Consider the following 115,343-nt stretch of genomic DNA (forward strand, 5'->3'; position numbering starts at 1 on the left):
CTCACGGCTACGCAAAGACAGGTGAGGGCGGCTACCAAACCAGCGGTAATAAGCCATCCGCTGCGAATATCGGTTTGCAGTAATGAAAAAAACTCGCCCTCGCTACTTAAAAGTGACTGCCAAGCCCCGGCGCTTTCGCTGGAACCGGGGAGGGTGGGGTCGCCAGATCCTTTCCAAAGATAGGGAAAAATAGTTAAGAACATGAAAGTTAGCAGGTAACTTAGCACTAAGGATAGTACCGGGGTAATTGATACCCAGTATCTTTGCGGGTGGAGACGGATATTTCGCACTGCTAAAAGCAGACTTAAGTGGCGAGTGCGACTTAGTGGCCAAACCGCTAAATAGAGGGCATTCGCTGGTAAAAATATTCCGAAAATCCAAGCGAAAAGTAAACAAAATAGGAATATCACTACCGCTAATAGCAGGGGAGTTAGCGGGAGAATAAACGATAGCCCCGGAATCGAGACCAGGCAGGCACCGATAAATATTAATCCTATTGTTGCCCCTGACAGCTCGCTGACTCTGCTGCGGGAGCGTAAGTAGCGGGGGATGCCAGTGTATTTACGGGTTAGGGTCAGCGCTTTCAACAGAGGAACTATCGCTAATACTAAGAAAATTATTATCACTGTGCTAATAGGTGGGATTAGGTTAAATCCGCCTAGAGGCATTCCTAATAGTTTCAGCTTTCCCAATAGCGGTACAGATGCAAAGTAGAGCGTTACTCCCCCAAGCCATCCCAGCCCCGCATAAACGAGCATCGATAATGCACATACCAGAAACCTGGTGTGAAAGGGGGCCCCTAATTTTCCTAAAGTATTTAATAACTCAGCTAATCTGCGTTCATCTAGGGTTAGACGATTCCACCACAAAATTGTTAAGGGAAAAACAATCAGAGTCACCGCAGCGGTGAACATTAATCCGTACAGTACGGTCACTACGTCTGCTAATTGGTTCCCTAAATCAGATTCGCGCAGCGAAAATAAGTCTTGTACCGAGCCAGCACATTGAAAATCTGCTCCCGAGAGACAAAAGATACCTAGACGGAAAGCCGCTTTTATTCCTCCTAGTAGCAAACAAATACTATAAGCAGGCAAACAAGCTGAGAAAAGAGACAAAAACTCCGCAGTTTTCGGATAATGGAACCGCCGCGACCAGCTATAAACAAGTTGTAGGGTTCGCATTTAGTTTTCCCCAGGATTCTCCGGCAAAGCCGTTTTGGTTCTATCGGAAACTATCAATCCGTCCCGTAAAGTAATCGTGCGTTCGCACCAGCTAGTGTCCTGTGAATTAAGGCTAGTTACCAGCAGGGTGGCTCTCGTTTGTTGAGCGGTAGTAGATAGCACCTGCATGATTTCTTGCGCCGTTACCTCATCTAACCGGTCCGTCGGCTGGTCGGCGATAATTATTTCTGGTTTTCCAACTAGGGCGCGCGCCAGAGCTACTTTTTGTCGTAACGCAGCCGATAGATTTCCACTTATTTGACTAGCAATGGTTTCTAAACCCAGTTTTTCCAGCTCTCTTTGGGTACGAGACATAGCCTCGGCGCGCCCTATCCGTTTTAACAGCAGTGGTAAAGCCACATTTTCTCGTACGCTCAGCTGGTCTACTAGCTGCTCTGATTGGAAAACAAATCCAAATTTTTGCCGGCGTAGAGCCTGTAAATCTCGCCGGGAGTAATCGTTAAGTCGGCTACTGCCTAAATAAATCTCGCCACTAGAGGGCGCAATAATCCCACTGAGTAGGTAAAGTAGCGTAGTTTTTCCCACCCCGGATGGCCCGGTAAATGCTACCTGGCTGGCAGTGGGAATATGTAAATCAATCCCCGCTAAAACGGTGCGTGAACCATAAACTTTAGTTAATGCGCCGGTAGATATATCCATATTCTCTATTGTTGCGGGCGGCAGTCATTCCGGTTAGCACCTTAAAGCTAGTTTTTAGGTAGTGCTAGCTCTACCTAAATAATAGTGAGCACGCTCTGTCGGAACGCTAGTGCTTGCCAATAGGATAGAAACATGCAGCGAATAGATCCCTTTTTCCAGGGAATAAACGACAAAAAACGGGTGGCTCCCCGCATGGCGCTGCTGCTAGGGCCAGCCTATTTTGTAGTAGAACTCTTAGCGCTGCTAGTGCATTTAGCGTTCATGCTGATTCATCCTAAAAAAGCTCGCATCACCCTCGCCAACTACACATGCGCAGTGCGTTATCGCGCTGGAGCAATGCTCGGTAAACCGGACGCGAACATTTGGCATCTTTGGGCTATCCCCGGGAATGATTCTTTATTGACCGGAGAGGGAAAACTTGCCCAACCAGCTAAAACCAACCGCGACATCCCTATATTGCTGTTTTGCCTGTTCGTTAATGCTATTAGTTTCTGGGTGCTAGTAGTTTTGGGCTACCTGGTAACCCAGTTCTTTCAATTCTATTTCCAGCGGCTGCTAGCGCCGCTATCGCTGGGGGGCGGTTCGCCAGATTTAATCGCGACCATAGCGTTATGGCTGGTATTTAGCCTAGCGGCGGCTATTTACCCGCGAATCATCTATTCGATTGCGCAAGGCAATCCGATGGACGAGCAAGAAATCAGGCAGCTACATCGTTCTCGCCGGGAAATCGTAGATGCTTTCGAGATTGAACGCCGCCGGATTGAACGCGACCTGCATGATGGGGCACAACAATACTTAGTGGCCGCTTCCATGAAAGTTGGAGAGGCGGAACTTTCTCTTAGTCTACTGGAACACGAATTGGCGAAGGCTGCGGCTTTAAAGGACGCTGAATCTAGTCAAGACCGACCGGGGAAAGCATCCGGGGGAGCGGTATTGGGCGAGGACGCGCCTCCTGCGGAACCTGCCGGGTCTTTAGACGGTTCTATAAATCAGGAATCAGTCTCCCTACCGCAGTTCAGCGCAAAAATACAGGAGGTACTTTCTTTACTGCGGCAGGCGCAAGACGCTAACGATAGATCCTTAGTGGCGCTCAGACGCACAGTTGCGGGGGTGCATCCGAAAGTATTGTCCGATAAGGGACTAGCGGAGGCAGTGCGAGACGTGTGCGCAGATTCTCCGGTGCAAGTTGAGATGCATCTGCCGGAAGAGTTACCGTCTCTACCGGCTGGAGCCGCTGCTGCCGCCTATTATTTGGTGTGCGAATCTCTAACTAATATCGCCAAACATGTTGCAAATCCTAAAGCATCTTTGCTGATAGTTGCGGGTTCTTCCCTGGTTATTTCCATAGTGGATAATGGGGGTGGGGGTGCGAAAATCATTCCGGGACACGGCTTGGCAGGTTTGCAGGCACGCCTAGAGGCTTTCGGGGGAAACTTGCGGATACTTTCACCTCTGGGCGGGCCAACTACGGTGCGCGCCGAGATTCCGATTCTAATTCCTAGCGTTGAGGAGGACGGGTTTGAAAATCATCTTGGCTGATGACGCCACTTTGATTCGGGAGGGCTTAGCGGGGCTATTGGAGCGATTAGGGAATCAAGTAATCGCTCAAGCCGAGGACGTGCCCTCTCTGTTAAAAGTGGTCGATCAGATATACCAGGGCGACCAGGTTCCCGATATTTTGATAACCGATGTGCGAATGCCTCCAGGTATGAGTGACGATGGCTTGCGCGCCGCCGTACAGATTCGGGAAAAATATCCTGACCTGGGAATCATGGTTCTCAGCCAGTATGTGGCTCCCGCCTATGCGGCTCAGCTTTTTAGTTCCGAACAGTTTTCACTGCCGGGAAATCATGCGGGTGGTACCGGTTACCTGTTAAAAGAGCGGGTCTCACGGGTGGCAGATTTTTTGAATGCGCTCAAAACTGTGGCTAGTGGCGGGGTAGTGGTAGATCCGGAAGTAGCAGTTAAGTTGGTGCGGGAACGCAGTTCTGCTCTTTCCAGCCTCACTCCTCGCGAAAACGAAGTTTTAGAGCTGATGGCGCAAGGTTTAGCGAATGAGGAAATCGCGGCGAAACTGTTTCTATCCGGCGCATCAGTGGCTAAACATATTGCGAATGTGTTCATGAAGTTGGGTTTAACCCCGGATGAACCCAACCGCCGGGTGCGAGCCGTCCTCGCCTACCTGACCGCCACCGGTTTACGTTAGCTAGGCGAACCGGTGGTTGCCGTTTTGAGCAGTGAAAATAGCCTTAAATCAGCTTAGCCAACCGCTCTTAACTCTCTGTTGTGGATGGCTCGATTTCTTCACCCTGCCTAAATAGCCGTTGTATCCGATAATCAGAATCTAAGAGCATAAAGCTAGGTTTGCAGCCAGGAGTAAAGCGGGTAGTTACCCCAGGAGCGTCCTCGGGAATTGAGGCTGCCTGTACCGGGGTGCCCACGCAGGCACGAATCAGTTTTGCTAGGGGGATTTGTCCGCGCCGAGCAAAGAGGGCGAACTGATTGAGCAGGCAGGAAGCCCCACCCGAGAGGGTATCGGTTCCATCCAAATAGCAGGCTCCGTTCTTTACTTCAACCTTTAATCCTCCCAGAGTGTATTTACCGGGAGGCATACAGGCGGCCGCCAGCGCATCGGTTACAAAGAATAGGGAAGCGTCAGGGAAAGTAGCGAACATATCTTCCACCAGTTCGGGTTTCAAATGATGCCCATCAGCGATAACCTCAACGCCTGCTGTTCTGTCTTTCGCCGATCGCAAGAACTCGATAATCGGACCGGGAGAACGGTGGTTAATCGGGGACATGGCGTTAAACAGGTGAGTAACAGTTTGCGCGTATCCCTGCCAGTTAAGTTCACCGGCGGTTTTAACCGTGTAATCCAAAGCTAGGCGGGCTTGATCCTCGTTACAGGAAGTGTGACCCCAGGAGGGAACCGCTCCATATTTGAGTAACAGTTTCGCGGCCGGAAGTGCATTATCGGTTTCCGGTGCGATAGTCATGGTCTTAAACCAGCCCTGACCAGCCTGAAGCCAAGATTCAAGCTCCGCTAAATCAGCTGGGCGGATAACTTCTGGGTTTTGCGCCCCACATTTTGCTTTCGAGATAAAAGGACCTTCTAAATGCAAACCCACAAGCTCGCCCTTTTCACAGAAAGGAACCAGAGCCTTGATATAGGGCAGGGGGTCAGCCAGAGAAACCAAGGAAGCAAATAGGGCGGTTGTGCCCCCACTGCGGTGAGCTTTAATCGCGGTAGCTATCTCATCTGGATCAGTGGTGTCGGGGAAAGAAAACCCGCCCCCACCGTGGCAGTGAACATCGACAAAACCGGGAACAATGAGCGGCCAATTTGCGTCAGGAGTTCCCGGAATGACCTCAGCTAACTGGTTGCCATCTAGAACTAGACCGCTTCCAATCTGGTTTCCGAAACCATCAAAAACTCGCCCTTTTATCGTGGTCATCTCGGTTGCTCCCAACGCCGCTGTTAAAGTTCAAACACTCTAACTTTACGCCGGCGGCTGCGCCTTAACAATGCGGTTGGTTAAACAGACCGCAGCATTCGCGAGAAATAGTTATTGTCAATCGGCTTTTATGCGCATAGATATCGTATTTACCTACCCCGTCTCGTGATTGTGGCAGGTTTAGCTTGCTATTATTGAGCAGTCTTAGTTATTCCGATATTTGACTTCAAAGGTGATTTTTATGGCGGTTACTAAAGCAGTTGTTTTGGCTCGGGGACTAGGTACCCGGATGCGCGCAAATGACGAAACTACTAATCTGTCTGGCGAACAAGCCGCTGCCGCTTCGGCAGGTACCAAGGGATTAATTAACGTTGGGCGCCCTTTCTTAGATTATGTAATCAGCGCATTTGCTGATGCCGGGATTAAAGAGGTCTGCCTGGTAATCGGTCCAGAACATGATGCATTCCGTAACTACTATGACAACGTAGAAAAGAATCGGGTAACCATCAGCTATGCGATTCAAGAAGAGCCGCTAGGAACGGCAAATGCGGTCGCGGCTGCCGCAGATTTTATCGGTGAAGATCGCTCCTTGGTTCTAAATTCCGATAACTACTACCCTGTGCCGGTATTAAAGCAATTGGTGCAAGCCCCAGGGCTTGCGGTAGCTGGGTTTTCGCGGGCAGAGCTAATCGCGAACTCTAATATCGAGGCAGAACGGGTGAAAGCTTATGCGATTATGGATGTTAGCGACGGGGTGTTGAAGAACATTATTGAAAAGCCCTCTGACGTGGAAATGGCAGCCCACCCTAATGCCCCAGTCAATATGAATTGTTGGCTATTCGACCAAAGTATTATTACCGCTTGCGAAAATATTGAGCCCTCGGTGCGGGGAGAATACGAACTGACGGATGCGGTACGTTACCTGATTCAAAACGGCTCGAACATTGAGGTTGTTCCAGTGGCTTGCGGGGTGCTGGATATGTCCTCCCGTAAAGATATTGGCGCGATTAAGGACGCGTTGCAGGACGTGAGCGTTAATCTTTAAGCAGCTCTAAGGTTCCGGAGATTACTCCGAGGTTTAGCAACTTAGTTTATAACATTTTGGATACGAAAATATTTCATTTTCATATCAAACTCGGAATAATTTCAGGGATAATCCAGTTTTGCTATAATCCTTAATGAGTTTTCAATGACTCGCGTTGTAGCGGGTCAGCTCGACGAGGAGGTTTGATTTGTCTCGTAAGCTAAAACGAAGCATTGCTCTAGCTGGCGTAGTCGCAATGGCATCATTGGGGCTAGCTGCCTGTGGCGGTGCTGATAACAAAGCTGGTTCTACTGACAGCAAAAGCAATGAAAAGGTAGAAATTGAATACCTGCACCGTCTTGACAATGCCGATAATGCGGTAAAAGTTCAGACGATTGTTGATAAATGGAATAAAGAGAACCCAAATATCAAGGTAACCCCGAAGAAATTTGATGGTAAAGCTCAAGAGCTAATCAAGAAAGTACAGACTGACACCGACGCAAAGAATGCGCCTTGTTTGTACCAGGCTGGTTACGCTGACTTGGCTGAACTATACGTAAAGGGTCTGGTACAGGACGTTAGCAAGTATGCTACCCAGTACAAAGACAAGTACCTGCCCGGTCCGTTTGAATCAATGGCAGTTGATGGCAAGTACCTGGGGCTTCCGCAGGATACCGGCCCGCTGGTTTACTTCTACAACAAAGCAGAATTTGAGAAGCTGGGTCTGAAAGTACCCACCACTTGGGAAGAGTTCACCACCACCGCAAAGGCTGCTGCTGCAAAAGGCAAGTACATTGTGGCTTACGAAGGTGACGAGGGCGCACAAATCTTCTCCGCTATGACTGCCGCAGCCGGTGGTCAGTGGTTCGGAGTAGAAGGCGATGCCTGGAAAGTTGATACCACTGACAAGGGCTCCGCTTCCGTTGCTGCTTTCTGGCAGAAACTACTTGACGAAAAATCTGCAAAGGTAGTTGGTCGCTGGGCTGACGAGTGGGCTCCTGCCGTTCAGAAGGGCGAACTGATTGGCACCATCGGTGCTGCTTGGGAAGCTCCGCTTATCGCTGGCGACGCTCCTGATCAGGCCGGTAAATGGGCTATCGCTCAGCTACCTGGTGGTGCTTCCGGCCCCGACGGTGGTTCTGGCGTAGTAGTTTCCAAGACCTGTAAGCACCCTGAACAGGCTATGAAGTTCAACGCTTGGTTCAACGAGCAGGTTGATGATCTAGCTAGCCAGGGTCTGGTTGTAGCTGCAAAAGCAACTCCTAAAGCTCCTGAATATGCCAAGTTCTACGGCGGTCAGGACGTAATCAAAGAGTTCACCACTGCTAACACCAACATGAAACCGTTCACCTTCCCGCCCTCCTGGTCGGTACCTCAGGGCTACCTCAGTGGTGAAGGCGGCGCTGCTGCCGGAGACGGCACCATGAAGGTTGCAGACGTGTTCAAGAACTCGGGCGATCAGCTCAAGGACGCTTTGAAGAAACTGAATCTTCAAGTAAAGTAACTGAGCTTGAGTCTTAGTTGATGTTTTCGATACAGGATGTATCCGAAAGCATCTGGGAGGCACCTACCATCCCGCAAAGTTGGTAGGTGCCTCCATTTCTATATCTGATATACCTTTGATTGCTATATTTTCGGTTTATTTTTACGAATTTCGAGCCGTAACCGTATATCCCAAGCTATTGAATGAAATAAAATAGACACATCCATTCTGTGGTGCATACCAATAATCTTTAATACAGATACGTGGGGATTTAACCATGAGTGCTACTAAAGTAGAAAAGCGTAAACCAGCAGGTGATGCTGATGCGCTCCCACCTGGGGCGGGGGTCGCAAAGGAGCGAAAGACGCCTCGAGCAAGAAAGGAAGCGCTTACGGGCTGGGCATTTATGGCACCGTTTACGATTCTTTTCCTGCTAATTTTCATTTTGCCGATTTGCATATCGGTTTATTCAAGTTTTTTCCAAGTTAAAACGCAAGGTGGCGGCGCATTCGGCGGGGGTGAATCTCATAACGTATTCGTCGGCTTCGAGAATTATCAATATGTTATTTTTTCCGGAGCTTTCTGGACGGGAATCGGTCGGGTAATCCTATACACCATCGTGCAAGTACCAGTGATGATTATTTCTGCTCTTGCCTTGGCATTGCTTATTGATTCCCTAATCGTTCGCCACGTAACTATTTTCCGTTTAGGTTGGTTCTTGCCCTACGCAGTACCAGGGGTAGTTGCCGCTATCATTTGGCTATGTATCTATACCCCCGAAGTTTCTCCGCTTAACTCCCTGGTAGAGGCTTTTGGTGGAGAACTAACCATTAACTTCTTTGGCAAGAAAATGATTTTGCTATCCATGGCAAACATGACGACCTGGACGTTCACCGGCTACAATATGCTGATTTTCTTGGCAGCTTTGCAAGCTATTCCTCATGATTTATATGAGGCAGCTCGCCTTGATGGTGCTAGCGGATTCCAGATTGTTACCAAGATTAAAATCCCGATGGTGCGGGGGGCAGCCCTGCTGGCAATCCTGCTATCCATTGTGGGAACGATTCAGCTGTACAACGAGCCAGCGGTGATGGAAACCAGTCAAAAGTGGATGGGATCAGCCTATACACCAATGATGATGGCGCTAAATACCGCAAAGGGCTATATGTCGCCTTCAGGGGACGGGCCCGCGTCTGCAATCGCAATCGTTATGGCGCTAATAGCCGGTATTTTGGCAGTTGCTTATTTCTTAGCCGATCGGAAACTAGGTGGTAGTAATGACTAAGAAAACCGCTGTTACTCCCGGTGGGGTCGAATATCGCCCCTCTATCAAGGGCTTACAATCACGTTCCTTGAAACCGGCAATGTGGGCAAAAATCCTGACCATTTTGGTGATGATAATTGTCTTGTTCTATTTCATTTTCCCGATTTACTGGGTAATCATCGCTTCGACCAAAACTAACGCCGAGATTTCCGGTTCGTTCGGTTTCTGGTTCGCTCCGCATGACGATTCTGGATCCGTTTGGGAAAGCACCAAGGCTAACTACTTCGGGTTGCTCGGCTGGACCAAGAATATGGTTTGGCGCTGGATTGGTAACTCCCTGTTCTACTCAGCTGTTGCTGCTACTATCGGCACTCTGGTAAGTGTCATGGCGGGCTACGCGCTGGCGAAGTTTAAGTTCCCCTTCAAGAACGGTACTGCCGGAATCATCATGGCAGGTCTGCTGATGCCGGTTTCGATTCTGACCGTTCCTATGTATGTGATGTTCTTGCATATGGGACTGAATAACACGATGGCATCAATTATTGTTCCCTGCTGTGTATCACCATTCGGGGTATTCCTAGGGCGCGTATATGCCCAAACCTCGGTACCAACCGAGCTGCTAGAAGCAGCCAGGATTGATGGGGCAGGAGAATTCCGTATCTTCTTCGGGATGGTATTGCGCCTACTCGCACCCGCTATGGTGACAATCTTCCTGTTTATCTTCGTAGCAACATGGAATAACTTCGTGCTTCCGCAGCTAATGATTTCTTCCGAAGAGCTAAAACCAATCACCTTGGGTCTATACGGTATGGCTTCCTACTTCTCGCCGCCCTATGGACAAATGATGATGGCATCGCTATTCGGTATTATTCCGCTGATTGCACTGTTCCTGATACTGCAAAAGTACTGGCAGTCCGGTCTGGCAGCGGGTGCGGTAAAGGGATAAACAGATTAGTCCCTTTTAGCATCTGCCAGATGCTCATCTAGACAGGGTGGGAGGCTCGATTTTCGAGCCTCCCACTTTCTTTTTACAGTGATAGCTAATAAAAACAAGCAAAATAGCGCCCCATCGGTAAACGCCATCATCGCAGAAGTTGCTAGATTGAAATGCCAAGCGACAAAGAAACCAATCGTAGCGGTAACCACCGATATTAAAACTGTCAATGCAATCACCCGTGACAGGGAGTTTGACAATAAAATGGCAGTTGCTGCCGGGGTTACCAGCAATGCGATTACCAAGATAGCCCCAGCGGTCGAAAAAGCAACTACGATAGTCAAAGCCACTAAAACCATAAAAAGTGTCTCTACCAGGCGAATTGGGAAACCAATAACCTTAGCAGATTCTCGATCAAAGGTTCCTAATTGCATTACTTTATAGGTAAACCCGAGAAATAAAGCGTTTAATAAAAGAACAATTAGTAACATCCACATGGCATGGGGTCCAAAATCAAGATTCCCGATAACCAGGCGCTCGGTATCGAGCGCCAACAGGTTCAAGTCACCGGTCAGTACCGTATCCTCACAGATATGCACTTCTGCTAGGGTGGTAGATAACATAATTACGCCCCCGGAAAACAGTAACGGGAAAACTACGCCCTGACTTGCGTCCTCGGCCAGCCGACCTGTGGATTGCAAAAAGTTTGCGCCCAGAACCACGATCAGCCCGAAAATGGCAGCCAACAACACCATGATAGGAGAGTAAGTAGACCCCGATAAAAATGCCCCCAGCACAATCCCGGGAAGAACTGCATGGCTCATAGCGTCCACTAACATAGCTTGGCGGCGCAGCACCAAAAAAGTACCCGGAAGTGCGCAGGTTAGCGAAGTGGTAATCGCCAACAGTAACGCTGCAAATACAAAGTTCATTGCGTAATCCTTCCGTCAGTAGGTTTAAGGAATCCGCGGGGGAACGGTAGAACCGAACGGCGCGGGGAAAACAGTAAAGAAATCAAGAGAACAATCGACAAAATCACGACAATCACTGGACCAGTTGGAACTTTGCCAATTGAAACTGCAAGATAAGAACCAAGCGCGCCTCCTAAAGCGCCGATAAAGCCAGAAACGGCAAAAAGAACCCGCAAATCATCTGTCCATTGCCGGGCACTAGCGGCTGGGATAATTGCGAAAGCTACCATCAGCACCACTCCTACTGATTTCACCCCGATTACGATTCCCACGGTGGTGCAAACGGTGATAATACTGTTCAACACTTTTCCGGAGAAACCGGCAATCACCGCCCCTGGCGCATCGAAACTAAAAAGCGCGATTTCTTTCCAAAACAGCATCACTATCGCTACGGCGAGTAAACCCAAGATAGCGACAGTAAATACATCCACCAGGCGCATAGTGGCGGCATTTCCAAACAAATATTGCGCAATGCCTGAACGACCAGAGAAAGATGAAAATGAAAGTAAACGAAGCGCTACCATGCCTCCGCCATAATAAATAGCTAAGGAGATAGCCATAGCCGCTTCCACTCCAACTTTTGAATTATCGCTAATCAGGTTGGTGGTAGTTACCGCTAATAGACCAGAAACTGTCGCCCCAATCGTCAAAATAAGAATTGAGTTTCCATCAGCTCCTAGCAGAGAAGCAATCACGAATGCGCCCACAATACCGGCGATAGAGCTATGACCAATAACGTCTGAAATTAGCGATCGTCGGCGCACATAGAGAAGAGACCCTAATGCTCCCGCAAAAAAACCCACCAATACAGCTCCGAATGTCATTACGCGAAAACTGTAGGTTCCCCAAAAATCACTGAACGAAATGAGAGAAAAAGACAGTTTGAAAGTTAGAACGTTAGCAGAAAGACTCATGAGGTTACTCCCTCAATCCCATAAGCATAAGCAATATTTTCAGAGGTAAAAGCCTGATCCAATGATCCGGTAGCTACGAGTTCTCCCTCTCGTAGCAGTAATACGCTGGAACAAAAACTGCGAACTGTTGCTAAATCGTGGTGTACCAAAATGATGGTTTTTCCAGATTCAGCCAGAGACTGTAATACCCTTAAAATCGTTTTTTCTGTCTTCATATCGACGCCGGCAAACGGTTCGTCCAGCACTAATAACTGTGCCTTTGCGGCGATAGCACGCGCTACGAAGGTGCGTTGTTTTTGTCCCCCGGACAGCTCTGAAATCTGACGATTAGCTAAGTCAGCGATATCTAGCTGTTGCATTGCGTGAAGCGCTGCCTGATGCTCGCTTGCTCTAGGACGACGCAACCATCCTAGCTTTGCGTAGGTTCCCATTAACACTACGTCTTTAACACGAGCCGGAAAATCCCAATCGATAGAGGCTGATTGGGGCATGTATGCGATTTTTTTACGACTTTTGCTGAGCTCTTTTCCAAAGTAATGCACCTGCCCACTTCTGCGGGGAATTAGCTCTAGCATTGCCTTAATAAGAGTGGATTTCCCAGCTCCGTTTGCCCCCAGAATGGCCATGATTTCACCAGGTGAAACGCTAAAACTTACCTGATTAACGGCAAGACGGTCACGATAGGCGGCACTGATGTTATTTACTACGCAAGGAAGCATTTGATTTGAGACTCCTGTGGAATCAGGTCAGGTTTTAGAACAAATTAGGTGCTAGATTCCGGGCGGTAAGCCGGTGAATCTGGCGGTATTGGCATATAGGAGCCGTAAGGCGGGCGCTAGGAGAGGAGACAGTAACTCCTAGCGCCCGCCGGTAATATCTGGGCTTTGGCTACGATAGTGCTTTTATAATCGCCGAAACGTTGTGCTCGAATGCTCCTAGATAAGTATCGGTTGGAGATTTCTCGCCCAGGGTGTCAGCGTAAAGTTCAGTATCGGAGAGCTTTACATCCCATCCTTTAGATTTCACAATTTCTTTCAAATGTTTTACCACTTCAGGGCTTTTTAGATTGTCGTAGAAGATTACTGGAACTTTCTTTTTAGCGATGTTACTCGCTAGCTCTTCGAGCTGTACGGCAGAGATTTCTGATTCAGAAGAAACCATATCGGTAGCCATTATTTCTAGTCCATAGGTTCGACCGAGGTAGTTAAATGCGTCGTGACCAGTTACTAGGGTGCGGCGATCAGCGCTTATCTTCTCGAATTGTACTTTTGCTTTCTCGTGCAAAGCCTGGATTTTTGCGTTGTACTCTTTGCCGTTCTTAAGGTATTTTTCCGCGTTTGCTTTATCTATTTTGGCAATTTTTTCAGCTGTGGCACTAACCGCGTACTGCCAGGCAATAGGGTCGTTCCATACGTGCGGGTCATGACCTTCAATTTTCCCGTCCTCTTCCCAGTCGAGCAGCATTTTTTTCGGTATGGATTCAGCTGCGGGTAAGGACTTATCTCCTAGTCCGTCAAACTGTTTCATCATCTTGTGTTCCATATCGTGACTGGTCCAAACAACCAGGTCAGCTTGTTGGATTTTTTCAGTATCTTTGGTGGTTAGTTCCTGAGTGTGGGGGTCTCCGCCGGGAGCTACCAGGGTGGTGATTTCACTTTCCGGGGCAATGTTTTTTATCGCATCAGCTAGATATCCGGTGGTTGCCACAATTTTGAGTTTCTGACCAGTTTTATTGGTATCGGCAGCGGTACTGGCTTTACTGCACGCTCCTAGGGAGGTTGCTAACGCTAGTACGCAAATACTTGCGAAAACTGATTTTAGTTTCATTTATCCTCGTTTCTATTAAGGTTTCGGTCTACCGAATAAATATCTTAGGGTTAGGCGTGCCTAAGTTCAAATCTGGATATTGCTACCCCATCTCTCGTATCCTTATCTGGTGAACATTGATAATCACGCAGTTTTTCCGCAAATCCTACGTCGCTCAAACCCCGAGGTGCTGGCACCAGCCGGTAATCTCGACACCCTAAAGACTGCTATCGATTTTGGGGCAGACGCGGTTTATTGCGGTGGGAAAGCTTTCGGGATGCGGGCGGCTCCCCGCAATTTCAGTCTCGAAGATTTCGATGACGCGACTACCTATGCTCACCAGCGGGGGGCGCGGGTTTATGTAACCTGCAATATCTTGCCGGACAGTGACGAAGTTGTAGCCATGAACGAATATATGGGACAGCTAGGTGAGATTGGGGTAGACGCCCTCATAGTTACCGATATCGGGGTTTTAATGGCAGCGCGCCGGGTTGCTCCCGATACGGATATTCATATCTCCACTCAGGCGGGAGTAACCAACTATCAGGCCGCTGAAGCTTTAGCCGCCCTGGGAGCTAGCCGGGTAGTCCTGGCACGAGAACTTGATTTACCGGCAATCCGGATGCTGCGCGCTCATGTTTCCCCTGAACTTGAGATTGAAGCATTTGTGCACGGCTCAATGTGTATGGCGTTTTCGGGGCGTTGTCTGATTTCTCAACACACCACCGGGCGGGACGCTAACCACGGGGACTGCGTGCAAGCGTGTCGCTATAAATATCACGTGGTGGAAGAGAAAAAATCCGGGAACGTTATTCCGGTTGAAGTAACCGATCAGGGTACTTTTCTGTTCAACTCCCAAGATATGAATATGGTTGAACACGTAGCAGACGTGATTGATGCCGGGGTTACCAGCCTAAAAATAGAAGGACGCGCTAAAAGTGCCTACTATGTGGCCGCTATGGCGAATGCCTATAAATGCGCGGTTAATGAATATATGCTTCAACGCGGTTTTGAAAATGCGCAAGGGCAAGAGCTTAAACCGTTTATCCCCGGTGAAGAACCAACCGATAAGGTAGTTCTGCCTGATTGGATTGGCCAAGAGCCCTATAAAGTTACCCATCGGGAATACTCAACCGGTTTTTATTATCCCGAAAACCCGGCCAGTGAATCCATTACCAAAGGGGGATATATAAACGCTTGGCGTTGGTTAGGTAGCGTTCGCGAACACCGCTCAGATGAAGGACGGGTCTATATATTAGCGAAGAATAAGATAACCCCCTTAATGCCTATCGAGTTTTTAATTCCTGGTGCGGGGCCAATTGAATACCAAATCCCTGACCATGATTTACGGGATGAATTTGGACATGAAGTACCAGAAATCAATCATCCCGCACACGAGTTTTCCTTCCCCTGCTCATTGCCCCTACCAGCTGGGGCAATGATTCGTACCAAAGTGCGTTAAAGATGTGAACCCCTATCGCTGATATCCCTAGAAACTCTCATCGTTTACTACCCATAGCTACTTTGAAAGCCTGGTAACAAAACATGGGCATTAGCCCGGCATTAGCCCCAGAACATTGAAAATGCGGGTTCGGAAAACCTTTTGTTTCCCGAACCCGCATTGGAGGTTTCACTATATAGCTATTGCAGGTATTACCCCGATATGCCACGCAAAACTATTTTCTTACGTGACCAAACGCCTTGACGACTAGGCGTTCTCTACGTCGGTATCTACCCACTCGAAGGTGCGGGTAACCGCTTTCTTCCATAGACGGTAGTTGCGGTCGTACTCTTCGCGATCTTTACCCGGCTCCCAGCGTTTGCCTTCTGCCCAGTTATCAATCACGTCCTGTTCACCGTCCCAGAATCCTACGGCGATACCGGCAGCATAAGCTGCGCCCAAGGCAGTAGTTTCTAGTACCTGAGGACGAACCAGCGGCACGCCCAATTGGTCGGCCTGGAACTGCATAACCATTTCGTCCTTGGTCATGCCACCATCTACCCGCAGCTCTTTAAGCTCCACGCCCGAGTCTGCCACCATCGCGTCAAATACTTCACGGGTCTGATAAGGAGTTGCTTCCTGTACCGCGCGCGCAATGTGTCCCTTGTTGTTGTAACGAGTTAGACCCACAATCGCACCCCGGGCATCATCCTTCCAATAGGGGGCGAACAAACCAGAGAATGCGGGCACAAAGTAGACGCCACCGTTATCATCAACTGTGCTGGCCAGCTTCTCAATCTCATCCGAGCTCTTGATCATTCCCAGGTTGTCGCGTAGCCACTGTACCAGCGAGCCAGCAACCGCAATCGAACCCTCTAGAGCGTAAACTGGCTTGTTATCACCAATCTTGTAAGCCACGGTAGTTAGCAAACCATTTTCAGAAAATACCGGTTCTTCACCAGTATTCATCAACACGAAGCAACCGGTACCGTAGGTGTTCTTTGCCATGCCTTTCTCAAAACAGGCCTGACCGAAAGTAGCAGCCTGCTGGTCACCCAAAATACCCGAAATCGGGGTGTCAATCAGCAAGCCGTTCTTACGTCCATAACCGTAGACCTCAGAAGAGGAGCAAATCTCCGGCAGCATCGACATGGGAATCCCAAAGTCTTTACAGATATCTTCGCGCCACTGGAGGGTGCGAATATCCATCAGCATGGTACGGGAAGCGTTGGTGACATCGGTCTTGTGCACCCCGCCGTTCACGCCGCCAGTCATATTCCACAGTACCCAGCAGTCGGTGTTACCGAACAGCAGGTCGCCGGCTTCTGCCTTCTCGCGTGCGCCCTCGACATTATCCAAAATCCACTTGATTTCCGGACCTGAATAATAGGTAGATAGGTCAAGCCCGCAAATATCCCGGTACTTTGACATTCCCTCCTCGCCGGCGAGTTCCCGAATAATCTGCGAGGTGCGGGTATCCTGCCAAACAATCGCGTTATATACCGGTTCCCCAGTGTTCTTGTCCCAAACCACTACGGTTTCCCGCTGGTTAGTAATCCCGACTGCGGCAATTTCATGCCGGTTTACCTGGGCTTTTTGTAGTGCATCAGCCACGCAGGAGCGAATATTATCCCAGATCTCAATGGGATTGTGCTCAACCCAACCCGCCTTCGGGAAAATCTGTTCGTGTTCTTTTTGTCCTACCGACACGATTTGTCCGCTGTGATCAAAAAGAATAGCACGTGAGGAGGTCGTCCCCTGGTCAATTGCCATTACATATTTTTTCTCGGTCATATTAAATCCTTAAAAATAGATAGTGCTTAATTAAACGATTAAACGAACTGCTGCTAAACGGCCATGCCTACGGCGACCACAATCAGTGGGGTAATAATCGCGCCAATGGTAGGACCGAGAATCGGTACCCAGGAATAACCCCAGTCGGCATCAGACTTTCCGCCCTTCATCGGGAGTAAGCTGAACATGATACGCGGTCCCAAGTCACGAACCTGGTTGATGGCGTACCCGGTAGGACCGCCCAAACCAATACCGATGACTACGATACAGAGAGCCACCGCCAAGGGGCCAACCTCGGTTGGGGTACCACCAGAAACCATTACGAATGCCAGTAGACCGAAAGTGCCGATAATCTCGGAGATGGTATTCCATAGTGGTGAACGAACCTCGGGAGCGGTAGCGAAACACCATAGCTTAAAGCGAGGATCTTCCATCTTTTGATCGAACTGTTTCTTGTAAGCCAGGTAGGCAATCAAAGCGCCTACCATTGCCCCGAGCATTTGGGCAACAATATAAATAAGGACGTTGGTTGCAGTGACCGGAATCCCGCCCTTGGCTACACTTGGTCCGTTCAGAGTTACGTTGCTGTCTAAACCATGCCAAACAGCTTTCATAATCGTCACTGCGGGGTTGAGGTGACCGCCGGTCTTAAAGGCAGCATACACACCCATGTACACTGCCAAACCCCACCCAAAGTTAATCATTAACCAGCCCCCGCCGTTACCTTTCGATTTCAAAAGGTTATTGGTGCAGCAGGTGCCAACACCGAACATGATTAGGATGGCGGTGCCAAAAAATTCTGATGCGAAAATCTCGCCGCTACCTGGGGTGGCTGTCGCCATCGGTACCAGAAGATCGTTCAATGTCGCTAACATACGCGCTCCTTTGCGCTAGTTCGATTGGGTATTCTATTCAGTTTTGTGGGCAAGAAATAATACCGCGCGAGAACGCAACCAGGTCATAACTTGTCCTTTACTTCCTATTTTTTCTTCCTTGGATTAATGTTCAATTGGGTAGGTCAAACGTGCGTCCTCGAGGCGCGGAGGTGAGATTTTTGTCAAAAGATAGTGATTTAGCTGAAAATCAACTCATAGATAGTGCCAGCAGTAAAGATGAACTGGCTCGCAGTGCTGCTCTCGCCTACTACGTGCAGGGGCAAACTATGGAGGCGATTCGCCGCCGCATGGGAGTGTCTCGCTCTACGGTGTCGCGTTTGCTGTCGTACGCCCGCAAACAAGGAATTGTTACTATCTCGGTACAACCTTCAAATATGCCCCACACGCGTCTAGAACGTCAGCTTCAAGACCGATTCGGGATAAAAGTGCACATCGTAGAGATGCCGGCTGACACTACTCACCACCGCGTCCTCGAAAATGTTTCAAAAATCGCTGCGCAAATCCTGGGACAGATGATTCATGATGGGGAAGTAATCGGAATCGCCTGGGGGAATACCACCACTGAAATGGCTGCTTATATCACCCCTAAAGATGTTGAAAACGTGACATTAGTTCAGCTAAATGGAGCCGCTTCCACCGAGACTTCCGGTATTGCGCACGCCGGAGGGCTGCTCGCGCAGATAGCCGGGAAATTTAAAGCTAATATCGTCCAATTCCCGGTGCCAACTTTCTTTGATAATCCAGAAACTAAGGAGGCGGTCTGGCGCGAGGGCGCGGTTCGGCGCGTCCTAAATTGGCAAGAAAAATGTACTTTAGCAGTTTTTAGTGTGGGAGCACTTTTAGCTGAAATCCCCTCTCATGTGTATGCGGCTGGCTATCTTAGCCGCAGCGAACTAAACAAACTGGCTCTAAATAAAGTTGTTGGGGATGTTTGTACCGTGCTGCTTAGACCGGACGGTTCCTGGAAAGATATTTCTTTGAATCGTCGTGCCACCGGTCCCACCCCCGACCAATTACGTAACATTCCCAGACGTTTGTGTGTTGTGGCTGGTAAAGCTAAAGCTCAATCCTTATTGGGTGCTCTAAATGCCAAGGTAATGACCGACTTGATTTGTGATAAAGCGTTGGCGGAAAGAGTGTGGCAACTGGCAAAGTCTCAGGATTCCAAGTAAGTCCTAGAATAGAGCCATGGTAAAAACCGATTTCACTGACGCTTGCGAGTGGATTCCTCCCCACGCCGACCATCAACCCACCCAGCCGGTTCCGGCTTGGTATCGATGGAATGAAGCAGTCTCTGCCAGTAGCGATAGCGCTAAAATCCCGGCTTTGAAGGATATGACCACGATCAAAGTTGGGGGAGCGCCCGCCGATTTTATCCCGGTGGATACCGAAGATGATTTCGTTGGGGCAATTCGCGCAGCCGATAAAGAGCGCCGTCCTCTGCTGGTGCTAGGGGGCGGTTCTAATCTGCTTTGTGCCGATGAGTTAAATGATTTGGTAGTTATCCAAGATCGGCGCAGCGGGATTAAGGTTACCGAAGATACTGCTTGTGGGGGCGCAATGGTTAGTGCTCCGGCTGGGCAGTCTTGGGATGAGTTCGTGTGTGGATGCATTGATAATGACCAGATGGGTTTAGAGGCGCTTTCGGGGATACCGGGAACGGTGGGGGCAGCTCCGGTGCAAAATATTGGTGCCTATGGTCATGAAGTGGCCGAAACCTTGTCTACGGTGCGGGTTTTTGATCGTATCCGGGATGCAATCCGGATTTTGCCAGTCGGGGATTTACGTCTCGGCTACCGTACCTCGATTATTAAGCGCTCCCTTCACGATGAACAGGCAGGGGGAGGACGGATTTGGGCTAATACTGGGCGTTACGTGGTGCTTTCGGCTGATTTTCAACTAGCTCATGCTTCTTTATCTGCCCCGATTGAATACCAACAGCTAGCTGACAAGTTGGGGGTAAAGCTGGGGGAGCGCGTAGATATGCGGCAGGTACGGGAGGCAGTTTTAGAGCTGCGCCGCTCTAAAGGGATGGTACTTGACCCTGCCGACCCCGATACTTGTTCTTGCGGTTCTTTCTTTACCAATCCGATTATCTCTAACGAGGACGCACTGAAGCTTCCCGCCGCGGCTCCCCGTTTTCCGGTTTATGATTTACAGCTGCGTAATTCCGTTACCGGAGTGGCTCCGAAACTTGAGGGAGTGGTGAAAACTTCTGCGGCCTGGCTGATTTCGCACGCTGGTTTTTCTAAAGGTTTTTCCCTAGATTCTACCAATGGGAATGACCAGCCGGTGAGGGCGTCACTATCGACTAAGCATGTCTTGGCGCTAACTAATCGCGGGTCAGCTTCTAGTGCCGATATTGCGCAGCTGGCAGCAACGATTAAACGCGGGGTGTGGGAAAAATTTGGGGTTGAACTGGTCGAAGAACCAGTCCAGGTAGGTTTCTAAAAGTTTGGGGGTTTCGGATTAGTATCCGAAACCCCCAAACACCATTTATTTAAGCTATAGATTCAATAAACGATTAGTGAATCTATTTATTCGGTTTCCAGCTTTGCCGCTTCTGGTACCTTGTTATCAGCTTTTTTATTGAAGAACGCCAGGGTGAAAGCACAGGCTGCCCCGAAAGCTGACACCAAAATGGTTATCAGGAATAGTTTTCCAAATAGGGGAGCTGCCGCTTCCATCGAACTGGCTTTATTGGCTTGTTCAACAATCTTGCCTGCCCAAGGATTTGCCCAGAAAACCGGGGCATAAGCCAGGAACGAGCCAACTGCCATTGCGGATCCGTTAATAGCTGCTGGTAAATGTAGCTCGGCGACTGGGGCTAAAATAACGGCTTTACCCATGAAAACCCCGATTGCCATCACCATAAGCAGAATCATTGAAATCCACATAGCAGATTCATTTACCGGCAAAACATAGACTAGACCAGCGCCGATAGCGGTAACTGTCAGGGAAACCCCCATCATGACGGTAGATGATTTGAAAATGTAATCAGCTACTACTCCCGAAACTAAACCGGCGAATACCCCGACTAGACCGGTATTGAAGATACCAAAGGCGCCCGAAACCCCATCTGAGGCTTTGAAAACGATAGTCATATAGGGGGCGGAAGCATAAATCAGGTGAACGTATGCCCAGTAAACACACATGGCGGCCAGTCCAGCTAGCCAGACCCGGGGACGTATTAGCACTTTACCGAGACCTATTAGGGCGGCGAGGTTATCCGAGTGGGATTCCTCGTGAGCAATAGCGTTGGAAGGAACCATCTTCAGTAGGGCAATAATCATGGGGATTAGCAATAGTGCGTACGCCATAGCAAAAATCCACATGATGGTTTCTTTATTATCTGGACGCCAGGCAATTAGCCCTACTACCAGTAGATTCATCAGCATTTCTGATCCGCGACGAATGGTTTCCAAAAGTCCCATTGCCAGACCGCGTCCTTTGCTATTTTCGTCAGAGGTTACGAAAGAAACCCCGTTCACTACGGCGGGCCAGCCGATGGCATCCCATACTGCCCAGGAAATAGCAATAGCGATCATTACTTTGAAAGACAGGTTGGGTACCAGGAACAAAATCATGTAGGTGGCTAATCGCCATCCGCACCAGGCAATCAAAATATGCTTGATTTGGAAACGGTTGTTTATCCAGCCGCCCGGAACGTATAAGAACATGGCAATCCCAATCCAACCCATCAGGGTTCCGAATTGACCTTCGGTAATGCCAAGCATTGCGCATAGGGGCAACAGTAAAGCGCCCTTAAAAGCCTCGAAGGAGGAATAGGGAATCTGACCTGACATAACTACTGTCAGGTAGGAACCTATTTTTCCGCGACTCAAAAAATGCGGCCAGCGCGAAGCTTTTGTCTCGGTAGTAGACATATTTTTCCTTTCATTTAAGGGAAAATCATATTGATTTGGTTGATATATTTATTGGTTGCTTGAAACTCGTGGTAGATAACCGAGTTTGGGGGTAAATAGTCGATTGATTGAATTAATTACGGGGAGGAATCAGGTGGGCAGTATCGGTGAATACCCCGGTTACGCCCCAATTGAATAGTTCATTAGCCCGGGCAGGAGAGTTCACTGTCCACACGTTTACCCCAAAACCAGCATCTCTAAATGCCCGCACTTTTTCGCGGGTTAAACCGGTGTCCTCGGGGTGGATATAGCTAGCCCCCACCAGTTCTAGAACTGAGCGCCAATCATCATAGAGGGCGCAAGTCTCATAGAGACACCCCAGGGGAATCTCTGGGGCGAGGGCGTGAAATTCGGATAGCAGTACATGGTTGAAGCAGGAAACAATAACTTCTGGTCCGTCCAGACGTTTTAGCTCACTGATTACGGCTTTTATGAGCTGGCGGGTCATGGTGGCTCCGGCTTCATTCGATTTTATTTCGATATTGGCGTTCAGTCCGGTTTCGTTCATAAAATCCACCAGTTGATGGAGCGTTGGTAAAGGCTCCCCCGCAAATTCGGGACTAAACCAACTACCGGCATCAATGCTGGGTAAATCTTTGGCAGTTAATTCATAATAACCACCAGTTTTGTTGGTGGTGCGATCTAAAGTAGTGTCATGGCAAATAATGGCAGTGCCGTCACCTAAAATATCAACATCGGTTTCAATCCAGTTAAGCCCATGTTCAACTACTTTTTTGAACGCTGACATGGTGTTTTCGGGAGCTAGAGTGTTTAACCCTCGATGCGCAAATACCCGGTTTTCTAGTTTCATTTATCAGTAGCCTTTTCGTTACCAGGTTGCCCTCATTGGCAGACCTACATTAACTATTAGAACTTTACGAAAATAATATAAGAAAACGCTGGATAAAAATTGCTGCACAATTTTTCTTCTCCCTGAAAATGAAATTAGAAAATGTGCGAGAAATAAAAATCGGATGGGTGGCATGAATAATGCCACCCACCCGAAATGCTTAGGCGAACCCGTTAAATCAGGCTACTTAGATGTTCCTCCAAGCAATGCCACTGCCAGGAAGATCGAAGCTTTCCTCGCGACCTCCAGGCAAATAAACTACCGTAGATTGCGGATTCTCGGTGTTGTTGATAACGCAGTACTTGCCGGCCTTAACGAACTCTGCCACCTCACAATGAGGATTAGAAGAACTCCAGGCAGCATATTTTTCTTCGTTATGAGAAGCGAAGAACAAAATCCGCTCCAACAAACGAGCATTAGCAGCCGAATAGGGAAGCCCGGAAATATAAACCCCGCGACCCTTACCGTACTCGTTGGCTGCCAACTGTACCTGCCCGTCCTCAGCGCAAATCAAAGTGGTGTCTTCACTGATGGGGAAAGTATTTTGAACCGGTTCGCCGAAATCAATCGCCGCACCCTTATCCAAATCAGCGGTCACGAAATGCTCAGAAACGACCTCGGGGAAATACTTATCGACCGAAAGAGTGTGGTAGCGTTCCTCGTCAATGCCGAGCACATCCGCTAACTGGAAGAAGCGGCCGGGACGGTCACTAGAAGCCGGCTGACCAACCCCCACAAAAGCGCCCCCCTGGCGTACCCAGGAGCGAATAATGGACACCAAGCGACCATCATTCCAAACATCCCCGCCAGTAAACGCAGTATTGTAAGGGCCGGCGTTAATCAGTACGTCAATATCGCTGGCAATCCCGTCGCTCAGCACGTCCTCGAAACTGATGAATCGGACATTAACCCGCATCCCGGACAGTGCTTCCAAAATGCCGTAATAGGAATGGTTGTATTTATTAGGTAGGGCGTGTGCCACCGTAAATGCTTGCCAAGAACGCATCTTGCCCCAGGCATTCACAATCGCCACGTTCAAAATCCCTTGAGCAGGTTCACTGTCGGTTTGCTCGTGAATATCGCGGAACTCGTTAGCAATATCGGTTACCGTGTCCACAAACTTCGGGAATTTGGCGGCTAAGCTCAAGTAACCGCCATAACCCATGCGGGCAATCGGGCTACGCAAAATCGCGCGCCGTGCCTTCCGCCAGTTATCCAAAGCTTCAATACTGGGGTCATTACCCTCGTAGAAAGTATCGGGGAAGAAATAGGGGAGGAAACGTCCCTCGGTGTATTTAACCCCGGGAATATCAGAAATCATGCGGGTAGTGGTGCCATCTCCAATCGAACCCACCACTGCGTCTAAACCAAGCTTTTCAAAACCATCACGATATGGCTCGGTGCCTAGCCACTGATCCCCCAAGAACATCATGGCCTCTTTATCGGCAGCATGAGTATCCTTGACCATAGTTTTCACGTTTTCATGCACGAAGTCAGAAACGAAATCAATCCAATCTAGCTGCGCTTTGCTGGGGATACAGAAAGTCGAATTATAGGTTCCACCATTTACGAAATCTTCAGGGCGAATCGGGTATCCCTTGGCTTTTTCAAACTCGGCCAAAGCCTCGGGGGATACGGTTGCCGCATAGCCAAACCAGTCCACAATTTTTTCCCGATGCTTTTCATCAAAAACCAGGGTGAACTGGTAAAAGAAAGTGGTAAAACGTACCACATCGGTTTGAGGATTATCCTTTAGCCACTTGCGGAAAGTGTCCATTACGAACTGGTGGGTTTCGGGGTTACGAATATCGAAAGGAATCTCGTGTTCTTTGTCCCCCCAATCATTAGTCAGGTGGTTATACATTTCCACCGGATCCCAAATGATGTAAGCCAGGAAAGTAACCGTGTACTCGTGCATCGGCTGGGCATCAGAAATCTTCACTACCTGCAAGGTGAAATCAACATCCCAGCTGCCAGGATCAACAACCTCACCGGTGGTACGGTCAATAACTTCCCAGTATTTCTTCGGATCTGCGTCCTGGTTAGCCTGCAACTGTTCGCTATAGAAACGTTGCATATAGGGAATAGAAACTGAATCATCTTCCGCTAGTACCCGCTGTGACAGTAGGTAAATCTGCGGGGTCTGCTCCATATGTTTACTAATGAACTCGTTATGTCCACGGGTAGGGAAATATGCCGAATAGACTTTTTTCCCGAGCTTCAGCACGTCCTCGTCAAGGTGAGTACCATCGGCGTTACGGATGGCGTCAGCGCCCCAAAGTTCGCCGATACGTGCGGTTTCTTCTGCAAAGTTTTCTTCACTGGGAAGAGTAAAACGACCGGTTGTCATCTTTTTCTTTCTGGTAGTAGCTGGAGAATAAATGATTGTTTTAGGTAGCTATCAAGCACTTAATTATAAGGCTTGATAGCTTAAATAGAATCAAAAATACAGGGAAAAATTACATCACGACCAGGCGGTATCCCATGCCGCGTACGGTCACGATACGTTCCGAACCAATCTTGCGGCGCAGGTAACGCACATATACATCCACTACGTTAGAACCGGGGTCAAAATCGTATCCCCAAACCATATCGAGCAGCTGGGAACGAGAAAGAACCTGGTCGGGGTGTTCCATGAAGGCTTGTAGCATAGTGAACTCGCGCGCTGATAGCTCCACTGGTTCCCCGTCAATGGTGGCGCAGCGGGTACGCAAATCCAGGTGGAGTCCCCCAACATTGATTTGCACCATATTAGAGGGGTCGTCCGAGATAGCGGTACGTAGCCGTAGACGAATCCGAGCCAAAAGTTCTTCAAAACGGAAAGGTTTAGCCATATAGTCATCGGCACCCTGTTCCAGACCGGAAACAGTGTCCTCTACCGAAGAACGGGCGGTCAATACAATAATCGGTAATGTGGCTCCCTGTCCGCGAATCTGCTCTAATACTTCAAAACCGTCCATATCGGGCAGCCCAATATCGAGGACGATTAGGGAATAATCACCACCCAATGCGCCCGAGATTGCCTCGGCGCCCTTGTCTACTACGGTCACGTTGTAACCGGCGGAAGTTAGCCCTTTCGCGACGAAGGAGGAGATTCCGGGCTCGTCCTCTACCACCAAAATACTGGTCATGATTTATTCTCCTTGTATTTCATCTTTGCAATCATCAATTGATATGGGCAGACTGAGGTTAAACACTGACCCCACAGCGGGTGCAGATTTGAGTTGCAAGATTCCGCCGTGCGCCTGGGCAATGGCATTAACGATTGACAGTCCCAGTCCAGAACCGGCGTAGGAATGATCAACTCTCATGAAACGAGCAAATATTTGCTGCTGATCTTTGGGGTGAATCCCGATTCCCTGATCGCGTACCCACAGGTTAAGCCGATGCGAACCATCGACTGGGGGAACTTGGGGAACCATTTGTAAATCGGGGGCGGTTACCGTTTCGACCTCTACAACCTTTCCTTCCTGGTCTAATAAAGGTTGCAGAGTATCGATTGCCGCCCCTAAAGCAATCAGGGTTCCCGGAGGGGCAAACTTGGAAGCATTTTGGGCGAGGGCGAGGAGTGCTTGTTGCAAACGTTGCTGATCGGCGGTGGTAGAGACCAAAGTCAGATTGTCGATACGCCAATTGAAGTCCCCTAATTGGGTGGAATTTTCAAAAGCATCCATTAGCAAGTCCCCAATATCTACCCGTGAGGGGCGAATGAAATCGGGGCGGTCACTCTTGGCTACCGTAATTAGGTCTTCAGTCAGCCTATGCATCCGCGAAAGCTCTTCTAGCGCCAGTTCGCGAGTGCGAGCCGTATCCTGAGGGTCTCCAGGGTTTAGTAGCTCTAGATGTCCGCGAACCACCGTAATTGGGGTGCGTAGCTCATGCCCCACATCGTTTAGCAGGTCGCGTTGCTCATCAAAACTGGTTTGGAGGCGAGAAATCATCAAGTTCATTTGCCGGGAAACATCCGCTAGGTCATCGTTTCCTTGTATTGGCAGTCGTTTAGATAAATCCTGTTCGCTGGTAATCGAGGCCATCATCTCTCGCAATCTGGAAATGGGGGCAAGTAGTGATTGGGAAGCGCGAACATTTACCAGCCCTACCAATGCCAACACTAGGAAAGAAATTCCGGCAAACAGCATTAGCTGGGTGTAGGTGGGGGTAATATCTGTCGAATAGTCTGAGATGATTGCCAACATAGCATCATCGGTTCCAGCAGCGCTTATAGGTACGATTCCACTCACATAGGTGCTGGTATCGGTGCGCACTATAAACATTTGCGCCTTGTTTTCATCCGAGTAGCTGGCTAACTTGGTTAAAAGTTGAGCATCCTGGTGGATGGTTGAACCTTGAGAGGCTTTATTTACGCTAAGTTTCCCATCAGAAAATCCCAGGAGAGCGCCCTTATTGGGAGCGTCTTCGAGGCGTACAAATTTTTCTAGAGCCTCTTTAGCGGAGCTAAGACCGCTGCCCTTTTTAGCAATTTCAGCTTTAACGAAATTACGAAAATCGGTGGTAATCGCTTCGGTTTGGACTCGTTCCGCATGGAAAACTTGGAGCACCCCGGTAAATAGCATGATGATTCCCACGACCGTCAGGGCGAATCCCGAGATTAGCACCGAGTGTACCAACATCCGGTTGCGCAGGCTTTGAATTCTAAACTTTCGTCCTCCGATATGAGGATCTAGAGTTTTTTCTACTACCCGCCGGGGGCGACTTTGGTAGGCTCCCCTTTCCTCTTGGGGATTAGGGACTTGGGAGGAGGGGCTTTGGGAAGAAACCTTGGTTGGGGTAGTTAGCGGTTTGGTTTCAACCCTAGGGATGGTCATTTCCTCTAGTAGGCTAACTGAGCTGGGAGGATTGTCGGTTAGAGGAGGAGTCGCTGGAAGTGGCGCACGCGCGGCGGGCGGGCTCGCGGGTTGAATCGGCATATTTCCCCAGGGTTGCCCAGCTGGGGTGGCAGGTGAAAGCGGGGAGACTTTGGGACTGCCAGGATAGCTGTGCCGAGGGGAAGTTGGTTGCTCGCTCATGGCTGACCTGCCTTTTCAGGTATGGGGGAGACAGGTTCGCTGGGAGCGGATTGCTGAACTTGAACCGGGGCTTGAGGTTCGAAGCTAATCGCCGGTCCTAACTCGTAGACCCCGTTTAGTTGCATCGCGCGTATCCCGATGAAAGCAGCTAGGGATACGGCAACGATGGTTATCGCAACCGATGCAAACTTGCGCACGCCTAGCCCCTCCTTCGGGTTTCCAACTGTTCTAAGAGATACTCGCGTCCTCTCCTTTAATTATTATAGATGATGGATTGGGTACAAAGGGCAACCTACTTAACTTGATTAAGAAAATCGACAATGCGCCCTACGCCTTCCTCTAAATCCTGGTCGCTGAGGGCATAGGAGAGCCGGAAGAATCCTGAAGGACCAAACGCCTCGCCGGGAACTACTGCCACTTCCACTTTTCGCAGAATTAAATCCGCTAATTGCGCGGAAGTTTGGGGAGTTTCTCCTGCTAAGCTGCGCCCCAAAATGTTCTTTACAGAGGGGTAGCAGTAGAAAGCTCCCTTAGGAGTCGGAACTACCAGGTCTGAAACCTCGTTGAGCATAGAAACCATTTTTTTACGTCGCCGGTCAAAGGCTTCCCGCATTTTCTTTACCTGATCCAAAGGTCCAGATACCGCCGCCAAGGCTGCACGTTGCGCCACATTCGACACGTTCCCGGTGGTGTGAGACTGGAACGCGGCGCAGGCTTTAATCACATCCTTTGGACCAATCATCCAGCCCACACGCCAACCGGTCATTGCGTAGGTCTTGGCAACCCCGTTAAGCACTAGAGTTTGCGCTGCCAGTTCGGGAACCAGCTTTACGATATGGGCACTGGGGGCATCGTCATAGAGGAGGTGTTCATAAATCTCATCGGTGATTACCCAAATCCCGTGCTCTAAGGCCCATTGACCGATTTCGGTTAGTTCGGCAGGGGTATAGACCGCGCCAGTCGGGTTGGAAGGGCTAACCACCAGCAGAGCCTTGGTAGCAGGGGTGCGCGCGGCCTCCAATTGCTCGACGCTCACCTTATATCCCTGTTCTGCGGTCGCGACCACATTTATCATGCGCCCGCCCGCCATTTTTATAACTTCCGGATAGGTAGTCCAATAGGGAGTGGGGACAATTACTTCATCTCCGAGGTCGATAATCGAAGAAAAAGCCTCGTAAACAGCTTGTTTGCCGCCATTGGTGACAATAATTTCGCTGTCGGGATCTACGCTGTATCCCGAATCGCGTAGTGTCTTTTCCGCAATCGCCGCCCGCAGTTGGGGTAGTCCTTTACCGGGGCTGTAGTGATGCATGGCGGGGTCACTGCAGGCTTCCTGTGCGGCTTTCACAATATAGTCAGGGGTGGGAAAATCGGGTTCTCCGGCGCCAAAGCCGATAACGGGACGCCCTTGAGCTTTAAGTTCTTTCGCAGCGGCATCTACTGCCAGGGTTGCGGAAGGTGAAATTTGCGCTAGACGGTTAGAAACTCTGCATTCTTGTGGTTTGTTCATACTCTCATTTTGCCACGCCTGTGGGTTTCCTTTCCCCTCCGGATCAAATTTTCATCTAGCTATTGCCAACTGTCTAAATAATGAGGACGTGGCGCGGGTTTTTATCTCCAGTTTTCTCTGGGGGCAAGCAAGCTAAAGATGCGTTTTTCCCCACTATACCGTCCTAGGTTGGACGTTACTAGGAAAACCTCATAAACTTATCTAGCACCTTAATCGGTCAGCCGTTAGGCTGGAAGGGCAGTGGCGCAATTGGTAGCGCAACGGTCTCCAAAACCGTAGGTTGTGGGTTCGAGTCCCGCCTGCCCTGCAAATTTGAAACCTGTGCCGGGCCCGGTACAGGACGAGATAGGGGCTTCGACGGGAGTCCCAAGACAGCAAGTGAGGAAACGATCTTGGCACCTAACCAGGGCTCAGCCTCTGTAGAGGCAGATGCCAAAAAGGCAAAGAGCGATATTTTCAGCCGCATCCTACAGTTTGTGCGACAGGTTATTGCGGAATTAAAGAAAGTTGTTTGGCCAACCCGCGATGAGCTAACCACGTTTTTTGTGGTCGTAATCGTGTTTGTGTTGGCAATGATGGCTTTTTCTGGGGTTATTGACGTAATCACCGCCTGGCTGGTGAACCTGGTATTTGGCGGTTAGTTTAGGAACAGGATTTGCAAGAAGGCAATATGGAGCAGGAAGAAAATAGCGTGAGTAACGATCTTGTATTCTCCTCGGAGGTAGAATCCTCCAATAGCGCTGATGCGCAGCCAGAAATCATTGCACAGGCAGCGCAGACCACTCCCGATGAGGTTGCAGTGGCAGCACCGGATGCAGATACGACCCCAGAACAGTTAGTACCCGCCGAGCTGGAAATTACTGATACCGCTCAAGATCAACCGCTCGTGCCCTCGGCTACCGCTGAGGAACTTAGTCGCCAAGAGCAGGACAAACTACGCGAAGAACTAGAGTTCCTGCCCGGATATTGGTATGTACTGCACACCTATTCCGGTTACGAACGGCGAGTAAAAGCCAACCTTGAGCAACGGATCGTCACTTTCAATATGGAGGATTACATTTATCAAATTGAAGTCCCCATGGAAAAAGTGGTTCAGGTTAAATCTACTGAACGTAAAGTGATAGACCGGGTTCGGATTCCTGGCTACGCTCTGGTGCGTATGGAAGCGGTAGAGGACGCCCCTGATGCTTGGCGGGTTGTTAAAGACACCCCGGCGGTCACCGGATTTGTAGGGGATTCCCAGCATCCCGTGCCATTAACCGAGGACGAGGTAGTTTCGATGTTGGCTCCGACCCCCGCCTCCATTAAAGCTGCGGAGCTTCAGGACGAGCGCGCCAGCAAGACCAAAGCCAAAGAACAACCGGTTATTGAGGTTGATTTCGAGGTCGGAGAGAACGTTACCGTTACCGATGGCCCGTTTGCTACTATGCCAGCTACCATTTCGGAAATTATGCCTGACCAGCAGAAGCTTAAGGTATTGGTGGTTATTTTCGATCGGGAAACTCCGGTAGAGCTCGGCTTCAACCAGGTCGCAAAGATTTAATTGCTCACAGTGACCAGTATTAATTGGTTCAATCTGTGCGCACGCCCTTAGAATGGACGATTGTGCTGGCTGTTCTGTTTTAGACAGGACATGACAGCAGTAAAGATTTCCGGCAACCGTCGGGAAAAGTAAAACAACAAATTATTATTTTGAGAAGGACCCTAAATGGCTGCAAAGAATAAAAAAGTAGTCGGCCTGATCAAGTTACAGATCGAGGCCGGTGCTGCTAACCCGGCGCCTCCAGTTGGCCCGGCGCTATCGCAGCACCAGGTAAATATCATGGAATTCTGCAAAGCCTACAATGCGGCTACGCAGGATCAGCGTGGAAATATTATTCCGGTAGAGATCAGCGTCTATGAGGATCGTTCCTTTGACTTTGTTCTCAAATCCCCGCCTGCTGCTCAGCTGATTAAGAAAGCTGCTGGGATTGCAAAGGGATCGGGCACTCCGCATACCAATAAGGTAGGCAAGCTGACCATGGATCAGGTCAAAGAGATTGCCGAACAAAAGAAAGCCGATTTGAACGCCAACGATATCGATGCAGCTGCAAAGATTATCGCGGGAACCGCTCGTTCGATGGGTGTAACTGTCGAAGGCTAACTTCAAGGCACTAATAAATAAGACTTATAGACCGTGGAGGGGAACGTGCGCCCTCACCACAACTGCAAGGAGTAAAGCAGATGAAAAAGCACTCAAAGGCCTTTAAGCAGGCCGCTGAAAAAGTACACAAGGATCGTCTCTACCAGCCACTAGAGGCTTTCCGCTTGGCGAAAGATATTGCTTCCACCAAGTTTGATTCCACTGTAGATGCGGTTTTCCGTCTCACAGTAGATCCGCGTAAAGCCGATCAGATGATTCGTGGCACTGTTTCTTTGCCTAATGGCACTGGTAAGACCGTTAGGGTCCTGGTTTTTGCCAATAGCCCCAAGGATAAGGAAGCATTGGACGCTGGCGCTGACGAAGCTGGTGGCGACGAGCTAATCGAAAAGGTTCAGGGGGGATACCTGGACTTTGATGTGGCAGTAGCTACCCCGGACATGATGGGTAAAGTGGGGCGTCTAGGTCGCGTCCTCGGTCCGCGTGGTCTGATGCCGAACCCGCGTACCGGGACTGTAACCATGGACGTAGCTAAGGCAGTTACCGAAATCAAGGGTGGTCGTATCGACTTCCGGGTGGATAAACATGCCAACCTGCACGTGGTGTTGGGCAAGAGCTCGTTCGATGCCGAGAAGTTGGCTGAGAACTACCAGGCAGTTCTGGATGAAGTTCTGCGTCTGCGTCCATCAGCTCTAAAAGGTCAGTACATCAAGAAGATTGCGATTTCTACTTCGATGGGACCGTCTATTCCTTTGGATAGCTCGTTGACTAAAGATTTAGCGACTGACGATCCTCGCTAAGGATTGCCGTGCCCGCCTTAGGGCAAAGGCGTAATAGCTGAAAATCAAGGGGTCCCGCCGGTGGAAAAATCCACCGGCGGGACCCCTTTTCTGCTTTTCGCGAATTGGTACTATAAATGGGGGCTGGCTCGGTAAAAGCACTCCGGGGACCCCGTGAGCCTCGCAAGGCTCGGCTCAAGCCCCTCTCGTATCTTTTACCGGCCGCGCCCCCAGGTAGGAAAATCAGCCGAAGTAACAGCTATCAAAGGCACTCGCCGGCGCTCTAGATCATAATGGCTTCGGCAATTTGATTGTCGATGCTGTAACGGCTGTCTTTGATCACCACGATGCACATTTTGCGCTTACGAGAGATAACAGTGATTTCTTGTCCGCTGTAGCAGCCGAGACGAAACAGGAAACTATCCATTTCCGGGTCATCAGTAGCTATATCCTTGACGATATAGGTTCGACCTTCGATAGCTTCCAGAAGATTCATTCGTTCCTTAGTCCGGCAGGCTTGCTTTGTCTGGCACGCTAATGACAGTGACATTTCGCTTCACCTGGCTGATTGGCAATCTCTGTTATCTGTAGATTATGACGGTTTTCCGACTGGGCTGCAACATTGGGGTTTAAGGTGCAGTCGGAAGAAATTGGACACCCAATACATTTAGTACCTTTGCGTTTTTCTTTCACAATGTAACCGATAGCTAGACCAACAATTACGACTAAAGCCAGGCTAGCAATTACTGTACTCAAAGCAGTATCTCTTTCTTTAGTTGGCGCTTAGTTTGGCTTGCTGGTGCAGCTGGTATTCGGCAGCAAAGCTAGCGCGTACTCGGCGGGCAATCACCGTAATGACCATAGCCATTAGGGCGACCGCAATTAGTCCCGGTAGGAAACTTGCGGCTAAATGTCCGTAGAGTACCAGGGTTCCCACCTGGTTCACCAGGTAAGCAACAGTGAAACCGGTACAAAATTGGAGACCGATAGCGCTCCAGAGCCAACGGCGATCTTGCATTTCCGAGTTCATAGCTCCGATAGCCGCAAAACAGGGAGGAGTGTACAGGTTAAAGAACAGGTAGGCGAGGGCGCTTACTGAGGTAAGCCCCATAGTGGTGGCAATAGTGTTTGCACCTCCAGTAATCGCTAGTTCTTCAGTGTCGATGAACCGGGTAAGACCGTAGACCACCGCCAAAGTACCTACTACGTTTTCTTTGGCGATAAACCCGGTAACAGCGGCGGCAGCTAGCTGCCAGGTGCCAAACCCGAGCGGGATAAGCAGAATCGAGAAGGGAGTGGCTATAGAAGCCAATATGGAGGTGTTTTCGGCGCCCTCTTCAACTACCTGGAAATTCCAGGTAAAGGTTTGCATTAGCTGTACTACCAGGTTGCAAAGCAAAATAATGGTGGCAGCTTTAATGATGTAGGCTTTGGCGCGTTCTAGCATTGATATGGTTGCGTGCCACGGGTTAGGGACTTTGTAGCGGGGCAGTTCCATAATGAAGAAGGATTTGCGGAACTTGTAACCAGTAACCATTTTTACCAGCAAGGCTCCCAAGAAGATTAGGGTAAGACCTACAAAGTAGCTAACCCAGCTCACCCAGGCGGATCCGGCAAAGAATGCACCACCAAATAGCGCAATTACCGGGATTTTTGCCCCGCAAGGAACAAAGGAAGTCAGCATGGCGGTTGCTCGCCGTTCGCGCTCGTCGCGGATAGTACGGCAACTCATGATGCCCGGAATGGCACATCCGGTGCTGATGATGATGGGAATTACTGATTTACCGGACAGGCCTACCCGTTTGAAAATTGGGTCGAGGACGGCGCTTACCCTGGCCATATAACCAGATTCTTCCAGCAGCGCCAGCAGGAAGTACATCACCATAACCAGTGGTAAGAATCCGATAACTGCACCTACGCCACCGATAAGACCGTCAGCAACAATCGTGGTCAGTAGCGCGGGGCTATCTGCCATTTGTTCGCTAACCCAGTCTTGGAAACTTTCAATCCAACCTACTAGCCAATCGGCTAAGAGCGGCCCCAGATAGGTTTGAGAAATGGCGAAAACTGCCCACATTATCCCAGCAAAAATAGCAATACCGGCAAATTTGTTGGTTAGTATTGCGTCCAGGGTGTCTTGGCGAGTATGGGAGGCAACTTTAACTGCCCGGGTTTCCACCTGGTCTACCACTTGGTCTACGAAATGGTAGCGCTCGCGGTCGGCATTTTCTACGGCTTGTTTATCGGTAAGGTCGATATCTGCTTGGAGATAGGGCGGGTTTTGGGTCTTGCCGAGTTGGGAAAATACTTCCTTTAGTACCTGCGCTAAACCGTTGTGATCTTTCGCGGTGGAAACGGTGGGCACGACCGGACAGCCCAGTTTATTTTGCAGTTTTACCGTATCTATCTGGGTGTTTTCTTTTTCGTTGATGTCGCTTTTATTGAGGGCGATTACTACCGGAACCCCTAGCTCAAGTAGCTGGGTGGTAAAGAATAAGGAGCGGCGCAGATTGGTGGCATCAACGATATTTACAATCGCATCCGGATTAGCGTCACGGACATATTTACTGGTGATGGTTTCCTCGGGGGTAAAAGGAGACATAGAGTAGGCTCCGGGCAGGTCTACCGCTGTGGCAACGTGTTGCCCACTTAGCTCTGGCTTTAGGCTGGCCTCAGTTTGCCCTACGGTAACTCCGCTCCAGTTTCCAACTTTCCCTTTTTCGCCGGTTAAAGCGTTAAACATAGTGGTTTTACCGCTATTGGGGTTACCGGCAAAGGCGATTCGCATAGCCTAATCCTCTCAGAAATCTGCGATATTAGTGATGCTGCTTATGCGCACCTAACTAAATATAACCTTACCTACTATAAGGGAAACCTTAATGGGACTTAGAGCTCTGGATTAGCCATGCGAAAGATTACTCTTTCGCATTCTGTAAAGAAGTCTTGTGTGGAGGAAGGGTTAAGGCCACGCAGGTTAGCTTTCGTGCACCCTCGTCCTTGGAACTGGTCTCAGTGGGGGAAAGAGGATAAAGATCCCAGCGGGAATCGCGGTAGCTAATCCCCACGAAATCTTGAAAATCCTGGGCACACTGTTTAAGAGCCAAATCGTAGAGCTGTTTTTGAGACGGAAAAGAGCTTCCGTGCAGGGATTTTATCCCAACCACTTGCGAGTTGTGAGAGCGGTTACAATCCACCCGTTCTACCTGTCCGGCCGGTTGTTTTCCGGTCAAGACTTCCTCGCTCATATTGAAGCAATCGCCAACTTTTAAATCAGAGGTAGCAACTGGCTGAGAGGAACACCCAGATAAAGCCCCCAGGCTCAAAGCGGCCAGGGTGCAAATCAGCCCCAGGTGCGTCCTTAGGCGAGGAAAAGTAAAAACAGTCATTACTTACACACTAGCGCCTAATATGGGAAGACGGCGTGAATCAAGAAATAACTGAGAGCCCCAATCAAACCTGCCCCGGGAAGTGTAAGTACCCACGCAATCGCGATGTTACCGGCAACCCCCCAGCGAACCGCAGACAGACGCTTAGTAGCCCCTACCCCCATAATCGCGGAGGAAACTGATTGAGTAGTAGAAATCGGAGCATGCCAAACGAATGCGGTGAAATACAGGATTGAAGAAGAAGTTAGCTCCGCAATAAAACCGTGAGCCGGGGTAACGTCGATAACCTTAGAACCGAGGGTATGCATAATCCGTCCTCCCCCGAAATAGGTTCCCAGAGAAATCGCACCGGCAGCAGCAACCTTAACCCAGAAAGGAATCGTCAAATGCCCGGATGAAGCCCCATGGTAACCAGCGGTGAGCAGCGCCATGGTAATAATGCCCATAGTCTTTTGGGCATCTTGCAAGCCGTGACCGAGTGCCATAGCAGCAGCCGAAAAACGCTGTAGGAAACGGAAATTGTTCATCGTGCGGTGATAGCTGACGTTTTTGAGCAACGCCAAGAGTGCTCGCATTATCAAATAGGCAGTAAAGAAGCCTACCAGGGGAGAAACTATCATCGGGACGATTACATGATCTAATATCCCCAGCCATTGAACGGTGATGGCAGAAGCTAAACCAACACCTGCCATCCCCCCAATCAAGGCGTGGCTAGAGGAAGATGGAAGCCCGAAATACCAGGTGATAATGTTCCAGGCGATTGCCCCCACCAAGGAAGCCAAAATAATCACTAGGCCATGATGCTGCTCGGCAACAGAGGTGGACTCGGTGAAATGGGAAATGTCGATAATTCCGTTCCCAATGGTTTCAGCCACCCCCGTTCCCAACATCGCCCCCACGATGTTCATTATGGCGGCCATTAACAGAGCAGATTTAGGGCGCATCGAACGGGTAGAAACACAGGTGGCTATGGCGTTAGCGGCATCATGGAAACCGTTAGTAAAGTCAAAAACTAAAGCGATAACCACAACGATACTGACCAGTACCAAAGTAGTGTCCACGATTTAGGACTCCTTGATATAGATGGCCTCAACCGCGTTGGCTAGGCGTTCAAAAGAATCGCAGGTGGTTTCTAACGACTCGACCACATCTTTCAGTTTAATAACATAGATGGGGTCGGTTTCGGAGCTAAAAATCTCTGCCAAAATCTTGCGATACTGTTTATCGCCCTTGTTTTCTAGGCTATTGATTTTTACCGTGTAGTCTTTGATGTTCTGCTTTTTCCGCAGTTTCGGGAGAGCCTGCATAGTTTCCTTAGCGCATTCTTGCAGGATTTGTGCCTGTTTTTCTAGCCGCCGGGGAATATCTTCGATTTCGTAAAGGACGATTAGGTCGCCTGCTTCGTCGATACCGTCCATGCAATCATCTAATGCTGCCGTTAGCAGAGAAATATCTTCTCGATCCATGGGGGTGACAAAGGTGGCGTTCAGCATATTCATAGTGCGGTGCGTAATCTCGTCCGAGTTATGTTCGAGATCGTGCAGCTGAGAACGTAACTGTTTTCGCTCCTCAAAGGAATCTACACCGGTAATTTTAAGTAGTAATTCCGACGCGGTTTCTAGGTTATGCGCCGCTTTATTGAACAGGTCGAAGAAATCTTCTTTATCTTCTTTTTTCTTGCCGAACAGCATCTTGCCTCCTTGACGAAGAACCATCCGCCTTAAGGGTATCCAACTTTTCTAGCTAACCGATAATTAGCTATCTCGGTATTTTTATAGGGGGAGCTGTCCAGGGGATAGGGAGAAAAACGCCGGACCGTCAAGCGCCAGTCGGCGCTGAGGCCGCTCGTAGCGGCAATTTTTGGAGCCCGGGGCTAAACGGTCCGACGCTCCTATAGTCTATCGAAAGCTACCTCCCCTTGCACCTAGGGATGCTCAGCAGCGGCTATGATGCTGTGACTTTAGTTAGAACGATTGCTTTTTCAGATCGACAAACCGTTATGACCCTCTTTGCCCGGGAAGATGCAATCTAGGGATAATAAAGAGGTGATTAATAATGCCCCTAAATATCGGTTGCGCCGTCTAGTTAGTTTGCTGATATTGACGATAATAATCACCCTGATAGTGAGCCTAATTTATCTATTTACCCGGCAGGATAATAGCGTTAATCTGCCGCCTGAGCCTAGAATGCCTCCGGTTAGCTCTCAGGGCTTTGATGAAACTAATTTGATTAGTGGAAGCGAGTTCACTCGCTGGGATTCCCTTTCTTCACAGCAGATTCAAGCATTCATTACTGATTGGGGCTATGGATGTCGCAGTGGGAAAACCGAAAAAATGCCGAAAGATACTGGAATCTATACCCCGGCTAGCGGTGAGGATAAACAGAGCCAATCGGTACCCTGTTTGAAAGACTATCGAGGCGTCCTTGCAGCTCACGACGCTGACCGATTTTGTTCTCGGGCAGTTCAAGGTGGCGAGAACTTAACCGCGGGGCAAATTATTGCTCAGGTGTCCCGCGCCTGTGGGATTAACCCGAAAGCTATTTTGGTTACCTTGCAAAAAGAACAGGGACTTATTACTGCTTCTTCAACCCGCCTTACGCCTCGGCGATACCAAATTGCCATGGGGTATGCCTGTCCGGATCATAAAGCCTGTGACTCGCAGTTTTATGGGTTTGGTACTCAGGTTTATTACGCGGCGCGACAATGGCGACGCTACCAGCTAAATCCGCAGAATTATGACGTAGTGGCTGGTAAGGCAGTTATTTTAAGGTATGGGCCAGATTCGCGTTGCGGCAGCAAGAAAATTATTCCCCAAAACTGGGCAACTGCCGCGCTGTACAATTACACCCCCTATTTGCCCTCATCAGATGCGCTTGCGGGACTAAATGATGAGTGTGCGCAACCGGGGAATCTAAATTTTTATCAGTTTTATAAAGCCTGGTTTGGCGACCCGGTTAAAGGTGGGGGACAAGTGCTCACCCGCAAAGCCCTCGCTGCGCAGCAATCCCGACCAGCAACCACGAAATAGGGCATTCCCAAAGGACGGGATGCCACCTAAATGCAATCTAGGTCATCTAAAGGTTATTAGAGTGGGTAATAATCATTCTTAGCTGGGAACTAAGGGGGATTATCTGGTGGATTCGGCATCTTTGAGCAAGGTCAAAGGAGTATCTAATATCAATGCTTGCAAATAGAGGATGAATCCCCAGCCAAAAAGGGGCATCAAGATTATTGCGCTCCAGGCTAAAGAAGGACGCAAGTAAATAGCCCCTAGCGGCAGGGCGCTAAACAATAGGGCGCTGAGGGTGCGCGGTAGCCGCCCTAGAGCCAGCAGGGCAGCACTGCGTAGAGTTTGGCTAAAGGAAGCGGAAAACTGGGAAGCATAGGCAAAAAACCAAGTAGTAATAGCAACGATTGCTGCCAAGCCGAGGATTACTCCGGAGCGCATTATCAAGGTCCAGGTGGGGGTGAGGTGAAGATATTTTATTAGTTGTAACTGATAGATACCTACCAGCAAGAGGACGACTAGGATGATGCCACCGGGTAAGGAAGAGCGAAAATCTGCACGAAAACGTCTCCAAAAGGTAAATCCCGGTCTTGCTCCCTCCTCGCGGACGATTTGTAAAAGAACATAGAATCCGGCGCTTAGAGCCGGACCGATAGTGATTACCGGAATCGAAGCGATAGTAATAAAGGCACTAATCATGGCGATATCAGCGAGGAGAGTCAGGAGAGCGGCTAAGGAGCCTTCATGGGAAAAGAATCGGTTCATGGTAAATGTGGATTGTTGGAGAAAACGATTAACAATTTGGTGCTGGGGCAGTAGAATCGCCGACCAGCAGTTTGCCGGGTAGTAGTATTTGTGATTGTTTTACTTTTTTCTTGTTTATCTGGGAAAACAATAGGCGACAGGTGTTTTCAGCTAACTGTTCAATGGGTTGTTCAATGGTGGTCAAAGCGGGGTTGGTGTAACGGGAGAACTCTATGCCATCGAATCCAGTTACCGAAACCTCTTGTGGGATTCTAATATTGGCATCTATCAGGGCTTTTTGAGCACCAATAGCAATCACATCACTGATAGCTACTACCGCAGTGAACGGGATTTTACGTGCCAAGAGGCGCTGAGCCATATGGTATCCGTAGCTTAGAGAATAGGGGTTATCTTTCTTATTTCCCTGTACCGTTAGCTGCTTATCGTACGATATTCCTTCCTGTTTTAGAGCGGAGATAAAAGCTTCTTGACGGATTAGTCCCACTGAATGTTCTGACTTGTCCGGCCCTAAAAAGGCGATGTGTTTATGTCCCAGTTTCACCAGGTGGGAGACAATTTTGGCAATGGCAGAGTTTTCGTCCACGCTGACAGTGGCAACCGTGTGATTCCATTGTGGACCGGGGGGAACAGTACACATAACGAAAGGTAAGGGGAAAGTGTCGAACACGGCTGTGGATTGATGGGCTTCTCCCCCTAAAAATAATACTCCGGCGGCTCCAGAGTTTTGCTGCGCGCCACGCCCGATTTCTACTTCTTCTACTCCGTGCGGAACTCGCAGCAGGGACATTTGGTAACCCTGGGAACGGATTTCTTTTTCTAACGGGTCGATTAGTGACAAGAAGAAGGGATTGGAAGGACCCTTCATCACCATAGCGATGTTATTTATATGAGATGACCTGAGGTTTTGTGCATGGCGATTGGGGAGATACTGTAAGTCGTCGGCAATTTCTAGGATGCGTGCCCTGGTGGCGGGAGATATTTCGTCTTGATTATTGAGGGCGCGGGAAACGGTAGTAATTCCCACTCCGGCAGCAGCGGCAATGTCTTTAATGGTTACTGCCGCTAACTGTGCCATGGAGATGTTCCTTAAGTAAAAGTAAATAAAAGTAGGTATTGAAATTATATCGGGTGGAAATAAAAACAGGGTTTGGGGCGAAAACTTGAGATGTTTCGCCCCAAACCCTGCTAAAGTTTTAGCCTTTTACAGCCCCGGCAGCGACGCCCTCGATAATGTATTTCTGCATCAAAATGTAGAAGATTACAATCGGGATAATCGCCAGTACCAGCATAGCCATTAAAGCACCCATATCGCGGTTTCCGTTCGATCCCAGCAGGAACTGCACCACAATGGGGATGGTTCGATAGCTACTGCCCGGTCCTAACACCAGATTGGGGAGCAGGAAGTCATTCCAGACCCACATGGTGTTGAGGATAGCTACCGTAATGGCAGTGGGTTTTAGCATTGGTAAGACTACTCGGAAATAGGTTTGAAGAGGGTTACAACCGTCAATGGTGGCAGCTTCTTCAATGTCAATCGGGATTGATTTTACGAATCCGGCGAACATGAATACGCTCAAACCGGCTCCAAACCCGAGGTAAAGCACCATTAATCCGAGCGGGTTATCCAGGCGGAGCAGACTGGATACCTGTACGGTGGGGAACATTACCATCTGGAATGGAATTACCATCGAGAAAACAAAAATATAGTAGAGGGCGCTCGTCCACCAGCTCTTAACCCTGGTGATGTAGTAGGCAGTCATAGCGCAAAGCATTACTATAATCGCCACCGATCCGATAGTAATTACGAAAGACCACAAAATCGAACTGAAGAAATTCGATAGGTGCAGACCGGTAACGTAGTTTTGTAAACCTACGAAGGAATCTCCGAGGGGAATGGAGAAGGGGCTGTTCGATAGCTCAAATTTCGATTTGAACGAGTTCATAACAACGAACAGAATCGGCCCTAAAAATATGCAGGTAAGAGCAATTAAGATCACGTAAAGCAGGGCTTTGGTGACCGGGCTGGTTCCTTTTTTATCTTCTTTCATTTTCATTCCTGTTGAGGGTAGGGGAGCTGGTGCTTTTACTTCGCTCATGCTTCAATCTCCCTTGCTCTGGTGGTCCGCAGCTGGAACATGGCGATAACTACCACGACTACTACGAAAATTACGGCTTTAGCTTGACCGACGCCCTCTGCCCCTACCTCGGCAAACATGGAATTTACGATGTTAAGGGCGACCATCTCGGTTTTACCGGAGGGCGCACCATTGGTTAGTGCCAGGTTTTGGTCGTACATTTTGAAAGTGTTTGACAAAGTTAAGAATAAACAGATGGTTATAGAGGGCATCACCATGGGAATAGTGACGTTACGCAGCACTTGCCAGCGACCTGCCCCATCTATCTCTGCTGCTTCGGTAAGCTCTGGGGGTACGTTTTGCAGTCCGGCAATATAAATAATCATCATATAGCCAATCAGCTGCCAATTAATCAGCACGATTAACCCTAGGTATCCATATTTCCAGTCACTTACGAGGGTAGCTCCGTATTCTGACAAGATGGAATTGATAATGATTTGCCAGGTGTAGCCCAATACGATGCCACCAATCAGGTTGGGCATAAAGAATACAGTCCGGAAAAAGTTTGTTCCTTTTAGTTTACGGGTCAATACCCAAGCGATTGCGAACGCAAACAGATTAACCGAAACGATAGATACGATTACCACCATAACTGTAAAAATGAATGCAGAGGTAAATCCGTCACGACCATCGAATATATCGACGTAGTTTTGGATTCCTACAAAAGTTGCATCGGTTATGGTGGTGAAATCACAAAATGATAGGAAAAAACCGATAATAAAAGGCACTAGGAAAGCAATAAGAAATGCCAACAGTGTCGGTAATACGAAAATTGGGAAGTAATATTTTAACTTTGACTTCATTGTCTGTCCTTTTCCTGATCATGGTTAGTGTCTCAGGATGAAACTTGTTTTGCTTGTAGTTTTGAAACTAATTAAATCAGAATCTGCTGTTTGTCCTGCATAGCTTGGAGGTTTGCTGGGAGGGGAGTTTTACTCCCCTCCCAGCCGGGCTGTCACCCGATTTGTCTTACTGCAGGGTGGTTAGCTATTTCTTTTCAGCTGCCCAACCGTCAGTGAAGTTCTTTACTACCGCATTCCAGTCCATGTTTCCGGCAGCATATTGTCCTAGTGCCTGACCGAAGCCATCCTTGAACTTTTGTGAGGGGTAAATGGTGAACGACCACGGTACCACGCTACGATCTTTGTTGCTTAAGGCAGCAGCAACTTCCTTAGCTAGCGGATCATTGGGGGTTTCGCTAGCGCTGAAGCTCTTGAACGGAGCGATGAATCCAAGATCTTCAACTACGAATTTCTTGCCGTTAGCACTGGTGAATAGCCAGTTAGCGAAATCAATAGTAGCTTTTTGGTCAGCTTTAGAAGCTTTGGCATTAACAGCTAGGAAGTTTTCCGTTCCTACTGCCAGTCCTTGCTTTTCTTCACCTTGATGACCGGTGTAAATGGGGAGCATCTTGATTTTATCTTCTTTAACTTTGTTCCCCTCAACATCTTTTACCTGGCTCCATGCCCAGTTACCGTTTTGTACCATCGCAGCTTTCCCTTGAGCAAACTCAGCCATGGAGTCAGTCACGGTCTTGGAGGGGGTCAGTTTCTTGTCAACGGTAGAATCCGTTAGGTAAAGATCGAAAATGTTCTTGAACTCTTTGTTGTATTTGAATTCTGCTTTGGCGATATCGGTCGCTTTAGCGTCTTGCAATTCGTAATACATGGGGATGTTGGAGAGGTGGGTTTGCCAACGCCAATCTTCACCGCTAGCTAGCGAGGTAGAGGCGAATACCCCATCGATTCCCAAGTCGGCTTTGTGAGCCTGCATATCGTCAGCAACTTCCTTCAACTTGGCGAAGTTGTTGATTTCGTCCATCTTGGTGGCTTTGGCGCCTGGCATTGCAAAATACTTGTCCATGATTTCTTGGTTGTAGATGATGCCGTAGCCCTCTACCGCCAAGGGGACGCCGTAAACCTTTCCGTCCTCGCCCTTGAGAGCCAGGTTGGGGTCATTTAAATCTTTAGCGAACTTTGCATCGGTTAAATCGGCGGTGTATTTCTGCCAAGTCTTTAAACCTACCGGACCGTTTACCTGGAACAGGGTGGGTGGCTTGGGTTTAGAAATTTCCGATTTTAAGGTTTGCTCGTATGTGCCCGAGGCTGCGGTAACGACTTTAACTTCTACTCCGGTTTCATCGGTGTAGGCTTTAGCAATTTTCTTGTAGGCTTCTTCTGCTTCTGGTTTGAAGTTTAGGAAAGAAACAGAGCCTTTTTCGTTAGCGTTGTCAGAACCAGATCCGCATGCAGCTAGACCGGTTAGCGCAAATGCTCCAGCAACAGCTGCTGCTAGAATACGAGTTTTCCTTTTCATTAACGTCCTCCCTTGGAGCGTTGGTAAAAGACGGAAGTGATTACTTGCGTCCCATCGGAAACGTTTCCGATGTATAGAGATAACCTACCTCATCTTGCTTTCTGATGGAAGTCTAATTGGGGAAATTGTTATCGTCTTGTTAACTTTCAGGGTTGAAAATTGAGGTTAATGCTCGAAACTAGCTCAGCTAGAATGCTGAGGATAGCCCTGCTGCGCTGATGAAAGTGAATATGTAAAAAGGTGGCGGCGCGGGGATTAAACCATCCGCGCCGCCACCGGGCATTTCTATTTGTAGTTTTAGAGGATGTGCCTAAGGGGCTACAGCACCCTAACGTAAACTGGATTTCCGTAAACTCGGGCAATCTTGACTTTATCTCCAGGTTTGGGAGCGTGAATCATATAGCCATTTCCAAGGTAAATTCCGACGTGGCTGCGGTAGTTCACCATATCCCCTGGTTGAGCCTGTGATTTGGGGATAATAGTTCCGGCGCTACGCTGTTGTATCGCCCGCCGAGGCAGAGATATTCCGGCAGCATTCCGATAGACATAAGAGGTAAGTCCCGAGCAATCAAATCCCTTTGGAGTCGAGCCTCCCCAAACATAAGGAACCCCTATGAACTGTTTAGCATAAGAAATTACTCCAGCTCTAGAGCCATGCTGGCTAGCAGAGGAGGTTTTCTCAGAGGTATTGTTTGCTTTGGAATCTGAACTACCAGCAGTATTGCTCTTATTTTTTCTTTGGCTGGAATTAGCTTTAGAGTCTTTAGACTTCCGGTTTGATTCTGCGCGTTTAGCGGCTTCTTCCTCGCGAGCCTTCTTCTCGGCTGCTTTACGGGCGGCTTCTGCTGCTTCGCGCTTTGCCTGTTCTTCAGCAGCCTTTAGAGCAGCTTGCTTTGCGGCTTCTTCCCGGGCTTTCCGTTCAGCCTCAATCTGCTCTTGGCGCTCTTTTTCTGCCTGCTCGGTTACACCGCGTGCAGCTGCTAGTTTCTTCACTAGCTCTTCACGCTGAGCTCCCAGGGAAGCTAGCTTTTGCTCAGTGTCAGCCTTTAGCTTGTCAGCAGCTTCCTTTTGAGTTTTTAAATCCCGCGCTGCCTCAGCTTTTTCATTCTGTGCCGCTTTAGCTCGCGCTTCCAAAACGCTTGCAACTTTGGCAATCGAGTCGAAGGTCTGCATCTGGGAATCCGCCTTCGAACCGAACAGTTCGATGGAGACCTTCCTCATTTCCACAGTTTGCAAACCGTCGGCATGTAGATAAGGAGTCAGCGAGGATAGTGATCCTTGCGTGGTATAGACCGTGCGGGCTAGTCCCCCCAGAGCTTTACGGGCTTCCTCAACTTTTCCCTTGGCTTCCTGAGAGTCCTTCGCGGTCTTGTCAGCGGTTTCTTTGGCAACCACCAAGTTAGAGATGGCGTCGTTATAACCGGCTTCTGCGTCCTCTGCTTGATCGCGGACATCTTGAGTGTAGGCGCTGAGCTTGACCAGCTGAGCCTCAATGTCTGCCACTGAGTTAGCAGCGCTATTTTCTGCCGCCTTGGCCGCTTCGACCTTGTCATCGGCAGGTGAAGCAAAGGCAGCGGGTGCAAATATTGAAGCGGAAGCTGCTAGGGCGAGACTGGCCGAGACTACCAGCGCGCGCCTACCGGCTTTACGCTCCGTAGATACGTGGAGCTTCATAAGCTATCCTCCTAGAGCGACTTTTGGGAGTTATAAGTCGAGCTAAGTGTCACAATACCGCGCTTTAGTATCTCTAACAACATATTTCACATTAATAACATGTGTAACAAAGATGAAAGCTGAAGCTTATTTTTAATCAAACCGGCAGTTTCGAGGTGTTATAGCTGGTGTCACAAAGAAAAACACGCGAGAAACAGTAAAGTATGAAATAGCTCACAATATAGGCTATTTGGTGTTTCTCGCGTGCTTAACAGAAAAAACTACTCGGTTATATGTCCGTCGAAAACATCGGCAACCAGTCCGAAATACTTCTTGCCGTTTTCCGCTTCCCAATCTTTCATACGCTGACGAGAACGGCGAATCTCTTCCTCGGCCTCTTTGCGCCCAACCCAATGCGCGCCCTCTACCGATTTGCCTGGCTCTAGGTCCTTATAAACCTCGAAGAAATGCTGAACCTCAAGGCGGTGAAACTCGGAAATGTCTTCTATCTCGGTACGCCACGAAGCCCGCTGATCTGCTGCCGGAACACATAGCACCTTGTCGTCGCCACCGTTTTCATCCCGCATCCGGAACATTCCAAGCGGACGGCAACGAATAACGCAACCCGGGAAAGTGCTTTCCTCTAAAATCACCAGAGCATCAAGAGGGTCGCCATCCTCGCCCAAAGTCCCATCGATGAAGCCATAGTCATCAGGGTAACGAGTAGAAGTAAACAGCATACGGTCTAGGCGGATACGACCCGTTCCGTGATCAACCTCGTACTTGTTGCGGTTACCCTTCGGAATCTCGATAGTAACGTCAAATTCCATTTCCCTTTCCCCTTTCCGCCTTTTTAGCGAAATATGCGACAATCGGGGCAAAAGTATTTACCGCCGAAGTCATGGCATCTACTTTTTATATTGTAAGAATACGTTGAAAATTCGTCAGCTAGGGGAAGAATGCGAAAATCCGTCCTATTGCCGCTAATTCTTCTGGTCGCCCTAGTAATCGGAAGCCTCGGATATGCGGTGGCCGACGCTTACAATCTGGTTCCAGGAATCCTAACAATAGAAAAACAATCCCTAGATTTACCGCAAACCGTCCAAATCGACCTCAACACCACGAAAGCCGAGGCTACCAAAGGGATAAATGAACAGGCTAATCAAGTTACGCCAGAACAGTTAAAACCCCTGATGGATCAGCTAGTTAGTCAAGCACAACACGGAGTAGACAATAAATCTCAGGAATCAGCTTCCCCGGATGCTAACGCCAGAGCGGGAGCGGTCGTAATTGATACCGCAAGCGGGAAGACTATTGCCCAGATAAACGGAAACCAGCTGATGACCCCCGCCTCTTCCTCTAAAATAATTGCCGCCGCCACCGCATTGGATACCCTCGGAGCGCAATATCGCTTCACCACCTCAACCCATTTCGCAGCCGGGAAACTGTACCTGCGAGGAAACGGGGATCAGCTATTATCCCCCAATGCGGGCAATCCCGCCGCTATCTCTGGATATGCAGGTCTGGGAGATTTAGCTGCTAAAACCGCGAAGAAACTCAAAGCGCAAAAAGTCAGCACCACGCAGCTGTTCCTAGATGAAAGCATTTTCGGAGACCAAAATCCGCTTCCCAACTGGAAAGCGCAAGGAAACGACAGATATGAAAGTAAGCCCACTCCCATAGCCATCAATAACGGATTGGCGAACCCGCAGCTATCCTACGGATACCTGCCTGATCCTGCGCTTTCAGCAGCCCAACAATTCGCGCAGCGAATGAAAGATAACGGGATTAGTGTCGAAGCGGTTCAACGCGGTACTGCGCCTAAAGAAGCAGCAATGTTAGCGGAAGTAAAAAGTGCTGCCCTGCACGAAATCGTTCACGAAACTCTAAAAGAATCCAATAATATGCTGGCAGAGGTGCTTTGTCGGGCATCGGCAGCCAAAATTGGTTCCGGTACTAACTTTGCCGGACAGATAAAAGCAGCGCAGAAAGTCTTGAAAAAACTGCATCTAGAGAGCGCAGATTTCGCTAATCAAGACTGTTCTGGCCTATCAACTGAAGATAGGATCAAACCGGCTCTGTTAGCGGCAGTCATGCAGAAAGCGGCAACAGGCAGCGACTCGCAGTTACGCCCCATAGTGTCCTCACTGCCAATCGGGGCTCTAGATGGAACTTTGGATACCCGGTATTCGCAGCAAGCCGCATCCGGTAATGTGCGGGCAAAAACCGGCTCATTGCAGCGAGCCAGATCTTTAACCGGTCTAGTGACCACAAAATCCGGTCGTACCCTAACCTTTGCCGTAATCATTGATTCCTATAAAGAAGGAACGGGGGAAAATGCCCGCGCCGCTATCGACAACTTTGTAAACGGACTGGCATCCCTGTGAAAGCACAGGAGCTACCGGGCGTGCCGGCAGGTGCTGGCGGGCGCGTACAGCGCGCCGTATTGGCGTATCTTAGGCGTCTGGAAAAAACTAATCCTCACGCCACCTTGCTAGTTGCTTGTTCAGGCGGGCCGGATTCCCTGGCACTGGCTGCTGCCTGTAGTCAGCTTGCCTCCTCTAGAAACTTTCACCTGGTAGGCGTAACCGTAGATCATGGTTGGCGCAAAGAATCATCGCTTCAAGCAAGGCAGGTATGCCAAACCCTCAAGGAACTCGGCTACGCAGATATCGCCCTATTAGAGCTTTCCGCCCAAGAAAACGGCAGTGGTAAAGAGGGCGCGGCACGTAAAGCGCGCTACCTCGCGTTGGAGAAGCAAGCTAGATACTACGGGAAAATAGGATCGGAAGTATTTATCCTATTAGGGCACACCCGTGACGATCAGGCAGAAACCGTTCTATTAGGGCTGATACGTGGCAGTGGAGCGCGTTCGATTTGCGGAATGCGCCCCTTTGAAACCATAAAACCAAAGGGCGTAGCTACCGGGCATAGCGCCAAGAGAGCCGGGTATTTACGCCCCCTGTTAGACCTACCGCGCACCGATACTGTCGCTGCCTGTAAACAGTGGGGCTTGCCCTATATCGACGACCCGTCTAACTATCCAGATGGGCCGGTACAGGCAGCAGATGGAAACCCATTGCGTCGCGCTGCTTTACGACATCTTGGGCTACCCGCCCTCGAAAAAGCTTTAAGAGTTGATCCGCGTCCCGCCCTCGCGCGTACTGCTTTGCTTTTACAAGAAGACCTTGATGCTTTAGATGCCCTCGCTGAAAAATGGTTTAACAAAACCAGTCAGGACGAGGTGGGGACGGTGGCAGTGGAAACCAAAGAACTTCTTTCCCAACCGGCAGCTATCCGTAAACGAGTGTGGCGCTTGGCGGCGCTTACGGCTGGTGCGCGCGCCTCAGACCTGCGGAAAGTTCAGCTAGATGCCGTGGACTTTTTAGCGACTGCCCGCCGGGGAACCGGTCCGATTCAGTTGCCTGGTCAGGTAGTATGTTCGCGAACAAAAGGCAGTTATAAGCTTTCATTTAGGCAGAATCGAACAAAATCAAAAGGATAAACTGGGAAAATGGACGCAAACGATATGGGCAATGCGCTCGAAAAGGTATTGATCAGCGAGCAAGAAATTAAAGATAAGCTCGCTCAAATGGCGAAAAAAATCGATGAAGATTATCGAGGACGCGAAATACTGCTGGTGGGAGTGTTAAAGGGAGCCACCATGGTGATGGCTGATTTGGCTCGCCTTATCCACACTCCTGCCGAAATAGACTGGATGGCAGTTTCATCCTATGGAGCTGCTACTAAATCATCTGGGGTAGTGAAGATTCTAAAAGATTTAGACTCCGACTTGACCGGCAGAGATGTGCTTATCGTAGAGGACGTGATTGACTCGGGGCTAACCTTGGATTGGCTCACCCGCAACCTTTCATCGCGGGGTGCAGCCTCGGTAGAAATTGCGGCTCTACTGCGTAAACCCGAGGCCGCAAAAGTTGAAGTCGAGGTGAAATACATAGGTTTCGATATTCCGGACGAGTTCGTGATTGGATACGGTCTGGATTATGCAGAGAAGTATAGAAACCTACCTTTCGTAGGTACACTGGCTCCTCACGTTTATCAGTAGGAGTTTTTCCTCAGTTAATTAAACCGCTGCGCCGAAAGCATAATAATTGGGGTGACAAGAACCAAAGTAAGCATTTAGGGCGCAAAGCGTTTAGGCTTAAATCTATCGAGACAACGCCGCCTAGCGGCACCGGCTAATAGGGTATGAAACCGATAAATGGCGAATAAGAAAAAGAATAGTAACAAGCAATATTGGCTCAAATGGGGAATTCCGACGATTGTCGTGATTGCCGTGTTTTGGGTATTCTCGCAAGCCATGGCGCCCACAGTGGTCGATACCTCCGAGGGTATTGAGCTGTTAAAAGGCAAAACTGTGCAGCGGGCAGTGATTAATGATGGTACTCAGCAGGTAAAACTGACGCTCTCAAAGAAATACACCCCAAAGAATCTGGGACAGGATACGCAGATATTCCCGCCAAGTGCCGCCAAAGAAGTTACTTTCACGTTTGTGCAGCCACAAGCAGAACAGATTAACAAACTGATTCAAGACTCTAACCTCAAAAAGGGCTATAACTCGATTTTCCCCACCGGTTCTTGGTGGTCAGCCCTAGCCCAGATGATGATTCCGCTGCTGCTTTTCTTTGCCTTGATTTGGTGGGCAATGTCCAGAATGCAGGGCGGCGGCATTATGGGGTTTGGTAAATCGAAGTTCAAGAAACTTGATGCCAGCGCCCCCAAGATTACCTTTGGTGATGTTGCGGGAGCCGATGAAGCGGTAGAGGAATTACGAGAGATTCAAGAATTCCTGGCTAACCCGGCTAAGTTCCATAACCTGGGGGCTAGAATCCCCAAGGGCGTGCTGCTGTGTGGCCCTCCGGGAACCGGTAAAACCCTGCTAGCCAAAGCGGTAGCTGGGGAAGCTAAGGTACCATTCTTTACTCTCTCGGGTTCCGAATTCGTAGAAATGTTCGTGGGTGTGGGGGCTTCGCGGGTACGTGACCTATTTAGCCAAGCCAAAGAATCCGCCCCCGCAATCGTGTTTGTTGATGAAATTGATGCTGTTGGTCGTCACCGCGGTACCGGTATGGGTGGCGGGAATGATGAGCGCGAACAAACCCTAAACCAGCTGCTAGTAGAGATGGATGGGTTTGATGAAAACACTAACGTGATTTTGATAGCCGCCACCAACCGTCCCGATGTGCTAGACCCGGCGCTACTGCGTCCAGGACGTTTTGATCGGCAGATAAACGTAGATGCGCCCGACATCAAGGGGCGCAAAGCGATTTTGCAGGTGCACGCCAAAGGCAAACCAATGACCACAGATGTTGATTTGGGACAGGTTGCCAAACGCACTCCTGGTTTTACCGGTGCTGACCTGGAAAATGTGCTTAATGAAGCTGCGCTGCTGACTGCGCGTTCTAATGCCGATTTGATTGATATGCGAGCAGTTGATGAAGCTATCGACCGGGTGATTGCTGGGCCACAAAAACGCACTCGGGTAATGAACGATCACGACAAGCTGGTTACCGCTTATCACGAGGGCGGACACGCACTTTGTGCCGCTGCCTTGCGTTATACCGACCCGGTTACCAAGGTTACGATACTCCCGCGTGGGCGCGCCCTCGGCTACACCATGGTGATGCCCACTGAAGATCGCTATTCGCGCACCCGCAACCAGCTGTTAGATGAATTGGTTTATGCCATGGGAGGGCGGGTAGCTGAAGAACTGGTGTTCCTTGACCCCTCTACCGGTGCGTCCAACGATATTGAAAAGGCCACCGCTACTGCCCGTCGCCTCGTAACCGATTTTGGGATGTCCGATAAGGTAGGACCGGTAAAACTCGGGAAAGATGACAGTGAACCATTCTTGGGGCGTGACGGGATTTCTAGCCGAAACTATTCAGAAGCCGTAGCCAGTACCATTGATGAAGAAGTACGTAACTTCCTGGATAGTGCCAACCGCGAAGCCTGGGAGATTCTGACGCGAAACCGCAGTATCCTCGACGATTTAGCCGCCCGCCTAATCGAAAAAGAAACTTTGCTAGAAGAAGAGCTGACAGATATTTTTGCTCCGGTAACTAGGCAAGCCGAGCGAGAAATATGGTCATACGGCAAAGAAGGGGCTGTTCCCGGAGCTGTAATCGGACATCCGATTGCTGAACCTAGCGCCCCAAGCACCGCTCCGATTCCTAAAGACCTGGAAGTGGAAGGTAAATAACTGGTGGGCTATAACCAAGAGGGGGTTGAAAAAGCGGTTCGCGACCTGCTAATCGCTATCGGGGAAGACCCTGACCGAGAAGGGTTACAGGAAACCCCTGCCCGCATGGGCAGAGCCTGGAAAGAAGCTGTTTCGGGGATGCTAACCGATCCGGCACAGCCTTTAGAAAAACAGTTCCAGGTTGATGATGACGAATTGGTGATGGTGCGGGGAATCCCTTTCTACTCCCTATGCGAACATCACCTGTTACCCTTTTTTGGGGTTGCACATGTGGCATATATTCCCCGTGATGGTCGCATAACCGGATTGTCGAAACTGGCACGAGTGGTCGAGGGTTTTTCTCATCGCTTGCAGGTGCAAGAGCGTCTAACCGCCCAGGTGGCGGATGCCTTAATGGAAAAGCTAAATCCTCGCGGGGTCGCAGTGGTAATCGAAGGGGAGCATCTATGTATGTCCATGCGGGGGATTAGAAAACCGGGGGCACGCACCACCACCTCGGCTCTACGTGGAATTATCCGTTCAGATTCACGTAGTAGAGCAGAAGTGCTCTCCCTGATTCGCGCAAACTGACTTTCCCCAGAGGACGCTCTCGGCTTAAAGAACCAGAAAAATCAGTTTCGACCTCCTAGTAAACACCAAGGGGCTTTAATCACGGGTAGGCTAGAACTATGCAGATTCTGGAGATTCCTGACCTCTTTACGCCCGGGCGCACCAAAGTCATGGGGGTTATCAACGTAACTCCAGATTCCTTTTCCGATGGTGGACAATGGTACGACCCTGATAAAGCAATCGCTCATGCCCTGGAGCTAGAAGCACAGGGGGCAGATATTCTCGACATAGGAGGGGAATCCGCCCGTCCGGGGGCTAAAGCGATTAGTGCCAGCGAAGAGCAAGACCGGGTTCTGCCGGTGATTCGCGGGTATCGGCAACAATCCTCTCACCCGCTACCTATTTCTCTAGACACTGTAAATGCCTCCACTGCCCAGGCGGGAATAGCGCTCGGGGTGCAAATAATCAATGATGTTTCGGGCGGGGTGAAGGATTCGCAGATGCTGGAAGTAGTGGCACAAAATAATGCCTACTATATTTGTCAGCATATGCGCGGTAACCCCAAAACTATGGATAGCCTGTGTGATTACGGAGGAGACGTTACCGGCAGGGTTTGTCAGGGTTTGACCAAGCGTGCTCACGCCTGCCAAGAGGCTGGGGTTAATATGCGCCGTCTCATTCTTGATCCGGGGCTGGGCTTTGCCAAAACTGCCAAACAGTCCTGGGAGCTGCTGGGAAATATCGATAGATTGCATCATCTAGGCTATCCGCTGCTTATCGGGGCTTCAAGGAAACGATTCTTAGACTTGGCGATACCTAAGATTTGTGACAGCCAGATTCCTGCCGGGGTGCAAGACGGAGCACTAAAACGCGAAGCAGCAACCACGGCAGTAAGTGCCCTGTGTGCAGCTAAAGGAATTTGGGCAGTGCGAGTACATAATGTTGCGGCTTCAGCCAGTGCGGTCGCAGCCGGCCAACTGTGGAGGGAAGTAAAATGTTGCTAAAACCCGACGAAATCACTGAACGTCTCCAGTATTTCGACCACATCAGCCTGGTCGGTATTAAGGAACGCGGTCTACACGGCGTGCTTGACCATGAGCGCCAGGATGGGCAACTTTTCTCAGTTGATGCTGATATTTACTTGGATATGCAGCCGGCAGGACGCAGCGACCACTTGGCAGATACGGTTGATTACTCGCAGGTCAGTGGCATTATTAGCCGTAACATTAGCGGTGAGCCCCAAGATTTACTAGAAAAAGTGGCTGCCCAAATCGCCGAGGAAACCCTAGCGCTTCCCAATGTGCAGGCAGTTCGGATTTGTGTGCATAAACCAGACGCACCGCTGGGGGTAGAAAAAGAAGATGTCTCGGTAACCATCTGGCGAGGTTTAGATAACTTTAAACCCTATCTGCCGGAAGAGGTCGAAGATTCTCAGCCTGACACCGAGCTGCTAGACCTTAAAGAGATTTCCGCTGCCGCGCCCTCGCCAAATCAAGAAGATATTATCCCGTTCGACCAGAATAACTCCGATACGTCAAATACCGATGGTACGCAGGAAGAAAATGACTCCGCCGAGCAGCCATCTAAGCAGGAAGATAGGACTGGTGGGGGGCTAGATAGCCCCTTGGAACAGGTGCCTTCCTCGCCCCGGCAAGCAGTAATTGCCCTGGGGGGAAATATCGGAAATGTTTCCGACACTTTCCGGCAAGTAATATCGCAGCTATCGGCTGCGAGCGGGGTTGGGATTGTTGAAGTTTCACCGCTGGTGCGAACCAGTGCGGTACTCGCTGCTGGACAGGAAGAGCAGCCCGATTACCTAAATGCGGTAATAATTGTTTCAACCATGCTCTCACCTCTGGGTTTATTAGATTTATTGCAGGGTATCGAGGACGAGCATGGGCGGAAACGGACCGAGCGTTGGGCAGCGCGCACCCTTGATCTAGATATTATTGATTATCAAGGCGTGACCAGTGATGATGAACGTTTAGAGCTGCCGCATCCTCGTGCCGCCAAACGCGCCTTCGTGTTATTGCCCTGGTCGCTAATTGCTCCTACCGCCCAGCTTGCGGGCGCGGGAGAAGTGGTGGTTCTTGCTGACTATGCCGCTGATCGTGACGGCGTTAAAGAGATTTACCCCAACTGGTTGGGCAGTGAGCATCCTCAAACAGAAGCAGGTTCCGGGGCGCTTCCCTTACCTCGCTGGTCAGCGCTTACTCGTCCTCCAGCAGCCCCCAGAGTTTTAGATGATGCGCGCGAGCTGCACCCCAGTGCAGAAATCCCGCAACTGGATTCGGAGGATGCTGCTGATTCGGATAAGGACGCGGTAACCTCCTCGCCGCTTCCCCCCATCCCCGCGGTTAGTAACGATTCATCGGCACTGCCCACTCCGGTCTCTTCGGAGCCGCTGCCGCGCCTAAATACTGAAATTCCCCAGCAACCAGTGATATTAGATGAGGGAATACCGGCAAAGAACGCTCCACAAGCCGATATTGCGGATATCAGTGCGGGGGAAGATTCTGTTTCTAAAGCACCCAATCCTCCTGATAACTGGGATAATTCCTCTCCAGTACAAGAAGTAAAGAAAAAGAGTATTTGGCAGCGGATAAAAGCGTTTTTTATTGGAGAAAAAACCGGCAGTGAACAGTATTTGAATGAGCTGCCACCAGCAGATGAAAGCAGCCTATCGCAGGATGCTGCGCAGCCGATATGGCAATCTGTTTCTCCCAGTTCCGCGCCTTGCCAGTTCTCAGGCGATGAACAGCTATCTTCAGTCCCAAATATCACTAAACCAGCAGAATGTCCGGAGGATTTGGAGGAAAACTCCTGGGAAAATGCCGTTCCTGCGCCTTTAATGGAAGAGGAGTGCAGATTAGAAAATCCTGCTGAAAGTGCTGTTCAGGGCGGTGATAGTCAGCCTAAGACTGTCGAAGATCAAAACCGGGAAGCCGGTAGCGATACCGAACAGGTTGAGGAAGAAGCAGAATACGGCAGTGGTCGTCACGCCGGCAGACTGGTGACCGGTCCGATTCCCACATTGGAGAATCCGCCCCGCCCTGACAGTCTAGAAATTACAGAACAGGATTTATCTCGCGCTGATGATAGCGACCCGCACGATACTCCTACAGTAGAGCGACGTTCGATTTTACGTCCTACCACTACCGGAGCAATTCCGATAGTGAAACCGGAAAACGATTCTACTGATCAACCTACCGAGTTTCTTGACCCGGCAGATAGGGGATAGGCTCCTATGAAACCGCTTAGCAGACTATCCCTACTGTTTCTAGGAGCGATTGCGCTAATAGTCGGCTATTTTCTCAGTGATTTAGCGCTGAAAATGGGGGGAACTCCTTTACAGTTCAGCCCAGTTTTAACGGTTATTGTGTTTTGTGGCGCGATTGTTTTGGGGATTTTTGGACAGTCAGTTAAACGTTTACGAGAGGGAAAATCTTCTTGGATTCAGTTGGCAAAAGCACCCTTGGTGGCGTTGGTTGCCCAAGCATCTGCGGTTTGGGCCTCCCTGTTTTTAGGCTATCTGCTGTCTCAACTGATTTTGGTGTTCCAGATACGTCATACCGAAATTGCGGGTTCTTTTGCCGCCCAGGTTATTGCGTTGGCATTGGCTAATGCTTTGCTGTTAATAGTCGCGTTACTTGTGGAATCCTGGTGCATGATTGATGATAGCGACGAGGGAAAGCCGGGTGGAAATAGCGCTCCGGGTGGTGCCAATCCGGTTTCTGCCTAAGCACGTGCGGTAACCTGGTGGCATGAATTTAGACCGTCGCCAGCGCCGTAATACTAATGGGCGCCCCTCGCAAGCAACATTTTGGGTGCGCCGGGTAGTCGCCCTTTTAATCCTGGCAATATTAGTTGCCTTAGTGGTTTTCGTTGTTCGTTTTGCCTGGGCATGGATGCAGGCGGCGGATGATACTCAGCAGCGTGCCCAAGCGGAGCAAACGACGAAAGAGCTGGTAACCCAACCTACTACTTGCGATATGAATAACATTGCATATAAGTTACAGCCAGAAAAAGCAGAGAATCAGGTTGGCTCCCCAGTCAATTTCAAGATAGTTTTACGTAACACTAAAGGCGATCAACCCTGCACCATGAATGGAGCTTCAGACAAGGTGGGGGTAAAAATTGTTACCGGTCAAGATACGGTTTGGCAATCTTGGAAATGCCAAGGTAGCGCGCAGGAACAGCCATTGTTGCTGGGAACTGCCGTGGAATATAACAGTACTTTAACTTGGGATGGCAAAGTCAGGAATGGCTGCGATAAGGGCGATTTAGCGCAAGCGGGAACCTATCAGGCGATTCCCGTCCTTAACGATAAAGAAATAACCGAAGCTAAAGCAGTCTTTACCTTGAAGTAGTTCCCTCCGCTGGGAGGGCGGTCATAACTGCTTCTGCCAGGTTGGTTACCGGATGTAGGGTCATTCCCTTGGGTGCGGAAACTTCCTCGGCTCCTATGCGAGGTATTAGGGCATGGCTAAAACCTAGCCGCGCTGCCTCGGATAATCTCCTCCCGCACCCTACTGTGGCGCGGATTTCCCCTGTCAGGGACACTTCTCCGATAGCCACCATTTTCTCTAGGGGAGGACGCGACTGGGCGGCGCTGGTAATCGCTAACGCCACCGCCAAATCAACTGCCGGTTCACTGGTTTTTGCTCCCCCTACGGTAGAAACATACACATCACAGTTGGATAGTGCCAGGCGTAAGCGAGACTGTAATACCGCGAGGGTCATTGCTACTCGCGAGTATTCTAGTCCCGAGGTGGTACGCCGAGCCGACCCTCCCGAGACTAGCGGGGAAACCAGGGCTTGAATCTCGGTAGGCATAGGGCGTCGCCCTTCTAAAGTCACGGTCACGCAAGTACCAGGTACCCGTGAGGAGGTTTGTGAAAGAAATAGTCCCGAAGGGTCTTCTAACCCAATAATTCCTCGTTCAACCAGTTCAAAACAGCCAACTTCATCGGTGGCGCCATAGCGATTCTTTACCGCTCGCAGTAGTCGTAAACGGGTGTGGCGATCGCCTTCAAATTGGGTTACGACATCAACTAAATGTTCGAGGACGCGCGGCCCGGCGATTCCACCGGATTTGGTTACGTGTCCTACCAGCAGAATCGGGATTCCGCGACTCTTTGCTACCTCTATTAGCGCTTGACAGACGGCGCGCACCTGAGTGACATTCCCGGCTTGCCCGCTGACCTGGGCAGAAGCAATTGTTTGTACCGAATCTACGATTACTAGGGCAGGAGAACATTGATCAATATGCCCTAAAACGTTTTCTAGTTCTGTTTCCGCAGCTAACAGTAGATTGTCAGCGAGAGCATCAATCCGCTGGGCTCGCAGACGGACTTGGGCTGCCGATTCTTCCCCGGTTATATATAGAACTGATTTGTTTTTCCAAAAAGAGCCAACTTTTCCAGCTACATCTAGCAACAGGGTTGATTTACCAACCCCCGGTTCACCTGCTAGTAACACCACGGATCCTGCCACCAGACCGCCGCCCAGCACCCGGTCAAGTTCCCCAATTCCGGTGGGGATAAATCTAGCGTCAGCAATATCAACTTCACGGATTGGAAGGGCTTTAGTGAGAGGTGTTTTGCCTGCAATTTTACCGGGTTGGGTGTTGGCAGTTTCTAAGGGTACGGTTTCTTCTAAAGTTCCCCAAGCCTTACAGTTGCGGCATTGTCCCAACCATTTGCTGGATTGCCAGCCACATTCGGAGCATTGATAGCTAGTTTTTACCTTGGCCATGCTTTAACTCTAGCGCGGGTGTCCTAACAACGGTTGTTGCGCGGTAGGCTGGAAGCATATGGCGTAACTATCTACGTCTGGGAACATAAGGAGGACGTATATGGCTAAGCGGGATTCCGGCACTTCTGGAGTGCTCGTTATTGGTCTGGGACGTTTCGGATCGGCAGTGGCGGCATCTTTAGACAGTCTGGATCGTGAGGTTTTAGCTGTAGAGAAGTCCCCGCGGATTGTTACCCAATGGCAGTCGCGACTTCCGGTAGTTCAAGCTGACGCTACCAGTGCGGAGGCGCTCGAACAATTGGGGGCGACTGATTTTCAAGCCGCAGTGGTGGGGGTAGGAACCGCCTTGGAAGCATCGGTGCTTATCACCGCTAATCTGGTGGATTTGGGGATTGCTTCGATTTGGGCGAAAGCCACTTCGCTAGAGCATGGCTCTATTTTGAAGCGGATTGGGGCTCACCATGTGGTTTATCCGGAATATGATGCCGGTGTGCGTACTGCTCACTTGGTGGGTGGCAAGATGCTGGACTATATCGAGATGGATCGTAAGGGCTTCTCGGTGGTGAAAATGCGTCCTCCTAAGGTTTGTCATGGTTTTACTTTGGAGGAGTTGGATTTGCGTTCGAAGTATGGGGTTACGGTGATTGGGGTACTGTCTGCGGGACAGCCATTTGAGTACGCCTCTCCGCAGTCTCGTATTGATGCCAATGACATTATTATTGTGTCCGGTGATGCTGAACTTTTGGAGCAGTTCGCGCAGATGCCTTAGCCTGCTTTTTGTCAGGATTTTGATTTAGGAATTTACGAGGACGAGACGAGGATTGTTCTTAGCGCCTACTTTCTCTTTGTGGCAGCTCTAACGGGTGTTGCTGTTTTAAGGTCAGTTTTCGCTAGATTTTTGGGTATTAACCTAGATTTTTGCCTGGATTATCCGATGATGGGGCGTTCTTCGGGCATTCTGATAACTCGGCGGCGCTCGCGCAGCGCGAGCGCCGCCGCGACCGTCATAGTACCAGTCCTACCAGCAAACATTAGGATTACTAGGGAATATTTTCCGATTATTGGTAAATCGGGGGTAATTCCGGTTGATAGTCCTACGGTGGCAAAGGCAGAGATTACTTCGAATCCGATTACGTCCATCGAGTAATCGGTTACTGACAGTAAGAAGAAGATTGCGGTCACAACGATTATTGCTCCCAGACCGGTAACTGCTACCGATAGGCGCACTACCGAGGGAGGGATGCGCCGATGGAATGCTTCCACATCCCGGTCGCCACGCGCCTCGGCAATTATTGCTAATATCATCACCGCCAGGGTTGATACTTTAATGCCACCGGCGGTAGAGGCCGATCCGCCACCGATAAACATCAACACATCTAATAGGAACCAGCTTCCTCTGGTCATTTGTCCCACGTCGATGGTGCTGATTCCGGAGGAACGAGAGTTTACGCCGAACAGGATGGAGGTTTGGAGAGAATCTCCGGTGCTCATAGCGGCGAATGTGCCCTGATTGTTCCATTCTGAGAACGCGATTACCACTGCGGTAACCACCCATACTGCCGTATAGGTAGTTATGGTTAGTTTCGAGTGCAAAGTTAAGCGATGGGGGGAACGCCAGTTCTCTTTTAGGTCTAGCATCACTGGAAAACCGAGGGCTCCCAGGAAAGTTCCGAGGATTATTGGGCTAACCATCCACCAGTCGCCAAGATGGGCTTGCATGCCTTCGGGGAGGTTGATAAATCCCGCATTGTTAAAGATTGATATTGATTGAAATAGGGCGTGCCAGATTGCTGAGGAAATGGACTCGTTTAGGGTTATAAACCGGGGAAGTAGAGCAATAAAAAGAATAAATTCACAGGTTAGAGAGGTTACTATCACGGTGCGGATAAGACCGCCAACTTTTCCGAGGGAGGCGGTTTTTTCGGTTGCTGCCAACATGCGTTGGGTGAGTCCAATATGGCGTGAGACCGCTAGCGCCAAGATAGATGCCAGGGTCATTACCCCCAGACCACCGATGTGAATTCCGAGGATAATTACTATTTGTCCAAATAGGGACCAGTACGAGGCCGTATTGACTACGGTCAGTCCGGTTACGCAAACCGCGGAGGTAGAGGTAAATATAGCGTCTACCAGGTTGGCGGGTTTTCCGGTCGTGGTGGCAATCGGTAAGGATAGCAACAAGGTCATTACCAGGATGATTGCACCGAAAAGTATTAGCACTAGGCGCGCGGGGGAGGTGCGGGCTAAGTGGTCTATTGATTGCTTAAATCTGGTGCGCTTGCTTTTGCGCTGTTGCTTTGCCATCACACCTCCTGTTTTTTAAGCGTATTTCTAGCAATCTATCCTGCCTTGATATTAGCGCGCAGTTGCTAGTTTCGGTTAGGAGGAGCGGTAATCGTTTCTACGGGGTTATTTGGGGGTAGGGAAAACTGTTGTTTCGTCCTCGAAAAAGTTTATTTATAGTAAATGTTTCTTCAAGACATTGTAGATAACTTAAAACGTTAGTGATTTTTTAGTAAGCATCCTGTGACAGTTGAGAAAAGTGGGCTTCATGGGGTATTTTTATAGATAGATGTCGAGCGCCCAGATTCTCTAGGTAAACGACTTAAAATTTGTAGACAGCCCCCAAACCGGCATGGATTAAAACTCAGGACGGAACAGTTATGGCACAGGAGCAAGCTCCACGCTTCGTGACAGTGGCAGAGGTCGCGGATTTGATGCGCGTGTCCAAAATGACGGTTTACCGCATGATTCACGCTGGCGATATTCCCGCAGTCAGGGTGGGTAAATCATTTAGAGTACCTACCGCTGCGGTAGATCAGATGATGGGGCAAGGTTTTGGCGATTGGGAACAGACCTCCGGCGTAGCCAATAGTTAGTATCCGCTCAGGTGTTGTATAGTAGGGCAAGAAAAATACTCTCTGGTTTTATCTGCGCCCTGGGCGCACCAAGAAGCAAAAGGAGGGCCTAGTGGGCTCGGTTATTAAGAAGCGCCGCAAGCGCATGTCAAAGAAAAAGCACCGTAAACTGTTGCGTAAAACTCGTCACCAACGTCGCAACAAGAAGTAACGGCGGTAATAGTAAAAAATGGATTCAGGTAAGCCTGAATCCATTTTTATTTCTCGCCCCTGCAGGTCTGCTCGGGTGATAATACCCAATGAGCATTAGCCCCTCTTGGTATCTAATAGCGCCGCTAGTCCTTACGCTCTAACGCACTGTTGGTGACCAGTATTCTGCGTCCTCTTTGATAGGGCATAATTCTGGCTGACACTTCGGGACGGAGTCTACCTGGATAGATACTCTAAGTGTCAGGCTTGTCGCCCTTAAGTGTCAGAAATAATTATTTCTGACACTTCATTTGTTAGGGTGGAGATATGAAAACTCCCGCGATGCCTCCTGACTATATTGAGGAGTTTGCCAGTGCCACAAAAACCCTCGGCGGTAATCTTGCTGCAGCCTTGGGGAAAAGCTCTCTTGAGCCCTATGACCCTTGGGATAAGTTTCGCCACCAAACCCCTCCCTTTGATTTAAATATTTCTCAATGGTGGGGGATTGTTCGGTTGCAGCGGGAAAATAATGCAATCCCTATTGCCCTCAGGCAGCAGTCGGGAAGGCCCTTCCGTTATTGCCTTCCCGCTTTTATTTCTCGAGAATGTTACTTCTTGGGTCAAAAGTTATCTAGTTTGGACACGAGCGTATCTTCGTATCAGCGTCACAAGTTCATTTACAACGGATTGACCGATGAAGCCATTTATTCTGCCCAGTTAGAAGGGGCATCTACCTCGCGGCGGGTTGCCCGGCAGCTGTTGGAACAAAACCGTGAGCCTAAAGATATCAGCGAAAGAATGATAGTTAATAACTATTTGGCGATGGAGAATTTGCAGGACTTGCTGGATCGTGAGGCTACTCCCGATTTTATTAAAGACCTACACCGTACCGTTACGGAGGGGACTTTAGAGATAGCAAGCGATGCGGGCACGGTACAGTCTGATCAGAATGACCGGGTAAAGATATTTGGAGACTCGAATCAGATTATTTATGTTCCGCCGCTGGCAAGCGAGTTACCTGCCCGAATACAGGAGCTGTGCGACTTCATAAATAATCCTGAGCCGTGGATGCACCCGCTGTTGAAAGCGATGGTTGTACATTTCATGATGGGGTATGATCACTATTTCGCTGATGGCAACGGGAGAACTGCACGATCCCTGTTTTATTGGATGTTGCTGAAAGCAGGTTTTCCGGCAGCCAGATTTTTGGTGGTTTCCTCATTACTAAAGCAAGCGCCTGCTCAGTATGCGCGGGCTTTTTTGAATGTAGAATATGACGACGGAGATCTTACGTATTTTTTTATTTATCAGCTAAAAATCCTTTGCAGAGCTGTGGAGCATCTGGAGAAATACCTAGCGGATGATCGCCGTCAGGCGGCAGAGCTTAAAGAAGGGTTGAAAGATCGCGCCGACTTGAATAATCGGCAAATCGATATTTTGTTGGAATCTCGGGGGGAGCCAGAAATGCTGTGGACGGCGCAGATGGTGGCGGAGCGATTCCGGGTGTCTCGTCCTAGCGGGCATGGTGACTTAAGTGGTCTGGAAGAGATGGGGTTTTTACGCAGAGGACGCAAAGGTCGCTGGGTTGTTTGGCGGGTAGTACCGGGGTGGGAAAAATGGCTCAGTTCGGGTTCCGGAGATGACCCTGACAGTTAGAAGGGCGGTATTACCTGGTAAAATACTCTAAGTGTCAGGCTTGTCGCCCGGAAGTGTCAGAAATTATTATTTCTGACACTTCATTTACTTTGTTTACGTGACAGTTATTCGCTCATGGTTCAACAAATCTGCTAGCTGTTGAAAAACGCACTGCGCCAGGGGTCTGGGAATGAAACACGCTTTAGGGGGTAAGCCGGAAACCGATAGGATTAGGCACAGAAGTGACGAAAGGCGAATCATGGGTATCAAAGCAGGTGACTACCATAGATTTCGCTCTATCTTGCGCGAAAAATTTCGCGGAGAACTCCTAGATTCCCGCGCTGACCGTGCCGTCTATGCCACGGATTCCTCAAACTATCGGATTCCTCCCAAACTTATTGCCTGCCCATTAGATCAAGACGATCTGCGGATACTGCTGCAGGCTGCTCGGGAATGCCGGGTAGCAGTGACGGCGCGGGGAGCAGGTACCTCGTGTGCCGGAAATGCGATTGGCCCGGGAGTAGTAATCGACTACTCGCGCCACTTGAATCGAATCATAAAAATTAATCCCGAAAAGCGTTATGCCATCGTAGAACCAGGGGTAGTCCAATCCCAGTTACAGCAGGCGGCCGCGGAATACGGCTTACGATTTGGACCCGATCCGTCTACCTCTTCTCGCTGCACCATCGGCGGCATGATTGGTAACAATGCTTGCGGGCCGCACGCCACCGCCTATGGGCGCACCTCCGATAACGTTTTAGAGTTGCGGTTAATCGATGGGTTAGGGCGCGAGATTATCGCCGGGCAGACCCCGCAAAATGCCGGGTTAGCTCCCCTGCAAGATTCGTCCTCGCAAAGCGAAGAAATCAAACAAATTCCCGGCTTAAAATCCCTGGTAGAAGCTAATCTAGCTACTATCCGTACCGAGTTTGGACGCTTTGGGCGGCAAGTATCTGGTTATTCCCTGGAACACCTGCTACCAGAAAATGGCTGTGCCCTCGCCCCTTTCCTGACTGGAACCGAGGGTACTTTGGGGGTTCTCACTCAGGCAACCGTGCGCCTCGTACCGCTTCCCAAAGCTCCCGTGCTGGTAGCGTTAGGTTTCCCCGATATGATTGCCGCTGCCGCCGCCGTACCTAAAATCCTGCCCTTAAAACCCCTGGCAGTGGAGGGTATGGATGCTCGGCTAGTGGAAGTAGTGCGCAAACATAAAGGCTCGGGCGCAGTCCCAGATTTGCCCCAAGGTAGCGGCTGGCTACTGTGCGAGGTCGGCGGAGAAGGTCTAGATGAGGACGCGACTATGCGACGGGCGCGCGAACTCGCAGCGGCCTCCGGGGCGAGCGGGAATGCAGTCATGATTTATCCTCCCGGCACCGATGCGGCTGCTCTCTGGCGGATTCGCGCAGATGGAGCGGGACTGGGAGGACGAACTCCTAAAGGTGACCAGGCCTGGCCAGGTTGGGAGGACGCGGCAGTACCACCTGAAAATTTGGCCGCCTATTTGCAGGATTTTCAAAAGCTGCTAGGAAAGTTCGGGTTGGATGGGCTGCTCTATGGGCATTTTGGGGACGGATGCGTACATGTACGGCTCAATATGCCCCTGGGAAGTGCCGCGGGACTAGGTAAATCGCGAGATTTCTTATTTGCCGCCGCGCAGCTAGTCGGAAAATACGGTGGTTCTATTTCCGGGGAACACGGGGACGGTCGGGCGCGTTCTGAGCTGCTGCCCGAGATGTATTCCCCCGAAGCCGTAGGTTTATTTTCGCAGGTGAAAGCCTTATTTGATCCTGAGAATCTGATGAACCCTGGGGTATTGACCGGCCCAGCAGGTCCGGATGGGGTGGCAGAAAACGTACGGCGTACCCAGGCACACGCCCTGAAAGCAAACCCGGAAGGTTTTGCTTTTTCCGAGGACGCCGGCAGCCTTACCGACGCTTTCCATCGATGCACCGGGGTGGGAAAATGCCGCGCCGATAACAGCGCGGCTGGCGGATTCATGTGTCCTTCTTTCCAAGCAAGCCAGCGGGAACAGGACGCTACTCGCGCCCGGGCGCGTATCCTGCAAGAAGCCACCAATGGGGGACTAATTCACGGATTGTCAGACCCCGAAATCTGGCAGGTGCTGGATTTATGTCTTGCGTGTAAGGCTTGTTCTGCGGATTGTCCTGCCGGGGTAGATATGGCAAAGTGGCGAAGCGAAACCTTATTCCGGCGCTACCAGGGACGGCCGCGTCCGCTTTCCCATTATGCCTTGGGATGGTTGCCGCGTTGGCTGCGGCTGATGGCAAAGATTCCGGGAGCGGCGCAACTGGCTAATTTGGCTACCAAGATTCGCCCGCTAACCCAGGTGGCGCTAAAGCTGCTTCACCTGGATACTTCTCGTGCTTTGCCACGATTTGCTACTCGTTCTTTAGAAAAACAGTATCCTAAGCGTCAAATAGGGGCAGGGAAAAAACGGCTTCCCATGTCAGCAAAAATGCGCACTACCTCGTCTTCAACCTCTAAACCTGTGGTGATTTGGGCAGATTCATTTTCGCGGGGACTAGACCAACGCGGAGTCAAAGCCGCAGTTAGACTGCTCAGTGAGGCAGGCTGGCAGGTGTTTTTGGCGCCCCCAGATGCTTGCTGCGGGCTGACCTGGATTACCACCGGGCAACTTAAAGGGGCACGCAGACACCTCGAAAGACTTCTTGAACGTTTGGGGCCGCTTGCCGCTAATGGAATCCCGATTGTGGGAATTGAGCCCTCATGTACCGCGGTGCTACGAGATGACCTCTTAGAACTCCTCCCAGCTGACCCACGCGCCCTAATGGTTAGGGAAGCTACCTTTACTCTTGCGGAATTCATAACCACTAACTGTCCCGACCTGCGCTTACCTGACCTCACCGGGGTGAAAGTAGTCGCTCAACCGCACTGTCACCACTATTCAGTAATGGGCTGGGAAGCCGATCGCGCCCTAATCGAGAAAACTGGCGCGAATCTGGTGGAACTGCAAGGTTGCTGCGGCATGGCCGGAAATTTCGGAATGGAAGCTGCCCATCACCAGATGTCGTTGGCGGTAGCCGAGCACGCCCTCCTACCCCAGTTAAAAGCCAACCCGGACGCTGTCTTCTTGGCGGACGGCTTTTCTTGCCGCACCCAAGCAGAAACTTTAGCTGGTCACGGCGGTGTTCACCTGGCGCAGCTACTATCAGCTCCCAGCGCCACCGCTCTAAAGAACGCTACAAAACGCGCCGGCACGTCCTCAGAAAATAAATCTTAGAGTCAGTCTCGGCGCGGAAACGAGTGTCTCAGCGGATATCCGTGACACAATGGAGTAAACATCCTTAAGAAAAGCAGGGAGCGGTGAATCGATGGCACTTTTTGAACTGGAATCTGGTCGCCTAATACCGGCACAGTTTGGCACGCCGGTAGGGCATGGATTAGAGATGGATGTGCTGGAATCTATCCGCTCGCAGGTGCTAGAGGTAATTGATCGTCCTTTGTTTCCGGTTGCATGGGCAGGAAACGATGGTCAATCTGGAACTGGTCCGCATTCATTGACCGCGCTAGATGCCTCTGGTCAGGTTGTTTCGGTAGAAGTGCTCTCTCGACTAGACCCGGTGAGTTTGGTAGCGGCGATTTCTCGTCTCGGGCAGGTATCCGGGCAAGGATGGATGGATTTAGCCAGTCAATATCCCGGGGGAGTGCAAGCTTTCCAAACCGGCTGGGCAGAGTTCCGCGAAGCCATGCCCCCCACCACGCAACCAGGTCCTCGGTTAATCCTGGTGGTAGGAGAAATAGATGAGGCTTGCTATTCGGCGCTCGGGGTGTTGCGCAGTTCCGGTCTGGAAATCCATCAGGTTTCTTCGCGACAAATGTCCAATGGGAGACGCTTTTTAGAGGTCGCGCAGCTCACCCCCAGCAATATCAGCTACGCGCATCCCCAGATTGGGGGACATCGTGCCCCAGCTCCGCAGATTTCTTGGCATATTGATGACAATGCTGCTTGCGCTGAAGACCCAGAGATTACCCTGGTTCCGCCTGCCCCGCCGGTTCCTCCAACTGTTTCCGAGGACGAGAGTGATACTGAGGTAACTTCAGATGCGGATAATGGGCAGGGGATATCAGAGTCTACAGAGTTAGATACCCCGGAAAACCGGGTTGCTGCTGCTGAAGAGCGCCCCGGTGAAGAAGATGCTCCTGGTGGAGACGATAATGCCCAAGGTTTAGAGAGTCACGAAGTACAGGCACAATCAAACGAGCCGGTCAGCGAGATAAAGCTGCTGCAAAAAGATGCCGAAGGCTTGCAATCTATTTCTTCACTGGTGGGACAAGACGCAGTGCTGCTGTGGTCAGATAATCGCGGACGGATTTGCGAAGCTCTCCTGAAGGAAGAGGGCGTTATTGACCCTGGGGACGGGCAGCTCACCGATCAGGTTCAGACAGCATTTGAAAAGGTCGGAGGGGATAGCTCCCTAGACGGCTGGGAGGTCTTTCGAATTGGGAATCTGCAAGGTCCGTCCTTGGCGGAAGCTATCGCCGAGGTTAATACCGAAATTGAACGCAATTCTGCTCCACACCAGAGAAAACATGGTCATTAAAGGGAAAAGATGAAAAATAATGGTTTAGCTGTCGCAGGTTTGCCTACGCAGCCACCAGCAGCGCCAGCGCCGCTAGGGAAATGGGTATCAGATATCCTCGGTAAAGGTTTTCAAGCACGCACTTTAGAGCTTCCTCGCGATGAAGAGGGCGAATTGTGCGCTACCGTAGTCAGGAATCTGCCCGCCGAGGATCCTTGGATGATTACCGGAACTCCCACTACCCCCACTTTTATTTGTCTTTTTTTGCACGGTTGGAATGATTATTTCTTCCAGCGGGAACTGGCGCGCCATATTTCCCTGGCAGGGGGAGCATTTTACGCAATTGACCTGTGTAAATACGGGCGTTCGCTGCGGAAATGGCAGACCTTTGGCTGGACGGATGATCTTGTTTCTTACGACCTAGATATTTATGCGGCTTTAGAAGTAATACGGGAAGACCATCCAGATTTACCTCTAGTTATGGCTGGTCATTCAACCGGGGGGCTTACTGCTGCCTATTGGGTGAACCGACACCGGGATCAAGTGGCAGGACTGCTGCTTGATTCCCCCTGGATTGAAATGGCGGGGGGAACTTCCCAGCGTTTCGGGGCGCGCGCCCTCGCAGAATTGTTTTCCCGGCGGGCAGCCAAGAAAGAGGTTCCACTGCAGTCAGCTGACTCCGCTTACGTAGATTCTTTGATGGGTTGGGATAAAAAAATCGACGGAACTTTGCCTAAGCGACTTGAGCCTTTCCGTAGAGACCCCGCAGTGGCCGGTTGGCCGCTGATTCGACAGTGGAAAGGCAGTGCCGATGCGCTAGTGCGTTTTGGCTGGGTACGGGCGATTACTGTTGCTCAAAAGCGACTTTTATCGGGTGAACCTACGGATGTGCCTACCTATTTCTTGACTTCTACCGCTTCTTCTAGTGGGAAACGTAAACGGGAAATGATGTTTACTGATTCGGTGCTAAACGTGCAAACCATGTGCGCGAATGCCTGGCGGCTATCCCGTCGCGTGACCATGGAACGTTACCCCGGAAAACACGATCTATTCTTATCTTTTCCGGATGTGCGTCAAGAGGTGTGGTTCGGCATTCATCGTTGGCTTGCCGAAGCCTTGCCGGGGCAAGCTCGTCCTATAAGTGAAATCGGCGAGACCGCAGCCCGTGCCATCTGCCCCTAGGGCTAGTTAGCCAGTATTATGTTTACTCATTTCTGTTATTTCGGTATATTGTCGGGTTCCATTCAGGAAAAAGTTAGGAGGATATAGTGATTAAATCAGTGTTTGCAAAGCTAAAACAGAACTACCAGGAACAATCGACTGTAAAACGCGCTTTGTGGAGCGGAACATTTAATGCTTTGAGCACTTTTTCCTGGTATGCGTTGCCTGACTACCTACCTTCCCGCAAGTCTCGCAGTGGCATAAAAGTATTGTTGCTAGCCGGGGAAATAGCTGGGGGATGGATTATGGGCGTTATCCCCTCGCTGCAAATTAACCCTAAAGATGCAGATAAAAAGGGTTGCGCGGGGAGTCGGTGTGCTTGCGAATGTCACCGGGATGCCGCGGCGGGCAACACTGAAAATAGTCGGCCGGGGGAATTTTCAGAGGAGAAAAATCCCGGCGAATGTTGCGACCCGGATAATATTACGGAAGGTGAAGAGGAAGATACGGTCATCACCATCCCGACAGCAGTCGCCTTTACTTTTGGTGTCTTCCTGCTTTCGTTAGTGACCCTCGGGGAAAAACTTATTTTTTCGAGGGGAGAAAAAAGGCGCCGGGCAGGTCACCGTTATGCGCACACCAAGCAAGCAATGTGGTTAGCAATCTTTACGGGAATATTGAGCGCGATTACTGAAGCTATCCCAGATCCAGAAGACGAGCTGGCATAGGATTTCCGACGGTAATCCGGTAAATGTTATTGGATTCACCTGGATTTATATCCCTCTATGAGTGTTTTTAAATAATAAGCTCTCAGCTAGGCAGTTAAGTTGGAAACTCCAAAAGAGTCTCCCCTCGAGAGCCTAGCTGAGAGCTTTACCGGGGATTCACCGCCCAAGGAGGGATCCCAATCTGAGCGAGCCTAAGCGTTGCTCTAGGGGTCGGCGGTGAAGCCGTTCTTTTTATTTATTGGCAGTGGCTTGCTCTTGGGAAGCCAACTTTTCGATTGCAGCCACATCTGGCTGTGGAGTGTGTGGCAGGTTGGTATTGATTTGTACCGAGGGGTTCTTTAGGTCAATATCCGTGTCATCTACCTGGGGGCTGTAGGGGAGTTTTCCATTTAATACGTCGTAAACCCGCTGGCGGTCAATGGTTTTGGTCCAGGTGGCAACCAGTAGGGTAGCAACTGCGTTCCCGGTGAAGTTGGTGAGGGCGCGTGCCTCTGACATGAAGCGGTCAATACCTACGATTACTCCAACCCCATCCAGTAGTTCGGGACGGTGTGACTGTAGACCGGCCGCCAAAGTAGCGATACCTGCCCCAGACACCCCAGCTGCGCCCTTAGAGGCAATCATCATGAATACCAGTAAACCGATTTGTTCTGCCATTCCCATCGGTTTATTCATGGCGTCGGAAATAAAAATAGCCGACATAGTCAGGTAGATAGCGGTTCCGTCCAGGTTAAACGAGTAGCCGGTGGGTACTACGATACCCACGGTTGCTTTTTGAACCCCGAGATGCTCCATTTTCCGCATCAGGTTTGGTAGCGCGGATTCGGAGGAGGAAGTCGCTACAATCAGCAAGTATTCTTTCGCTAGGTATTTCATGAGTTTGAAAATATTGAAACGCCCAAATATTCCTAATACCGAGCCGAGGACGACGCAAATAAACAGAATACAGGTTATATAGAATGCCACCATCAGCAATAACATCTGTCCTACTGCTTTAGCGCCGGTAGAACCGACAACCCCTGCCATAGCGCCGAATGCGCCGATGGGAGCTAGCCACAGAACCATGTAGAGCACTTTGAAAACCAATTTTTGGATGGCTTCAACTGCGCGCAGAATTCCGTCTCCCGTTTTGCCGAGGCTCTGTACCGCGAACCCAACTAGCAGGGCGATAAACAGGGTTTGGAGGACGGAACCAGCGGTGAGCGAGGAGAAGAAAGTATCGGGAATGATTGATTGAATAAATCCAATAATCCCGTCGCCCTTTTGCTTAGCTCCAGAGGTGAACTGGCTAGCAGCTCCTTTGGTGGCTTCAATGTTGAGGTCGTGTCCCGGCTCTATCAGGTTTCCCACCCCTAGACCGATGGCTAAGGCAAAGGTAGACATGGCAATAAAGTAGGCGAGTGCGATTCCGCCGGCTTTCCCTACCGAGGCTGCGGCTCGTACTGAGCCGATTCCGAGGACGATGGTGCAAAAGATTACGGGGACAATCATCATGGTGATGAGTCGGACGAAGGTGGTACCTACGACCTTGAATTCCTTGGCTATATCGGGGGCAGTTATCCCGAAAATAATCCCGGCTACCACTGCGATTATTACGCCGATATAAAGCCAGTGAGTGTTGTCTTTCTTTGGCTTTTTGCTTTCTGGAACGTAGGGTCTGCTGGCGGTTAGCTCGGTAACCGGCAGGCTAGATTCCCCGGTTACTTCGTCTTTGTTCTTTTTGTGTTTGAGCATAGACATGGAGGAACTCCTGATGTTGGTGATTCTGTTTTATAGGAATCTGGGACTAAGTTACTAGGAGGAAAATAAATATTTATCTTCTCATCGAAGTGTAAAAGTAGGCTATAACCACTAAAGTCTTGATGCAAGAGTAAAACTTTGGTTTCCCCCATATTTTGTTTATAGGTCTTTTATCCTATATTGTAAAAGCAGGTTTGTGAGATAGCGCACATCTTGGTTTTTGGGTCTTAGCGCCTAAGTGTTCAAATGTTTTAGAGCTGTGTTGCAGACCGCTGTGTTAGAGAAAATCGCGGGATGGCTGGGGTGAGGATTTAACTCTCATGTAGCTCTCAACTTTAACTCTCATATAGTTGAGAGATGCATGAGAGTTGAGTTGAGAGCTTGCTAGATTGAGGATTGGAGGGAGAAGGGCACTCTAGTAGCGACTGTGGACAGATATGCTCTCTTGAACTAATCTGCTGCGCGTTATAATCTGCTGCGCGTTAAATAACCCACAAAAGCGCCCTATCCTGTTCTTCTGCCTTGACCTGCTGGGAAAATGGCTGCTAAATTGGCTACTGCCCAAGATCGCCGGTGCCCACACCAGTGGGTTTAAGTTCCAGATTGGAAGCCTGTGTAGGTTGAACGATGCGTAACGTATCGAAAATAGTTGCGTGTCCTCAGAAAAAGAGGACGTCCTTCCCCCCCCCCGGGGAAGATAGCAGCTAGGATTGGTACGTTTATTTTCGCCCCGTGCAATCTGCGCGGGGTTTTCTTGTTCTGGCCCCCGGCACGGATAAACGGAAGGAGGGTCAAATGGCGAAAGCTGATAAGCAAGGAATGATTGCCCAGCTGGAAGAAAAAATCAGCTCCGCATCGGCCCTGCTGCTCACCGAATACCGCGGTTTGACCGTGGCTCAGATGACCGAGCTACGCAAGAACCTGGCAGGAACGGCTACTTATTCCGTCACGAAGAACACGCTGGTGCGTATCGCTGCCAAGAACCAGGGAATTGACTGCCTGGACGAGGAACTGACCGGTCCGATTGCAATCGCATTCGTAACTGGAGAAGCCGTAGATGCAGCCAAAGCGCTACGTGACTTCGCTAAGAATAACGAGCAGTTGGTAATCAGGGGCGGTTTCCTAGATGGCAAGTTCTTGACTGCCGATGAAGTCAAGCAGCTAGCTGAACTGGACAACCGCGAAACCACGCTGGCCAAACTGGCTGGTGCGATGCAAGGCAAGCTGGTACAGGCTGCCTATATGTTCAAGGCGCCCGCCGTCAAAGCGGTACGCACCGTGGACGCCCTGCGCGAAAAGCAGGAAAAAGCGGCTTAATAAAGCCGTATAGATCGACAAGAAAAAATCTGCCTCGCGTGGGCAAAAAGAAAGGAATGCCAAAATGGCTAAGCTCAGCAAAGAAGAGCTAATTGATGCTTTCAAAGAAATGACTCTGTTGGAACTATCGGATTTCGTTAAAGAATTCGAAGAGGTATTCGACGTAGAGGCCGCAGCTCCCGCAGCTGTCGCTGTTGCTGCCCCCGGTGCTGCCGGTGGCGAAGAAGCAGCTGAAGAAAAGAGCGAATTCGACGTAGTGCTCGAAGCTGCTGGCGACAAGAAGATTGCTGTAATCAAGGCTCTGCGCGCCCTACAGCCCGGACTGGCTCTGAAAGAAGCCAAGGAAAAGGTTGATTCCGCTCCCACCACCATTCTGGAGGGCGCATCCAAGGAAGACGCCGAAAAAGCCAAAGCTGATTTGGAAGGCGCGGGTGCTACTATCACTCTGAAGTAAGGCTAGTTAGTCTTTTACTTTAAAAAGGCGGTGCGGGGAAATTCTTCCACGCACCGCCTTTTTTATAAAGAAGCTAATCTAAAAGAAGGGGTTAATATCGGGTTAATATCCAAAAGGAAGGGGCTGCTAGATAATGACCGTACTGCGGCACCTAGGTAAAAAAGAATGGCTGCTCAGCGCGCTGGCGATTATCACCATTATTTGCCAGGTTTTCTTAGATTTGCGCCTGATTGATTTCATGCAGACCATCACCGAAATGATTGTGAAACCAGGTGCTACCGTCAGCGGGGTGCTATCTGAAGGCGCAAAAATGCTCGGCTGCGCCGCCGGATCCATGGTAGTAGCCATAGTCACCGGTTATTGCATGGCCATGATCGGTGCCACCGTCGCCCGCAACTTACGGCAAGCAGTGTTTACCAAAGCGATATCCCTCCCCCAAGCAGACTTTGACCGTTTCGGCGCGCCCTCGCTAATTACCCGCTCCACTAACGATGTCACTCAGCTGCAAATGTTTGTGGTTATGGGGTGTCAAATGATGGTGAAAGCCCCCATCCTTGCCATTTGGGCAATCGTAAAAATCGCCGGGAAGAACCTGACTTGGACCGCCGCTACCGGGGTTGCGGCGTTGATACTGCTGGTCATGATTTTCATCATTTGGCGAATCGTGATGCCGCGGATGATGCGGATGCAGCGGATTACTGACGACCTGAACCGAGTAACGCGCGAACACATGGAGGGAGTGCGGGTTATCCGTGCCTACGGCTCCCAGGATTTCCACGAGCAGCGTTTTGAAGCCACCAACACCGAACTAACTAACACGCATCTGATGGTATCCGGAACTTTTTCCTTCATGATGCCGGTGATGAACACGGTGATATCCGGGCTTAACCTGGCGATTTATGTTCTGGGTGCTTTTATGATTTCCGCAGCTGCCGGCGTGGAAAAAATAACCCTATTTTCACAGATGATGGTATTTTCGGGGTACGCGACCCAAGCAATTGGCGGATTCTTGATGATGGCAATGGTATTCGTCTTCGCACCCAGAGCCATCGTTGCTAATCGCCGTATCCGGGAAGTACTAGATTGCGAACCTTCCCTAGTTGAGTCGGCCGCTACCGCCGATAAATCCACCCGCGTCCTCGAGAAAGAAACCCGCCCAGACCTACAGGAACCGGCGATTGAGTTTAGAGACGTTTCATTCCGCTATCCCGGAGCCGAAGATGACGCCCTCCATCAGATAAATCTAAAGATTGCACGCGGGCAAACCGTAGCCCTCATTGGAGCCACCGGCAGCGGGAAAACAACACTGGTAAACCTGATTCCCCGGGTTTATGATCCCCGGGAAGGACAGGTTTTGATTAACGGCAAGGATGTGCGGGAATTGCCTCTGCTAGAACTGCGTAACCAAATCGCATATTCACCCCAAAAAATCACGCTATTCACCGGCACTATCGCTTCCAATATTGCTTTTGGAAAAGGTTCGAAAAACATTACCCCCGCCGATATTGTTGAGGCTGGCGATATCGCTGCCTGTGATTTCGTTGCCGATAAAGAGGGCGAGTTCGCGGCGGAAGTAGCCGCAGGGGGCACTAACTTTTCCGGCGGGCAAAAACAACGGATTTCGATTGCCCGTACAGTGGCCAGAGACGCGCAAATCTTGATTTTCGATGATACTTTTAGCGCCCTCGACTATGCCACCGACCGGGAAGTTCGCGGGCAATTATCGGAGAAAGCAAGCGGGAAAACCCAGATTATTGTGGCGCAGCGGATAGCTACTGTGCGAGAAGCTGACCAGATTCTAGTAATCGATCACGGCAAAATCGTGGAGCAGGGAACGCATGAGTCACTAATGGCTTCCTCAAAGATTTATCGAGAAATTGCGCTGTCCCAACTCTCTGAGGAGGAGTTGGCATGAAAGACGTAGAAATGAACGAGTGGAGCCGGCGAGTCGAGTCGGCGCGGCGCGGCCTAGAACCAGTCGCAGAAAAAATGTCACCAGTACGCCCAAGCGGAGGCCACGGCGGGAACGTCTATGAGAAAGCCAAGAAAGGACAGTTCTCCCAATCGGTGCGCGGTCTTGCCCAGTTTTTAGGGCGCTACCGGGTAGCTATCCTATTCGCGCTAGTTTTGGCAATCGCCGGATCGCTTTTGACTACGGTCACGCCGATGTTCCTCGGGTTAATCACCGACGAGATTACCGCCGGATTGCGTAGCAGTATCGATATGGACAAAATCTTTACGCTGGCGCGGATGGCTACCCTCGTTCTTACCTTCGGGTTCTGTTTTAACGTGGGGCAATCGCTGATTATGGTCAAAGTTACCCAACGCACTGGGCAGCGGATGCGCTCCGCGATTGACCGAAAAATCGACCGTCTCCCGCTGTCTTTCTTCGACAAAACCAGTCACGGCGACACTATGAGCCGGGTAACCAACGATATCGACACCCTGGTGCAAACCCTGCATTCGGCAATCACCACTATCATTACCGGAGTAGTCACCCTGGTGGGGGCAGCAGGTATGATGCTCTACACCGAGTGGCGGATGGCGCTCGCCGGTATGGGGGTAACGCTTTTGGGGTTCGTCCTCAACGCGGTGATTATGGTGTTTTCCCAGCGGTTTTTTATTCGCCGGCAGTCCTACCTGGGGAGCCTAAACGGGCACATCGAAGAATCTCTATCCGGGCAGGGGATTATCAATATCTATAATGCGGGGTCCGCCACCAGTGCCGAGTTTAACCGCCGTAACCAGCGACTATTTAATGCGACTTGGCGCGCAGATTTCCTCTCCCAGTTAATGATGCCGATTATGGGATTTGTGGGAAACCTCGGTTACGTGGTGGTATGCGTACTGGGCGCAGTCTTGGTGGTGAAAGGCTATGTAACTATCGGAGTAATCGCCGCATTCATGCTCTATATCCGGATTTTCACCCAGCCGCTATCGAACCTAGCTTCTGCCACGGCCTCCTTCCAGTCAGCAGCCGCTGCCGGAGGGCGCGTTTTTGAAATCCTGGAAGAGGACGAGCTACCGGACGAATCCGAAAAACCGGCGCTGACAGGCCAAGTAACCCGGGGTGAGGTCGAGTTCCGAGATATCCGCTTCTCCTATGAAGCGGGCAAAGAAATCATTCACGGATTTTCGGCGCTGGTGCAGCCGGGACAAAACGTCGCGATAGTAGGGCCGACTGGAGCCGGCAAAACCACCCTGGTAAACCTGTTAATGCGCTTTTATGAACTGGACAGTGGGGAAATCCTCTTGGACGGAACCCCGCTTTCTGCAATGCGGCGCGAGGATGTGGATTCACAGTTCGCGATGGTGCTGCAAGACAGCTGGATGTTCCAAGGAACCTTGCGGGAGAACCTGGTTTATTCTCAGCAGGACGTATCCGAGGAACGCCTGGAGCAGGTGATTAGTACAGTAGGGCTCAGTGACTTGGTGGCGCAGCTTCCTCACGGCCTCGATACCGAAATCCGTGAAGATTCCGCCCTCTCAAGCGGACAACGCCAGCTGGTGACTATTGCTCGTGCCATGCTTGCTAATAAGCCCTTGCTGATTCTCGATGAGGCTACGTCCTCGGTCGATACCCGCACGGAGCAGCTGATTCAGCGAGCAGTGGCCAAAGCTACTGCGGGGCGCACCTCGTTCGTGATTGCCCATCGCCTGTCTACTATCCGTGACAGTGACGTGATATTCGTGATGGAGCAGGGCGATATTGTCGAGTTCGGTACCCATGAACAGTTACTAGCCGCCAAAGGCGCGTACGCCCGCCTCTACAACGCGCAGTTCACCAAAGGTGACATTGATGCCTAAACGTTCCGTTCTAGCGTTTAGGGGCTGGCTCGGCAAAAGCACTCCGGGGACCCCGTGACCTGCTTTGTAAAAGTTCAGAAAGAGGGCTTTAAACTATCCACCAAAAGGGTAACGTATCCGATTCTTTAAGTAATGTTTAGTAGCGTGTCCCTCTCGTATCTTTTGCCGGTCGCGCCCCTTTCTCCCCGTCTAGCCTGCTCGGATAAAACCTAACTCCCGCGCCCCTTCTGGTCCGACGCTGGGAAACCTAGTTCCTGCCCCTGCTCGGATAAAATCCCCCTGCATTCCTCGCCTTTGTTCATGTCTTTGTGTTGCCGCGCGTTGGAAGTTGCGGGTTAGAGGAAGTAAAAGTACCTGTATGTTCGGTTCCTTACAGATGTAAAGAATGGAATTTGTTGTGGTGGATTAAAAAGGTATGTTTCTGATGTTGGGGTGGCGGTTAAGACCGTGGCTTTGCCGGCCGCGCCCCTATTTCGCCCGCCTAGCCTGCTCGGATAAAACCTAATCCCGTGCCTCTTTCTTCCCCATTGATGTCTATGTTTGGTATTTCTACTGGTGAGTGACCTTGATTTTCCTGTTGCTTTTACGTGCGGAGGGGAGATTTTATCCGAGTGGGTGCGGTGGGCATAAGAATTCGGAAAACGCCGCTACGTTTTCCGAATTTCTTGGGCAGGAGGAAAAATCTACCCTCTGCGCCTACATAGATGAAGCTGCCTCTGGAATCTTCATCTTTGTCTGCGCTTGGCATAGTTGCGCGTTCAAGGGCCGGTCTGCAATCACCTAATTTCGCCAATTCCACCAGTCAAATCGCGCCAATTCCATCAGTATGGAATATAGATACTGGTAGTAAAGATTTGTGAGTCTAGCATTTCTAAGCTAAAAATCGCGCTAGCTAGGGGGCGTTCTCGACTCTACAGCACTTTGGAGAAGAAGTCTTGGGTTCGGGGGTTCTGGGGATGGTTGATTACCTGTTCAGGGGTGCCCTGTTCCAAGATTTTACCTTCGTCCATGAACACCACGTGGTCGGCGACTTCCCGGGCAAAACCAATCTCGTGGGTAACCACAATCATGGTCATGCCTCCGCGTGCTAAATCCTGCATGACCGACAAGACTTCCCCCACTAGCTCGGGGTCGAGGGCGGAAGTGGGTTCGTCAAACAGCATCAGCTCTGGCTCCATGGCGAGGGCGCGGGCAATCGCTACTCGCTGCTGCTGCCCACCCGAAAGCTGCGCCGGGTAATGGTCGGCACGGTCAGAGAGCCCTACTCGTTCCAGCAGTTCCAAGGCTTGCGATTTTGCTTTTTGTTTCGATAGCCCTTTAACCTGCATCGGGGCTTCCATCACGTTCTCAAGTGCGGTCTTGTGGGGGAAAAGGTTGAAACGCTGAAAAACCATCCCTACTTTTGCGCGTTGTCTAGCAATTTCTTTGTCGGGTAGCTTACGTAGTAGTTTCCCCTGAGAAGTAATTGATCCCCGTTTACGATCTAAAAGAGCGCGTATGGGGTTGGAGGACGGGTTTTCTTCAACCATTCCCAATAGTTCACCATTTAGGTAGATACGTCCTCCAGATACCTGCTCTAATTCGTTAATGCAGCGTAGTAAGGTAGATTTTCCTGACCCGGAAGGTCCTAGCAGAACGCAGACTTCTCCTCGTTTAACCTCTAAATCTACGCCCTTAAGCACATGTAAATCGTCGAAAAACTTATGGGCTGCCTGAACCTTAACCATTAGGTCGCGGGATTCATCTGTTTTGTTCATATTGCTCATGGTGTGTACTCGATAAATGGGTCGTCTTTTGTAGTTCCGGCGGCATTAACCGCGCGTTGTTTAGCCGAGCCAAACAGTTTCTTGCCGGCTTTATCTCCGGTACGGTTATCAAAGCCGCGCCCGTAGTAGCGTTCAATATAGCTTTGCCCCACCATCAAGATGGAAGTAATAGTTAAATACCAGATAGCTGCCACAATCAGCAGTGGTATAGGCAGGAAATTTCGATTTCCAATCGTCGAGGCAGCGTAGGTGAGCTCTAAGGTGAAGGGTACTGCGAGTACGAGTGAAGTGGTTTTCAGCATGGAAATAGTTTCGTTGCCGGTTGGGGGTACGATTACTCGCATTGCTTGCGGCAAAATAATTCGGCGCATGATTTGTCCTCTCCGCATCCCCAAAGCGCTGGCAGCTTCCGCCTGTCCGGGGTCAATCGAGTTCAGACCGGAACGAACAATCTCAGACAGGTATGCGCCCTCGTTAAGTCCTAAGCCCAATACCGCTGCTACCCCCGCATTTAGGATGGTGGCGGTGTCGAACTGGAAAAACTCTGGTCCAAAGGGGATGCCGAGGGAGAGTTTGTTGTAGAGAGTGGGGATTAGTCCCCAAAAGATTAGCTGAGTGTAAATCGGCGTTCCCCGGAAAAACCAAATATAGAACCAGGCAACCGCTTTCATAATCGGGTTGGTGGATTTACGCATAATCGCCATGGTTACGGCGAGGGTTACCCCGATTAGCATGGCTAGTACCGTTAGTAGCAGGGTATATAGGACACCGCGAACAACTGATGGGTGGAAAAGGTATTTAGCCACCATGTCCCAGCGATAGTTTTCATTAGAGATAAGACCGTGGATAATCATAGCGGCCACTATCGCTACGATGATGGCGGAGAGCGCCCGCCCCAGTGAGAATACTGGGCGCGGGCAGCTGAGCTCCACTTGGTCTTTGTATTTTTGACCGTTCACGTTTACAACCTTAACGCTAGTCCACGGCGGGGTTTAGTTCGGCTTTATCTTTGAGAGCGTCTTGAGCTCCATATAGAGTGAAGATTTTTTTGAGCGTGCCATCGTCCATGAGTTTTTGGATTGCTGCCTGGACGGCTTTGGCTAACTGCTCGTTATTCTTGGCGACTACTACCCCGTGTAGGGCGGTGTCGAAAGGCTCTCCAACTTGTTCGATTTGTCCGCCGGTCATTTTAGCTGCGTAGCCAACTACGGGGGAGTCGGCCAAGGTGGCGTCATATTGTTTGCCTACTACCTTCTGGGTGACCTCGGTCTGTAGTTTGTGAGGTTTAATGGTGATGGCTTTTTTGCCCTCGTCGGTACACTTTTTAGAGAGGGCTTCAATGGCTTCATGCTGAGCACTCCCAGTTTGTACCCCGATGGTTTTGCCGCAGGGGTCTTTGGGGTCGAATTTTTGGGGATTACCTTTGGACACGCCGTATGAGAAGCCAACTTCCGCGTAGGAAATCATGTTTGCCTGGGCTTCGCGTTCTTTCGAGACGGTGAAAGCAGAAACGCCGATATCGAATTTGCTTCCGATTTGAGGTAGGAGGGAATCAAACTCGGCGTGGGTGGTGGTCCCCTCTTTCAGCCCCATCACTTTCGCTATTGCTTTAACCATATCCACGTCGTATCCGGTCGGGGTTTGACCGTCTTCTTTTTTGAATTCGGCGGGTGCGTAATCGGTGGAGGCTCCATTCTTGAGGACGCCGGCATCTTTAATGTTTTGGGGTACTAATTTTTGGATTTCCGGGTCTGCTTTGATGCTGGAAACGTCGAAGCCTTTTTCGCCGGGGTCTGTGTTTTGCCCGGCGGTATCGTCGCTCCCGGAGGTACAGGCTGCTAAACCAAAGGAGGCGAGTGAAATGGCGGCGAGAGCTGCTAGTTTACGTTTCATGATATCTCCAATCTCTAACGTCTTTAGAAAGTATGCAATACTCTGAATAATTATGCAAACATTTTCGGGTTATCTGTGGTGGGTATCTCTTTGAGGGCGAGTATTGAGATTTTTAGGGAGAGGGCGGCAGGTGCGCCCCGGCAGGAAAAGCCCGCTATGCTAGGGACGTGAATGAACACTGCTCCCGCAGGTCGTGGCGGGTCGTCTTCCTGGTAATTCTGTCCTTAGCGATGACATTACTGTCCCCGCTGGGTGCACAGGCAAGTGAAAATCCGCGCGTCCTCGTCCTCATAACCTCCGGTCTTTCCTGGTCAGACGTGAACCCGCAAGAAAAAGTGGGGAAGCAGTTCCTGGATGCGCTAGGCTCTGCCCGTGTCGCTAACTTGATTCGCCATAATGCAGCTAAAACCACCTGTCCTCTCGATGGATACCTCACTTTGTCTACCGGGATGCGTTTAACTGCTACCGAAGGGCGAACCAGCGGGCATTGCCCTGATATCCCTGAGCTGAGTGCTGGCACATTTTCGAGTACGCAAATAAAAGAATGGGCGAAAGATGCCCGGCAGCAAAATGACCGTGCCGCTCCTGGAACTCTAGGAGAAAAGTTAGCTGAAAATGGTAAACAGGTTTATGCGATTGGCCGAGGAGCTGCAATTGCTGCCATGGATACTTCTGGAAAAGTTGCTAACTATAGCCCAAGAGCTGATTTTTCTAACTTTGCTTCGCAAATTAAAACTGTCATGGAAAAATCGGAAGTGACCATTGTTGATGTGGGGCAGGTTTCTTCTAGTAGAGACATTAAAGTTTCTCCTACCTCCTTAAATGCCACTCCTGCTGATGGTCTGCCAGGGGCGGATAGGGTGGAAAAAGCCCAAAGTAGTCAGGTGCTAGCGGCTTTGACCGCTGCTTTACGGGCAGCAAAAGAATCAGATTTAGTTTTCGGGCTAGATGTTGCCGATCATTCTGCTCACCCCCACCTGGGAATGGCGTTCGTACGCAATCCAAAGGACAAACCTGGGATTATTCGCTCGTCCTCTACCCGACAACTGGGATTAACGTCCACTGTGGACTTTACTCAACAGATTTTGGTTGCCAATGGGGTTAATGATGCGGATTACTTAATAGGGGGAAATTTCAGTATCGGGCGCGATTATGGGATGAGTGGCAATCTTGACTGGCTTCGTAATCAGTCGTTGCGCGCTGACCAGGCAACTATCCTGCAAGCTCGTTTCATCGTCCTAATCGGGGTAGCTTTGCTGCTTTCCATAGCTTTGCTAATAGTATTGCAGCGCAGATTGTCCCGCTCTATTCCCCGGAAAAGGCAGCTTGTGGGGGTGTGCCTGTGGCTAAGTGCCAGTCTGCTCGGGCCTGCTAGCGCATTAGCGGCCAATATCCCGGCAAAACTATTAGGGGCGACCGGCGGTAACTTTAGTTCCAATGCGTTGAAAATGTCGGTTCCGCTGCTTAGTTTGCAGTTTTTCTGGATAGTAATCATGATTGCTCTTATCCTCGCTGCTCTTTGTCTAGCGCTAGGAAGTCTGATTTCCAAGAAAATCCAGTTCCTGCGCTACTCGGCACCGGTGATAGTAGCTGCCTGTTTTATCATCGTTTGGATTTTGGTGAGCCTCTTAACTGGATCGCCAGACCAGATTTCTACTATGTTTTCCTCGCCGGCAACTTCAGCTACCCGTTTCTATGGGCTTAATAACAACAAATACTCCTTCTTGTTCTCAGCCGTTCTGGCTCTAGAGTGTTTAATCCTCTCTCCCTTAGTAAAGCGCTTTCCTGCGCGCATTAAACGGTATTTTGTTATGGGATTCTCGTTGCTGGCGCTGGCGGTAATAATAGATGGTTTCCCCTGGTTGGGAGCCGATGTAGGTGGTCCGTTAGCCTTGATAGTGGGAGTTGGGGTCACGCTAAACCTGGTTCTAGGTAAACGGGTGACAATCTTGAAAATACTTTCCCTAATGGGAGTAGCCCTATTGTCCTCAACTCTATTCGTCCTAGTTGATAATCTAGCTAATCCGAGGGCGCGCACCCACTTTGGACGTTTTATTTCCGAGGTCGCAAACGGGGGAGGGGCAATAGTGGTTAGGCGTAAAGCTGAAGCAATGATTAACACTTTCGGTGGGCCGGTAGTGTTTACCATCTTGATGACGCTGGCAATAGGGGTAATTGCGTTAGGGGTTATGGCGCATAAACGCGGAAAATCTCGGGGGAAATCTTCGGTTTTTTCCCGGATCGCTTCCAGCTTTACCCCGCTGCGTACTATTCCCGGTGCGTGTCGTTTTGGGCAGGGAGTGTTACTAACTGCGACACTTGCCGCCCTTACCAATGATTCTGGAGCGTTAATCCTGGTGTGCGCGGGATTATTTACGATTCCAGCACTGAATGCACTGCTGCTACTAAATAGGGGCAATAAAAAATAGGGGGAAATAGGGGCTTTAATGCCAGGAAAACCATAAAATTTTAGCGAATTTCGGTGAAGTGGGTAACTTTCCTGGTTCGGGTTTTGTATGCCTAAGGTGGTTTGATAGTCTTTTGTGGTGCCTGAGTGCACAGGGCGGGTTACCCAAGCGGCCAAAGGGATCTGACTGTAAATCAGCCGGCGTAGCCTTCGGGGGTTCGAATCCCTCACCCGCCACGTTGCCAGGTTTTACAACCTGGTGGCAAAGTGACAAAATATGTGGGAGCGACTCCGGTCGCGCCAGAGTGCAGATTGTTCACTATTGCCCCGATAGCTCAGTCGGTAGAGCATCTCCATGGTAAGGAGAAGGTCCAGGGTTCAAGTCCCTGTCGGGGCTCTAGGGTTTGATTTACCAAGCCCTCAAGCGGCGGGGTAGCTCAGTTGGTGAGAGCGCACGACTCATAATCGTGAGGTCGCGGGTTCGAACCCCGCCCTCGCTACTTTTCAATTTCGATTGAAACGGAAACTGCCGCTAAAGGGGCGGCTCGAGATATAGAGGTAAGTAACAATGGCCAGCAAGTCGTCCGACGTACGTCCTAAGATCACTCTGGCGTGCAGTGAATGTAAAGAGCGTAACTACATCACCAAGAAGAACCGCCGGAATAATCCGGATCGTCTGGAACTGATGAAGTATTGCCCGCGTTGCCGTAAGTCTACTGCCCATAAAGAGACTCGTTAGTATTCCAGATACTATATTTACGTTCAGCTTCCTATAGCAGTGAAAGCCAGATTTGCTAGCTTTTTACTTAATGCTAGTAACTGGGCTGCAATAGCAGTTAATCGCTGAACCTAGATTTTTGCTAAAAGATAACAAGGTATCTGTTTATAACTACAGTCAGCAGTGAGCTGATAATAGATATTTACCTTATTGTCGCTGGCAAAAAAGTTTAACTAAACAATAAACTTTGGGGGGCGCAACTGCCGTTGCGCCCCCCAAAACTATGAAAACGGGATTAACTTCGCCCCAATCAGGCGTTAAGCCAGTTTCTGTAATGCTTTTAAGGATTTTTCAGCATTAGCTTTCGGACCTCCACCGGCGGGAGGCTCCTCATCAATCATGATGTCCTGTTCAAGCACATAGTACCCATCGAAACCAGCTTTATTGAGTTCGCAAACAATGACGCCAAAATCAATGTCGCCCTCGCCGATAGGAGCAAACATACCGGCTTTAACCCCCTGCGACCAGGTAATCTCACCGGGAAGCAGCTTGTCGGTCATTTCCTTGTGAACGTCCTTAGCGTGGACAATCACCGTGCGAGAGGGGTATTCCTTAACGATTGCCACGGGATCACAGCCACCACAAACCATATGCCCGGTATCCAGACAGAGCGCTACCTTTGATTCATCTAGCATCTTGCGAATCTCGCAATCGTTTTGAATCATAGTGCCCCAGTGTGGATGAACGCAGGCTTTAACCCCAGCCTCGGCGCAAACATCGCTAATCCGATCCAAGTTTCCGAATAAAGTCTTCCAACCGGCCTCGTCAAGAACAGGCCGATCATCGTAACCGTCACGACCGGAATCAGCCGCCAAAATCAGATATTCCCCTCCGGCAATCTTAAAGGCTTCCAGCTCCTTCTTTACCGCCGGAATGGGGTCAATCTCGGGGTCATGCATAATCGCCAGGAAGAAAGCACCTACCGGCTTCAGACCGTATTTGCCAACCTCTTTTGCCCTTGCCTCCGCCTCAATCGGTAGCCAGCCCTGCGGACCAAACTCGGTAGCAGTTAGCCCAATTTCTTTCATCTCGGTTAAAACCCGTTCCGGGCTCATCTGGTATCCCCAACCTGGAACTTCACATACGCCCCAAGAAATAGGAGCTCCCGCAATCTTCATATTTCCTCCATTGTTTATGTATTAAGGTAACGCCCCTATTGCGCACCTAGTAGCTTGTTGTTGCTATGTTCGCTTACTGCACGTCCTATTTATGCGTGCTCATCAAATACAGTTTTTCCTGCCGAAAACCTCAAAGAGGTATCTACCCTCAGCTAGGCGAGTTAAATCCCCACCTTTACGGGGCGCTGCTCACGTGCAGATTTCTCTGCCGCTTCTGCCAGTAGTAGCGCTTGGGCTCCGTCCTCGATAGAGGGAGTGGGCTTGCCGCCCTCTTTAACTATCGAGATGAAATGATTTAGCTCTGCCGCATAGGCGTCAGCGTACCGAGTAAGGAAGAAGTCCAAATAAGGCTCGCGGGAGAGAGAATAGCTATCTTTCGATAGAGAAACCGTGGTGGGACGCTGGTTATCAGCGTTTAGTTGTCCATCATGGCCGGTTACCTCTAGACGCTGATCGTATCCGGTCGCGCAATGACGGTTATTGATAATAGTGGCTACTGCCCCAGATTTAGCGGTGAGGACGATAACCGCAGCGTCATAATCGTTACAGGCGGCAATCTCACTATCTAGATTTTGCGGAATGGTAGTCACGGTGTCGATATCTCCAAGCAGGAAACGAGCCATATCAAAATCGTGAATGGTCATATCCTTGAAGATGCCGCCTGAGACTTTGATGTAGTCAGTAGGGGGAGCAGCCGGGTCACGGGAAATAATGGTGACCTGCTCGACCTTCCCAACTTCCCCCTTATCCATTAGCTCTTTTACCCGAGCAAATGAGGGGTCAAAACGCCGGTTAAACCCGAGCATAACCGTCGGATCTAGTCCTTTCAGCGCCTCACGTAGCTCTACTACTTTCGCAGTTTCCATGGCAACCGGTTTTTCACAAAGAGCAGCCTTACCAGATTTAGCTGCCGCAATGATGTGAGGAACGTGCATAGGGGTGGGAGAACCAATAATGACTGCATCTATATCAGGGTTATCCCAGATTTCATTTTCATCGCTAACTCCCCGCCCACCGTATTGAGCAGCTAGGGATTCGGCGGCATCTTTGCGCACATCGAAAACTACTTCTAGGGAAGCGTCCAGACTGGCTGAAAGGGTTTTAGCGTGAACGTGACCAATTCGTCCCGCTCCCAGTAATCCAAATTTCAACATAAAACAACTCTGTTCTGTGAGGGGGAGTGACAATCTCCCATTTCTTTGTCCTTACATTATTAAGAATAGAGTAACGGTCAAAGAATGTAAACACTAAACCCGAAAAAACGTTAAGCATTCTCAGAGCATAGCCGCTGTAAAAAGGACACTCGTCCTTTAAAATGAGGAAAATACTGGGAAAACGCTCGCGAGGTTACTTCCAGCGAAGCAACATCAAGAAACCAGCAAAAGCTACCCCCAGCCCCAAAGCTAGATTCCAGTTACCGGCGTTAGGGATTGGGTAGGCAGAAGAAGAAATGTAATAGACAACCACCAGTAGCAGTCCAACCAGCATTAACGCGACCGACAACGGAGCCCACCAACGCGGAGACGGTTTCATGTCAGCAGCCCAAGACTTATTTAACTCCTCTGGCTGTTGGGAGCGGTGGGGCTTAGCGTCCTTACGTTTACGTGACTCCGGCACGAGGTGACCTCCATAAAATGCGATAGTACTAGCTAGGTTCATTCTAGTGTGAAAGTCTCTGTAGACCTAGTTAAGTCTGTTTTCAGGTAAATTAAGTCTATGATGAAGACACGTCCCCGTCCCCACGCTAGATAAACAACTTTCGGAAGAACATGAGCAATAAAACCAAGAATGCGCGGACACAGACCGCAAGGCGACATCGCTTTGACCCCATCGGAGCTTTTGGGGAACTGCTAATAATAGTGGGATTACTGGCTGGACTATTCGCGTTTTGGGACGTGTTCGTAACAGACTGGCAGGTGGCAAGCTACAATAATCAGGCATTAACCACCTTCCAAAAACAAACTAAAACCTGCCCTAATCGCATCTCTAAAGATGAACGTACCAGCGCCCCTCCCAGTATTGGGATTAAGCAAGAGGGCGAAACCCTGGGGGCATTGCACGTTCCCAAATGGAACTATATGGTTGTGCCGGTAAAGGAAAGCACCACCCAATTGATTCTAAATACCGGAGCTGCCGGGCATTACGAAAGCACCGCTCTGCCAGGGCAGATAGGTAATTTCTCGGTAGCGGCACATCGGCGCTCGTTCGGCTCAAACTTCCGGCGTATTGATGTACTAAAGGCCGGTGACAGTGTAATCATGGAAACTGCCGGTGAATGGCTGGTATACAAGGTCACTAACCACAAAATTGTCCTCCCGACCCAATCAGATGTGATTCTCCCGGTTCCAGAACAGCCCGGAAAACAACCCACCGAACGCCTGATGACTATGACCACCTGTAATCCCGAATATGGGAACTGGGAACGCTACATTGTTCACTTAAAGTTTGACCACTGGGTTCCTCGTTCCAGTGGGGTTCCCAAAGAACTAGCAGGAGGAGGCAACGCATGTGCGGGTTAATCTGGGATTTACTTCCCGGTCCTAAATGGCTCAAATTTCTGCAGGTAATCCTGATAATCGCTCTAATCGTGATGGCTTGTTTTTGGTGGCTGTTCCCCTGGATTTCCCAAACCCTGGATTTAACCGGTACTACCGTAGACAGTAGTCCCCTGGGGTATGCCCCTACCAATTCCCTGTAACCGGTATATTCGCCCTATCTAAAACGAGTAAATAAAGATAGGGCTAGCTATTACCGGCTATCACTGCTTGGGCTCGGGAGACTCCGGGCTTTCACTATCTGGCGGCTCGGGTGAGGCGCCAGTAGAGGGCGAGTGTGCAGGGGTCTTAGCCACTTTCACAGTGACCGAAGTACCAACTTTTACCCGACCGTTAGGCTCAATTGAAATGATTTGACCGTTAGGGGTTTTATTGGTTTCCTCGGTAACTGTGTTAGTTTGCAATCCCAAAGTAGCCAGGTATTTTAGCCCCTCATCTTGGGACTTTCCTACTACCTTTGCGGAATCAATCGAAACATAGCCAGAAGATAATACCAAGATAATTTCCTCATCGGCGCTGGCGGAACTGCCAGCCTCCGGGGTGGTGCGAATTACGCGATTAGCTTCCACCTTGGAGTCGTCCTCGTACTTGACGGAGCCTACTCGCAGTCCCGCATCTTCTAAAGTTTTTCTAGCTGCATCTTGAGTTTGACCCGAAACATCGGGAACTGTAATTTCGGCAGCTCCAGATGAAAGCTGAATGGTGACTGTAGAGCCCTTATCTAGCTTAGAACCTGGCTTAGGGTCGGTGGCTGCCACCTTTCCTTTCTCTACCGTGTCAGAGCTGATAGTGGTTCCCTGCTCCATGTTTAGCCCCAAACCATCTAAGGTGCGTTGGGCTTCAATCGCGCTCATACCGATAATGCTCTTTGGAATGGTGACCTGCTCTGGTTCTTGGTTCTTGTTGGAAGCAATCAACCACCAAACCGCGCCGACCAGTACAGCTGTCAGCAAAAGGCCGATAATAACCGCCCAGACAGTCTTTTTCCGCTTCTTTTTGGAAGCGGTTTCCGCTTCCTTTTCCTCAGGGCTATCCTCCATAACCTGCGACCATTGCCGGGGAGCATAGGAAGTTTGTGGCGGTACAAACCCCTCAGTTGGGGTAGTAACCGGCAGCGGGGGCAGAGCGGGAGCCGAAATTGCTGCCCCGGCAGCTGCTCTAACCATATCCGAACGCATAGCCGCCGCATCTTGATAACGTTCTTCAGGACGTTTAGCAAGAGATTTCATCACCATGCGGTCCAGTTCGGGACTAATATCTGCGGCAATAGATGAGGGCAAGGGTGGCATCTCGGCAACGTGCTGGTAAGCTACCGAAACCGCAGAATCGCCCTTAAAAGGCGCTCTCCCGGTAAGTAGCTCAAATAACATACAACCACAAGAGTACAGGTCGGAGCGGGTATCTACGGTTTCACCGCGCGCCTGCTCGGGGGACAGGTACTGCGCGGTACCCACCACCGCATCGGTACTGGTCATGGTTTGTCCGGAATCCTCCAAGGCGCGGGCAATCCCAAAATCCATGACCTTGATTTTTCCGCTGTTGGTAAGCATCACGTTGCCAGGTTTAATGTCTCGGTGTACGAGGCCGCGTTTATGGGAATACTCGAGGGCGTTTAGTACCCCCGACATAATCTCAACTGCCTCGTTAATGGGAACCGGCTGTCCATCGGTAAGGAGCTGGTGTACGGTATGTCCCTCTACCAGCTCCATTACGATATAGGGGACGTGAACTTCAGTACCCTCAGGAGTAGTTACCGTCTGCTCGCCGGTATCGTAAACCTGAACGATGTTCTCGTGATTTAAGGAAGCAGATGCCAGGGCTTCGCGGCGAAAGCGTGCTAAAAACACCGAGTCTTTCGCTAAATCAACCCGCAGCATCTTGATGGCGACAATGCGCGACAGCAAAGTGTCATAGGCCTGGTGTACCTCGGCCATTCCGCCCCGACCTATAAGGGAACGGATTTCGTAGCGTCCTGAACCTATACGGTATGGAGATTGAGCCATGTCTCTTCCTTTTGTTCCGAAACTGTCATTTGGGTAGCTTGTTGGTTAGCTCCAGTCGGGGTAGTGCCCGCCGTAGATAGCAGGCAGGCTCCCAGGCTAAGAGCGGTTAGCAATAACCAGAAAACCAGGGTTAAAGCGATTAGTTGTCGAGATTGTAGTCTGGTTAGTCGTCCGTGTTGAGCTCGTGAAATATCTTGATTCCACCATTGTTTACTGAAAATCTGAACCTGGTCATAAGGACGACGTAGTTTTGCGACTTGAGCTGCCAGGGGATCTGTTTCCCGCAGACCTACTTGGGACTCTATCCGTTTACTCCAAGAGATTAAAGGAGCTGCTAGCGAGGCGTGCGGTGGTTCTTTTTCGGGTGGGGCAGGAGCAGCATAACGAGGACGAGTAGCGGGCTTACCCCAGCCAAGAACTTGCGGGATGGCACGTAAACGTTTCATTTGGGAATGAGGACGAGATGCCGAAACCGGAGGAATCAGCGCCGCAAATTCGCGAGGCCGTTCACGCAGCCTTACTCGTTGCTGCCAAGTGTTTTCTGGAAGTGGTACCGAAGGCGGAAGGAGTTGCGGAGCTGGTACTGTGCCTCCAGAAAGATAGAGCATTTCGGAGCCGTCCTCTTCCCTAGGAACGGCTTTAGCCGGAGGTTGGTTGTTAAGAGAATCAGGCGCAGCTACGGAACTGGATTCCTCAACATCCGGAGCGGGCGTAAGCGCTGCCGGCTCAATATCTGATTCGATGCTAAGTTCCTCGGCGCTAAGATAGGTCGCTGGCGGGCAGGACTCTGTTTCTGGCGAGCTGAGGGGGCTGACCTGTGGTTCTTCTTCGGTGGCGACCTCGATGCTTGGCGGGTTTAAGAGCGCGGTGTGTACTGCCTCTATTCGGTTCATTAAGGCGCAAGCACTTTCGGGACGGCGCTGCGGTTCTTTCTCCAGCAACTCCATAACCAGTTCTCGCAGCTCATTTGGTACTGATTGCGGTAGGGGGGGAACAGGTTTATTAACGTGCGCAAACGCGATATCCACCGGTTTTTCCCCGGTAAAAGGTCTTTTACCTGCTAAAGCCTCGTAGGCAATAATTCCGAGGGCATAAAGGTCGCCGGCGGGAGTTGCAGGCTGTCCCATAGCCTGTTCCGGTGGAAGATACTGAGCAGTGCCCATCACCATTCCAACCTGGGTTAAATTAACCTGTCCTGCCGCCTTTGAAATCCCAAAATCGGTAAGTTTTACCACCCCAGAGGGGGTGACCATAATGTTCCCAGGCTTGATGTCTCGGTGAACAATTCCGGCAGCATGAACCGCCGCTAGTGCATCAGCGGTTTGATAAAGCACCGAGAGTAGAAAATCAGTGTCTAAATTACTTTGGCGATCTAGGATTTCGGTTAGCGAAACTCCATCGACCAGCTCCATACTAATCCAGCCCAGCCCGGCGTCCTCACCAGAAGCCTGTACCGCCGCCAGGTTCGGGTGATGTACCCGTGAAGCATTGTAGGCTTCAATCCGCAGCCGAGACAGGAAAAGTTTTTTACCTGCCAGCTCGGGACGCAAAATTTTCAAGGCCAAACGTTCACTGGTTTTTTCATCAAGAGCTTGCCAAACTTCCCCCATGCCCCCAATCGCTAGCCGAGAAAGCAGCAGGTAACGCCCGGAAATCTTCATCCCCACTTTCAAAGCGGCAACCGCTTTTTGAGCGGAAGAATCCTGACCGGTAGAAGTAGCAACCGGGTCAATAGGGGTTGCCATTTCCTGTTCACTGGCTCTAGGTGGCGCATACAATACGTGAGTATCAGTCATTACTAATCGCCGCCTGAATCATGCTTTTAGCCACCGGTCCTGCCACCGGTCCGCCATGAGGAGACGGATTAGCGCTATCACCTTCGACTACCACCGCGAATGCCAGGGGATAGTCAGGGGTGTTAGCCCAGCCCACATACCAAGCATGGGTCATATTGCCGCTGGTCTGCGCAGTGCCGGTCTTTGCGCCCATCTCTATAGCCGAAACGTTACCCGGCTTTCCGGTTCCCTCCCTGACGGTTTGTATCATCATTTGGCGTAACTGTTGCGCCACCTCCTTGGAAAGAGGTTTGCCGAGAGTGCCACCGGAACGGTACTGCCTAGTTGTTTTTCCATCTGATCCGAGTTCCTCGGAAACTAGATAGGGGCGAACCTGGGTTCCCTCGTTAGCTACTGCGCCGGCTACGCTAGCCATCATTAGGGGAGAAGTACGAACTTCAAACTGTCCGATGCCGGTCATCATCGTGGACGCAACCCCGGGATCAGAGGAGGGGAAATAGGATTTTTGCACCGGTAACGGAACCGTCAAAGCGGTTTTAGGGTTAAAGCCGAACGCTTCGGTTTTATCTTTGAGTACCTGATATCCCAGTTCTTGAGCAATCTTAGCGAAAGGGGTGTTGCAAGATAATGCAAAGGCATAAGAGAAACTAGGATGACCGTTTCCGCAGCTAGTAGACTCAATATTTGATATGCGGGCAGTTGATCCCGGAAGCTTCACCGATACTGGAGCATCTACCTCGCCCTCGGGAGAGCGAATTCCCTGTTCTAAAGCGGCGGCGGCAGTAATAATTTTGAAGGAAGAACCGGGGGGATATTCTCCGCGTAAGGCGCGATCTAACATCGGCTTTGTCGGTTCTGCTTGTAGCTTTTTTAAGTTATCTTGAGACTGCCTCTCAGAGCCACTAGCTAGAGGAGCCGGGTCGAAACGAGGATTAGTAACTGCTGCTAGAATCGCTCCTGTCTGGTAGTTTATGGCGACTGCTGCACCTTTACGATTTCCCAGAGTGGCGGCTGCCGCCTGTTGAATCTGGGGATTTAAAGTGAGGCGAACTCCGCCGCCTTTTTGGTTTTCTCCCGCCGCATATTTCAAGACCTGCGATAGTGCCTGGCTGGATGCTTCTCCCATTAGTACGGAATTTTGCAGTTTTTCAATGCCGGTAGCGTTGCCTCCGGGGGATAAATAGCCAATCAGATTGGAGTACAGTGATGCCTGCTCGCTATAGGAACGCTGGTAGCGTTGGCGGTAGCCCTGAGAATCCGAGGTTGGTTTAGAAGAAGCTACCACCGTATCGGCTATCATAATCGGGCCGCGTTCTATATATTTTGAACGGTAAAAAGCTCTAGAATTTCGCCCGTCTGCGTTAAGAGAATCTGCGCCCAAAAACTGGATGTAGGTACAAGCCAGCATTAACGATAAGAACATAATGAAAACGACCAGGAAAAGTCTTTTAATCTGTAGATTCAAGACTTTCACCTCCCGCTCGTTTATGTTGCTGACGTGCAATAACGGCTTCGAGTTCGGCAGTGTCGATAACTCCGCTTTCCCGAGAAGCCGGTCGGCGCGCTTCATTAGAGATTCGTAGCAGTAACGCCAAAATTACCCAGTTGGCTACCAGAGAAGAACCCCCGGCCGCTACGAAGGGCAGAGTTAGCCCAGTAGAAGGAATTACTCGAGTAATCCCGCCGACCACCACAAATACTTGGAATCCAATGGTGAAAGCAAATCCGGTTGCCAGAAGTTTTCCAAACCCATCTTTAACTGTAAGTGCGGTGCGCATCCCTCGCTCCACAAACACTAAATACAGGGCAAGGATAGCGAGCGTCCCGGTTAATCCCAGTTCCTCACCGAGGGAGGCAAACACAAAGTCGGAGTTGGCGAAAGGGGTAAGAGAAGGAGACCCCTGTGCCCAACCGGTACCGATGATTCCCCCATCTGCCATGCCAAACAGCCCCGAAACTAGCTGTCCGGAGCCTCCAATAGTGCGGGAGTAGATTTCAGGTTCGAGGGCGTGCAGCCAGACATCGATTCGTGCCTGGACGTGCGAGAAAAGGCGAGATGCAATGAAAACTGCCGGGGTAAACAAGATTGCCCCGATTAGAAGCCAGGAAGTTTGATTAGTAGCCACATAAAGCATTGCTACAAATAGCCCGAAGATAAGTAAGGAAGTACCTAGGTCGCGTTCAAAAACCAAAATCATAATCGAGGCTGCCCAGACTACTACTAAGGGGCCTAAATCGCGCAGACGTGGCAGACGCATTCCCAGTAGGGATTTACCTCCCTGGATAAGAGCATCGCGGCGGGAAGTTAAATATCCCGCGAAAAAAATCGCTAAACAAATTTTGGCTATTTCGGAAGGTTGAATAGAAAATCCGATGTTTATCCAGATGCGAGCCCCATTAATAGTGCGCCCAATAATCGGGGCTAGGGGAAGTAGCAGTAATACGATGGCTAGCAACATCGAAAGGTAGGTGTAGTTGCGTAATTTGCGGTAGTCGCGAACCACAGCCAGCGTAATAATCATCAACACTACGCCTAGCAGTGTGAATAGTGCCTGCTTGAAACCAATATAGAAGATGGAATCTGGACCGTATGCTAAATCGAGGCGGTAAATCATCACCAAACCGATACCATTTAGCGCTAAAACCGCAGGGAGGAGCAGAGGGTCGGCATAGGGAGCTAGGAAACGAACTGCGAAGTGGGTTGCCAGCGCAAATGCCGCTAAAACACTCATATGCAGGATAAAGGAGGTGGGGAGAGCGCCGGTGCGATTAACGTTTATCGATAAGTACCCTAAAAAACACAATGCTAAAGCCATGATGATTAGCAGCATCTCGGCCAGGCGACCGGTGGGATGTTTAATTCTTGACAACGGCTTTCCCTCCTTTCCTATGCATATATTTCTTGTTGGAAACAGTAATTGGTCGCAGCTAACTTAAATGGAGATAGCTGGGGTTTTCGCTTGTCCAGCAGTCGTTGAGGTTTCAACGAGCGGTGCGGAAGTGGCAGGTAGGCTCACTTGCGAAACCGTGACTGCTGATTCAGGTAGTGACGTACTGGAACGTTGCGACAAGCCATACCATAGCGCACAGGCAAACAGAGCAATCAGGAAGATTATCCCCACAATCACTCCGATGGCTCTGCCCCAACGGAATTTAGGAGCCGAATTCTTATCGGTTAATGATTCTGTCGGCACCGCTGCTTGCGCTTGCTCCAAAACAGAATCCGCAGTTTCGTCCTCGGCGCTAGTTTTAGAGGACGAAATGCTGCTTCCGGAGGACGAAGCGGGGGAATCTAAATCAGTGGTAAGGGCATCGGGATTGCTGGATTCCGCGACCGGCATCGATTCATCGTGTTGGCAACGCACCTGTTGAAGCCGGTCAGTGGCGGCTGCCCCCACAACTTCTGGCTCATCTTGGTCGGGATTCTCGACAATTTCGGCGACTACGCAGGTAACGTTGTCAGGACCGCCTGCTTTCAAGGCGAGTTCCACTAATGATTCACAGGCTTGTTTCGGGCTCTCGCTGCGGTAGAGAACCTTACCGATGGTTTGACCGGAGACGAATCCGCATAAACCATCTGAGCATAGTAACCAGCGGTCGCCAACAGTGAACTCGGGATGAGATTCATCCAGGGTAACGTCCTCTTGAGAATCTCCCAATACTCTCAGCAGAACTGAGCGTTGCGGATGGTTTTCAGCCTGGTCAGGGGTGAGCTGACCGGTATCAACCAGATATTGAACAAAAGAATGATCGTTAGTCATTTGTCGCAGTTCCCCGCCGCGCAGCCGGTAGGCACGTGAATCCCCGATATGGGTCATGGTCAGGTCGTTTTCACTGCGGCGAATCGCTATACAGGTGGTTCCCAGTCCCGCGAGAGCTGGGTCTTGCGTAGAGCGTTCGCATAGCTCCTGATGAGCTTCGTTGATTGCATCCCGCAAGCTGTCGAGTGCCTGTTCGGGATTATCGGCTGGGCAGTCTAGACCACGTAAATGGTCTATAGCGATTGAGGAGGCTATGTCGCCACCGGCCGGACCACCCATTCCGTCTGCTAATACCAGCAGATTCGGGCCGGCATAGCCAGAATCCTGATTAGACTGGCGGATTTTGCCGATATTGGACAGGGCGGCATATTTGAATCCGAGGCTCATCTAGTTAACTCCATTGTTGTTTGTCCAATCCGCACCGTCATGCCGGGCTTAAATGGCTGGGCAACGGTGAGGCGTTTACTGTCGATATACGTTCCGTTGGTTGAATTGAGATCTTCAATAAACCATTGCCCGTCGTTGTGGTAAATGCGGGCGTGTCTGTTGGAAGCATAAGAATCTTGCAGGGGAACGGTGCAATCCGCAGAGCGCCCTAGCAAGATGGGTTGTCCATCCAATTTGAGACGATTTCCCGCTAAAGTTCCGCCGGTGAAAGCTAAGTAACGTGCTTTAGTGATACCTGTCTTTTTCCGGCTCTTCGATTCTTTGGCGTCCTTAGCGCGGGAGGGACGTACGCGAGAGGATGGGGTTTTCGTCCTAGCAGAAGCGGCCAGGGTAATATCGCGGCGCAGCACTAATACCATTCCGATTACCAGCAGCCACAATAGGGCTACGAAACCGAATCGCAAAATAGTGTATAAAAGTCCTACTGCCACAGTTACCACCTAGTATTCATCTACACTTGATGTCCAAAATAGCAGGTGGGTGCGACCGATAGTTATTTCGTTACCGTCTAGGAGAGTGGCTGCACTGATACGGTGACCTTCTACATAGGAGCCGTTAGTTGAACCCAAATCAGTGGCGATTACCCCCTGGGGAGTGATTCGCAGTTCCAGGTGACGGCGGGATACTCCCGGGTCATGTACCACAATGTCAGCTTCGGATCCTCTGCCAATCACCGTTACTGGTTCGGTTAGCAGCCACTGTTGCCCCTCGATGTCAATAATTGGGTGGGAGGGGCTAGCGCTGGCAGTTGTGACCGGCGCGGCCGGGCCGCGCCGGATAGCATTATCGATTTGTAGTTCCCCTAACGGTTGGTCACCGGTAGAAAAAGCCACTTCTACCGGTCCGACAAACACGTAGCTCTGTTCGGTGGCATACATGGTTGCGTCTTGAGCTAACTCTTCCGCTAACACTTGGGAGTTAGCATCCGTTACTGATTGGAAGTCTTTTTGATTAAGTAGAACTTGATACTCGTTCGGTACTACTACCCGACCATCGTTCAAGGTGGCGCGAGAGTTGTCCATACTTTCACGGATTGCCGTCTTTATGTCTACGGCTTTAATCGAGCTGGCGAACATCTTCGAAAAGGGGGCGTTCACCCCCTGAGATACGGCTTTCTCGAAGCGGTCAACCACTCCCATATTTTCGTCCTCTCCTGTAAATAACAGTTCTATAGGTGGTGTTGCCGGGTGGTTTCACTGACAGAAAGAGTCGGTAAAATCATTTGTCGGTAGACACACCTAACTTCAAGGTTAATAGAAAAATGGTGAATAAGTATTATCGCAGGGCAAATAGATGAAAATGCGCAACTTTTCTTGTGAAACGTAACGCCTTTTGTCTGTGGGCTTGCTCCGGTCTTTAGTTTCGGGGTAGATTTCTATTCGTGGTTCAGCGTCCGGTGACGTTAAACCTAAGCGCAAGTGGCGGAATTGGTAGACGCGCACGGTTCAGGTCCGTGTGCCCTTTACCGGGCATGGGGGTTCAAGTCCCCCCTTGCGCACCAGGTCTTAAGCTTTGACCAGGGTGAATAGGGTGGTATCTAGGCTAAGAACCCTCCCTTTGGTTCTAAGGTTTCTCCCCGCAATCAGTCTTCTGCGCTAACTCGTCCTAATCATCCACAAAGGCACAGGTGTGGGTGCCGGAAGCGGTAAGTTTGCCGTCCTCGGAAAAAATCTTTAAAAAATAAGTTGCTAGGGTGCGCCCGCTTTGAGCTAAGGTCGCAACGCAAAACACCCTACCCGCAAGCGCCGGACGGTGGTGAGTAACAAAAATATTGGAACCAACCGCGTGCTTTCCGGCAGGTGCTACATAGTTCGCGGCTAAAGAGCCGGTAGTTTCCCCGAGTACCGCGTTCGCTCCGCCATGCAGTACCCCCAAAGTCTGACGGTTTCCCTCTACCGGCATCGAACAAATCATTACCTGCCCACCCAGGTGGTGAAAGCTTATCCCCATTGATTCGATAAGTTGAGCTTTAGCAGAGGGACATCTAGCTGAAACATCAGGTAGGGAAAGAAAGAACTGAGAAGTTTGGGTGGGGTTATTGAAATCCGGTAGCACAATCGGGGTGTCTACTTCATCGCGGTAAACCAATTTTTTATGCATAATCCTCATTCTATTGTTTGTGCTGAGACAAGATTAACTATTACCCCTGGTCTGTTGCCTGTGCTTTTGCGGTGATTTTATCTCCGCGCCTTGCGGGAATACACTGGTATCCTGACCGTACATACGCAGATTGATAGTTTTCAAAGCGGCATCTGCCGGGCAATAACCTAAAGTCAGGTGCAGTCCAGAAAATATGCAATCTCTACAGGTAACAGAGGCAAAATGTCTACTAACGATCAGATTTCCCCAAATCAAGAACACTCCAATTCTGCTGAGCTAAGCAATAAGAGTTCCAAAACCACGAAAACAAGTCGAGCCGGAGCTACTAAAGCCTCCCTATGGAAACTACATGGTGATGGACGTACGATTGCGCCGGGCGAAGTGGTGATGCCCAATGAGCGGCTAAGCTGGTCGCGTACTACCGGTATCGGTATGCAACATATCGTTGCCATGTTCGGCGCTACTTTTCTAGTGCCACTATTAACCGGATTTGACCCCTCAACCACTTTGTTCTTCACTGGTTGTGGCACGCTGTTATTCATACTTATCACCGCTGGTCGCCTCCCCTCATATTTGGGGTCTTCTTTCGCGTTAATCGCTCCCATCGGGGCTGTCACCATGTATGACCCGCAAGCGGGAATTCCTCTAGACGGAGCAAAGCAGTCTCTGGCTCAAGGCGGAGTTATCTCGGTTGGTATTCTATTAGCCCTGGTTGGCTTGATTGTGCATTTTGCGGGGTCAGGATGGATAGACAAACTGATGCCTCCGATTGTTACTGGCGCGATTGTTTCCTTGATTGGTTTCAACCTCGCCCCCAGTGCCTGGAATAACGTTAAACAGGCTCCCATTACCGCCACGGTCACTATTGTGACTATCTTGCTGGTAACCGTACTTTTCAAAGGAATTATTGGGCGCTTGTCTATCCTGATTGGAGTGCTGGTCGGATACGGTTGCGCAATTGTTCGCGAAGAGGTCGATTTTGCAGCTATCGGAGCGGCAAAAGTAGTGGGATTACCGGCTTTCCATGCTCCAGCTTTTGAACCAAAGTATTTGGGACTATTCCTGCCGGTAGTTTTAGTGCTGATTGCAGAAAACATTGGTCACGTTAAATCGGTATCCGCGATGACCGGACAGAATCTTGATGATTTAACCGGTAGGGCGCTACTCGCAGATGGGGTTGCTACCGTACTGGCTGGCTGTGGTGGAGGTTCAGGAACCACCACCTATGCCGAGAATATCGGAGTTATGGCTGCAACCCGGGTCTATGCAACGGTTGCCTATATTATTGCTGCCTGCGGCGCGTTGGCCTTATCTTTACTGCCAAAGTTCGGGGCTGCTATTGCCACCATTCCCGCCGGGGTGTTAGGCGGGGCTGCCACGGTACTTTACGGAATGATTGGGATGCTGGGGGTTCGTATCTGGGTACAAAACAAGGTGGATTTTGCTGACCCGGTGAACCTAAATACTGCGGCAGTCGCAATGGTTTTAGCAATCGCTAACTACACTTTGGTAGCTGGTGGAGCCACGTTTGAAGGAATCGCTTTAGGCTCGTTCGGGGCAATCATCATTTACCATGTGATGCGGGCAATCTCGAAAGTGCGGGGTACTTTCCTAGAACAGGCTTCTCCGGCATCTGCTCCCGCCGGAACTGACTTAAAGTCACGTTCCTATGAAAAGCGGGTAGCGTCCTCGGTAGAAGATTAACAGAATTAAGATAACCCTCCCCTGTCGGAAAGGACAGGGGAGGGTTATCTTTTAGCTTTGACCTTGACTTTGATTAGGCGATTTGCACGAGTTTGCAGCCGTCAATCTTTTCAAGGTCTTTGCTAGCAATCTCTTTGAACTTTTCGAGACTAACCATATCTGAATACTGAGAGCCGATAGTTACAGTTACATCGGGAGTGGGGCGCGGATCCATAATGATTTCCGCATCTTCAAAGGCACGCGCCAAAGTGTATGCCACATTAACACCGGTAGGGCCAGTAACGATGCGGATATTGCCCTCATAAGAACCGGAACTGATATTTCCGGTATCTTTCACGGTGATGCCACGAGCCTTTAGTTCTTTAGAGATTTTGCTAGCCAAACCGGAAACATCAGTGCCATTAACAACATGGATTTCCATCTTGTCCAAAGGGAATGCTTTTTCTGAGGTAGGGCAGGGTGTGTCTCCCGCCTGCGCGTATTGAGGAGCCTGTTTGAAATCATCAAAGAAAGGGAACGGGACAATTCCAAATCCCACCAGGATAGAAATCACCAACAGAACTGTCATTACCGAACCGATAACCGTAAAAACCATGGTTTCTCGTTGCTGACGGCGACGAACATAGCGCTGATAAGGAGTTAAGTTATCCGGCGGGTTAGAGCTTTCCGGCTCTGCTTGCAGTTTTGACTGTTTAGCATCTGGGGTACTGCTGGGGCTTACCTGCGTTTGATTCATGCTTGCTACTTTACCTCTCCTAGGGGTAGCTGCGGTTAGGTGGGTACTGTCTGGGCGCTAAAACTAGTAAGGTTAAGCCAGAAAACCCACTGAACTAGAGGATTACATGGCGAAGAAACTCTCACTTTCTGGTCCCGCAGGGATAGTAGCGATTGTTACCTCTGTGATGCTTACTTTGGTTTCGGTTCTACTGGCGGCGGGTTTTACGGTTCTAGTTGGTTATACCCTGGCACAGGCGTTTTCAGGCAAGAGCATATCGGGGCAGCTAGGGGGACTATTTTTCCTTGCCATCGGGATGGGAGGATGCGAGAGTCTGCGAGTAGCGATTGAGCAGCGCTGCCAGCTTAGTGAACAGGAAGCGCTACAGTCCCGGCTGTTGTGGCATATTTTCCGCATCGGACCGGGAATTCTTGCCCAACGCCGGGTAGGTTCCCTAATCGACATGATGACTGCGGGGACGGAAAAAATTGAGCGCTACCGGCAAGGCTTTCTGGGCAGCATGATTGGTTCGATGCTTACCCCACCGCTGGTGTTAGTGTTGATGGCACTATTTATTGACCCGATTTGTGCGTTGGTTCTGTTAGCTTTTGTCCCGCTAGTTCCTCTAATTATTTTTGTTTTCTCCAAACTGACTCGCAAAGTATCAGGTAAATCTCGTAGGCAACGTAACCAGCTGGCAGCAGCCTATTTGGATACTATTTCCGGCCTGGAAACCCTTACCCTAGTGGGAGCGAGCGAGGTTCAAGGGAAAAAACTAGCCGCTGCCGGGGAGAAAAACCGGCTCTCTACTATGCGCCTGCTGGCAGCAAATCAGCTAATCCTGCTGGTTATTGACATGGGTTTTAATCTGTTGTTGCTGACGAGTGGATTTGCTCTTTGCCTTTGGAGGGTTCTGTCAGGTGCTTGGGGAATCGGGGTTGGCCTGATAGCGCCGATGGTTTCTATGTTGGGGCTTACGCTGCTGCTTTTAGAACCAATGAACAATATCGGTGCTTTCTTCTATATTGGGATGGCGGGGAGGGCGAATCAGCGCCTAGTGCGTCGATTCTTAGGTTCAAAAACCTCCTTAGCAGCTCCAAAAGTATCCCCGGATACGGGTTTGGAATCCTCAGAAAATAGCGACCTAACCCGGCGGGAGGCAGAATCGGAGGACGAAGCGCCCGCGAACTCAAAACTTACGTCACCGGTGAACTCGAATCAAAGTGTCAGTTCTGCTGTAGACCCTGATTTGCCTCTAATCCAGATGCAAGGGATTAACTTTGCTTACCCTGGCGGCAAGCCCGTCCTCAAAAATCTTGACTTAACGGTGGAAAAGGGAGAATGGGTGGCAATCTGCGGAGCTTCCGGAGAGGGGAAATCGACCCTCATCGAAATGATAAAAGGCAACCTATTGCCAAATAGCGGTCAAGTTTACCTGCAAGGACAGTCTTTAACGCCGACTAATCGTGACTGGTTTAGGGCGCGTTCAGCCTTGCTACAGCAAACCACCTGGGTTTTTTCCGGCACAATCCGCTCCAATTTGATGATGGTAGCTCCGCGAGCCAGCGAAGAGCGCCTATGGGACTGCCTAAAAAAGGTAAAACTAGGAGAAGAAGTGAGGTCTTTCCCGAAAGGGCTAGATACTACGGTAGGGGAGGACGCCTACGCCCTATCGGGAGGGCAAGCGCAAAGGCTTTCGCTAGCGCGAGCCCTGCTTTCCGAGCGAGATTTATTACTGCTAGACGAACCAACTTCGCAGATAGATTTAGCATCTGAAGCAGCTATTATTCAGGCGCTCGCGGAAATAGCTAAGGAAAAAACCCTTCTGCTGCTCACGCACCGTGCCAGCGCCCTGAGATACGCCGACCGCGTCCTCTACCTGAAAGATGGCGCATTGCGGGAGGTGAGCAGTGAATAAAAACGGCAAAAAGAGCTGGAAGTTCTTAAAACGCTTACGCCCCGCCAAAGCTGTCCTCCTACCCGGTAAACCCCGTTCGAACAGGGGAAAGCGTAACGAAGATTATATGGCTGCGGACAAAAAAGTGGGGACGCTCCAACTAATCAACTGGTTAGTGCGTATTACTCGCCCGGTGCTTAAACCCCTTTACCTATCGGGTGTATCCTCCCTGTTGAACCAAGGTTTGGGTATTGCGCTGGTAGCTTTCGGGGGGTATCGAGTTAGCTTCGCAGCCCTGACGGTTGCGACCGGGGGCGCGCTGCCCCTTTCCTATCTGTGGATAACCGTAGGGGTAATGGCTCTCTTGGCAGCGCTGAAAGGGCTTTTCCGCTACCTGGAGCAGTTCGCTGGTCACTATGTGGCATTCAAAGCGTTAGAGCTGCTGCGTAGCGAAATGTATCGGGCTTTAGTGCCGCAGGCTCCTGCCTTAATGGTGGAAGCAAAAAGTGGAGATTTATTGACCCGGGTTACTAGCGATATTGACCGGATTGAAGTGTTTTTTGCGCACACGCTGGTTCCGGCTTTTACCGCTTTGGTTATCCCACTGGGGGTTTCTGTTTTCACTGGAGTGATGGTGAATCCCCTGAGCGGTTTTTTGCTGTTCCTCATCTACTTGGCGAATTTAATGGTTCTTCTGCTGCTGGGAACCGGGGAAGGAAATCGCGGGGCAGATTTGGCAGCGAAAGCGAAAGGTCAAGTAGCGCAAACGGTAACGGATTCGGTAAACGGGATTAACGAGGTTGTCGGATACGGTTTGCAGCGTATCCGAATTATTCAGTTAGAACGCTATATGTCGATTGTTAGCGCCACCTCGAGGGTAGTGAACTCACTTTTTGCTGTGCGCAGAGCATTTACCCAAACCCTGATGTATCTGGCGCTTTTGTTGATTATGTTAGTGGCAGCGCCAGCTAGTAGTAGTTTTGATACCCTTCCCTCTTTGGTGGCGGTGCTATTTGCGGTGCTGCGTTCGTGGGATGTTTGTCGTTCAGTGGAAGATTTCTCAACTAACTTAGCTAACTCTTTCGCGGCTGCGCGCCGGGTTTGGACTCTCGCTCACACTCCCCCTCAGGTTAGAGGCGGAGTAAAAGAGCTGGAAGAAAAGCCTTTTCCGATTATTTTTAAGGACGTGTCCTTTAGTTATCCGCAAAAGGGCGAGCGTGTGGGAGCCGCGCCGGTAGTCAAAGAGGTTTCGTTTAGTGTTCCTGCCGGTTCGTGGACCAGTATTTGCGGAGCTACTGGCAGCGGGAAATCTACTCTAGCTAGCTTATTGCTGCGATATTGGGATGTAGATAGCGGAGAAATTCTTTTAGGAGACCGCCCCCTATCGCAAATCGATCCGCAAGCTATTCGCCAGGCAATCTCTTACGTTACCCAGCGGGTACACATTTTTTCGACCTCTATCGCCGATAATCTGCGTTTAGCCAGCCCCAGAGCAGATGACGCCCAGCTTTGGGAAGTGCTAAAAATCGTGGAGCTAGACCAGATGATTCGGGATTTACCGGCAGGTTTAAACACTCGCCTGGGTTCTCGGGGAACCGGTCTGTCCGGGGGGCAGCGGCAAAGATTAGCTTTAGCCAGGGCGCTGTTGAAGGAATCTTCGGTGCTGGTGTTAGATGAGTTTACCGCCCATTTAGAGCCTTCTTTAGCGGCAAGAATTCGCAGCCGAGTACGGCAGAAGCGTCCAGAAGCGACCATTATTGAAATCACCCATACCCTAAGCCAGATTAAACAAGCCGACCAGGTGCTGGTGCTCTCACAGGGAAAATTAGTACAACAGGGAGAGGCGGAAAAACTATTACAGCAAGAGGGCGAACTTGCCAAGCTAGTTGCCCACGAGAAAGCAGCCCAATTTAACCTGCCAATAGAGCCAGCTCCAGCGAGCACACAGTCATTGTCATCAATCTAAAACACCCTAATTTGAGGGCGGAGGAAACTAACCCGCCCCGCATCCTCCGCCAAAGCTGTGAAAATGCGCACGTCCTCGCCCTCTATCTGGCATCCGAATAAGTTTCAAACTACCATTAATACTTGCGTTTACCGTAGCCCGATGTGGTTTGGTCTGCTGATTAGCCTCTAAAATGCGCAAGGCAATCCGAAAGCAACCATTCCCGGAATGGGGCGGAGACCTAAAAATATGCGCTTAAGTTACGTCGTCCGAAAGGAATCCTTTTGGCTGCTGAAACCGCATCTGCCAATAAGCCCTCTCGCCTGTCGTTTGCGAAACTACAGGAAGTTATGGCTCCCCCGAATCTACTAGACATTCAAAGGAAATCTTTTGAATGGCTCCTTGGCACCCCGCAATGGCGTCAAGCTGAAGAAGAAAACGCGAAAGCTAAGCATCACAACCTGCCTTTGCTTTCCGGTCTAGAGGAAGTCTTTGAAGAGATTTCCCCTATCCAAGACTTCGCGGGGTCAATGTCACTATCATTCTCCGATCCCAAGTTCGAGCCCCCCAAGTATTCCATTGAAGAATGTAAAGCCAAAGACTACACCTATGCGGCTCCCATTTTTGTAACTGCGGAATACATGAATGAAAACACTGGCGAGATTAAATCTCAGACCGTGTTTATGGGGGATTTCCCGCTGATGACTCCGCGGGCAACCTTCATTATTAACGGCACCGAGCGGGTAGTTGTATCCCAGCTGGTGCGTTCTCCCGGCGTCTACTTCGAGAAAGTTGCTGACAAGACCTCAGACAAGGACATCTACGGCTGCAAGTTCATTCCTTCCCGGGGTGCTTGGCTTGAGCTTGAGATTGACAAACGCGAAAACGTAGGCATCCGTATTGACCGGCGGCGTAAGCAGTCGGGTACCGTATTCCTGCGCGCCCTCGGCATGAGCGCCCAAGAAATCCGCGAAGAGTTCAAAGACTATCCGATTATGCTTTCCACCTTGGAAAAAGACTCGGATAATATTCAATCCACCGATGATGCTCGGGCAGACATTTACCGCAAGATTCGCCCCGGTGAACCTGCAAGCGCAGAAGCCGGTCGTAACCTGATTGAGGGTTTCTACTTCAACCCCAAGCGCTACGACCTGGCAAAAGTAGGTCGCTACAAGCTGAATCGGAAACTGGGACTTACCTCAGATATCAACTCTTCCACTCTGACTTTGGATGATATCGTTGCCGGTTTCAAATACCTGCTGGCACTGCAAAAAGGTGACCAAACGGTACCCGCCACTAACGAGGACGGCGAAATCGTTGATTTGCGAGTCGAAACTGACGATATTGACCACTTCGGTAACCGCCGGATTCGCGCAGTTGGCGAACTGATTCAAGCTCAGATTCGCACCGGGCTATCCCGGATGGAACGGGTCGTACGCGAACGCATGACCACCCAGGACGCGGAGGCCATCACCCCGCAGTCACTGATTAACATCCGTCCGGTAGTGGCCGCCATCAAAGAATTCTTTGGTACTTCGCAGCTGTCACAGTTCATGGATCAAAACAACCCGCTTTCCGGTCTAACCCACAAGCGGCGTCTATCCGCGCTAGGTCCGGGCGGTCTTTCTCGTGACCGCGCCGGCATGGAAGTTCGTGACGTGCACCCCTCCCACTATGGCCGGATGTGCCCGATTGAATCTCCGGAAGGTCCGAACATTGGTCTAATCGGCTCGCTGGCTACCTATGCACGCTTAAACTCCTTCGGGTTTATCGAAACCCCCTATCGGGTAGTTAAAGATGGTCGGGTAACTGAAGAGGTTCACTATCTAAGCGCCGATGAAGAATCTGGATACAACATTGCCCAGGCCTCCGCACCGCTAAACGATGATGGTTCCTTTGCGGAAGAACTGGTTCTGTGCCGGATTGCCGGGCATGACCCGCAAGAAGTTCACCGCGACGAAGTAGACTTCATGGATGTTTCAGCCCGGCAAATGACTTCAGTCGCCGCCGCTCTGATTCCGTTCCTAGAACACGATGACGCTAACCGCGCCCTCATGGGGGCTAACATGCAGCGTCAAGCGGTTCCGTTGCTAACCACCGAGGCTCCGCTAGTAGGTACCGGTATGGAGCGGCGTACCGCTATGGATGCCGGCGAAGCCATTGTTAGCGAACACGCCGGGGTAGTTGTTGAAGCTGATGCAGCACATGTACAGCTCATGTGCGATGATGGCACCTACTTCACCTATAAGCTGGACAAATTCCACCGTTCCAACCCCGGTAACTGCTACAACCAGCATGTACGGGTGGCAGCCGGGGATCGGGTAGAGGTCGGCGATTTAATCGCTGACGGTCCGGCAACCGATCATGGCGAACTGGCTTTGGGTAAGAACCTGCTGGTTGCCTATATGTCGTGGGAAGGTCTCAACTACGAGGACGCGATTATTCTTTCCCGCCGGGTAGTCCAAGATGATGTGCTCACTTCTATCCATATTGAAGAACACGAGATTGATGCTCGCGAAACTAAACTTGGTCTAGAGGAAATCACTCGCGATATTCCTAATATCTCCGAAGACGCCCTATCTGACCTTGACGAACGCGGTATTATCCGCATCGGCGCCGAGGTTCAAGCCGGCGATATTCTGGTCGGGAAAGTAACCCCCAAGGGCGAAACTGAGCTGACCAGCGAAGAACGTCTGCTGCGCGCCATCTTCGGTGAGAAAGCCCGCGAGGTGCGGGACACTTCTCTGCGCGTGCCTCATGGTGAATCTGGAATCGTGATCGGAGTACGTGAGTTCACCGACGATGATGACGAACTACCTCCTGGGGTAAAGCAGATGGTGCGGGTCTATGTAGCCCAGCGCCGTAAAATTACTATCGGCGATAAAATGGCTGGTCGTCACGGCAATAAAGGTGTGGTTTCCAAGATTTTGCCGGTTGAGGATATGCCTTTCCTAGAGGACGGAACCCCGGTCGATATTATTTTGAACCCAATGGGCGTGCCGGGACGTATGAATATCGGTCAGGTCCTCGAATTCCATTTAGGCTGGATTGCTCATCAAGGTTGGGATACTTCCTTGCTGGCTGAAGAGGGCGCCAAGTGGATTGAGAAACTCCCCAAGGAGGGGCTATCGGCTCCCGCTGGTCAAAAAGTTGCTACCCCGGTGTTTGACGGTGTACAAGAAGACGTATTGACCGGTCTGCTCGGTTGCACCCGTCCGAACGCTGACGGCGATCGCCTGATTAACGCAGACGGCAAAGCCCGCCTGTTTGACGGGCGCAGCGGTGAACCGTTCCCCTACCCGATTTCGGTAGGGTACAAGTACATGCTGAAGCTGCACCACCTGGTAGACGACAAGATTCACGCACGTTCCACCGGTCCTTACTCCATGATTACCCAGCAGCCTTTGGGTGGTAAAGCCCAGTTCGGTGGCCAGCGTTTCGGTGAGATGGAAGTTTGGGCGATGGAAGCCTACGGCGCCGCCTATTCGCTACAGGAACTACTGACCGTGAAATCTGATGATATTACCGGTCGTGTAAAGGTCTATGAGGCGATTGTCAAGGGCGAAGATATTCCGCAACCTGGCATTCCGGAATCCTTCCGCGTCCTCATACAAGAAATGCGCTCCCTCTGCCTGAACGTGGAAGCCTTGGACGCTGAAGATAACGTAGTGTCTCTGGCTGAAGACGATGACGGTGCTGAGCGCGCCAGCGAAGAGTTGGGGATTAACATTGGCTCGCGGCCAAACCCCAATGTTTCTTTGGAAGAAATCTAGGCAGCAGGGAAAAGAAGGTAAGAGTCGATTATGGATGCAAATAAATTCGATCAACTACATATCGGCATGGCGACCGCTGATGCTGTGGCGGAATGGTCATTTGGCGAAGTCAAAAAGCCGGAAACAATTAACTACCGTACCCTAAAGCCCGAGAAAGACGGTCTGTTCTGTGAACGGATATTCGGTCCTACTAGAGACTGGGAATGTGCTTGTGGAAAATACAAGCGGGTGCGTTACAAAGGCATCGTTTGTGAGCGCTGCGGGGTAGAAGTTACTCGCTCCAAGGTGCGCCGCGAACGTATGGGTCATATTGAACTGGCTGCCCCGGTTACCCATATTTGGTATTTCAAGGGCGTGCCCTCCCGTCTGGGTTACCTGCTGGATTTAGCACCGAAAGACCTGGAAAAGGTAATTTACTTCGCGGCCTATATGATTACCGAGGTCGATGAGGATGCTCGCCACCAGGATTTACCGAATCTGGAAAACGAGCTTAGCCTGGAAAAACAGCGTTTAACTGAACGCTGCGAGGCGCAGATTGTTGCCCGCCAGGAAAAACTGGAAAAAGATTTGGCAGCCTTAGAAGCCAATGATGCCAAGAACGCTGAAAAGGAAAAAGTTCGTAAAATCGCCGATAAAGAGGTTACTCAGATGCGGCGCAAGCTCGATCGGGAACTGACTCGTCGGGACGAGGTATTCACCCGCTTCAAGGAACTACAGGTAGGTGACCTCGAGGGTGATGAGCGGCTTTACCGCGACTTGGAGATGCGTTACGGCATTTATTTCAAGGGCGACAAGGGCGCGCAGGCAGTCCAAAAGCGTCTGCGGGACTTCGACCTCAAGGCTGAAGCTGAAAAGCTGAAAGAAGAAGTGGAAACCGGTACCGGACAGCGTAAGATTCGGGCTCTAAAGCGCTTGAAAGTCATTTCGGCTTTCCTGCAGACCGGGAACAACCCAGATTCGATGGTGCTTGACCGGATTCCGGTGATTCCTCCGGATCTACGTCCGATGGTGCAGCTAGACGGTGGTCGCTTTGCTACCTCTGACTTGAACGATTTATACCGCCGGGTGATTAACCGTAATAACCGTTTGAAGCGGCTGCTGGATTTGGGTGCTCCCCAGATTATCGTTAATAACGAAAAGCGGATGCTGCAAGAATCTGTGGACGCCCTTTTCGATAATGGTCGCCGCGGTCGTCCGGTGACTGGTCCGGGTAACCGTCCGTTGAAGTCCCTATCCGATATGCTCAAGGGCAAGCAGGGGCGTTTCCGTCAGAACCTATTGGGTAAGCGAGTTGATTATTCTGGTCGTTCCGTAATCGTGGTAGGTCCGCAGCTCAGGCTGCACCAGTGCGGTTTGCCCAAGCAGATGGCTTTGGAGCTGTTTAAGCCGTTCGTAATGAAACGACTGGTTGAGCGACAAGAAGCTCAGAACGTTAAGGCCGCGAAGCGGATGGTAGAACGCCAGCGTCCGCAGGTGTGGGACGTGCTCGATGAGGTAATCACCGAGCATCCGGTGTTGCTGAACCGCGCTCCTACTTTGCACCGCCTAGGTATTCAGGCTTTCGAGCCGATTTTGATTGAGGGTAAAGCAGTTCAGCTTCACCCGCTGGCTTGTGGCGCGTTCAACGCGGACTTTGATGGTGACCAGATGGCTGTTCACCTGCCGCTGGGTGCGGAAGCACAGGCAGAGGCACGGATTTTGATGCTGTCTTCGAATAACATTTTGAAGCCGGCTGATGGTCGCCCGGTAACTATGCCCTCCCAGGATATGGTGATTGGTATTTACCACTTGACCTCCGATCCGGATCCGGCACTACCGGTTCCCACCGACGAGGACGGAAACCCGATTACCCCCAAGTTCTCTTCTTTGGGGGAGGCGATTATGGCTTATGACCAGAACCGTCTGGACATTAACGCAACCGCTTTGATTCGTTTCGAGCCGGGTACGGTTCCTCCAAAGGATTGGCAGGCTCCGGAAGGATTTGAAGAGGGCGATCCGGTAGAGTTCGAGACTTCGATTGGGCGTTGCTTCTTCAATGAGGCACTGCCGGTTTCTTACCCGTTCGTAAACGAGCAGGTAGACAAGAAAGGTTTGTCCCGGATTGTCAATACCTTGGCGGAACGTTACGACAAAGGTAATGTGGCAGCCTCACTGGACGCTTTGAAAGAGACTGGTTTCCACTGGGCAACCTGGTCGGGTACTACCATCGGCTTCGCTGACGTGGTAGAGCCCCCGATAAAGGCAGAGATTCTAGCCGAATATGACGAGAAAGCTGCCAAGGTACAGGAGGACGCAGATTTAGGTTTGATTACCGCCCAGGATCGTTACAACGAACTGGTGGATTTGTGGACCGAATGTACTGCTAAAGTTGCCGAGGCAATGCGGGAGAACTTCCCGGCTCGTAACCAGGTGAACCGGATGGTTTCTTCTGGTGCTCGTGGTAACTGGGATCAGATTCGACAGATTTCCGGTATGCGTGGTCTGGTGGCTGACCCGAAGCAGAAGCTGATTGAGCAGCCGATTAAATCGAACTACCGTTCCGGTCTATCTGTTCTGGAATACTTCATCGCTACTCACGGTGCGCGTAAAGGTTTGGCCGATACCGCATTGCGTACTGCCGACTCGGGTTATTTGACTCGTCGTCTGGTGGACGTGTCCCAGGACGTTATTGTGCGCGAACAGGACTGTGGTACTCGCCGCGGTCTAGTACTGCCGATTGGAGGTGTTTCTGAAGATGGCAAGGTTTATAAACTGGACATCGTAGAAACCACTGCCTATGGACGTACTCTTTCCAAGGACGTTACTGACGCGGATGGCAATCTGGTATTTGCCAAGGGAACCGATATTGGTGACGAGAAGATTGATGCCTTAATCGAGGCGGGGGTAACCGAAATTCCGGTACGCTCGGTTTTGACCTGTGAATCTGAGGCCGGTACTTGTGCGTCTTGTTATGGGCGTTCTCTGGCGACTGGTAAACGGGTCGATATTGGGGAAGCGGTGGGGATTATCGCTGCCCAGTCGATTGGGGAGCCGGGTACTCAGCTGACGATGCGTACTTTCCACACCGGTGGTGCGGCTGGCGCAGCCGATATTACCCAGGGTCTGCCGCGTGTACAGGAGCTCTTCGAGGCTCGTACCCCCAAGGGCGAAGCCCTGATTACCGAGGCTGCCGGGCGTATCAAGATTGTTGATGAACCGGGTGAGCCTCGTCAGTTGGTAGTGGTGCGTGATGATGGTCAAGATGACTTGATTATTGACGCTCCGCGCCGGATGAAGCTGATTGTCTCTGACGGTGACCATGTGGAGGTTGGCGAACAGCTGACTGAGGGACGTTTGGATCCGAAGAAAGTTTTGCGGATTTTGGGTGTGAACTCTACTCAAAGGCAGCTGGTGAATGAAGTTCAAGAGGTTTACCGTTCGCAGGGCGTGGATATTCACTCCAAGCACATTGAGGTGATTGTCCGTCAGATGCTACGGCGGGTAACCGTGTTGAAGTCGGGTGATACCGAGCTGTTGCCGGGTACTTTGGTGGATTCGATTCGTTTCCGCTCCATTAACCGCAAAGTGGTTTCCGAGGGCGGGGAGCCAGCTGCGGCTCGTCCGGAACTGATGGGGATTACTAAAGCCTCCTTGGCTACCGATTCCTGGTTGTCTGCGGCTTCCTTCCAGGAGACTACGAAGGTGCTCACTGACGCGGCCATGAATCATAAGAAAGATCCGCTGGTAGGTCTGAAAGAGAACGTTATTCTTGGTAAGTTGATTCCGGCGGGTACCGGTCTGGCCATGTTCCGTGATGCCAGTGTGGAGCCCACTGAGGAAGCAATGTCCAAGATGGGTTGGTCTGCTGACGATTTCAAAGTTCCTGAAATAGACGATGATTTCTTGGCAGGAATCAATTTTGAGGATTCTTTTGGTCTGAATCTTTAGTTTTCTAATCTAGGAAGCTGTTTAATCGGGGCCTGACTTCATAGTCAGGCCCCGATTATTTATAGCTGCACATCTTGATGCTACGAAGAGGAGATAATACCCAGAAGAAGTGGCTGTCTGATTAGCTACTAAGGGTAGTTTTTATTGAAGCTCCCAAGGAAAGGTAGATATGAAGAAGCTCTCAGCTTGGATATTATTTTCACCTTGCTTTAATCTTTTGGCTTAGTAGTATTTAACTATGACAATGACGAGGAAAAAGAATGTCCTATTAGGAACCCTAACAATGGTGGGATTGGCGCTAGGAGGACTGCTAGCGGTTTCTGGTAATCAAAATGTACAGGCAGCTGATCGGACACCCACGGTGCGAGAATGCCGGGTAATGCATAACCAGGTCGCCAAAGGGCAACCAATTAGTAACCTGGATGTTTTCTTGATTGGTGCTACCAGTGCCGATTCCTATACTTTGTCGCTGTACTTGGGGAACACTAAATTCCGCCCGGCGATTGAAGCCGCCACCAAGATGTGGACCGAACGCAGTGGCGGAAAAATTACCTTCCAATTCGTGGACTCGATGGCTAATCGCCCGGTACGGGTAATCGATTCTCCTTATTCCGAGGGTAAGGCTATCGGTACTGCCTATGCTGCACAACGGCTTCTGTACCTACGTCTCGATCGCAGCGGCTGGCTAACCCAGGTTTCGACCGTTGCCCATGAGCTGGGACATCTTTTAGGGGTAGACCATACTTGTAAGGGTGATTTAATGGCCGCCGGTATGGCAGGGGTCAAAGACTTCAAAAACCCGATTACAGATGCAGATGTGGCCTTAGCCTTGCAAGGTCTGGAACGGCATTTGGGATACCCCGCGGGTTCACAACCGGTTCCGCCCAGTGAGCAACCCACGGTTTCTCCGAAACCTAGTGAAGACCCGAAGCCAACTACCCAACCAACCCAACCGGAAGTGCCATCCGAAACTAGCAAACCTTCTCCGGATGCCTCTGGGCAGCCCAGCAGTACGCCCAGTGAAAACCCGACTACTCCCTCTCCCTCGGCTGAGCCTACTCAAGAACCAACTACTTCCCCGCAGCCTACTTCGGAGCCGGAAGTTCAACCAGAGCCCAGCAGCAAGCCCAGCTCAGAACCTACTACCTCTACCTCAGAACCTACCTTTACGGAGGCTCCGATTCCGGATGCTCCTCCCACCGCAGTACCAGAACCGAGCGTTACCCCTGACAATAATGCAGAGGAATCTGAGAGTTTCGTAGTTAAGGTACGCGTGTTCTTCGTGCGAGTATTCTCTTGGGTAGGCGGATTCTTCCGTTCCTTTACTTCTTAAAATAAGTGAATACTTGCAAATAAATCGGGGGTATTTCCCATGGGAAATACCCCCGATTTATTTATGTCCAGAAAATCAGCAGTTATCTCTGGAGCGTAGATTCAGCCCCTAAAGTTACCTTAATTTGATGTTCCCCATCGGAACGCAGCAAGGTTAAAGTAACTTGGTCACCTGGTTTATACCAACGTACATACCCGGTTAAAGCTGTTCCAGAACTAATATCGTGCTTGTCAATCTTGGTAATCAAATCGCCACTCTTTAGTCCAGCCTTGTCGGCAGCCGAACCAGGAACCACTTGCTCTACAGCTGCTCCTACTTGAGATTCCCCAGCTACTTTTGCTATTCCGGTCTTAATAGTTACCCCTAACACGGCGTGGGTAACTTTCCCGGTCTTAAGGATTTGATCTGCCACGTTTTTAACCAGATTCACCGGAATGGCGAACCCGATACCAATCGAACCGGATTGACCGGAACTATTCGAGCCCAAAGAAGCAATTGAGGAAGTAATCCCGATTACTTGACCAGATGCGTTAAATAACGGACCACCTGAGTTACCAGGATTGATGGCCGCATCCACCTGAATAGCGTTAGTTACAACTTGTTGGCCACTTCCCGAGCGCTCATTTAGTCCCGGAATCTCAATCCCGGAGCGTTTCTCCCCTGAAGATTGAGTAACCGCCACCGGTCTGTCTAGGGCAGAAATAATGCCGGTAGTTACCGTGTTTTCTAGTCCTAGCGGAGAACCAATCGCGGCTACTGGTTGTGCTACCCGCAAATCAGTGGAACTACCTAGTGAAGCCATCTCTAGCGTCTTTGGAGGGTTAGTGAATTTTAGAACCGCCAGGTCAGTAGAAGCATCTGCCCCCACCACTTGCGCATCATAAATTTTGCCGTTATGTAAGGTGATTTGCACTTTGCTATTTCCAGTAATCGCCGCTGCCACTACGTGATAGTTGGTGATTACGTGTCCCGCTTGATCAAAAATAACCCCGGAGCCGGTTTCCCCTGAGCTCCCAGAAGCTACCTGAATAGCCACAACGGACGGCTGGACAGTTTTTGCTACCGTTTCCCAATCAGTGGCTTTACCACTGGCCTGTACCACTGGTGCTTGAGTGGCGATTTTACTCTGGGAAGTTCCCAAAGAGGTGGTGTTATCGGCGTTCATATAAGCTACTAATCCCCAGCAAGCCAGCGAGGCGGTAACTGCAATCGCAATAGTTGACAGCCAACCAGGTCCGCGTTTGCTCTTTTCCTTACTCTTTTCCGGCATCGGGGAGGGTTCCCAAGTTCCCTGCCCACTTTGAGGGAACTGTCCTGCCACCGAAGCGGGCTGGTAAGGAGTTTGATTATAAAAACTGCCCTCAAAGGTGGTGTGGGCGCTTTCATAAGGGGAGGAGGGCGGGAATTGATTTTCGGAAACAGAGGGCGCTTGCGCCTCTCGCCCAAAGCCATTGTTCAAGAAGTTATTTGTTTCGGGCTCTGCGGACATTTCATAGGACGCTATGTGAGCACCCTGGTGGCTGTCGCTTTCCTTAGGAGTGGCGTAAGGATAAGCAGCGGTTCTGTTATCTTCTACCGGCAAACCGGTAGAACCTGGCTGGACACTGGTGATTCTCCCCTGTAGCTCAGGCATAGCTGCCGGGGAATCCTCCTGGTCACCTAGGGTGCTAGCAGCAGTATTACTTGTTGGTATCGAAGTATTTACTGCCGACACATTAGGGTGGTCGCTTTGAGTGTCACTTTGAGTTTCACCTGGCCAACCAGCACTTTGCCAGTCATCCATTTCCCAGTTATCAATCGGCTGATTCGGGTCTTGAGGCCAGTTCGAATTATTTTTATTGGTCATCAGTTTCAATCTCCTATTCTCGCTATGCCCCAATAGTGACACTAAGAACTGTCTTATATCTGGATGATTTCTGGAAGTTATCTGGATGGCTAAAATCGCTCATAGATTCTATAAAACAAGCTAACTTTAGCGACAGTGTCTTAGTGCGGTTTACGTTTACTGCGATTGACTTTCTTGGACTGTTTCTTAGTTGCGCTCTCGATAGTAGGCTCTGTTTTACCCTGAGCGGTGCGAAGTCGCGGGTTCTCTAGGTGTCCATCCTGGAGGTGCTCGCGATACCACTTTGGAGCCAGAGTTAAGCCGCGAGAAGGGGAATAACCCAGGAGACGGTAGTATTCACGCAGCCAAGCCGGTCGTAGCCTCTCAGGATAGTAGAGATTAGTCAATCCCCAAACCATTCCTATTAACCCCACAATCGCGCCAAACAAACATAAAGTAACAAACAGGTAGCTCCAGGGTTTACCGAATGCATAAGCCGGAAGTATAGCGCCAATCATCAAGAAAAAAAGACCCAGGGCAGGTAAAAACACTAACACCCAACGTTCATCAATTATTAGAATCCCAGAACGAGAAATATCTTTCCTTTTCTTTGGAACCCAAAAACGCGCCCTCGCGCTGCCGTGCCGAATCCAGACCGAACCCGCCAGTAAAACCATGCCCATAACTAAAGCAACAATATGATTCATGAAAACTAGCCTAACCTGTTTTTCTTGTACCTAACATGAGCGCCAAAACGGCAAATCAAAAAGTCCCTAATCAGTTAAACACCTAAAAAACACCGAGGAGAGTATAAACCTGCACGTTCAAAACCTACGCCCCATCTCCCTCCCGGAAAACCTACAAAACTGCGGAAAGCACCGCGATAACCAAGAGCTATAAGTATTGACGCGCCAAATCCACCGTATGAGATCCATAAGAGCCACCAAAAAGATTAGCATGAACCGCGAGCATATGGATTTGATGCAGATTAATCCGTTCCTGCCAGCCGGAAGCCAGGGGAGAAACCTGGTTGTAGCCCCGGTAGATTTCCTCCAGATAAGGCTGCCCAAAAACCCCAAGCGCAGCCAAATCCGACTCCGCGTGACCACCAGAAGGAGCCGGGTCAATTAGCACCCCCACCACCTCGGGAAGAGGTAAATTCCGGTTATCTCCCCGTCCCGCCAAAGACGGAAAACGCTTTAAATCCCTAGAGGGAGCCCAAATAATATTCCCAGTCCACAAGTCACCATGAATACGTGAAGC

95 protein-coding genes and 5 tRNA genes (2 of these 100 cut by a window edge) are annotated in these 115,343 nt (G+C 50.4%); 50 read left to right on the forward strand and 50 right to left on the reverse strand.

Annotation, left to right across the window (positions count from 1 at the left end):
- Both PG728_RS06180 and PG728_RS06185 read right to left on the reverse strand, forming a co-directional pair.
- Positions 1-1,073: the 5' portion of a hypothetical protein gene (locus PG728_RS06180; RefSeq protein ID WP_270626433.1), read on the reverse strand. Its footprint begins 361 nt before the window's first position; only the first 1,073 of its 1,434 coding nucleotides appear in the window; it begins with the start codon at positions 1,071-1,073; its stop codon lies off the left edge, out of view.
- Between the two features lie 108 nt (positions 1,074-1,181).
- Positions 1,182-1,880, reverse strand: a complete 699-nt coding sequence (locus tag PG728_RS06185) for an ABC transporter ATP-binding protein (protein ID WP_270626435.1) — start codon at positions 1,878-1,880, stop codon at positions 1,182-1,184.
- 132 nt (positions 1,881-2,012) lie between these two features.
- Between PG728_RS06185 and PG728_RS06190 the strand changes: the two genes are divergently transcribed.
- Both PG728_RS06190 and PG728_RS06195 read left to right on the forward strand, forming a co-directional pair.
- Positions 2,013-3,419: a sensor histidine kinase gene (locus tag PG728_RS06190; protein WP_270626437.1), complete on the forward strand. Its 1,407-nt coding sequence runs from the start codon at positions 2,013-2,015 to the stop codon at positions 3,417-3,419.
- Positions 3,400-4,086 (forward strand): LuxR C-terminal-related transcriptional regulator, encoded by a 687-nt coding sequence (locus tag PG728_RS06195; protein ID WP_270626439.1) that lies wholly within the window; start codon positions 3,400-3,402, stop codon positions 4,084-4,086. The genes PG728_RS06190 and PG728_RS06195 overlap by 20 nt, the downstream gene beginning before the upstream one ends.
- A 67-nt stretch (positions 4,087-4,153) precedes the next feature.
- Here the strand turns inward: PG728_RS06195 and PG728_RS06200 are convergent, their stop codons facing one another.
- Entirely contained in the window at positions 4,154-5,335 is a 1,182-nt protein-coding gene (locus tag PG728_RS06200) for an N-acetylglucosamine-6-phosphate deacetylase (RefSeq protein WP_270626441.1), read from the reverse strand.
- A gap of 241 nt (positions 5,336-5,576) precedes the next feature.
- Here PG728_RS06200 and PG728_RS06205 point away from each other — a divergent pair, with 241 nt between their 5' ends.
- The 4 genes from PG728_RS06205 to PG728_RS06220 all read left to right on the forward strand — a co-directional run bounded on the left by PG728_RS06205 (position 5,577) and on the right by PG728_RS06220 (position 10,052).
- The gene (locus tag PG728_RS06205; protein ID WP_270626443.1) at positions 5,577-6,380 is read left to right on the forward strand and encodes a sugar phosphate nucleotidyltransferase; all 804 of its coding nucleotides are present in this window, start codon (positions 5,577-5,579) and stop codon (positions 6,378-6,380) included.
- Between the two features lie 187 nt (positions 6,381-6,567).
- On the forward strand, positions 6,568-7,863 hold the full coding sequence (locus PG728_RS06210) for an ABC transporter substrate-binding protein (RefSeq protein ID WP_270626445.1): 1,296 nt from the start codon (positions 6,568-6,570) through the stop codon (positions 7,861-7,863).
- A gap of 385 nt (positions 7,864-8,248) precedes the next feature.
- Complete coding sequence (locus tag PG728_RS06215) at positions 8,249-9,127, forward strand: carbohydrate ABC transporter permease (RefSeq protein ID WP_270626624.1); 879 nt, start codon at positions 8,249-8,251, stop codon at positions 9,125-9,127.
- Positions 9,120-10,052, forward strand: coding sequence for a carbohydrate ABC transporter permease (locus PG728_RS06220; RefSeq protein WP_072510390.1), 933 nt, complete (start codon positions 9,120-9,122; stop codon positions 10,050-10,052). The genes PG728_RS06215 and PG728_RS06220 overlap by 8 nt, the downstream gene beginning before the upstream one ends.
- Positions 10,053-10,057: 5 nt before the next feature.
- On the opposite strand, the gene PG728_RS06225 is transcribed toward PG728_RS06220, so the two are convergent.
- The 4 genes from PG728_RS06225 to PG728_RS06240 form a co-directional block, all read right to left on the reverse strand.
- Complete coding sequence (locus PG728_RS06225) at positions 10,058-10,972, reverse strand: metal ABC transporter permease (protein WP_270626447.1); 915 nt, start codon at positions 10,970-10,972, stop codon at positions 10,058-10,060.
- Complete coding sequence (locus PG728_RS06230) at positions 10,969-11,925, reverse strand: metal ABC transporter permease (RefSeq protein ID WP_270626449.1); 957 nt, start codon at positions 11,923-11,925, stop codon at positions 10,969-10,971. Before PG728_RS06230 ends, PG728_RS06225 begins: the two co-directional genes overlap by 4 nt.
- A complete protein-coding gene (locus PG728_RS06235) occupies positions 11,922-12,644 on the reverse strand; it encodes a metal ABC transporter ATP-binding protein (RefSeq protein ID WP_270626451.1) in 723 nt (240 codons plus the stop codon). Before PG728_RS06235 ends, PG728_RS06230 begins: the two co-directional genes overlap by 4 nt.
- Before the next feature lie 169 nt (positions 12,645-12,813).
- Entirely contained in the window at positions 12,814-13,752 is a 939-nt protein-coding gene (locus PG728_RS06240) for a metal ABC transporter substrate-binding protein (RefSeq protein ID WP_270626453.1), read from the reverse strand.
- Between the two features lie 109 nt (positions 13,753-13,861).
- Between PG728_RS06240 and PG728_RS06245 the strand changes: the two genes are divergently transcribed.
- Positions 13,862-15,193 (forward strand): peptidase U32 family protein, encoded by a 1,332-nt coding sequence (locus PG728_RS06245; RefSeq protein ID WP_270626454.1) that lies wholly within the window; start codon positions 13,862-13,864, stop codon positions 15,191-15,193.
- A 246-nt stretch (positions 15,194-15,439) separates the two neighbouring features.
- Here the strand turns inward: PG728_RS06245 and glpK are convergent, their stop codons facing one another.
- Together glpK and PG728_RS06255 are read right to left on the reverse strand one after the other, a co-directional pair.
- On the reverse strand, positions 15,440-16,966 hold the full coding sequence (glpK, locus tag PG728_RS06250; RefSeq protein ID WP_072510385.1) for a glycerol kinase GlpK: 1,527 nt from the start codon (positions 16,964-16,966) through the stop codon (positions 15,440-15,442).
- Positions 16,967-17,019: 53 nt separating this feature from the next.
- Positions 17,020-17,841: an MIP/aquaporin family protein gene (locus tag PG728_RS06255; protein WP_270626457.1), complete on the reverse strand. Its 822-nt coding sequence runs from the start codon at positions 17,839-17,841 to the stop codon at positions 17,020-17,022.
- Positions 17,842-18,020: 179 nt separating this feature from the next.
- On the opposite strand from PG728_RS06255, the gene PG728_RS06260 reads away from it, so the two are divergent.
- Both PG728_RS06260 and PG728_RS06265 read left to right on the forward strand, forming a co-directional pair.
- Positions 18,021-19,034 carry a sugar-binding transcriptional regulator gene (locus PG728_RS06260; protein ID WP_270626458.1) on the forward strand — a complete coding sequence of 338 codons (1,014 nt, stop codon included), beginning with the start codon at positions 18,021-18,023 and terminating at the stop codon, positions 19,032-19,034.
- A gap of 16 nt (positions 19,035-19,050) precedes the next feature.
- Positions 19,051-20,313: a UDP-N-acetylmuramate dehydrogenase gene (locus PG728_RS06265; RefSeq protein WP_270626459.1), complete on the forward strand. Its 1,263-nt coding sequence runs from the start codon at positions 19,051-19,053 to the stop codon at positions 20,311-20,313.
- Between the two features lie 86 nt (positions 20,314-20,399).
- On the opposite strand, the gene PG728_RS06270 is transcribed toward PG728_RS06265, so the two are convergent.
- From PG728_RS06270 to PG728_RS06300, 7 genes are all read right to left on the reverse strand, one after another.
- Positions 20,400-21,749 (reverse strand): MFS transporter, encoded by a 1,350-nt coding sequence (locus PG728_RS06270; RefSeq protein ID WP_072510382.1) that lies wholly within the window; start codon positions 21,747-21,749, stop codon positions 20,400-20,402.
- A 112-nt stretch (positions 21,750-21,861) separates the two neighbouring features.
- Positions 21,862-22,599: a glycerophosphoryl diester phosphodiesterase gene (locus PG728_RS06275; RefSeq protein ID WP_072510381.1), complete on the reverse strand. Its 738-nt coding sequence runs from the start codon at positions 22,597-22,599 to the stop codon at positions 21,862-21,864.
- A 226-nt stretch (positions 22,600-22,825) separates the two neighbouring features.
- Positions 22,826-24,988: a 1,3-beta-galactosyl-N-acetylhexosamine phosphorylase gene (gnpA, locus tag PG728_RS06280; protein WP_072510380.1), complete on the reverse strand. Its 2,163-nt coding sequence runs from the start codon at positions 24,986-24,988 to the stop codon at positions 22,826-22,828.
- A 109-nt stretch (positions 24,989-25,097) separates the two neighbouring features.
- Positions 25,098-25,769, reverse strand: coding sequence for a response regulator transcription factor (locus PG728_RS06285; protein WP_072510379.1), 672 nt, complete (start codon positions 25,767-25,769; stop codon positions 25,098-25,100).
- Positions 25,770-25,772: 3 nt separating this feature from the next.
- Positions 25,773-27,665 carry a sensor histidine kinase gene (locus tag PG728_RS06290; RefSeq protein ID WP_270626463.1) on the reverse strand — a complete coding sequence of 631 codons (1,893 nt, stop codon included), beginning with the start codon at positions 27,663-27,665 and terminating at the stop codon, positions 25,773-25,775.
- Complete coding sequence (locus tag PG728_RS06295; protein WP_072510377.1) at positions 27,662-27,862, reverse strand: hypothetical protein; 201 nt, start codon at positions 27,860-27,862, stop codon at positions 27,662-27,664. Before PG728_RS06295 ends, PG728_RS06290 begins: the two co-directional genes overlap by 4 nt.
- Positions 27,863-27,957: 95 nt before the next feature.
- Positions 27,958-29,175, reverse strand: a complete 1,218-nt coding sequence (locus PG728_RS06300; RefSeq protein WP_072510376.1) for a pyridoxal phosphate-dependent aminotransferase — start codon at positions 29,173-29,175, stop codon at positions 27,958-27,960.
- Between the two features lie 234 nt (positions 29,176-29,409).
- Here PG728_RS06300 and PG728_RS06305 point away from each other — a divergent pair.
- From PG728_RS06305 to rplA, 5 genes are all read left to right on the forward strand, one after another.
- Positions 29,410-29,482, forward strand: a tRNA-Trp gene (locus PG728_RS06305).
- Positions 29,483-29,567: 85 nt separating this feature from the next.
- Entirely contained in the window at positions 29,568-29,816 is a 249-nt protein-coding gene (secE, locus tag PG728_RS06310) for a preprotein translocase subunit SecE (RefSeq protein WP_079985928.1), read from the forward strand.
- A gap of 50 nt (positions 29,817-29,866) precedes the next feature.
- Positions 29,867-30,718: a transcription termination/antitermination protein NusG gene (gene nusG / locus PG728_RS06315; protein ID WP_270626465.1), complete on the forward strand. Its 852-nt coding sequence runs from the start codon at positions 29,867-29,869 to the stop codon at positions 30,716-30,718.
- 165 nt (positions 30,719-30,883) lie between these two features.
- Entirely contained in the window at positions 30,884-31,318 is a 435-nt protein-coding gene (gene rplK, locus PG728_RS06320) for a 50S ribosomal protein L11 (protein WP_072510373.1), read from the forward strand.
- A gap of 80 nt (positions 31,319-31,398) precedes the next feature.
- Entirely contained in the window at positions 31,399-32,115 is a 717-nt protein-coding gene (gene rplA, locus PG728_RS06325; RefSeq protein ID WP_072510372.1) for a 50S ribosomal protein L1, read from the forward strand.
- 262 nt (positions 32,116-32,377) lie between these two features.
- On the opposite strand, the gene PG728_RS06330 is transcribed toward rplA, so the two are convergent.
- The 6 genes from PG728_RS06330 to PG728_RS06355 all read right to left on the reverse strand — a co-directional run bounded on the left by PG728_RS06330 (position 32,378) and on the right by PG728_RS06355 (position 37,195).
- The gene (locus tag PG728_RS06330; RefSeq protein ID WP_270626467.1) at positions 32,378-32,644 is read right to left on the reverse strand and encodes a FeoA family protein; all 267 of its coding nucleotides are present in this window, start codon (positions 32,642-32,644) and stop codon (positions 32,378-32,380) included.
- Positions 32,629-32,850, reverse strand: a complete 222-nt coding sequence (locus PG728_RS06335) for a FeoB-associated Cys-rich membrane protein (protein ID WP_270626469.1) — start codon at positions 32,848-32,850, stop codon at positions 32,629-32,631. The genes PG728_RS06330 and PG728_RS06335 overlap by 16 nt, the downstream gene beginning before the upstream one ends.
- Before the next feature lie 16 nt (positions 32,851-32,866).
- Positions 32,867-34,882, reverse strand: a complete 2,016-nt coding sequence (gene feoB, locus PG728_RS06340) for a ferrous iron transport protein B (RefSeq protein WP_270626473.1) — start codon at positions 34,880-34,882, stop codon at positions 32,867-32,869.
- A gap of 127 nt (positions 34,883-35,009) precedes the next feature.
- A complete protein-coding gene (locus PG728_RS06345) occupies positions 35,010-35,480 on the reverse strand; it encodes a septum formation family protein (protein ID WP_072510370.1) in 471 nt (156 codons plus the stop codon).
- A gap of 17 nt (positions 35,481-35,497) precedes the next feature.
- Positions 35,498-36,541, reverse strand: a complete 1,044-nt coding sequence (locus tag PG728_RS06350) for an inorganic phosphate transporter (protein ID WP_072510369.1) — start codon at positions 36,539-36,541, stop codon at positions 35,498-35,500.
- Positions 36,542-36,544: 3 nt separating this feature from the next.
- Positions 36,545-37,195: a DUF47 domain-containing protein gene (locus PG728_RS06355; protein ID WP_270626475.1), complete on the reverse strand. Its 651-nt coding sequence runs from the start codon at positions 37,193-37,195 to the stop codon at positions 36,545-36,547.
- A 330-nt stretch (positions 37,196-37,525) separates the two neighbouring features.
- Here PG728_RS06355 and PG728_RS06360 point away from each other — a divergent pair, with 330 nt between their 5' ends.
- Positions 37,526-38,509 (forward strand): hypothetical protein, encoded by a 984-nt coding sequence (locus PG728_RS06360; protein WP_270626477.1) that lies wholly within the window; start codon positions 37,526-37,528, stop codon positions 38,507-38,509.
- Between the two features lie 99 nt (positions 38,510-38,608).
- On the opposite strand, the gene PG728_RS06365 is transcribed toward PG728_RS06360, so the two are convergent.
- From PG728_RS06365 to PG728_RS06395, 7 genes are all read right to left on the reverse strand, one after another.
- Positions 38,609-39,253: a YesL family protein gene (locus PG728_RS06365; RefSeq protein WP_270626479.1), complete on the reverse strand. Its 645-nt coding sequence runs from the start codon at positions 39,251-39,253 to the stop codon at positions 38,609-38,611.
- 28 nt (positions 39,254-39,281) lie between these two features.
- Positions 39,282-40,328, reverse strand: a complete 1,047-nt coding sequence (locus PG728_RS06370; RefSeq protein WP_270626481.1) for a LacI family DNA-binding transcriptional regulator — start codon at positions 40,326-40,328, stop codon at positions 39,282-39,284.
- Positions 40,329-40,446: 118 nt separating this feature from the next.
- On the reverse strand, positions 40,447-41,349 hold the full coding sequence (locus tag PG728_RS06375; RefSeq protein ID WP_408648211.1) for a carbohydrate ABC transporter permease: 903 nt from the start codon (positions 41,347-41,349) through the stop codon (positions 40,447-40,449).
- Positions 41,346-42,191: a carbohydrate ABC transporter permease gene (locus PG728_RS06380; RefSeq protein ID WP_072510364.1), complete on the reverse strand. Its 846-nt coding sequence runs from the start codon at positions 42,189-42,191 to the stop codon at positions 41,346-41,348. The genes PG728_RS06375 and PG728_RS06380 overlap by 4 nt, the downstream gene beginning before the upstream one ends.
- A 184-nt stretch (positions 42,192-42,375) precedes the next feature.
- Complete coding sequence (locus PG728_RS06385) at positions 42,376-43,704, reverse strand: ABC transporter substrate-binding protein (protein ID WP_072510363.1); 1,329 nt, start codon at positions 43,702-43,704, stop codon at positions 42,376-42,378.
- A gap of 318 nt (positions 43,705-44,022) precedes the next feature.
- Positions 44,023-45,378: a C40 family peptidase gene (locus PG728_RS06390; RefSeq protein ID WP_270626483.1), complete on the reverse strand. Its 1,356-nt coding sequence runs from the start codon at positions 45,376-45,378 to the stop codon at positions 44,023-44,025.
- A gap of 260 nt (positions 45,379-45,638) precedes the next feature.
- Positions 45,639-46,187 carry an inorganic diphosphatase gene (locus PG728_RS06395; protein ID WP_072510361.1) on the reverse strand — a complete coding sequence of 183 codons (549 nt, stop codon included), beginning with the start codon at positions 46,185-46,187 and terminating at the stop codon, positions 45,639-45,641.
- Positions 46,188-46,316: 129 nt separating this feature from the next.
- Here PG728_RS06395 and dacB point away from each other — a divergent pair, with 129 nt between their 5' ends.
- From dacB to PG728_RS06440, 9 genes are all read left to right on the forward strand, one after another.
- A complete protein-coding gene (gene dacB / locus PG728_RS06400) occupies positions 46,317-47,744 on the forward strand; it encodes a D-alanyl-D-alanine carboxypeptidase/D-alanyl-D-alanine endopeptidase (protein ID WP_270626486.1) in 1,428 nt (475 codons plus the stop codon).
- Positions 47,741-48,862, forward strand: coding sequence for a tRNA lysidine(34) synthetase TilS (gene tilS / locus PG728_RS06405; RefSeq protein WP_270626488.1), 1,122 nt, complete (start codon positions 47,741-47,743; stop codon positions 48,860-48,862). Before dacB ends, tilS begins: the two co-directional genes overlap by 4 nt.
- Positions 48,863-48,871: 9 nt before the next feature.
- The gene (gene hpt / locus PG728_RS06410; RefSeq protein ID WP_270626490.1) at positions 48,872-49,423 is read left to right on the forward strand and encodes a hypoxanthine phosphoribosyltransferase; all 552 of its coding nucleotides are present in this window, start codon (positions 48,872-48,874) and stop codon (positions 49,421-49,423) included.
- 156 nt (positions 49,424-49,579) lie between these two features.
- Positions 49,580-51,580, forward strand: coding sequence for an ATP-dependent zinc metalloprotease FtsH (ftsH, locus tag PG728_RS06415; protein WP_270626492.1), 2,001 nt, complete (start codon positions 49,580-49,582; stop codon positions 51,578-51,580).
- A gap of 3 nt (positions 51,581-51,583) precedes the next feature.
- Positions 51,584-52,150 carry a GTP cyclohydrolase I FolE gene (gene folE / locus PG728_RS06420; RefSeq protein ID WP_270626494.1) on the forward strand — a complete coding sequence of 189 codons (567 nt, stop codon included), beginning with the start codon at positions 51,584-51,586 and terminating at the stop codon, positions 52,148-52,150.
- A 98-nt stretch (positions 52,151-52,248) separates the two neighbouring features.
- Positions 52,249-53,133 carry a dihydropteroate synthase gene (gene folP, locus PG728_RS06425; protein ID WP_072510356.1) on the forward strand — a complete coding sequence of 295 codons (885 nt, stop codon included), beginning with the start codon at positions 52,249-52,251 and terminating at the stop codon, positions 53,131-53,133.
- Entirely contained in the window at positions 53,124-55,370 is a 2,247-nt protein-coding gene (gene folK, locus PG728_RS06430) for a 2-amino-4-hydroxy-6-hydroxymethyldihydropteridine diphosphokinase (protein WP_270626496.1), read from the forward strand. Before folP ends, folK begins: the two co-directional genes overlap by 10 nt.
- Positions 55,371-55,376: 6 nt before the next feature.
- Complete coding sequence (locus tag PG728_RS06435) at positions 55,377-55,871, forward strand: DUF3180 family protein (protein WP_072510354.1); 495 nt, start codon at positions 55,377-55,379, stop codon at positions 55,869-55,871.
- A gap of 22 nt (positions 55,872-55,893) precedes the next feature.
- Positions 55,894-56,499, forward strand: coding sequence for a hypothetical protein (locus tag PG728_RS06440; RefSeq protein ID WP_270626498.1), 606 nt, complete (start codon positions 55,894-55,896; stop codon positions 56,497-56,499).
- Here the strand turns inward: PG728_RS06440 and radA are convergent.
- The gene (gene radA / locus PG728_RS06445; protein ID WP_270626500.1) at positions 56,486-57,886 is read right to left on the reverse strand and encodes a DNA repair protein RadA; all 1,401 of its coding nucleotides are present in this window, start codon (positions 57,884-57,886) and stop codon (positions 56,486-56,488) included. The two genes, PG728_RS06440 and radA, sit on opposite strands and share 14 nt — an antisense overlap.
- A gap of 100 nt (positions 57,887-57,986) precedes the next feature.
- Here radA and PG728_RS06450 point away from each other — a divergent pair, with 100 nt between their 5' ends.
- Positions 57,987-58,655: a potassium channel family protein gene (locus PG728_RS06450; protein WP_270626501.1), complete on the forward strand. Its 669-nt coding sequence runs from the start codon at positions 57,987-57,989 to the stop codon at positions 58,653-58,655.
- A gap of 158 nt (positions 58,656-58,813) precedes the next feature.
- Here PG728_RS06450 and PG728_RS06455 read toward each other — a convergent pair whose 3' ends face one another.
- Positions 58,814-60,190, reverse strand: coding sequence for a TrkH family potassium uptake protein (locus tag PG728_RS06455; protein WP_072510350.1), 1,377 nt, complete (start codon positions 60,188-60,190; stop codon positions 58,814-58,816).
- Positions 60,191-60,549: 359 nt separating this feature from the next.
- Between PG728_RS06455 and PG728_RS06460 the strand changes: the two genes are divergently transcribed.
- From PG728_RS06460 to PG728_RS06490, 7 genes are all read left to right on the forward strand, one after another.
- Positions 60,550-60,765, forward strand: coding sequence for a helix-turn-helix domain-containing protein (locus tag PG728_RS06460; protein WP_072510349.1), 216 nt, complete (start codon positions 60,550-60,552; stop codon positions 60,763-60,765).
- Between the two features lie 91 nt (positions 60,766-60,856).
- Complete coding sequence (locus tag PG728_RS06465) at positions 60,857-60,955, forward strand: 30S ribosomal protein bS22 (RefSeq protein ID WP_005504750.1); 99 nt, start codon at positions 60,857-60,859, stop codon at positions 60,953-60,955.
- Positions 60,956-61,260: 305 nt separating this feature from the next.
- On the forward strand, positions 61,261-62,589 hold the full coding sequence (locus tag PG728_RS06470; RefSeq protein WP_270626504.1) for a Fic family protein: 1,329 nt from the start codon (positions 61,261-61,263) through the stop codon (positions 62,587-62,589).
- A 238-nt stretch (positions 62,590-62,827) separates the two neighbouring features.
- Positions 62,828-65,830, forward strand: coding sequence for an FAD-binding and (Fe-S)-binding domain-containing protein (locus tag PG728_RS06475; RefSeq protein ID WP_270626505.1), 3,003 nt, complete (start codon positions 62,828-62,830; stop codon positions 65,828-65,830).
- Between the two features lie 91 nt (positions 65,831-65,921).
- Positions 65,922-67,151, forward strand: a complete 1,230-nt coding sequence (locus PG728_RS06480; protein ID WP_270626507.1) for a hypothetical protein — start codon at positions 65,922-65,924, stop codon at positions 67,149-67,151.
- A gap of 9 nt (positions 67,152-67,160) precedes the next feature.
- A complete protein-coding gene (locus PG728_RS06485; RefSeq protein WP_072510346.1) occupies positions 67,161-68,312 on the forward strand; it encodes an alpha/beta hydrolase in 1,152 nt (383 codons plus the stop codon).
- 86 nt (positions 68,313-68,398) lie between these two features.
- Complete coding sequence (locus PG728_RS06490) at positions 68,399-69,019, forward strand: hypothetical protein (RefSeq protein ID WP_270626509.1); 621 nt, start codon at positions 68,399-68,401, stop codon at positions 69,017-69,019.
- Positions 69,020-69,250: 231 nt separating this feature from the next.
- Here PG728_RS06490 and PG728_RS06495 read toward each other — a convergent pair whose 3' ends face one another.
- Positions 69,251-70,753, reverse strand: coding sequence for a cation:dicarboxylate symporter family transporter (locus PG728_RS06495; protein WP_270626511.1), 1,503 nt, complete (start codon positions 70,751-70,753; stop codon positions 69,251-69,253).
- Positions 70,754-71,554: 801 nt separating this feature from the next.
- On the opposite strand from PG728_RS06495, the gene rplJ reads away from it, so the two are divergent.
- The 4 genes from rplJ to PG728_RS06515 all read left to right on the forward strand — a co-directional run bounded on the left by rplJ (position 71,555) and on the right by PG728_RS06515 (position 76,337).
- Complete coding sequence (gene rplJ / locus PG728_RS06500; protein ID WP_270626512.1) at positions 71,555-72,076, forward strand: 50S ribosomal protein L10; 522 nt, start codon at positions 71,555-71,557, stop codon at positions 72,074-72,076.
- A gap of 64 nt (positions 72,077-72,140) precedes the next feature.
- Complete coding sequence (gene rplL, locus PG728_RS06505; RefSeq protein ID WP_072510341.1) at positions 72,141-72,530, forward strand: 50S ribosomal protein L7/L12; 390 nt, start codon at positions 72,141-72,143, stop codon at positions 72,528-72,530.
- Between the two features lie 133 nt (positions 72,531-72,663).
- Entirely contained in the window at positions 72,664-74,445 is a 1,782-nt protein-coding gene (locus tag PG728_RS06510; protein WP_270626514.1) for an ABC transporter ATP-binding protein, read from the forward strand.
- A complete protein-coding gene (locus PG728_RS06515; protein ID WP_270626515.1) occupies positions 74,442-76,337 on the forward strand; it encodes an ABC transporter ATP-binding protein in 1,896 nt (631 codons plus the stop codon). Before PG728_RS06510 ends, PG728_RS06515 begins: the two co-directional genes overlap by 4 nt.
- 911 nt (positions 76,338-77,248) lie before the next feature.
- On the opposite strand, the gene PG728_RS06520 is transcribed toward PG728_RS06515, so the two are convergent.
- The 3 genes from PG728_RS06520 to PG728_RS06530 are packed head-to-tail and all read right to left on the reverse strand — an operon-like array spanning position 77,249 to position 79,996.
- Positions 77,249-78,103: an amino acid ABC transporter ATP-binding protein gene (locus PG728_RS06520; RefSeq protein WP_296761766.1), complete on the reverse strand. Its 855-nt coding sequence runs from the start codon at positions 78,101-78,103 to the stop codon at positions 77,249-77,251.
- Positions 78,100-79,062, reverse strand: coding sequence for an amino acid ABC transporter permease (locus PG728_RS06525; RefSeq protein WP_072510337.1), 963 nt, complete (start codon positions 79,060-79,062; stop codon positions 78,100-78,102). Before PG728_RS06525 ends, PG728_RS06520 begins: the two co-directional genes overlap by 4 nt.
- A 16-nt stretch (positions 79,063-79,078) precedes the next feature.
- Entirely contained in the window at positions 79,079-79,996 is a 918-nt protein-coding gene (locus PG728_RS06530; protein ID WP_072510336.1) for an ABC transporter substrate-binding protein, read from the reverse strand.
- 167 nt (positions 79,997-80,163) lie between these two features.
- On the opposite strand from PG728_RS06530, the gene PG728_RS06535 reads away from it, so the two are divergent.
- From PG728_RS06535 to rpmG, 5 genes are all read left to right on the forward strand, one after another.
- Positions 80,164-82,425 (forward strand): hypothetical protein, encoded by a 2,262-nt coding sequence (locus PG728_RS06535; protein WP_270626520.1) that lies wholly within the window; start codon positions 80,164-80,166, stop codon positions 82,423-82,425.
- A gap of 133 nt (positions 82,426-82,558) precedes the next feature.
- A tRNA-Tyr gene (locus PG728_RS06540) sits at positions 82,559-82,640 on the forward strand.
- An 87-nt stretch (positions 82,641-82,727) separates the two neighbouring features.
- Positions 82,728-82,800 (forward strand) — tRNA-Thr (locus PG728_RS06545).
- Between the two features lie 29 nt (positions 82,801-82,829).
- Positions 82,830-82,903: transfer RNA gene (locus PG728_RS06550), tRNA-Met, on the forward strand.
- A 68-nt stretch (positions 82,904-82,971) separates the two neighbouring features.
- A complete protein-coding gene (gene rpmG / locus PG728_RS06555) occupies positions 82,972-83,142 on the forward strand; it encodes a 50S ribosomal protein L33 (protein WP_072510334.1) in 171 nt (56 codons plus the stop codon).
- Between the two features lie 296 nt (positions 83,143-83,438).
- Here the strand turns inward: rpmG and PG728_RS06560 are convergent, their stop codons facing one another.
- From PG728_RS06560 to PG728_RS06570, 3 genes are all read right to left on the reverse strand, one after another.
- Positions 83,439-84,299, reverse strand: a complete 861-nt coding sequence (locus PG728_RS06560) for a sugar phosphate isomerase/epimerase family protein (protein WP_270626522.1) — start codon at positions 84,297-84,299, stop codon at positions 83,439-83,441.
- 161 nt (positions 84,300-84,460) lie between these two features.
- Complete coding sequence (gene iolG, locus PG728_RS06565) at positions 84,461-85,453, reverse strand: inositol 2-dehydrogenase (RefSeq protein ID WP_270626523.1); 993 nt, start codon at positions 85,451-85,453, stop codon at positions 84,461-84,463.
- Between the two features lie 193 nt (positions 85,454-85,646).
- Positions 85,647-85,958 carry a cell division protein CrgA gene (locus PG728_RS06570; protein ID WP_270626525.1) on the reverse strand — a complete coding sequence of 104 codons (312 nt, stop codon included), beginning with the start codon at positions 85,956-85,958 and terminating at the stop codon, positions 85,647-85,649.
- A gap of 110 nt (positions 85,959-86,068) precedes the next feature.
- On the opposite strand from PG728_RS06570, the gene PG728_RS06575 reads away from it, so the two are divergent.
- Both PG728_RS06575 and PG728_RS06580 read left to right on the forward strand, forming a co-directional pair.
- Positions 86,069-86,818, forward strand: a complete 750-nt coding sequence (locus PG728_RS06575; protein ID WP_072510330.1) for a class E sortase — start codon at positions 86,069-86,071, stop codon at positions 86,816-86,818.
- A complete protein-coding gene (locus PG728_RS06580) occupies positions 86,806-86,997 on the forward strand; it encodes a hypothetical protein (RefSeq protein WP_270626527.1) in 192 nt (63 codons plus the stop codon). Before PG728_RS06575 ends, PG728_RS06580 begins: the two co-directional genes overlap by 13 nt.
- 60 nt (positions 86,998-87,057) lie before the next feature.
- Here the strand turns inward: PG728_RS06580 and pknB are convergent, their stop codons facing one another.
- The 7 genes from pknB to PG728_RS06615 form a co-directional block, all read right to left on the reverse strand.
- Positions 87,058-88,857 (reverse strand): Stk1 family PASTA domain-containing Ser/Thr kinase, encoded by a 1,800-nt coding sequence (pknB, locus tag PG728_RS06585; RefSeq protein ID WP_072510328.1) that lies wholly within the window; start codon positions 88,855-88,857, stop codon positions 87,058-87,060.
- Positions 88,833-90,653, reverse strand: coding sequence for a serine/threonine-protein kinase (locus tag PG728_RS06590; protein WP_270626529.1), 1,821 nt, complete (start codon positions 90,651-90,653; stop codon positions 88,833-88,835). The genes pknB and PG728_RS06590 overlap by 25 nt, the downstream gene beginning before the upstream one ends.
- Complete coding sequence (locus PG728_RS06595) at positions 90,646-92,118, reverse strand: penicillin-binding transpeptidase domain-containing protein (RefSeq protein WP_270626530.1); 1,473 nt, start codon at positions 92,116-92,118, stop codon at positions 90,646-90,648. The genes PG728_RS06590 and PG728_RS06595 overlap by 8 nt, the downstream gene beginning before the upstream one ends.
- The gene (locus PG728_RS06600) at positions 92,102-93,523 is read right to left on the reverse strand and encodes an FtsW/RodA/SpoVE family cell cycle protein (protein ID WP_270626532.1); all 1,422 of its coding nucleotides are present in this window, start codon (positions 93,521-93,523) and stop codon (positions 92,102-92,104) included. The genes PG728_RS06595 and PG728_RS06600 overlap by 17 nt, the downstream gene beginning before the upstream one ends.
- Positions 93,524-93,586: 63 nt before the next feature.
- The gene (locus PG728_RS06605) at positions 93,587-94,801 is read right to left on the reverse strand and encodes a PP2C family protein-serine/threonine phosphatase (protein ID WP_270626533.1); all 1,215 of its coding nucleotides are present in this window, start codon (positions 94,799-94,801) and stop codon (positions 93,587-93,589) included.
- The gene (locus tag PG728_RS06610; RefSeq protein WP_270626535.1) at positions 94,798-95,292 is read right to left on the reverse strand and encodes an FHA domain-containing protein FhaB/FipA; all 495 of its coding nucleotides are present in this window, start codon (positions 95,290-95,292) and stop codon (positions 94,798-94,800) included. The genes PG728_RS06605 and PG728_RS06610 overlap by 4 nt, the downstream gene beginning before the upstream one ends.
- A gap of 9 nt (positions 95,293-95,301) precedes the next feature.
- Complete coding sequence (locus PG728_RS06615) at positions 95,302-96,000, reverse strand: FhaA domain-containing protein (protein ID WP_072510322.1); 699 nt, start codon at positions 95,998-96,000, stop codon at positions 95,302-95,304.
- Positions 96,001-96,273: 273 nt separating this feature from the next.
- Between PG728_RS06615 and PG728_RS06620 the strand changes: the two genes are divergently transcribed.
- Positions 96,274-96,362 (forward strand) — tRNA-Leu (locus PG728_RS06620).
- Between the two features lie 104 nt (positions 96,363-96,466).
- On the opposite strand, the gene PG728_RS06625 is transcribed toward PG728_RS06620, so the two are convergent.
- Positions 96,467-96,961 carry a PaaI family thioesterase gene (locus tag PG728_RS06625; protein WP_270626537.1) on the reverse strand — a complete coding sequence of 165 codons (495 nt, stop codon included), beginning with the start codon at positions 96,959-96,961 and terminating at the stop codon, positions 96,467-96,469.
- Positions 96,962-97,183: 222 nt separating this feature from the next.
- Here PG728_RS06625 and PG728_RS06630 point away from each other — a divergent pair, with 222 nt between their 5' ends.
- Complete coding sequence (locus PG728_RS06630) at positions 97,184-98,665, forward strand: uracil-xanthine permease family protein (RefSeq protein ID WP_079985921.1); 1,482 nt, start codon at positions 97,184-97,186, stop codon at positions 98,663-98,665.
- A 73-nt stretch (positions 98,666-98,738) separates the two neighbouring features.
- Here the strand turns inward: PG728_RS06630 and PG728_RS06635 are convergent, their stop codons facing one another.
- Complete coding sequence (locus tag PG728_RS06635; RefSeq protein WP_270626540.1) at positions 98,739-99,401, reverse strand: LytR C-terminal domain-containing protein; 663 nt, start codon at positions 99,399-99,401, stop codon at positions 98,739-98,741.
- 106 nt (positions 99,402-99,507) lie between these two features.
- Between PG728_RS06635 and PG728_RS06640 the strand changes: the two genes are divergently transcribed.
- The 5 genes from PG728_RS06640 (at position 99,508) to PG728_RS06660 (ending at position 112,255) form a co-directional block, all read left to right on the forward strand.
- A complete protein-coding gene (locus tag PG728_RS06640) occupies positions 99,508-101,298 on the forward strand; it encodes an ABC transporter ATP-binding protein/permease (RefSeq protein WP_270626542.1) in 1,791 nt (596 codons plus the stop codon).
- 106 nt (positions 101,299-101,404) lie between these two features.
- A complete protein-coding gene (locus PG728_RS06645) occupies positions 101,405-103,243 on the forward strand; it encodes an amino acid ABC transporter ATP-binding/permease protein (RefSeq protein ID WP_270626543.1) in 1,839 nt (612 codons plus the stop codon).
- 263 nt (positions 103,244-103,506) lie between these two features.
- Positions 103,507-106,995 (forward strand): DNA-directed RNA polymerase subunit beta, encoded by a 3,489-nt coding sequence (gene rpoB / locus PG728_RS06650; RefSeq protein ID WP_270626544.1) that lies wholly within the window; start codon positions 103,507-103,509, stop codon positions 106,993-106,995.
- Positions 106,996-107,022: 27 nt separating this feature from the next.
- Positions 107,023-110,922 (forward strand): DNA-directed RNA polymerase subunit beta', encoded by a 3,900-nt coding sequence (locus PG728_RS06655; RefSeq protein WP_270626628.1) that lies wholly within the window; start codon positions 107,023-107,025, stop codon positions 110,920-110,922.
- A 244-nt stretch (positions 110,923-111,166) separates the two neighbouring features.
- Positions 111,167-112,255, forward strand: a complete 1,089-nt coding sequence (locus PG728_RS06660; RefSeq protein ID WP_270626545.1) for a hypothetical protein — start codon at positions 111,167-111,169, stop codon at positions 112,253-112,255.
- 82 nt (positions 112,256-112,337) lie between these two features.
- Here PG728_RS06660 and PG728_RS06665 read toward each other — a convergent pair whose 3' ends face one another.
- The 3 genes from PG728_RS06665 to PG728_RS06675 all read right to left on the reverse strand — a co-directional run.
- Complete coding sequence (locus tag PG728_RS06665) at positions 112,338-114,101, reverse strand: S1C family serine protease (RefSeq protein ID WP_270626546.1); 1,764 nt, start codon at positions 114,099-114,101, stop codon at positions 112,338-112,340.
- A gap of 140 nt (positions 114,102-114,241) precedes the next feature.
- Positions 114,242-114,787, reverse strand: coding sequence for a hypothetical protein (locus tag PG728_RS06670; protein ID WP_270626547.1), 546 nt, complete (start codon positions 114,785-114,787; stop codon positions 114,242-114,244).
- A 187-nt stretch (positions 114,788-114,974) separates the two neighbouring features.
- Positions 114,975-115,343: the final stretch of a fructosamine kinase family protein gene (locus PG728_RS06675; RefSeq protein ID WP_270626549.1), read on the reverse strand. 492 nt of this gene lie beyond the right edge of the window; only the last 369 of its 861 coding nucleotides appear in the window; the start codon falls outside the window, past its right edge; it ends in the stop codon at positions 114,975-114,977.

Source organism: Varibaculum timonense, assembly GCF_027694345.1.
GTDB classification, from domain to species: domain Bacteria; phylum Actinomycetota; class Actinomycetes; order Actinomycetales; family Actinomycetaceae; genus Varibaculum; species Varibaculum timonense_A.

Coding starts and splice junctions, on each gene's coding strand:
- PG728_RS06185 (WP_270626435.1), bottom strand. CDS start 1,880: ATGGATATATCTACCGGCGCATTAACTAAAGTTTATGGTTCACGCACC.
- PG728_RS06190 (WP_270626437.1), top strand. CDS start 2,013: ATGCAGCGAATAGATCCCTTTTTCCAGGGAATAAACGACAAAAAACGG.
- PG728_RS06200 (WP_270626441.1), bottom strand. CDS start 5,335: ATGACCACGATAAAAGGGCGAGTTTTTGATGGTTTCGGAAACCAGATT.
- PG728_RS06205 (WP_270626443.1), top strand. CDS start 5,577: ATGGCGGTTACTAAAGCAGTTGTTTTGGCTCGGGGACTAGGTACCCGG.
- PG728_RS06215 (WP_270626624.1), top strand. CDS start 8,249: ATGGCACCGTTTACGATTCTTTTCCTGCTAATTTTCATTTTGCCGATT.
- PG728_RS06220 (WP_072510390.1), top strand. CDS start 9,120: ATGACTAAGAAAACCGCTGTTACTCCCGGTGGGGTCGAATATCGCCCC.
- PG728_RS06225 (WP_270626447.1), bottom strand. CDS start 10,972: ATGAACTTTGTATTTGCAGCGTTACTGTTGGCGATTACCACTTCGCTA.
- PG728_RS06230 (WP_270626449.1), bottom strand. CDS start 11,925: ATGAGTCTTTCTGCTAACGTTCTAACTTTCAAACTGTCTTTTTCTCTC.
- PG728_RS06235 (WP_270626451.1), bottom strand. CDS start 12,644: ATGCTTCCTTGCGTAGTAAATAACATCAGTGCCGCCTATCGTGACCGT.
- PG728_RS06240 (WP_270626453.1), bottom strand. CDS start 13,752: ATGAAACTAAAATCAGTTTTCGCAAGTATTTGCGTACTAGCGTTAGCA.
- glpK (WP_072510385.1), bottom strand. CDS start 16,966: ATGACCGAGAAAAAATATGTAATGGCAATTGACCAGGGGACGACCTCC.
- PG728_RS06255 (WP_270626457.1), bottom strand. CDS start 17,841: ATGTTAGCGACATTGAACGATCTTCTGGTACCGATGGCGACAGCCACC.
- PG728_RS06265 (WP_270626459.1), top strand. CDS start 19,051: ATGGTAAAAACCGATTTCACTGACGCTTGCGAGTGGATTCCTCCCCAC.
- PG728_RS06270 (WP_072510382.1), bottom strand. CDS start 21,749: ATGTCTACTACCGAGACAAAAGCTTCGCGCTGGCCGCATTTTTTGAGT.
- PG728_RS06275 (WP_072510381.1), bottom strand. CDS start 22,599: ATGAAACTAGAAAACCGGGTATTTGCGCATCGAGGGTTAAACACTCTA.
- gnpA (WP_072510380.1), bottom strand. CDS start 24,988: ATGACAACCGGTCGTTTTACTCTTCCCAGTGAAGAAAACTTTGCAGAA.
- PG728_RS06285 (WP_072510379.1), bottom strand. CDS start 25,769: ATGACCAGTATTTTGGTGGTAGAGGACGAGCCCGGAATCTCCTCCTTC.
- PG728_RS06290 (WP_270626463.1), bottom strand. CDS start 27,665: ATGAGCGAGCAACCAACTTCCCCTCGGCACAGCTATCCTGGCAGTCCC.
- PG728_RS06300 (WP_072510376.1), bottom strand. CDS start 29,175: ATGAACAAACCACAAGAATGCAGAGTTTCTAACCGTCTAGCGCAAATT.
- rplK (WP_072510373.1), top strand. CDS start 30,884: ATGGCTGCAAAGAATAAAAAAGTAGTCGGCCTGATCAAGTTACAGATC.
- rplA (WP_072510372.1), top strand. CDS start 31,399: ATGAAAAAGCACTCAAAGGCCTTTAAGCAGGCCGCTGAAAAAGTACAC.
- PG728_RS06330 (WP_270626467.1), bottom strand. CDS start 32,644: ATGTCACTGTCATTAGCGTGCCAGACAAAGCAAGCCTGCCGGACTAAG.
- feoB (WP_270626473.1), bottom strand. CDS start 34,882: ATGCGAATCGCCTTTGCCGGTAACCCCAATAGCGGTAAAACCACTATG.
- PG728_RS06345 (WP_072510370.1), bottom strand. CDS start 35,480: ATGACTGTTTTTACTTTTCCTCGCCTAAGGACGCACCTGGGGCTGATT.
- PG728_RS06355 (WP_270626475.1), bottom strand. CDS start 37,195: ATGGTTCTTCGTCAAGGAGGCAAGATGCTGTTCGGCAAGAAAAAAGAA.
- PG728_RS06365 (WP_270626479.1), bottom strand. CDS start 39,253: ATGAACCGATTCTTTTCCCATGAAGGCTCCTTAGCCGCTCTCCTGACT.
- PG728_RS06370 (WP_270626481.1), bottom strand. CDS start 40,328: ATGGCACAGTTAGCGGCAGTAACCATTAAAGACATTGCCGCTGCTGCC.
- PG728_RS06375 (WP_408648211.1), bottom strand. CDS start 41,349: ATGAGCGAAGTAAAAGCACCAGCTCCCCTACCCTCAACAGGAATGAAA.
- PG728_RS06380 (WP_072510364.1), bottom strand. CDS start 42,191: ATGAAGTCAAAGTTAAAATATTACTTCCCAATTTTCGTATTACCGACA.
- PG728_RS06385 (WP_072510363.1), bottom strand. CDS start 43,704: ATGAAAAGGAAAACTCGTATTCTAGCAGCAGCTGTTGCTGGAGCATTT.
- PG728_RS06390 (WP_270626483.1), bottom strand. CDS start 45,378: ATGAAGCTCCACGTATCTACGGAGCGTAAAGCCGGTAGGCGCGCGCTG.
- PG728_RS06395 (WP_072510361.1), bottom strand. CDS start 46,187: ATGGAATTTGACGTTACTATCGAGATTCCGAAGGGTAACCGCAACAAG.
- dacB (WP_270626486.1), top strand. CDS start 46,317: ATGCGAAAATCCGTCCTATTGCCGCTAATTCTTCTGGTCGCCCTAGTA.
- hpt (WP_270626490.1), top strand. CDS start 48,872: ATGGACGCAAACGATATGGGCAATGCGCTCGAAAAGGTATTGATCAGC.
- ftsH (WP_270626492.1), top strand. CDS start 49,580: ATGGCGAATAAGAAAAAGAATAGTAACAAGCAATATTGGCTCAAATGG.
- folP (WP_072510356.1), top strand. CDS start 52,249: ATGCAGATTCTGGAGATTCCTGACCTCTTTACGCCCGGGCGCACCAAA.
- folK (WP_270626496.1), top strand. CDS start 53,124: ATGTTGCTAAAACCCGACGAAATCACTGAACGTCTCCAGTATTTCGAC.
- PG728_RS06435 (WP_072510354.1), top strand. CDS start 55,377: ATGAAACCGCTTAGCAGACTATCCCTACTGTTTCTAGGAGCGATTGCG.
- PG728_RS06440 (WP_270626498.1), top strand. CDS start 55,894: ATGAATTTAGACCGTCGCCAGCGCCGTAATACTAATGGGCGCCCCTCG.
- radA (WP_270626500.1), bottom strand. CDS start 57,886: ATGGCCAAGGTAAAAACTAGCTATCAATGCTCCGAATGTGGCTGGCAA.
- PG728_RS06450 (WP_270626501.1), top strand. CDS start 57,987: ATGGCTAAGCGGGATTCCGGCACTTCTGGAGTGCTCGTTATTGGTCTG.
- PG728_RS06455 (WP_072510350.1), bottom strand. CDS start 60,190: ATGGCAAAGCAACAGCGCAAAAGCAAGCGCACCAGATTTAAGCAATCA.
- PG728_RS06460 (WP_072510349.1), top strand. CDS start 60,550: ATGGCACAGGAGCAAGCTCCACGCTTCGTGACAGTGGCAGAGGTCGCG.
- PG728_RS06470 (WP_270626504.1), top strand. CDS start 61,261: ATGAAAACTCCCGCGATGCCTCCTGACTATATTGAGGAGTTTGCCAGT.
- PG728_RS06475 (WP_270626505.1), top strand. CDS start 62,828: ATGGGTATCAAAGCAGGTGACTACCATAGATTTCGCTCTATCTTGCGC.
- PG728_RS06480 (WP_270626507.1), top strand. CDS start 65,922: ATGGCACTTTTTGAACTGGAATCTGGTCGCCTAATACCGGCACAGTTT.
- PG728_RS06485 (WP_072510346.1), top strand. CDS start 67,161: ATGAAAAATAATGGTTTAGCTGTCGCAGGTTTGCCTACGCAGCCACCA.
- PG728_RS06495 (WP_270626511.1), bottom strand. CDS start 70,753: ATGCTCAAACACAAAAAGAACAAAGACGAAGTAACCGGGGAATCTAGC.
- rplJ (WP_270626512.1), top strand. CDS start 71,555: ATGGCGAAAGCTGATAAGCAAGGAATGATTGCCCAGCTGGAAGAAAAA.
- rplL (WP_072510341.1), top strand. CDS start 72,141: ATGGCTAAGCTCAGCAAAGAAGAGCTAATTGATGCTTTCAAAGAAATG.
- PG728_RS06510 (WP_270626514.1), top strand. CDS start 72,664: ATGACCGTACTGCGGCACCTAGGTAAAAAAGAATGGCTGCTCAGCGCG.
- PG728_RS06515 (WP_270626515.1), top strand. CDS start 74,442: ATGAAAGACGTAGAAATGAACGAGTGGAGCCGGCGAGTCGAGTCGGCG.
- PG728_RS06520 (WP_296761766.1), bottom strand. CDS start 78,103: ATGAGCAATATGAACAAAACAGATGAATCCCGCGACCTAATGGTTAAG.
- PG728_RS06530 (WP_072510336.1), bottom strand. CDS start 79,996: ATGAAACGTAAACTAGCAGCTCTCGCCGCCATTTCACTCGCCTCCTTT.
- rpmG (WP_072510334.1), top strand. CDS start 82,972: ATGGCCAGCAAGTCGTCCGACGTACGTCCTAAGATCACTCTGGCGTGC.
- PG728_RS06560 (WP_270626522.1), bottom strand. CDS start 84,299: ATGAAGATTGCGGGAGCTCCTATTTCTTGGGGCGTATGTGAAGTTCCA.
- iolG (WP_270626523.1), bottom strand. CDS start 85,453: ATGTTGAAATTTGGATTACTGGGAGCGGGACGAATTGGTCACGTTCAC.
- PG728_RS06570 (WP_270626525.1), bottom strand. CDS start 85,958: ATGAACCTAGCTAGTACTATCGCATTTTATGGAGGTCACCTCGTGCCG.
- PG728_RS06575 (WP_072510330.1), top strand. CDS start 86,069: ATGAGCAATAAAACCAAGAATGCGCGGACACAGACCGCAAGGCGACAT.
- PG728_RS06580 (WP_270626527.1), top strand. CDS start 86,806: ATGTGCGGGTTAATCTGGGATTTACTTCCCGGTCCTAAATGGCTCAAA.
- pknB (WP_072510328.1), bottom strand. CDS start 88,857: ATGGCTCAATCTCCATACCGTATAGGTTCAGGACGCTACGAAATCCGT.
- PG728_RS06590 (WP_270626529.1), bottom strand. CDS start 90,653: ATGACTGATACTCACGTATTGTATGCGCCACCTAGAGCCAGTGAACAG.
- PG728_RS06605 (WP_270626533.1), bottom strand. CDS start 94,801: ATGAGCCTCGGATTCAAATATGCCGCCCTGTCCAATATCGGCAAAATC.
- PG728_RS06615 (WP_072510322.1), bottom strand. CDS start 96,000: ATGGGAGTGGTTGACCGCTTCGAGAAAGCCGTATCTCAGGGGGTGAAC.
- PG728_RS06625 (WP_270626537.1), bottom strand. CDS start 96,961: ATGCATAAAAAATTGGTTTACCGCGATGAAGTAGACACCCCGATTGTG.
- PG728_RS06630 (WP_079985921.1), top strand. CDS start 97,184: ATGTCTACTAACGATCAGATTTCCCCAAATCAAGAACACTCCAATTCT.
- PG728_RS06635 (WP_270626540.1), bottom strand. CDS start 99,401: ATGAATCAAACGCAGGTAAGCCCCAGCAGTACCCCAGATGCTAAACAG.
- PG728_RS06640 (WP_270626542.1), top strand. CDS start 99,508: ATGGCGAAGAAACTCTCACTTTCTGGTCCCGCAGGGATAGTAGCGATT.
- PG728_RS06645 (WP_270626543.1), top strand. CDS start 101,405: ATGGCTGCGGACAAAAAAGTGGGGACGCTCCAACTAATCAACTGGTTA.
- PG728_RS06660 (WP_270626545.1), top strand. CDS start 111,167: ATGACGAGGAAAAAGAATGTCCTATTAGGAACCCTAACAATGGTGGGA.
- PG728_RS06665 (WP_270626546.1), bottom strand. CDS start 114,101: ATGACCAATAAAAATAATTCGAACTGGCCTCAAGACCCGAATCAGCCG.
- PG728_RS06670 (WP_270626547.1), bottom strand. CDS start 114,787: ATGAATCATATTGTTGCTTTAGTTATGGGCATGGTTTTACTGGCGGGT.